Raw genomic sequence first — 114,182 nt, forward strand, 5'->3', positions numbered from 1 at the left:
TTCGTCGGCATGTTCATCGCGCGCATCTCGCGCGGTCGCACCATCCGCCAGTTCGTCTCGGGCGTCCTGCTCGTGCCGTCGGTCGTCTCGCTCATCTGGTTCGCGATCTTCGGTGGCGCCGGCATCGACCAGCAGCAGAACGGCCAGGACATCGCGAGCCAGGCCTCGCCCGAGGGCTCGCTCTTCGCGATGCTCGGCAACCTCCCGTGGTCGACGGTGACGGCCGTCGTCGTCATGCTGCTCGTCGCGATCTTCTTCGTGTCGGGTGCCGACGCGGCCTCGATCGTCATGGGCACGCTGTCGGAGAAGGGCACCCTCGAGCCGTCGCGCAAGACGGTCGTCTTCTGGGGCGCCGCGACCGGTGCGGTGGCCGCGGTCATGCTCCTCATCGGTGGTGAGGACGCCCTGGCGGGCCTGCAGAACGTCACCATCGTGGCGGCGCTGCCCTTCCTCGTCATCATGATCGGGTTGGCGGTCGCGCTCGTGAAGGACCTCTCGCGCGACCCGCAGGTCGTCCGTCGGCAGTACGCCGTCGCCGCCGTCGAGCACGCCGTCGTCGCGGGCGTCAGCGAGCACGGCGACGACTTCGCCCTGACCTTCGAGGAGACCGCGCCCGGTGAGGGCGTCGGCGAGATGGTCCAGACCGAGCCGGCCGTCGAGTCGCCGGAGGCCGTCGAGGTCCCCGAGGGCGTGGCCCGCACGGTCGACGACGAGAGCGCCCGGCTCGAGGACTCCGTGCGGCTCTGACGCCGCCCTCGGCCACCCGCCTCACCCCGGACGCCGCATCATCCGCCAGGTCGGATGATGCGGCGTTCGATCGCTGCGGCCACCGCGCCGGCCCGGGTGTCGACGCCGAGCTTGGTGTAGATGTGCGCGAGGTGCGACTTCACGGTCGCCTCCGACACGAGCAGCTCGCGGGCGAGCTCGCGGTTGCCCAGTCCCGTGGCGAGCAGCTCGAGCACCTCGACCTCGCGCTCGGTGACGACCGGGCCGGGGGAGGCCGCCCGCCGCACGAGCCGCGCGGCGACCGACGGGGCCAGCACGGTCTCGCCGCGGGCGGTGGCCCGGATGCCGGCGAAGAGCTGCTCGGCCGGAGCGTCCTTGAGCAGGTAGCCGACGGCTCCCGCGTCGAGCGCGCGCAGGACGTCGGCCTCGGTGTCGTACGTCGTGAGGACGAGGACGTTCGGGGCATCGGGCAGGGCGCGCAGCCGGGCCGTCACCTCGACGCCGCCCGGCCCCTCGCCGAGGTTGAGGTCCATCAGCACGACGTCCGGCCGCTCGGCCGTGACGACGCGTTGGGCCGAGGCGAGGTCGTGCGCCTCGCCGACGACCTCGATGCCGCCCTGCCCGTCGACGAGGGCGCGCAGCCCCGCGCGCACGACGGGGTGGTCGTCGACGAGGACGACGCGGACGCCGCCCGCCCCGCGGTCAGCCACGGCGCGCCCCGTCCGACCCGGCCCCGACGGGGAAGCGGACCGACACCGTCGTCCCCTCGCCGGGCGCGCTCTCGACGTCCGCGGAGCCGCCGAGGTCGGCCGCCCGACGCCGGATGCCGTCGAGCCCGTGCCCGCGGTCGCCGCGCCCGGCCGCCCGTGGTGCCTGCGCGGGGTCGAAGCCGCGCCCGTCGTCGCGGACGTCGAGGAGCACCTCGTCGGGCAGGTAGGTGAGGCTGACGACGGCGCGCGTCGCCGTCGAGTGCTCGACGACGTTGGCGATGGCTCCGCGCGTCGACCGCACCAGGGCCGCGGCGATGGCCGACGGGACGGGCTCGGGGTCGCCGTGCACGCGGACCTGCACGTCGAGGCCGTGCGCACCCGTCGCGGCGACGCGCCGCAGCGACGCCGGCAGCGCCTCGCCCGTCGCGTCGTCCTCGAGGTCGGCCGGGGCGAGGTCGCGCACGACCCGGCGCACCTCGTCGAGGCCCTCGCGGGCCGCGTCGCCCGCGGACGACACGTGCCGGCGGGCGGCGTCGGGCCTGCGGTCCCAGTCCTGCTCGGCCGCGCCGAGGAGCAGCGTGATGCTCGAGAGGCCCTGCCCGACGGAGTCGTGGATCTCGCGCGAGAGGCGGGTCCTCTCGGCCAGGGCGCCCGAACGGCGTTGTGCGACAGCAAGGTCCGCCTGGGCCTCGGTCAGCTCGTCGAGGAGGGCCTGGCGCGTGCGCGCCTCGCGCTCGAGCGCGCGGTACGACAGGACCGTGACGAGCGCGATCCCGACCGGCCCGACGAGCACCGTGGGGTCGAGGTCGTCGGTGATCCGGCTCCACGCCACGCTGACGACCGCGGTCATGACGACGACGACCGTGACGGCATACGCGAAGGGCAGCACCTGGAGCACGGCGAAGGCCACGGGCACGGCGGTCCAGGCGAAGGAGGGGGCGACGAGCGTCAGCGTCACCCAGAGCACGACGACGACGGCGATCCAGACGTACGGCCAGGCGGGACGGCCCGCCACGAGGCGACGGGTGAGGTGGGCCGCGCCGAGCACGGCGGCGCCGGCGAGCACGAGCGCCGCGGTCGCGTCGACGTCGTGGCGCAGCAGGTAGCGCACCGAGCACGTCACGAGGAGCACGACGATGACGGCGTCGAGCCACCGGTCGAGTCGCGCCACGGGCGCGAGGATGCCCTCCTCCATGGCGGCAGCCTAGGCAGGGCCGGGGCGTCGCGGCATCATCCGATCGGCTATCGAGGGGTGGCCGGTCGCCCGACGCGCGCGGTGGGGCCGCTCGGGGACCGTGGAGGGACTGCACCGACCACGTCCACGCACCCCCACACCGGAGACCACCATGAAGCGCACCCTCGCCACCCTCGCCGTCGCCGTCGCACCGCTCGTGCTGCTCGCCGCGCCGGCCGACGCGCACCGCCACGACCACGGGCGCCCCGCGACCTACCTGCTGACCGGCGACGACGGCGGCTCGAAGTTCGAGGGCATCGGGGCCGACGAGCGCCGCGGCGTCTTCTACGTCAGCGAGGTCACCGGCGGCGAGATCCACCGGGGTACGGCCGACCGGGCGCAGACCACCGAGTGGCTGCCCGGCGACGGCGCCGACGGCCGCTTCACCGCGCGGGGCATCACGACGGACGCCGCCGGCCGCGTCTACGTCGCGGGCGGGCCCAACGGCATCGGCACCGGCCGCCCGGACCTCTGGGTCTACTCGGCCCGCGGCGAGCTGCTCGCCGCGTTGCGCGCGCCGGGGGAGAACGTCTTCCTCAACGACGTCGCCATCGGCCCCGACGGCGCCGCCTACTTCACGAACTCGAACGCGCCGGAGGTCTACCGCGTCGCGCTGCGCCACGGCGACTGGGGCGTCACGCGGTGGGCCGACGCGACGGCCACCATCGAGCAGCGGCCCGGCTTCAACCTCGGCGGCATCGTCGTCACCGCCGACCGCTCGGCCCTCGTCGTCGCGCAGGGCAACGCCGGCCTGCTGTGGCGCTTCGACCTGCGCACGCGCGCCGTGACGCCGGTCGCCACGGGCGGGGCGGCCCTCACCGACGCCGACGGCCTCGTGCGGCAGGGCTCGCGCCTCACCGTCGTGCGCAACTTCGCCCGGATGCTCGCCACCCTGCGGCTCACCGCCGACGGCCGCAGCGCGCGCCTCGTGTCGCAGGTCGCCACCGACCCGGGCCGAGTGCTGACCACGGCGAAGGAGCTGCGGGGGCGGGTGCTCTTCGTCGACAGCAAGTTCGACGAGGCGGTCGCGTCCGGGCCCTACGAGGTCGTCACCGACCCGCTGGCACGATGAGGGGTGTGCGTCGCCGCAGCACGTCCCGGGTCGGGGCGCCGCTCGTGGTCGGGCTGGTGGCCGGACTCGCCCTGGCCGCCTGCACCTCCGGTGGCTCGCCGACGTCCCCCGTGACGCCGGCGGGGTCGGCGGCGTCAGCGGGGTCGGCCGGGTCCACGACCTCGCCTCCCGCGCCCACCACGACGGCGGCTCGAACCAGCCCGCCGGCCACGCGCCCGCCCGCCGCCCGCCCGTCCGCCGCGCGACCGTCCGCGGCCGAGCAGGCCCGTCTCGACGCGGCGCTGCGCGACGCGGCGTGGACGGACGACCTCGCGCGCGCGACGGCCCTCGTCTCCCGGGGCGCGGACGTCGACGCCAAGGACGACACCCGGCAGTCGGCATACCTCATCGCGGCGAGCGAGGGCCGGCTCGGGCTGCTCCGCCTCGCGCTCGCGCACGGCGCCCGCGTCGACGACAAGGACAGCTGGAACGGCACCGCCCTCATCCGGGCGGCCGAGCGCGGCCACGCGGCCGTCGTCGGCGAGCTGCTGCGGGCCGGCATCGACCGCGACCACGTCAACCGCATCGGCTACCAGGCCGTGCACGAGGCCGTGTGGCTGGGGCGCGGCACACAGCGCTACGTCGACACCGTGCGGGTGCTCGTCGCCGGCGGGGTCGAGCTCGTGAGACGCTCGCGCGACGAACAGCTGACCCCGCTCGAGATGGCCCGCGAGCGCGGGTTCGACCGACTGACAGGAGTTCTCGTGACCGCCACCTCTGCCGCTCCGGTGAAGGACCCCGACGCTGCGCTGCTCGCCGCGGCCGCCCGAGGCGACGCCGACGCCGTCGCGCTCGCGCTGCGCGCCGGCGCTGCCATCGAGGCCCGCGACGCGAAGGAGCGCACGCCGCTGCTCCTCGCCGCCACCGGCGACCACGTGGACGCGGCAAGGGTGCTCGTCGCGATGGGTGCCGACCCCGACGCGCTCGACGACCGGCACGACACGCCGTGGCTCGTCACCGGGGTCACGGGCAGCGTCGCGATGCTCGAGGCGCTGCTGCCCGCCGGGCCCGACCTGACGATCCGCAACCGCTACGGCGGGGTGTCGGTCATCCCGGCGAGCGAGCGCGGCCACGTCGACTACGTGCGCCGGGTCGTCACGACCGGGATCGACGTGAACCACGTCAACGACCTCGGCTGGACCGCGCTGCTCGAGGCCGTCATCCTGGGCGACGGCGGCGAGCGCCACCAGCAGATCGTGCGGATCCTGCTCGAGGCGGGCGCCGACCGCGCGATCGCCGACAAGGACGGGGTCACCGCGCTCGAGCACGCCCGGCAGAAGGGGTATGCCGCGATCGCCCGCATCCTCGAGGCGGGCTGAGCGGCGGGAGCCCGCCTCCGTCGCCGACCGACGACCGTTGCTGCGGTCCGACGGAGGGCTCGCCCCGCTGCAGGCGTGGGTCCGCGCGGCGCGCGCGAGCAACGGTCGTCGGTCGGCGCACGGCCCCGATCGACGGGCTCGCGCGTCAGGCGAACTCGGCGAGCAGGTCGGGGTCGACCCGGGCCAGCACGGCGTAGGCCGTGGCGACCGGCACGTCGACGAGGTCGTAGTGCTGCCGACCGGCCGCCGTCGTGGCGACGAGCGTCGCGAGGCCGGCCCGTCGCTGGAAGAAGGTCTGCTCGACCGTCCAGCCGATGATGCCGTGGCGGTCGAGCACCACCCGGCGGCGGTCGAGGGAGCCCTGTCGCGTCACGAGGTGGCGCTCGGTGACGGCGTGCCCGAGGGCGCGGTCCCGGTCGAGGCCGAGCGCGACGCCGCCGACGAGCAGCAGGGGCACGGCGACGAGCAGCGAGCCGTGCCAGTCCCAGGCGATCCGGGCGACGACAAGCACCGCCGCGACGACCGCGGCGGGCACGACGGCCCGGGTGAGGCGGCGCCGGCGGGCGGCCGGGCCGTGCGTCGTCAGCGGGCCGGTGACGGCGGCCACGTCGTCGCGGATGCGGAGGGCGAGCGGCGTCACGACCTCGTCGGGGGCGGGCGGGCACAGCCAGTCGGAGCCCCCGCGCTCGCGCAGCAGTCCGGAGGTGACGACGCGCAGCCGGGCGGCACCCGCGAGCCGCAGGCCCAGCGGCTCGTCGAGCTGCAGGCCGCGCACCCGGCCGACGTCGATGCTCGTCTCCCGGTTGGTGAGCAGGCCCCGGTGGGTGTGGAGCGAGCCCTGCTCGTTGCGGACGAGCCGGAAGCCCCAGAAGGTGAGGACGTAGGCGCCGACCGCGAGGAGCGAGACGACCCCGAGCAGGAGCACGACGTCGACCCACCAGGCGAGCGACGCGACCCACGTCGCCCCTTCGCGCACGACCGAGCGCTCCTGCACGAACCGCGAGAAGCCCTGCGACACGAAGCCGACGACGGCCGCGGCGCTCGCGATGCCGGTCACCGTGAGCGGCGCGTAGCGCACCCACCGCGGGTCGAGCCGGACGAGCAGCTCGTCGCCGGAGGGCCGCTCGGGCGGAAGGGCGGGGGTCGTGACCGGGTCGTCGGCCGTCGCGGCCCTCGCCCCCTCCTCGCCGCCCGCGCGGTGGAGCAGCTCGGCCCGCAGCCGGCGTCCCGCGCCGGTGCTGAGCGAGTCGAGCACGAGCGCGTCGGCCTTGCCGCCGGCCGTGGCGATCTCGACCTTGGCGAGGCCGAGCACCCGGTGGTGCAGCTGGGCGGTGAGGTCGACGGTGCGCACCCGGTCGAGTCGCGCTGTCGTCGTCTGCCGGGTGAAGAGACCACGCCGCAGCTCGATCTGCCCGTCGGCGACGCGGTAGCGGGTCGTCACCCATTGCAGCACCCCGTAGGCGACGAGCACCGGCACGGCGTAGAGCTCCCAGCGGTCGTTGTCGTCGCCGCCCGAGCGGAAGAAGACGACGGCGAGCAGGGCCGGCAGGAAGCGGACGAGGGTCTCGAGGGGGTGCACGAGCAGCATCCGGGCGTCGAGGCGCCGCCAGCCGTCGGTCACGTCGCGTCGTCCGTGCGCTCGAGGGCGGCGGCCGTCAGGGCGTCGACGAGCTCACGCGCCACCGGCAGGTCGAGGGCGTGGATCGAGACGGGCCCGGCCGCCGAGGCGGTCGTGATCGTCACGGCCGCGAGGCCGAGCAGCTGCGCCACGGGGCCGCGGTCGAGGTCGACGGTCTGCACCCGGCTGAGGGGCGCGATCCGGCGCTCCTGCCAGAGCCAGCCGCTCTGCGTGTAGACGGCCCGCGGCGTCGCCTCCCAGCGGTGCACCCGGTAGCGCCACCGCGGCATGACGGCGGTGTAGGTGCCGCCGACGACGAACCACACCGCGCCGACGACCCAGTGCGGGGTGCGGGACGGCGCGTCGTCGACGAACCACCAGACGACCTGCCCGGCGAGCAGCAGCACGAGCAGGGCGGCCGCGTTGACCGTCCACATGAGCACGGCCCGGTCGGACACGCGGTGCGCGGGCTCGCGCAGGACGGGTTCGGCCAGGGCGGGTCGGTCGGGCTGGGAGCGGTCGGGCTCGGGGCGGTCGGGCTCGGGGCGGTCGGGCTCGGGGACGGCGGGGTGCACCCGACCATCCTGCCGTCTTCAGGCGGCGAGCGTCCGGTCCGCCTCCGCGGGGGCGCGGTCGGCGACGAGTCGGGCGTAGCGGCCATCGCGGCGCACGAGGTCGTCGTGGCGGCCGATCTCGACGACGCGGCCGTGGTCGAGCACGGCGATCTGCTCCGCGTCACGGACCGTGGAGAGCCGGTGCGCGACGGTCAGCGTCGTGCGCCCGGCCATGAGCCGGTCGAGGGCCTGTTGCAGCTCGCGCTCGGTCTCGGTGTCGAGGGCGCTCGTGGCCTCGTCGAGCACGAGCACGCGCGGGTTGCGCAGCAGGGTCCGCGCGATGGCGAGCCGTTGCTTCTCGCCGCCGGAGAACCGGTGGCCGCGGGCGCCGACGACCGTGTCGAGCCCGTCGGGCAGGCCGTCGACGAGCGCCGCTACCTGGGCCGCCTCGAGGGCCTGCCACAGCTCGCGCTCGCTCGCCCCGGGTGCGGCGAGGAGCAGGTTGTCGCGGATCGAGGCGTGCACGAGGTAGGTGTCCTGCGAGACGACCCCGACGATGCGGGCGAGGTCGGTGGGGTCGAGGTCGCGCAGGTCGATGCCGTCGACCGTGACGCGCCCCGACTGCGGGTCGTGCAGCCGGGCGAGCAGGCCGGCGAGGGTCGACTTGCCCGAGCCGGTCTCGCCGACGAGGGCCAGCGTCGTGCCCGCGGGGACGTGGAGCGTCACGCCGTCGACGGCATACGTCGGCTTCTCGGCGTCGACGTCGTGGCTCATCCGCACGCCCTCGAAACGCACCTCGCCGCGGACGCGGTCGTGCTGCACGGCAACGGGGGCCGTCGGTGGCGCGACGTCGATGGGCAGGTCGAGGTAGCCGAAGATGCGGCTGAAGAGCGCCATCGAGGTGACCCACTGCGCGCCGACGTCGAGCAGCCCCATGAGCGGGCGGAAGATGCCGGCCTGCAGCGTGGTGAAGGCGATGAGCGTGCCGATCGTCATGCCGCCCGAGGTCGCCGGGAAGCCGGCGGCGAGGTAGACGAGCGCGGGGATCGCCGCGAAGACGATCTGCATCGTCGCCATGCGCCAGCGCCCGGCCAGCTGTGAGCGCAGCTCGAGGTCGATGAGGTCGGTCGAGGTGGCGGCGAAACGCTCGGCGGTCGCGTCGGCGGCCCCGATCGTCTTGACGAGGGTGGCGCCGCTCACGGTGAGCCCCTCCTCCACCTGGCTGTGCAGCTCGGCGAGCCGGCGCTGCCGCGTCGCCGTGATGTCGCGCCGCAGCAGGGCGACCCGGCGGGTCAGCAGCACGGCCGGCGGCACGACGAGCAGCGAGAGGAGCGACAGGCGGGGGCTCAGGGCGACCATGGCGAGGGCCGTGGCGGCCGCCGTCGTGACGTTGCTCGCGACGCCGGTGGCGGTCGAGGTGATGACCGACTGCATGCCGGTGATGTCGTGGGTGAGCCGGGACTGCACCTCGCCGCTGCGGGTGCGCGTGAAGAACGCGACCGACTGGCGCTGCAGGTGCCGGAAGACGTCGGTGCGCAGGCCGTGCATGACCTGCTGGCCGACGCTCGTCGTCAGCCACGTCTGCACGACGCCGAGCAGCTGGGTGACGACGGTGACGGCGAGCATGCCGCCGACGGCCCAGAGCAGCAGCCGCACGTCGCGGGCCGGGAGCGCGTCGTCGATGACGGTGCGCAGGAGGAAGGGCTGGGCCATCGAGATGACCGACACGGCCACGATGAGGACGGTGACGACGACGACGGTGCGAGCGTGGGGGCGGAAGAGGCAGGCCACGCGTCGCATCGACACGGGCGACTCGGCGAGCCGGCGGCGGTCCCGGGGGTCGATCGTCTCGGGCGGGCGGCCGCCGCGGCCGCCGCGAGGGGTGCTGGGGGGAACGGTCATGTGGTCACTCCATCTGTCGGTGTCTTCCCATAATGCAGAGGTTACCTCACTATGAGGCAGACTTGCAACGACGTCGTATGCTGCTGCCATGCGCCACGACGACGAGCCCCCGGGCGACGACCCCTCGCTCGACGAGCTGCTCATGGGGTCGGCGCGCGCCCTGCGCCGGCAGTGGGCGAGCGGGCTCGGCCCGGACCTGTCGCCGCACGACGCCCGCGCCCTGCGGGTCGTCGGCCGCCACGGGCCCACCCGGCTCGGGGTCGTCGCCGAGCACCTGCGCATCGCGCCGCGCTCGGCCACCGACGTCGTCGACCGCCTCGAGCTGCGTGGACTCGTCACGCGGGCGCCCGACCCCGACGACCGCCGCGCCATGACGGTCGTCCTGACCGACGAGGGGCGGGCGGTGCTCGCAGAGGTGGACGAGGCGCGTCGTCAGGCCGGCGCGGCCTTCTTCGGCGTGCTCGGCGAGCGTGACCGCGCCACCCTGGCGCGGCTGCTCGCCCGCCTCGACGCCGGGGGCCGGTGAGGTGCCGCTCCAGTCGGTCGAGGCCCTCGTCGACCCCGTCACCGACGCGGCCGTGCGCCGTGAGTGGCAGCTGCTCGCCGAGGCGGGACTGCCGAGCCAGGCCTCGCACCAGGGCGACACGAACGTCCCCCACGTCACCCTGTCGGCCGCCGTCGCGGTGCCGGCGCCGGTCGACGACGAGCTGGGACCGGCGCTCGCCCGGGCGCTCGGCGACAGTCCGGTGACCGCCCGCCTCGGCCCCCTCGTCGTGCTCGGGGGAGCGCGCCTCGTGCTGGCCCGCCTCCTCGTTCCGTCGGCCGGGCTGCTGCACCTGCACGCCGCGGTCGCCGATGCGATGGCGGGCGCGACCGAGGTGACGGCCCAGGTCGCGGTCGGGCGCTGGGTGCCCCACCTCACCCTCGCGCGCGGCCTCGGCGCGGGGCAGGTCGAGCGGGCGGTCGCCCTGCTGCGGGAGGCCGCACACGCCGACGGCGCACACGACGGGCGCGACGCCCGCGACGCCCGCGATGCCCGCGAGGGTGCCGTCGTCGAGGTGCGGCGGTGGGACCCGGGCGCTCGGCGGGTGTGGCCCGTCTGGGCCGCGGACGGCATACCTACGATGGGGTCATGAGCCTCGAACTCGGCCTCGACACCTTCGGCGACATCGCCGAGGGTCCCGACGGCGCCCCGCTCCACCCGGCCACGGTCGTGCGGGAGGTGCTCGCCGAGGGCGAGCTGGCCGACCGGCTCGGCCTCGACTTCTTCGGCGTGGGCGAGCACCACCGCGACGACTACGCGGTGAGCGCGCCCGACGTGGTGCTCGCGGCGCTCGCGAGCCGCACCGAGCGCATCCGGCTCGGCACGTCGGTGACGGTGCTCTCGAGCGACGACCCGGTCCGCGTCTTCGAGCGCTTCTCCACGGTCGACGCGGTGAGCAACGGTCGCGCCGAGATCACCGTCGGCAGAGGCTCGTTCATCGAGTCCTTCCCGCTCTTCGGCCTCGACCTCGCCGACTACGAGACGCTCTTCGAGGAGAAGCTCGACCTCCTCGCCGCGATCGTCTCCGAGCAGCCGGTGCAGTGGGAGGGCTCGATCCGGCCACCCCTCCGCGTCGACCGCATCATGCCCGCCACGGAGTCGGGCCGGCTGCCGGTGTGGGTCGGCGTCGGCGGCACGCCGCAGTCGGTGGTCCGCGCCGCGCACTACGGCTTCCCGGTGGTCATCGCGATCATCGGCGGGTCCGCGCGCCAGTTCGCGCCGCTCGCCGACCTCTACCGGCGCGCGCTGACCGAGATGGGCAAGGCCGAGCTGCCGGTCGGGGTGCACTCGCCGGGCTACGTGGCCGCCACCGACGAGCAGGCGCGCGACGACTTCATGCCGCACTTCCTGCCCTACATGAACAAGCTCGGCCGCGAGCGCCGCTGGGCGCCCATGGGCCAGGAGCAGGCGCTCGCGCAGCTCGGCCCCGGGGGCGCCGTCTACTGCGGCTCGCCCGACACGGTGGCCGCCAAGATCGTCGACACCGTCCAGGTGCTCGGCCTCTCGCGCTTCCAGCTGAAGTACTCCTTCGGCACCCTCCCGCACGACCAGCGCATGGAGTGCATCCGCCTCTACGCCGAGGAGGTCGTACCGCGCGTGCGCGCGCAGCTCGGCGAAGGCTGACGTGCGGATCCTGTTGCTGGGCATGGGTTCTCGCGGTGACGTGCAGCCGCTCGTGGCCCTCGGTCAGCGCCTCCGGCGAAGGGGGTATGCCGTGTCGCTCGCTGCCCCTGCCGACCTCGGTCACGTCGTCGTGGGCGGCGGCGTCGACTTCGAGCCGCTGTCGTTCGACCTCGAGAGGCCGCTGCGCGAGGGGCTCGGGCGCGAGTCGCTGCGCGGCTCGGCGAGGACGCAGGTGCGTGAGGCGCGGCTCATGCGCGAGGTCATGGCCGGCACGGCCGAGCAGCTCGCCGGCGACGTGACCCGCCTCGTCGACACGGCGGACGCCGTCGTGTCGGGCGCCCTGACCTTCGACCTCGTCGACGCCCTGCTCGACCCGGGTCGCCGCGGAGGGACGCCGACGAAGCCGCACCTCTACGCGGTCTTCGCGCCCGTGTGGCCGAGCGCCCACGGGCCATCGGTCGCCCTCGCCCTCCGTCCGCGCACCGACACGTGGGCGAACCGCGCGTGGAGCACCCTCGCGGGACGCGTCGCCCTCGACCTCTTCCGGCCTGCCGGCGACCTCGTGCGCACCCGACGGGGTCTGCCCCGACAGCGGTTCCGCCACTACACGTCGGCGGCCGAGCGGACGCCGACCCTGCTCGCGGCGAGCCCGCACGTCGTCCCGCCGGCGGACGACTGGCCCGCGGCCCTGCGCCAGACGGGCTACTGGGTGCGCGACGACGACACGGCAGGGACGGTGCCCCCCGACCTCGAGGCGTTCCTCGACCGCGGTGACCCACCCGTCTACGTCGGCTTCGGCTCCATGCCGACGCCCGACCCGGACGGGGTGTCGCGGATCGTCGCCGACGTGCTCGGACGCCGCGGCGCCCGCGGCGCCCGCGGCGTCGTGTCGGCGGGGCTCGCCGGCCTCACGGTCCCCGCCCGCGCGGACCTGCTGGCGGTGGGCCCGGTGCCGCACGGCGTCCTCTTCCCGCGGTGCTCCGTCGTCGTGCACCACGGGGGAGCGGGCACGACGGCCGCCGCCGTGCGCGCCGGGGTGCCGCAGGTCGTCGTGCCGCACGCCGCCGACCAGCCCTACTGGGGCCGGCGGATGGCCGACCTCGGGGTGGCGGCCGCGCCGATCGCCCGCAAGGACCTCACGGCGGCGCGACTCGAGCGCGCGCTCGAGGTGGCGTTGTCCCCGGGAGCCCGCGCGGCGGCATACGCCCTCGGTGAGCGCGTGCGCGCCGAGGACGGCGCCGGCGACGCCGCCCGTCTCGTCGACGAGTACCTGCGCGGGCCCTCAGGACACACCAGGTCGGGCTGACCCGGCCGGCCCAGCGGCGACCAGCCGGCCGGTCGGGACCTCGTGTGTCGCGCGGGACCACGCCTGCGTCAGATGGTGACCGCGAGCTCGGTGGCCTGGCGGATGGCGCGCTTGGCGTCGAGCTCGGCCGCGACGTCCGCGCCGCCGACGACGTGCACCTTCACGCCGGCCTCCGCGAGCGCGGGACCGAGCGTGTTGACCGACTCCTGCCCGGTGCAGACCACGATCGTGTCGACGGCCAGCACGCGGGGGTCGGTGCGGTCCTCGCCGTGCGTGATGTGGAGGCCCTCGTCGTCGATGCGCTCGTAGTTGACCCCGACGTGGTGGTGGACCCCCTTGGCCTTCAACGCTGCCCGGTGCACCCAACCGGTCGTCTTGCCGAGCCCGCGCCCGATCGGGGTCGCCTTGCGCTGGAGCAGGTGCACCTCGCGCGGTGACGGCTCGGGCGTCGCCTCGACGAGGCCGCCACGCGACGCGTCCGGCTCGCCGACGCCCCACTCGGCCATCCACTGCTCCACCGTCAGGGGCGACTCGACGTGGGTGAGGAACTCGCTGACGTCGACGCCGATGCCGCCGGCGCCCATGACGGCCACGCGCCGACCCAGCGGCACCTCGCCGCGGACGGCGGCGGCATACGTGACGACCGTCGGGTGGTCGATGCCGGGGACGTCGGGCACGCGCGGCTCGACGCCCGTCGCGACGACGACCTCGTCGAAGCCGGTGAGGTCGCCGACCTCCGCGCGGCGGCCGAGGTGCACCGTGACGCCCGCGAGCTCGAGCCGCCGGCGGTGGTAGCGGATCGTCTCGGCGAACTCCTCCTTGCCCGGGATCCGCAGGGCGATGGCGAACTGGCCGCCGAGCTCGCTGCGGGCTTCGAAGAGCTCGACCCGGTGCCCGCGCTCGCTGAGGGCGACGGCGGCGGCGAGCCCGGCGGGGCCGGCGCCGACGACGGCCACGTGCTTGGAACGGCGGCTGGGCGCCAGCACGAGGGTGGTCTCGCGGACGGCGCGTGGGTTGACGAGGCAGGTGGCCGTCTTCTTCGCGAAGGTGTGGTCGAGGCAGGCCTGGTTGCACGCGATGCACGTGTTGATCTCGTCGGCGCGGCCGCTCGCGGCCTTGGCCACCCACTCGGGGTCGGCGAGGAAGGGCCGCGCCATCGACACGAGGTCGGCGCTGCCGTCGGCGACGACCTGCTCGGCGAGGTCGGGCATGGAGATGCGGTTCGAGGTGACGACGGGGATGCTGACCTCGGGGCGCAGCCGCGCCGTGACGCGGGTGAAGGCGCCGCGCGGCACGGACGTGACGATCGTCGGGACCCGGGCCTCGTGCCAGCCGATGCCCGTGCTGAGGATCGTCGCGCCGGCGGCCTCGACCTCACGCGCCAGGGCGACGACCTCGTCCCAGCTCTGGCCGTCGGGCACGAGGTCGAGCACCGAGAGGCGGTAGACGACGACGAAGTCCGGCCCGGCCGCCTCGCGCACCGCGCGGACGACCTCGACGGGCAGGCGGCGCCGGTTCACCGGGGAGCCGCCCCAGGCATCCGTGCGGTGGTTGGTGCGCGGCGCGAGGAACTGGTTGAGCAGGTAGCCCTCCGAGCCCATGATCTCGACGCCGTCGTAGCCGGCCTCGCGCGCGAGGCGGGCGCAGCGGGCGTACGCCGCGATGGTGCTCTCGATGCCGCGCGCGGTCAGGGCCCGCGGGGTGAAGCGCGCGATCGGCGCCTTGAGCGCGGAGGCCGAGACGGCGAGCGGGTGGTAGGCGTAGCGACCCGCGTGCAGGATCTGGAGGGCGATCTTGCCGCCCTCGCGGTGCACGGCGTTCGTGACGACCCGGTGGCGGCGCGCCTGGCGCTCGGTGACGAGGACCGAGCCCCCGGGGTAGAGCGAGCCGGCCACGTTGGGCGCGAAGCCGCCCGTGACGATGAGGCCGACGCCACCGCGGGCACGCTCGGCGTAGTAGGTCGCGAGCCGGTCGAGGTCGCGGGCCCGGTCCTCGAGGCCGGTGTGCATCGAGCCCATGACGACGCGGTTGCGCAGCGTCGTGAAGCCGAGGTCGAGGGGATCGAGCAGGTGGGGGTATGCCGTCGTCACCCGCCGAGGGTAACCGCTGGTTACCGCCCGGTAGCCGTGCACGCGGCCTGCGTCACAGTGCCGGCCGGGGTGGGTGAGAATGGCGGGATGAGCGATCTCGAGCACCTGGACGTCCTCGTCGTCGGCGCCGGGATCTCGGGCGTCGGCGCGGCCTACCGGCTCGCGACGTCGTCCCCCGGGACCTCCCCGGCGCGCACCTGGGCGGTGCTCGAGGCGCGCGACTCGATCGGGGGCACGTGGGACCTCTTCCGCTACCCCGGGGTGCGCTCCGACTCGGACATGATGACGCTCGGCTTCCCCTTCGAGCCGTGGACCGACCCCGACGCCATCGCCGACGGCGACAAGATCCTCGACTACCTGCGGGCGACGGCCGACCGGCACGGCATCACCGAGCGGGTGCGCCTCGGCCACCGGGTCGTCGCCGCGGAGTGGTCGAGCGCCGACGCGCGCTGGCTCGTCACCGTCGAGCACGCGGGCGGGCGCGACCAGCTGACCTGCGGGTTCCTCTACCTCTGCAGCGGCTACTACGACTACGACCGGCCCCACGACCCCCGGCTGCCGGGCCTCGAGGACTTCGGGGGTCGCGTGGTGCACCCCCAGTTCTGGCCGGACGACCTCGACGTGGCCGGGCGCCGCGTCGTCGTCGTCGGGTCGGGCGCCACGGCCGTGACGCTCGTGCCGGCGCTCGCCGCGCGCGGGGCCGACGTCACGATGCTCCAGCGCACCCCGACGTGGATCGCCTCGCTGCCCCGCCGTGACCGCGTGCGGAACGCGCTGCAGCGGGTGCTCCCGCCGCGGGCGGCCGGCTCGGCGGCCCGCTGGAAGAACGTCCTCGGCACGCTCGGCGTCTACGAGCTGAGCCGCCGGCGGCCGGCCCTGCTCAGGTCGCTCCTCTCCCGCAGCGCCACGCGTGCGCTCGGGTCGAGCGAGCTCGTCGCCGACCACTTCACGCCGACCTACGACCCGTGGGACCAGCGCCTCTGCGTGGTCCCGGACGGCGACCTCTTCGAGGCCGTGCGGGACGGCCGGGCGCACGTCGTGACCGACACGATCGAGACCTTCACCGAGGGCGGCGTCCGGCTGGGGTCGGGGCGGGAGCTCGCCGTCGACGTCGTCGTGACGGCCACCGGCCTGCGCATCCGCATCGCGGGTGGCATCGCGATCACCGTCGACGGGGAGACCTGTCGCACCGGCGACCTCACGGTCTACCGCGGCACGATGTTCGCCGGGGTGCCCAACCTCGCCATGTGCATCGGCTACGTCAACGCGTCGTGGACCCTCCGGGCCGACCTCGCGAGCCGTTACCTGTGCCGGCTGCTCGACCACATGGACCGGCACGGGTGGCGGGTCGCCGTGCCCCGCGCGCCGGGCGGCATGGCGGGGCAGCCGCTGCTCCCGCTGCGCTCCGGCTACGTGCAGCGCGCGGCCGACGAGCTGCCGCGGCAGGGTGACGGCGCGCCCTGGCTGATGCGCCAGAACTACCTGCTCGACCGCCGCGACATGCTCCACGGCGACGTCACTGACGGGATGTCCTTCGCGCGCTGACCCTCCATCGACACGCGCGGGCGCCGGGGCGGTCTGATCGGGTATGACCCCATCCTGACGACGACGGGGGAACGATGGCACAGCAGGGATCGCTGGAGGCTGACGTGGCGCTGCTCGTCGCCCGGATCGCCCGGCACGAGCAGGCGGCCCTCGCCGAGCTCTACGACCTGCTCGCGGCCCGGGTGCTCGGGCTCGTCCGCCGCGTCGTGCGCGACCTCGACGAGGCCGAGCAGGTGTGCGGCGACGTCTTCGTCGAGGTGTGGCGCACGGCCGACCGCGTCTGCACGTCGCGCGGCGCGGTGGCCTGGGTGCTCGGCGTCGCGCACCGCCGCGCCGTGGCACACGTGCGACCCACCCTGCACCCCCTGACGTCGGGGCAGGCCCGCGACGAGCCGGCCGGCCACCCCGGCCACCCCGGCCAGCCCGGCCACGACCGCGTGCTCGAGCTCGCGTACTACGGCGGGCACCCCGTCCGCGACGTGGCCCGCGCCCTCGGCATCCCGGTCGCCGAGGCGTATGCCCGGCTGCGCACGGCACTCGCCGGCCTCGCAGGTCCCGCCGGGGCCGCGGCGAGCTGACCCGACACGCCCCTCGGCGCGCGCGGGGCACGAAGTGGGTATGGGCACCACATGAGCGAATCGAACACACCTTCGAACGACGACGTCATCGGCGCCACCGGCGCGGCCGCGGCCGGGGGGGGCGACTCCACCATCAAGGACCCGGAGGACTGGGTCACCGGCGACGAGGCCATGACGGGGGCGCAGCGCAGCTACCTCGAGACCCTGGCCCGCGAGGCCGGCGAGACCCTCCCCGCCGACCTCACCAAGGCCGAGGCCTCCGAGCACATCGACCGGCTGCAGTCGGCGACGGGCCGCGGGGTCACCGACGGGCGCACCGAGGGCACCGGCAGCGAGCTCTGACCGGCGTCGGCCATCTCGCCACGCGGGGTGGCCGGTCGGGCGGACACTGGGACGGTCGGGGGTGCGCCGCACGAGAGGAGCACGCCATGTCCCGGGTCCAGCAGGGGCGCTTCACGGCCGACGTCGCGAGCCTCGGGGACGAGATCGTCGTCTTCGTCATCGGGATGCGGATCAACCGGCCGCTCAAGGTCGCCGCGTGGTGGCCGGTCTTCACGGCGATGCCGCGGATGCTGCGCCACCTCAGCGACCACCCGGACAAGGGCCTGCTCGGTTACCAGCAGTCGCTCGCCCCGCTCTTCCTCGTGCAGTACTGGCGCTCCTTCGAGGACCTCGAGCGCTTCGCCCGCGACCGCGACGACCCGCACCTCGAGGCGTGGCGTCGCTTCAACGCCAGGGTGAACCGGTCGGGCGACGTCGGCATCTGGCACGAGACGTACCGGGTGCGCACGGACGCCGTCGAGACGATCTACGGCAACATGCCGGTCCACGGGCTGGCCGCGGCCGGCTCCGTGCCGGTGCGCCGCGGCGGTGACTCGGCCGCCGCCCGGATCGGCGCGGCGGCCACCGACGAGCCGGTGCTGCCGCCCTACTGACCGACCGTGACGCGCTCGGACAGGGCGCCCTCCCGGGCGAGCTCGCGCAGCCGGGCCACGGCGCGGTCGCGCACGTCCCACGGGCTGATCGTGTTGACGTAGATCTTCGTGCCGCCCTCGAAGCCGGCGAGGGTGGAGATGCGCCACTTGAGCACCGCGCGCAGGGGCATCGGCACGTCGACCCCCGGGGGGGCGGTGGTGCCACTCCTCGTTGGACGGCACGTGCACGCCGGTCGCGGCGTGGCAGGCGTGCACGAGGTCCGAGAAGTCGCGCCGCTGCTCGTCCGTCAGGTCCCACGGGCAGTCGCCGGGACCGGTCACGTGCACGACGAGGGCCGGGTAGCGGTGGCCGACCCCGGCGAACGCGACCGCGTGCTCGGTGCGGGCGACGACGAGCCCCTGCTCGGCGGCATACCGGGCGCCCCACCGCGCGAAGACGTCCGGCTCGTCGCGCACCAAGGCGATCTCGTCCTCCTTCTGGGTGCCCAGCTCGTCGATGGCGACGACCTGCTTGTGGAGGTGGTCGAACGACGCGCCGGCCGGTGCCAGCCAGTTCTGGAAGACCGACACGTAGCGCGCGCAGTCGTTGTCGCGGTAGAGGTCGCGCATCGCGCGGATCGTGAGGTCCGTGTACTTCCAGTGCTCCTCGGGGGTCAGCGTGCCCGAGCCGGCGAGCTGGCTGTCGTCGGTCGCGCCGTCGACGTGGTGGCGCCGGGCGACGACCACCTGGTGGTTGCCCGCGAAGAGGCCGACGGCCTCGCGCTCGAGGTCGTCCTGCGCGAGCGGCTCGGCGTCGGCCCCCTCGGCGCCCCTCGCGCGCATCCGGATGCGCGCGAGGGCCGTGACGTGCGCCCGCCCACCCGTGCTCGCGAGGTATGCCGTCCGGCGCGCGCGGGAGGCCGCGGTCGGCTCCCAGCCGTGGGCCAGGTGCCAGTAGTCGTAGCTGAGGATCTCGAAGAGGTTCGGGATGAGCCGGAACTCCGCCACGGTCTCGTCGAGGTCGTCGGCGAGCACACCGCGCACCTCGCGCCACCCCGCGTCGTCCCGCACGAGCCGGGCGATCTCGGGCGTCGTCTCGCGCTTGCGCGCCGCGCAGAACGCGCAGTACGAGTCGTGGTCGGCGGGGTCGATGGGCAGGGGGTGGTGGATCGGCTGGCCGAGCGGTCGCGCCGCCCGGCCCGGCAGCGTCCACACCTTCGTCCCGGTGATGGGGTTGACCTGCTTGACGGTGCCGTCCGGCAGGCGGGTCAGCGGCTCGATCACGGCTCGATCACCCGGCCAGCCTAGGGCGCCCGGACGCGCCACGCAGGGACGTGCGGTCCTGGGCTAGCGTCGTGCAGGTGGCCGACGACGACGCACGAGACCAGCGCACGACCTGGGCCTACCGGGACGCCTCCCTGCCGGTGGAGGACCGGCTCGACGACCTGATCGGCCGGATGACTCTGCCCGAGAAGGTCGGTCAGATGCTGCAGCTCGATGCTCGGGGTGACCTGGGCGACATCGTCAGCACGAAGCTGGCGGGGTCGATCCTGCACACGTCGCCGGAACGGATGGTGGAGGCGATCGCGCTCGCCGAGCGGACGCGGCTCGGCATCCCGCTCCTCACCGCCGACGACTGCATCCACGGCCACTCGTTCTGGCCCGGCGCCACGATCTTCCCGACGCAGCTCGCGATGGCGGCCACCTGGGACCCCGAGCTCGTCGAGCGCGCCGCCCGCGCGACCGCCGACGAGGTGTCGGCGACCGGCATCCACTGGACCTTCTCGCCCGTGCTCTGCATCACCCGCGACCTGCGCTGGGGCCGTGTCGGGGAGACGTTCGGCGAGGACCCGCACCTCATCGGCGAGCTCGGGGCGGCCATGGTGCGCGGCTACCAGGGCGACGGGCTCACCGACCCCACAGCGGTGCTCGCGTGCGCCAAGCACTTCGCCGGCTACTCCGAGACGCAGGGCGGCCGTGACGCGAGCGAGGCGGACCTCAGCCGCCGCAAGCTCACGTCGTGGTTCCTGCCGCCGTTCGAGCGCGCCGTCCAGGAGGGCTGCCGCACCTTCATGCTCGGCTACCAGGCCATCGACGGGGTGCCCGTCACGGCCAACGCCTGGCTCCTCGACGAGGTGCTCAAGGGCGAGTGGGGTTTCACCGGCACCCTCGTCACCGACTGGGACAACGTCGGCCGGATGGTCTGGGAGCAGAAGGTCTGCGCCGACGACGTCGAGGCGGCCACGGTCGCCGTGCGGGCCGGCAACGACCTCGTCATGACGACCCCCGCGTTCTTCCACGCTGCGCAGGAGGCCGTGGCGCGGGGCCTGCTCGACGAGGCACACGTCGACGCGGCCGTGCGGCGGGTGCTGCGCATCAAGCTAGAGCTGGGGCTCTTCGAGAACCCCCGCCCGCCGGACGCCGCGCGGCAGGGGCTCGTCATCGGCTCGGCGGATCATGCGGCGCTCAACCTCGACGTCGCCCGACGCTCGCTCGTGCTCCTGACGAACGACGGAACGCTGCCGTATGCCGCCGACGACGCGGGTGCGACGGCGCGCACGGTCGCCGTGCTCGGGCCGAACGCCGACGACCCGCAGGCCAACCTCGGCGACTGGGCCGGCGCGTCGGGCCAGGTGGACTGGATGCCGGACGGGCACCCCCGTGACACCGTCGAGACGGTGCTCGACGGCTTCCGGGCCGTCGTGCCGCCGGGGTGGACGGTGACGCACGCGCGGGGAGCCGAGATCGAGACGCTCGTGCCAGATCCCGACGGGCCCCTCTTCCCTGACGGCCAGCCGCGCCCTCCCGTCTCCGCCGCCGCGCCCGTCGACCCCGACCAGCTCGCCGAGGCCGTGGCCACCGCGCGCGACGCCGACCTCGCCGTCGTCGTGCTCGGCGACACGATGGCCCTGACGGGAGAAGGGTGCTCGACCGCCACGCTCGAGCTGCAGGGCGGGCAGGTCGCGCTCCTCGACGCGGTCGTCGCGACCGGAACCCCCGTCGTCGTGGTGCTCCTGCACGCCAAGCCGTGCGTCGTGCCGCCGAGCGCCCTGCGCGCGGCAGCCGTCATCGAGGCGGTGAGCCCGGGCATGCGGGGCGGCCGGGCGCTCGCCGAGCTGGTGCTCGGGCACGTCGAGCCCGCCGGCCGGCTGGCCGTCTCGATCCCGAGGCACGTCGGCCAGCAGCCGACCTACTACAACCAGGTCAGGGGCCAGCACGGGCACCGCTACGCCGACCTGACGCAGGAGCCGCAGTTCGTCTTCGGCGAGGGCCTGGGCTACACGACCGTCGAGTGGTCCGAGCCCGGGATCGAGCAGGACGAGCTCGCCCCGACCGACACGCTCGTGGCGGAGGTGACGCTGACGAACACGGGCAGCCGGCCGGCGCACGAGGTCGTGCAGGCCTACGTGACGGACGTCGTCACGAGCGTCACGTGGGCGGCCAAGGAGCTCAAGGCGTTCCGCCGCGTCACCGTGCCGGCCGGGGAGTCGGTACGCGTGCGGCTCGACGTGCCGGCGGCAGCGTGCTCGATCGTCGACGCCGCCGGACGGCGGGTCGTCGAGCCGGGGGAGTTCCGCCTGCTCGTCGGGCGCAGCTCACGCGACACCGACCTGCACGGTGTGACCTTCACCATCACGCCCGGTGGCGTTGTCTGACTAGGGTCGGAGCCATGAGAGCCGCACGCATCACGAGCCTCGACGGCCCGGCATCCGTCCGCGTCGAGGAGGTGCCCGAGCCGACCCTCGAGCCCGGCCACGTCCTGGTCGACGTGCACGAGGCCGGGGTCAGCTTCCCCGACGTCCTCATGAGCCGCGGGCTGTACCAGATGCGCCCCGAGCTGCCGTTCGTGCCGGGGGCCGAGTGCGCCGGCGTCGTGCGTGAGGCCGCGCCGGGCAGCGCCGTCCAGCCGGGTGACCGGGTCGCCGCCTTCCCCGTGCTCGGCGCCTTCGCCGAGACGGTGGTCGTGCCCGAGGCGATGGTCTTCCCGCTGCCCGACGGCATGTCGTTCGCCACGGGTGCGGCGCTGCCGATGAACTACCTCACCGTGCACTTCGCGCTGACCCGTCGCGGGCAGCTCGAGCGGGGTGAGGTCGTGCTCGTGCACGGCGCCGCCGGAGGCATCGGCACCGCCGCGATCCAGCTCGCCCGGGCCATGGACGCCCGCGTCATCGCCGTCGTGTCGTCCGAGGAGAAGGTCGGGACCGCGCGGGCGGCGGGCGCGCACCACGTCGTGCTCGCGGACGGGTTCCTCGCCGCTGCCAAGGAGCTGACGGACGGCCGCGGCGTCGACGTCGTCGTCGACCCCGTCGGCGGCGACCGCTTCACCGACAGCCTCCGTTGCCTCGCGCCCGAGGGCCGCCTGCTCGTCATCGGCTTCACCGCCGGGCAGATCCCCGAGGTCAAGGTCAACCGCCTGCTCCTGAACAACATCAGCGTCGTCGGTGTCGGGTGGGGCGCGTTCTGGATGCCCGACCCGGGCTCCCTGCGCACCCAGTGGCAGGCGCTGCTACCGCTCCTCGAGGCCGGCGTGCTCGACCCGCCCGTCGGCACGCGCCACCGACTCGACGACGTCGCCGCCGCGCTGGGCGAGATCGACGACCGGCGCGCGCAGGGCAAGGTCACCCTGACCGTCCGCGACTAGGTTGGGGCGTATGCCGTCCCGCCCGAACCGCGCCCCGTCCACCTCCCCCCGACGCGTCCTCGTCACCGGCGCCGCCTCCGGCCTCGGCCTGGCGCTCGTGCAGGCCTTCGACGCGCGCGGTGACGACGTGCTCGCGACCGACGTGTCACCCACGCGGCCCGACGTGCTGCCCGAACGGACGGCATACCTCCCCCTCGACGTGCGCAGCGACGAGGCGTGGGCGGCGGCGCTCGAGCACGTGCGCTCCACGTGGGGCGGGCTCGACCTGCTCGTCAACAACGCCGGCGTGGCGGCGGGCGGTCGCATCGACGTCGCGACGATGGACGAGTGGCACTGGATCGTCGACATCAACCTGCTCGGGGTCGTGCGCGGCTGCCGCACCTTCACGCCCCTGCTCAAGGGGCAGGGCCACGGCCACATCGTCAACACCGCCTCGCTCGCCGGTCTCGTCCACGCGCCGGGGATGGCGGCCTACAACACCGTCAAGGCGGGTGTCGTGGCCCTGAGCGAGACCCTGTCGCACGAGCTCGCCCCGCACGGGGTCGACGTGTCCGTGGTCTGCCCGTCGTTCTTCCGCACCAACCTCGGGAACTCGTTCCAGGGCGCCGACGCCGACATGGAGTCGGCGGGCAAGAAGATGGTCAGCGGCTCGAAGCGCTCCGCCGAGGAGGTCGCCGCCGTCGTCGTGCGCGGCATCGACGCGCGTCGCGACGTCGTCCTCACCGATCGCGACGGGCGGATCGCCTGGCGCGCCAAGCGGTTCGCGCGCCCGGTGTACACGGCCGTCATGAAGCGCGCGGCCCGGCGCATCGCTGCGAGTCGCTGACCCGCTCTCCTCGTAAGCGGTTCGTAAGGAGCGCGCCGTCCGCCCGCGTGCCGATCCTCGGGACGATGCGAGGGACGGATCCACCCGAGCCAGGAGCCCCGCATGCGACGCCACCACCACCCCCGCCTGACCTCCACGGTGCTCGTCGCCGCCTGCGTCGGCGCGGGCACCCTCGTCGCGAGCGGGCTGGTCCCTGCCCCCGAGGCCCGGGCCGCCACGACGGCCCAGTACCGCTACCGGGAGCTCCCGGCGCTCGGTGGCGGCGGCTGGAGCGAGCCGGGCGCGATCAACGGCGCCGGCACGGTCGTCGGCACCTCGAACGGGCACGCCTACCGGTGGAAGGGCGGCGTGCTGACCGACCTCGGCGACGGGCTGCCGGGCCCGGGCGGCGAGAGCTCGGCGCGGGCGGTCAACCTCGCGGGAGTGGTCGTCGGCCAGTCGAACGTCGACAACGAGAACCCGCCGCACGCGGTGCGCTGGGCCGGCGGGGTGCTGACCGACCTCGGAACCGGCTACGGGGTGGGCAGCGGCAGCTCGGCCCGCGGCATCAACGCCGACGGGGTGGTCGTCGGGATCCACTACGCGCGCCAGTCCTCGCCCGTGCGCGCAGCGATGTGGCGGGCCGGCAAGGTCATCGACCTCGGCAGCCTCGGCGGCACGACGACGGGCTCCTACGGCACGATCAGCGAGGCCAACGCCGTCAACGACGCGGGCCAGGTCGTCGGCACGGCGTTGCCCCGAAGCGGCTACCCCCTGCGGGGGTTCATCTGGCAGAACGGGGTGATGCGCGACCTCGGGACGCTCGGCGGGACGTCGGAGGCGACGGTCGCCGAGGCCGTCAACAGCACGGGCGTCGTGGCCGGCTTCTCGCAGACCGCGGGCGGTGAGACGCACGGCTTCACGTGGACGGCGGGCCGCCTGCGCGACCTCGGTGTCCTCGGGCCCGCCTTCTTCTACCGCTCCAGCTTCGCCCGCGGCATCAACGACGCCGGCGTCGTCGTCGGCGCCGCGCGGGTGGCCGGCGCCGGCGAGCCCTACGGACACGAGGTGGCGACGGTCTGGCGGGCGGGGGTGCTCACCGACCTCAACCGCATCGTGCCGGTGCCCACCGGGCGACGACTGCGCCTCGCCTTCGACGTCGACAACACGGGGACCATCGTCGCGGTCAGCTGCTCGATCGCCCTCTGCGAGAACGGCGGCGGCGATGACCGCACCGTCGTGCTGCGCCCGGTCGGCTAGGTCACCGTCCCGGCACCCGGCAAGCCCCGACCACCGCCGTCCATCGTCCGAGGACGGGAGCGAGCGACCGGTCAGGGACGAGGCGCGCGCCGCACGTCCACGTCGGCGGGCGCGGACGCCCCGAGGACCGTGCGCAGGCTCTCGGCCACGAGTGCCGCGGCGGCGTCCCCGTCGGTCAGGGCCACGTCGAACTCCGGGTCGTCACCCGCCCGCGCCCAGCCGAGGGCCTCGAGGGCGGACTGCTGGGTGGGTGTGAGGTCGGTGAGTCCCTCGAACTGCGTGTCGCCGATGCACTCGAGTGCGAGCACGCTCTCGAGCCGGCGCACCTGGACGAAGACGTCGGGCACGGGCGCCCCGGACGCCCGTGCGGCTCCGTCGTCCCGGCGCCCACCCCGGAACCGGCGCCGGGCGCGCGGAGCGGGCGACCCGGCATCCGGGCTCGGCGCGGGTGACGGGGCGCGCACGCTGAAGGTCACCCAGTCGTCGGCGGCCAGGTCGGCGAGGTCGGCCCCGAGGCGGGACGTCCACGCCTCCCACGTCTCCTCGAGCGGGTCGGTCACGCGCGTGCCCCCGCCACCGCCGTCTCCATGAGGGCGCGCAGGTGCTCGGGGATGGGGGTGGGCCGGCGCGTCACGGCGTCGATCTCGACGTGCACCCAGTGGCCGAGCGCCTTGATGCCCGGGTCGGGCACGGCGGCGCGCCACGGGTCGACGAAGAGGCCGAGCTCGTAGGTGACGCTGCTGCGCCCGAGCCGGCTCACCCGCACGCCGACGACGAGGGGCGCCGGGAAGGCGACCTCGGCGTAGAAGGCGCACCCGGACTCGGCGACGACACCCTGGGTCGGGTCTGCCGTCGGGTCGACGGTCGCGTGCTCGGCCTGCCAGCCGTTGATGGCGGAGTCGAAGAGCTCGTAGTAGACGGCGTTGTTGAGGTGGCCGTACATGTCGTTGTCGGACCACCGCGTCGTGACGGGACGGTGGACGGGGAAGTCCGCGAGCGTCAGGGTGCGGGGGTCGCGCTCGGGGGTGTCGGCCATGCGCCCATCCTGCCCGAGCGGCTGTGGATGGAGGGCCGCGGTGTCGGCATCCGAACGTAGAGTTCTGCACGTGGGATGGAGCGTGGGTCGGGCGACGTGGGTCGGTGACGTCACCGACCCCGACATCGCCCAGCAGGTCGGCTCGCGCACCTTCGACCGTGGGGAGGCGTATGCCGCCGAGCGCCGGGTGCGCTCGCTCGCCACGCGGCCCGACGGGATGATGGTGCTCGGCACCATCGAGGGCAGCCGCGCCGAGACTTACCAGACGATCATCGAGGCCCGGCCGCACCCGAAGGGTCGCTCGCACCTCTGGAGCGGCCGGTGCAGCTGCCCGGTGGGCCAGGACTGCAAGCACGTCGTCGCCCTCATGCTGACGGCCCGCGACGTCGCGCGCGGGCGCCTGCTCGGGCCCCCGGGCGACGACGCCGAGGGCGTCGACGTCCCGGTCGACGGCGCGGGTGACCCCGGCGGCCCCGGGGCCCTGCCGGGCTCCGCGCACTGGTCCGAGGTGTTCGGACGACTGCGCGAGCGGCCGACCGAGGCCGACCCGGCGGTGGAGCGTCCGCAGCCGCGCGGCGACCTCATGCCGGCGGGCCTCTTCGTCGACACCGTCTACCGAGACCAGCGGGGGCGGCGCGGCGTGCCCGAGCTCAGCTACGGCCTGCGCCCCACCCGGTGGACCCGGGCCGGCACGTGGCACCGCACCCTGTCGTGGCACGACGCCCTGCCGCAGTGGCGGCCGGGCATCCGGTTCCTGCCCGAGCACGAGCGGATCATGGGGCGGCTGCACGACGTCGCCCGCCGCGGGTCCGGCGGCACGACCTACTTCTCGGCCACCCCGCCGCTCTCGCTCGACTCGAGCGCGGAGGTGTGGCCGCTGCTGCGCGAGGCCGTCGAGGCCGGCATCGAGCTGCTGCCCGGCGAGGGGGTGACCGGCCCGGTCTCCGTCGCCGACGAGGCCGCCTCCCTCGTGCTGCACGTGCGGCGGGCGGCGGGCGGCAGCGGTGACCTCGACCTCGACGTCGAGCTCGACGGGCTGCCCGAGGACGCCACCGGCGAGCTGCTCCACCTCGGCGACCCCGTGCACGCCGTGGCGGTCGAGGGCGACGACGGGTCGCTGACCCTCGTGCCCCTCGAGCAGGAGCTCGACCTCGGGCCCGAGGGGCTCACGGCGGCGCTCGCCGGCCTGCGGGTGCCGGCCGACGAGCGCGGCACCTTCCTGCGCTCGGTCGTGCCCGGCCTGCGCCGGCGCATCCGGGTGCGCTCCGAGGTGCCGCTGCCGGCCCCCGAGCTCTCGGAGCAGTCGCGGCCCGAGGAGGTGACGGTCCACGTCCACGTCGTCAGCGACGTGCCGGGCGAGCTGCGCCTCGACCTCGGGCACGCCTACGACGGGCGGCCCCGCCCGTTCACCACGGCGCGCTTCGGCACGGTCGGCGGCCGCGACCGCGACGCCGAGGCGGCGGCCGTGCAGGCCGCCACGTCGCTGCGCGCCGTGCCCGGCGCCCTGCGCTCCGACGTCGCGGGCCACGCCTACCTCGTGCCCCGCGTCGTGCTGACGGGGCTCGAGGCGGCCCGGTTCGTGTCGGGCGCCCTGCCCCTCCTCGAGGCCGACGAGCACGTCACGGTCGAGCTCGACGGCGCGGTGCCGGCCTACGAGGAGGTCACGGCGGCGCCCGTCGTGCGGCTCGGCACCGGCGAGTCCGGCGTCGGTGCCGACGACGCCGACGACGCCGACGGCGCGGGTGGCGCGCGGGCGCGGTCCGGCGCGGACGACCCCGGCGACTGGTTCGACCTGCACGTCTCCGTCGAGGTGGACGGCGAGGAGGTGCCGTTCGAGCCGCTCTTCGGCGCACTCGCCCGCGGCGACGAGATCATGCTGCTCGACTCGGGCTCGTACTTCCGCCTCGACCGTCCCGAGCTGCACCGGCTCCGCGACCTCATCGAGGAGGCCCGCGAGATCGCCGACCCCGAGACCGGGGCCCTGCGCCTCAGCGCGCACCACACCGACCTCTGGGACGAGCTCGTCGCGCTCGGCGTCGTCGACGCGCAGAGCGCCCGGTGGGCCGCGAGCGTCGAGGCGCTCGGGTCGCTCGAGTCCGGTCCGCTGGCGCCGGTGCCGGAGGGACTGCGGGCGACCCTGCGGCCCTACCAGCTCGACGGCTACCACTGGCTCGCACGGCTCTGGGACGCCGGCCTCGGCGGCATCCTCGCCGACGACATGGGCCTCGGCAAGACGCTCCAGGTCATCGCCGCCCTCGTGCGCGCCCACGACCGCGGCGAGCTCGGCGCCGGGTCGCGGCAGGCGCGGGGTCCGGTGCTCGTCGTCGCCCCGACGAGCGTCGTCGGCACGTGGCTCGGCGAGCTCGAGACGTTCGCGCCGCAGCTGCGCGCCGTGGCGGTCACGGCCACCGAGCGCAAGCGCGGCCGCCCGCTCGCCGACGTCGTGGCCGACGCCGAGGTCGTCATCACCTCGTATGCCGTGCTCCGCCTCGACGACGCCGCCTTCCAGGCCGTCCGCTGGGCGGGGGTGGTGCTCGACGAGGCGCAGTTCGTCAAGAACCGCCAGGCCAAGACCCACATCGCCGTGCGCAGGCTCGCCGCGCCCTTCACCCTCGCGGTGACCGGCACGCCCCTCGAGAACTCGCTCATGGACCTCTGGTCGCTGCTCTCGCTGACGGCGCCCGGCCTCTACCCCCGGCTTGACGTCTTCACGAAGAGCTACCGCAAGCCCATCGAGTCGGGGGAGCGGCCCGAGCTGCTCGACCTGCTGCGCCGCCGCATCCGGCCGATCATGCTCCGGCGCACCAAGGAGCAGGTGGCGATCGACCTGCCGCCCAAGCAGATCCAGGTGCTGGGCCTCGACCCGCACCCGGTGCACCGGCACATCTACGACCAGCACCTGCAACGCGAGCGGCAGCGGGTGCTCGGCCTGCTCGACGACCCCGAGGCCAACCGCGTCGCCATCCTCGCGGCGCTGACCCGGCTGCGGCAGCTCGCACTCGACCCGGCGCTCGTCGACGACGCGCACGTCGGCAAGGCCACCTCGGCCAAGGTCGACTTCCTCGTCGAGCAGCTGCGCGAGCTCGCGGCCGAGGGCCACCGGGCGCTCGTCTTCAGCCAGTTCACCGGCTACCTGCGCATCGTCGACGCGGCGCTGCGCCGCGCGGGGCTCGAGACGGCGTACCTCGACGGCTCGACGACCGATCGGCAGTCGGTGGTGCGCGGCTTCCGCGAGGGCGAGGCGGTGGCGTTCCTCATCAGCCTCAAGGCGGGCGGCTTCGGGCTCACCCTCACCGAGGCCGACTACGTCTACGTCCTCGACCCCTGGTGGAACCCGGCCGCCGAGGCGCAGGCCATCGACCGCGCGCACCGCATCGGGCAGTCGCGCCCCGTCACCGTCTACCGCCTCGTCTCCGCCGGCACCATCGAGGAGAAGGTCGTCGCCCTGCAGGAGCGCAAGCGCGACCTCTTCCAGCGGGTCGTCGACGAGGGCGGTGCGCTCTCGGGCGCCATCAGCGCCGACGACGTGCGCGACCTGCTCGGCCTGGTGTGATCGGCCTGGCTGGGCTCTGCCCCGGGGGCGCGGTGGTGGGGTCGTCGGCTTAAGCGGTGCTTCAGCGCTCCCCGGCACGGTGGTCCTGTCCACCCCACCGGCGCCCGCCGCCAGAACCGCAGGAGCACGACATGACCACACCTCGTCGGCACCCCGTCCGCCAGCAGCTCGCCCGGCTCCTCGCCGCGGTGGCCCTCGTCGTCGCGGCCGTCCTGGCGACCGTCACCCCGGCCTCGGCGGCGATCTACGACGGCAGAGGCACCTTCGGGGCCTACGTCGCGCCGCAGATCGACTGTCGGCACAAGATCTGGGTCGCCACCGGCGTGCTCCAGATGACGATCCCGGCGCCGACGGTGTACGCCCACAACTACCGCGCCGGGGCCGGGAACGACGGTGCCTACATCCGCTATGCCGCCTACGTCGTCGACGCGTGGACGGGGGGCGTCCTCTACCGCACCGGCTGGAGCGGCTGGTCCTACGCCTACGACAACCGCGCGGCGGCGTTCTCCGGGGCAGCGACGTACAGCCCCGACTGGCGGGGCAACTACGTCGTCGACTACCGCATCGAGTGGTGGGCGCCGGGTGGCACCGCACCCCTCGGCTGGGTCGCGCACCGCGCCGACCGCTATCCCTACGCCGACGTCTACACCATCGCGCGGGGTGTGTTCTCCTCCTGCTACAAGGTCTACTGACAGATCGGCGAGGGGGCACCGGTCGGGCCGTCCGTCACGGGACGGCCCGACCGGTCGTTCGCGTCGGCGGGACCGCCACCCCGTCGACCCCGGCCTGGCCGAGCAGTCGTGCGACGACGTCGTCGGGGGCGCCGGCGCCGACGGCTTGCAGGGTGGTGAGCCGCTCCGCGCCGAGTCGCTGTGCGACGACCGCGAGCGAGGTGCGCAGGAACGCCCCGGCCGTGCTCGCCGGCACCGCTCCCTCGTCGGCGAAGACCGCGTCGGCGCTGCCCCAGAGCCGCGCGGCCTCGGCGTCGTCGCCCTCCTGCGCGGCGACGACGGCCAGCGCCGTGAGGATGGCCCCGACGATGAACCGGTCGGGGTAGCGGTCCTGCGCCATGCGCAGGGCCTCGAGGAGGCACCCGCGGGCCTCCCGCGCCCGCTCGACCCCCGCGAGGGCGAGGCCGCGCATCATCAGCACGTGCGCCACGACGGGTCCGACGTCGAGGTCGCGGGTCAGGGCGAACGCCTCGTCGGTCAGGCGCACGGCCTCGGCGCCGCGTCCGAGGTCGAGCAGGTTCTCGGCAGCGCTCGAGAGCAGGTTCACGAGGTCGAACCGGTCGCCGGCGCGCCGGGCGTCGGTGATGCCGGCGAGCGAGGCCTCGAGCGCGAACTCGGCGTTGCCGGTGTAGCTCGCCACGTGGGCCGCGAGGTCGCGCGCGAGGCTGACGAGTGCCGGCTCACCGCTGCGCCGAGCGAGCTCGGCGGCCTCGGACGCCCAGCGCTCGGCCGCCGTGAGGTCGCCGAGGTGGGCCGTCATGGCCGCCAGGCAGCAGGCCCCGTTGACGACGAGGCGGTCGACGGGCAGGTGCGCCGCGGCGGCGCGCGCCAGGGCGTCCTCGAGCAGGCCGACGGCGTCGGCGTCGTTGACGTAGCTGCCGTAGGTGCCGGCGAGCAGGTCGAGGCGGATGCGGTCGGCGACCTCGTGGTCGAGGCCGCGCACCGCGTCGAGCCAACGCCGACCCTCGACGAGCCGGCCGGTGAGCAGCCAGTAGCGGCCGAGGCCGAGCGTCATGGCGTGCGCGCGCCGGCGGTCGTCCGCGGCGATCGCGTGGCCGAGCGCCGCGAGCACCGCGTCGTGGTCGTGGGAGAGCCGACGGATGCCGTCCGGTGCCGTCGGGCCGTGCAGCAGCGGCGCGGTGGCGACGACGAGGGCCTCGACGTGGTCGCCGACGCTCGCCTCGACCGCGTCGTCGACGGCCGGGTCGCGCCGGGCCGACACGTGGTCGCGCACCGGCGTCCTCAGGCGGACGCGGCCGGCGCCGTCGACCTCGGCCAGCCCGACGTCGACGAGGTCCTCCAGGGCGTCGAGGAAGTCCGGGCCCCCGTTCGGAGGAGCGGCGACGGCGACGTGGACCTGCTCCACGAGCTCGGTGGACGCCCAGCCGCCGAGGCGGGCCAGGACGCGGAGCAGGAGCGTCGCCCCGACCGACAGCAGCTCGATCGAGGCGTCGAGCACGACGGCGAGCCCGGCCTGGCGTGCCGGCAGGTCGGCGCGTCGCGCGTCACCGAGGCCGCCGACAGGCGCTCGGCGGAGGCGTTCCCCCAACTGCTCGACCGTGAGGGCACGGGTGCGGCTCGCCGCGAGCTCGAGGGCGAGCGGGATGCCGTCGAGGAGCGTGCACAGCGCCTCGGTGCGCTCCAGCGGGGCGCGGCCCGCCCCCGCCCGCACGCGCTCGGCGTGCGCGAGGAAGAGTGTGGCGGCGGGCGACGGCCCGCCCTCGCCGTCGGTCGCCGTCGGCAGCGGCTCGAGCCGCACGACGTGCTCGCCTGCCACCCGCAACGGGCGGCGGCTCGTCACGAGCAGCGTGAGGCCGGTCCCGCGGAGCAGGTCGCTCACGCCACGCCCGACGTCGGCGACCTGCTCCGCGTTGTCGAGCACGACGAGCGTGCCGTCAGCCGCCCCCGACAGCGTCGCCACGGGGTCGTCGGTGGGCTCGAGGTCCAGCGCCCGGCAGACCCGGTCGACGGCGGTCGTCCAGGAGAGCTCGGCCGAGAGGTCGCAGAAGTGGACGGCAGGGCGCGACGACCCGAGCCGGCGCGCGACGGCCGTGGCGACCGTCGTCTTGCCGAGGCCACCGAACCCGGTCAGGGTGACGACCCGCGCGGCCGAGAGCAGGGCCGACACGTGCTCGACCTCACCGTCGCGCCCGACGAACGGATCCGGGAGCATCGGCAGCACTGCGCCACCCGGCAACCCGTCGGCGTCGTCGGCATCCACGTGATCGGCCGGGGTGACGACTCCCGACCCGTCTGCGCCGGTCGCCGCGGGCGGTCGGAGGGTCTGCGCGAGGATGGCCGCCTCGACGGCCAGCGCCGGGGGTGAGGGGTCGACACCGAGCTCCTCGGCCAGGACCCGCCGCAGCCGTCGGCACGTGGCGAGCGCGGCCGCCTGCCGGCCCGCGTGGTACTGCGCCGACGCGAGCAGCGTCCACGCGTGCTCGTCGAGCGGGCGCTCGCCGACGAGCGCCTCGGCCACGGCCGCCGCGTCGGCCGGCCGACGCAGCCGGAGCAGCGCGTCGACGAGCTCGACCTGCGCCGTCGCGCGGGCCTCCTCGACGAGGCGGCGCGACCGCTCACCGACGGGCAGGTCCTCCAGACCGCCGAACGGCGTGCCGTCCCACGATCGCAGGGCGTCGTCGAGCAGGGCAGCCGCGCGCTCGGCACTGCTCGACCGCAGGGCGGCCCGTCCCTCCGCGACCTGCTCCGTGAACCGCCCGACGTCGCTGCCGATCCCGGCGCCGACGAGGCGGTAGGTGTCGCCGATCCGCTCGATGCGCGCGTCGTCGGTGCCGAGGGCGGCGCGCAGACCGGAGACGTAGACCTGCACGGCGTTGCGGGCGCTCGCGGGCGGTGCGTCGCCCCAGACGGCGTCGACGAGGGTGGGCACGGCCACGGCGCGGGGCGACTCGAGTGCCAGCAGGGCCAGCACGGCACGCTGCTTCGCCCCGCCCAGGGCGACGGGCCGACCGTCGCGGAGCAGGCGCACGGGGCCGAGCAGCCGCACGTCCAGCACGAGCCGATCATGACGCAGGACGCCGCTGCCCGAGCCGGTTTCGCGGGACCCCGGCTTGACCTCGAGTGGGCTTGACGTCGCAGGATCCACCGAGTGGGTACGTCACCCACAGCCTGCTCCCGACACCCTGTCGACGCCGTCACGGCGCGGCATAGAGTGGTCGGAGCCGAATGGTCTCCAGAAAGGAACGACAAGTGGCTTACACGCTTCCCGAGCTCGACTACGACTACGCCGCCCTCGAGCCGCACATCAGCGCTCGCATCATGGAGCTGCACCACAGCAAGCACCACAAGGCCTACGTCGACGGCGCCAACGCGGCCGTCACGAAGCTCGAAGAGCTGCGCGAGTCCGGCGACTACGCCGCGCTCAACGGGGTGGAGAAGAACCTCGCCTTCCACCTCGGCGGCCACACGAACCACTCCGTCTTCTGGAAGAACATGAGCCCCGACGGCGGCGGCGAGCCCGAGGGCGAGGTCGCCGCGGCGATCACCGAGTACTTCGGCGGCTTCGAGAAGTTCAAGGCGCACTTCAACGCCAACGCCAACGCGATCCAGGGCTCCGGCTGGTCGATCCTCGCGTGGGACACCATCGCCGCGCGGCCGCACATCATGCAGCTGTTCGACCAGCAGGGCAACATCCCCGTCGGCCAGATCCCGCTGCTCCAGCTCGACATGTGGGAGCACGCGTTCTACCTGCAGTACGAGAACGTCAAGGCCGACTACGTCAACGCCTGGTGGAACGTCGTCAACTGGGAGGACGTCTCCGCCCGCCTCGAGCGCGCCAAGGCGACGTCGGGCCTCATCATCCCCGGCTGACCCACAGCGACACGACGCAGGGCGGGCACCGCACGGTGCCCGCCCTTCGCCGTACCCGGGCCCGTCAGGCCGGCGGGGTGGGGCGGGCGAGGCGGTCGACGACGCCGAGGAGCAGCGCCTCGCGCAGCTCCGGGGGGAGGGCGTCGAGCAGCGCGTTGACCGGCGCCATCCGGTCGGGCAGCACGAGGGCGCCGCCGTCGCCCGCGAGTCCTGCGGCGGCGAGCAGGCCGGCGAACGTCGCCTCGTCGAGGGTCGCCGGGTCGATCGAGGCGGCCATCGCGACGAGCTCGGCCGGTGGCGTGGCCGGCCCGACCGCGCGGGCCGCCGCCGTCGCGTCGGCCAGGTCGGTGGCGATGAGGTCGGACGACGCCGCCGTCGCTGCGCTGAAGGTCAGGTGGAGGGTGGCCGGCAGGTCGCGGAAGCGCATCTGCGGCTGGACGAACCACCCACGCCCGAGCATCTCGTCACTGATGGTGAAGACGTCGCACGTGTCGTCGGCGACGAGCGAGAGCAGCGTCGAGTCCGGGGGCGCGGCCACCGCCAGACCGGGTATGCCGTCCACCGCCGCCGCGAGGTCGAGCGTCGCCGTGCGCGCCCGGCGCGCGAGCGTCGCGTAGCCCTCGGCGCCGACGTGGTGGACGACGGCCCAGGCCGCGGCCAGTGGTCCGCCCGACTTCGTCGACTGCGCCGTCGTGTTGAGCATCGTGTAGCCGGGCCACTCCGCGGAGGCGAAGAGGTGGGCCCGACGGAGGTCGGCGGACGCGTGGAGCAGCACCGACACGCCCTTGGGGGTGTAGGCGTACTTGTGCAGGTCGAGCGACACGCTCGTCACACCGGGGACGGCGAAGGTCCACGGCGGCTGGTCGGGCTCGGAGCCCCGCAGGTGCGGCAGCACCCAGCCCCCGATGCACGCGTCGACGTGGCACCGGGCCCCGGCGGCAGCGGCCGCCGCGGCGATCGGCGCGACCGGGTCGATGACGCCGTGGGCGTAGGACGGCGCCGACGCGACGACGAGGACGGTGCGGTCGTCGACGGCGGCGGCCATCGCCTCGGCGTCGGCGCGCTTCGTCACCGGGTCGACGTCGACGAGGACGGGCTCGACGCGGAGCCAGTGCGCGGCCTTGTGGAAGGCGGCGTGGGCCGTCGTCGGCAGCACCATCCGGGGCGCGGCGACGTCGGGCCGCGCGTCACGGGCGGCGAGGACGGCGAGCAGGATCGACTCGGTGCCGCCCGACGTGACGACGCCCGTGAAGCCCGTCGGCGCGTCGACGAGCCGCCCGGCGAGGCCGACGACGTCGTTCTCCATCTGCAGCAGCGACGGGAACGCCGTCGGGTCGAGGCCGTTCGTCGACGCGAACGCCGCGAGGGCCTCGCGGCCGATCGCGTCCGCCGAGGCCAGGCCCGAGTCGTAGACGTAGGCGAGGGTGCGACCCCCGTGCGTCGGGAGGTCGCGGGCGCGCATCGCCGTCAGCGCTTCCCGGATCTCGTCGTGATCCATCGTCACAGGCGTCCCTCTCCGTCCGGTCGATGTATCTGGCGGTCACCCGTGCTCGTGGAATACATCGAACCGGGGGAGGGGAGGGAGGGGAGGGCGCGGAGGGCGAGGACGGAAAGGGCGACGAGCGTCGCCGGGACCAGCGAGAAGCCGAGCGCGATCGCGGTGAGGGCGGAGTCCGACTGCGGCACGGTCGATCCCGTCGAGGACACGTAGCCGCCGAGAGCCAGCACGACGGCATACGCAGCGGGTCCGAGGGCGAGGCCGAGCGTCTCACCCGCGGTCCACACGCCGGTGTAGAGCCCGACCCGCGTGCGCGCCTCGGTGGTGCGGCTCGTGACGTCGGCGAGCATCGCGAGCGGGAACATCTGCGCGCCCGCGTAGCCGATGCCGACGACCGCGACGACGGCGTAGACGACGCCTTCCGGCAGGGCGCGGAGCAGGACGAGGACGAGGGCGCCACCACCGAGCAGGACCGAGGCGAGCAGGTAGCCGGCGCGCTTGCCACGGGCGGTGCCGAACCGCTGCCAGAGCGGGGTCACGACGAGGGCCGGCGCGACGAAGCAGGCGAAGAGCAGGGTGGCCGACAGCGACGTGCCGATGACCCAGCGGGCCACGTAGTCGACCCCGGCGAGCATCGCCCCGGTCGCGAGGGCCTGGAGCACGAAGGTGGTCAGCAGGAGCCGGAACGGCCGGTCGGAGCGGATGACCCGCAGCTGGTCGCCGAACGTGGCGCTCGTCACGGCCCCCGTGCGCACCGGCGCCGAGGCCGTGGCGCGCCACGCACCCCACGCGCCGAGCGCGATGAGCGCCGCCACGAAGAGGCTGACGGCGCGGTAGCCCCAGTCGGGCCCCAGCGCGTCGCGGATCGCGGGCGAGGCACCGCCGCTGACGAGGATGGCGAGCGCGAGGACGGCGACCCGCCACGTCATGAGGCGGGTGCGCTCGTCGTAGTCGTCGGTGATCTCGGCCGGCATGGCGACGTAGGGCACCTGGAAGAAGCTGTAGGCCGTCGCGCAGGCGAGGTAGGCCACGGCCACCCAGCCGGCCGCGAGCCACTGCGGCGCCGTCGGCCCGAGGAAGAGCAGGGCGAAGGCCGCGGCGAGCAGCAGGCCGGCGCGGATCAGGAAGGGGCGGCGGCGTCCGTCCGGGTGGGTGGAGCGGTCGCTGATCCGGCCGGCGACCGGGTTGAGCACGACGTCCCACGCCTTGGGCGCGAAGACGATGACGCCGGCGGCCGCGGCCGGCACGCCGAGCCGGTCGGTGAGGTAGGGCAGCAGGAGCAGGCCCGGCACCGTGCCGAACGACCCGGTCGCGACCGACCCGAGGCCGTAGCCGCGGCGCACGACGGCGGGCAGGGCGGTGCTCGGTGCGGGCGGCGTCGCCGGGGTCATGGACGCACCCTAGTGAGCCCGTCGGCGCGAGGGAGGACTTGAGGAGGAGCCGGTCAGCGGTCGCGGGCAGCGGGCGCGGACGCGGTGACGGTGAACGACGCCGGGGCCGTGAACCCCTGCTCGGCGAACGCCTCGGCGATGGCGGCCGCCACGGCATCCGCGTCGTCGGCGCGGACGATGGCGATGCACGACCCGCCGAAACCGCCGCCCGTCATCCGCGCACCGAGCGCGCCGTGCCGGCGGGCCGTTCCGGTCGCGACGTCGAGCTCCTCGCAGGACACCTCGTAGTCGTCGCGCAGCGACGCGTGCGAGGCGTCGAACAGCCGGCCGACCTCGTCGAGGTCGCCCGAGCCCAGGGCCTCGACGGTCTGCGTCACCCGCTCGATCTCGGTCACGACGTGGCGCACCCTCCGGCGCACCTCGTCGTCGTCGAGGCGCGCGAGCGCGTCGTCGAGGCCGCTCGGGTCGATCTCGCGGAGGGTGTCGACGCCGAGCGCCCGGGCCGCCTGCTCGCAGGCGTCGCGCCGTGCGGCGTACTGCCCGTCGACGAGGGCGTGCTCGGCGCGGGTGTCGGTGACGAGCAGCACGCACCCGGCGCCGTCGAGGTCGAAGGGCACCTGGCGCGTGTCGCCGGAGCGGCAGTCGAGGAGCAGCGCCGCCGCCTCGCCGCAGAGCAGGGCGGCCGACTGGTCCATGCCGCCCGTCGGGGCGCCGGCGATGTCGTTCTCTGCCTCGACGCAGCGTGCGGCGAGCCGGGCGCGACCCTCGGTGCTCTCGAGCAGCCCGAGCCCGAAGAGGTCGCTCGCCGCCGCGGCCACCGAGCACTCGAGCGCCGCCGAGCTGGACAGGCCGGCACCGAGCGGCACGGTGGAGTCGACGAGCACGTCGAGCCCGCCGACGGCGAGGCCGTCCCGGCGCAGCGCCCAGAGGACGCCGGCGACGTAGGAGGCCCAGCCGCCCGGCGTGTCGGCGGAGATGTCGTCGAGCGCCACCTCCACGACGCCGTCCTGCTGCGCCGACGAGACGCGCAGGAGGTCGTCGTCGCGGCGCGACACCGCGGCGAACGTCCTGTGGGGCAGGGCGATCGGCAGGCACAGGCCGCCGTTGTAGTCGGTGTGCTCACCGATGAGGTTGACCCGGCCCGGCGCCGACCACACGCCCGTCGGGGCGGAGCCGTAGGCGCTCTCGAAGGCCGCGGTGACCGAGCGGACGACGTCGTCCGAGGAGCGCTCGCTCACGGTGCGACCTCCCGCAGGCGCGCCGCGGCCCGCTCCGGCGCGACGTCGTTGACCCAGCCACCGACGCCCGACTCCGACCCGGCGAGGAACTTGAGGCGTCCCGGGCCCCGCAGCACCGACATGAGCTGCAGGTGCAGGCGCGAGACGTCACGCCCCGTGCGCGCCGGGGCCTGCTGCCAGGCCGCGATGTAGGGCAGCGTGACGGGGGAGCCGTCGTCGGCCACGTAGTAGCGGTCGAGCCGGCCCAGCAGGTCGCGGTAGACGACGGCGAGCTCGTCGCGCTCGTCGTCGTCGAGCGCGACGAGGTCGGGCACGTCGCGGTGCGGCGAGAGGTGCACCTCGACGGGCCAGCGCGCCGCGAAGGGCACGTATGCCGTCCAGTGCGTCCCGGAGACCACGACCCTCGAGCCGTCGGCCTGCTCGGCGGCGAGGATGTCGGCGCCGAGCAGCCGGCCGGTGCGCGCGTGGTGCCGGCGCGCCGCCTCGAGCAGCGCCTTGGTGCGGTCGGGCAGGTAGGGGTAGGCGTAGATCTGGCCGTGCGGGTGCGGCAGCGTCACGCCGATCTCGCGCCCGCGGTTCTCGAAGCAGAAGACGTGCTCGACCTCGGGGAGCGCGCCGAGGGCCTCGGTGCGCTGGGCCCACGTGTCGACGACGGTGCGCACGCGGTCGACGGAGAGGTCCTTGAAGGAGGACTCGTGCTCGCTCGTGAAGCAGACGACCTCGCACCGCCCGACGGCCGGGCGGGTGCCGAAGATGCCGTCGGGGTCGGGCGCGTCGGCACCGACGGACGTGACGGCATACGACGGGAAGCGGTTCTCGAAGACGACGACCTGGTAGTCGCGCTCGGGGATCTCGGAGGGGACCGAGCCGTGGCCGGCCGGGCAGAGCGGGCACTCGTCCTTGGGGGGCATGAAGGTGCGGTGCTGGCGGTGCGCGGCCACGGCCACCCAGTCGTCGACGAGGGCGTCGTGGCGCAGCTCGCCCGACTCCACCCGCGGCTCGACGGGGCGGGGGTCCTCCGCGGTGCGCGGCGGCGTGCCCGGCTCGTCGACGTAGATGATCTCGCGGCCGTCGGCGAGCCGCCGCGAGGTGAACCGGGCGGCGGTGCGGCTGGTGGTGGACATCATGCCTCCACGATCTCGAGGGAGCCGACGCTCTCGCGGGCGGCCGCGCGGGCGCGCTCGGGGAGGGCGTCGTCGGTGACGAACAGGTCGACGTCGGCGAGGTCGGCGAAGGTGCTGAGGCCCACGGTGCCCCACTTCGAGGAGTCGGCGAGCAGGCACACGTGCCGGGCCGCCGACACGAGCGCGCGGTTGGTCTCGGCCTCGACGAGGTTGGGCGTCGTCAGGCCGGTGCGGCCGTCGACGCCGTGCGCGCCGAGGAAGAGGAGGTCGACGTGGAGGCTGCGCAGCGCCGACACCGCCACCGGGCCGACGAGGGCGTCGGACGGCGTGCGCACGCCGCCGGTCAGCACGACGGTCTGGCCGGGCGACCCGGACTCGTGGAGCAGCTGGGCGACCGGAACCGAGTTGGTGACGACCGTGAGCGAGGGCACGTCCTTGACGGCGCGGGCCAGCTCGTAGGTGGTCGTGCCGGCGGAGATGCCGATGGCGCTGCCGGCCTCGACCCGCGCGGCCGCGGCGCGGGCGATCGCCTGCTTCTGGGCGAGCTGGAGCAGCGACTTCGCCGAGAAGCCGGGCTCGTCGCTGCTGCGGGTGCCGCCGAGGGCGAGCGCGCCGCCGTGCACGCGCTCGACGAGGCCGTCGGTCGAGAGACGCTCGATGTCGCGGCGGATCGTCATGTCCGAGACGCCGAGTCGCTCCACGAGGTCGGACACCTTGACGGCGCCGGACTCCTCGACGAGGTCGAGGATCACCGAGCGCCTCTGGCTCGCCAGCACGGTCAGCCCTCCCTGAGCACGGCCACGCCGCCGGGAGCGAGACGGACGGTGCCGTCGACGGGGGCGTCCGCGACGAGGTCGTACCCACTCGCCGCCACGTCCTGTGCGACGTCGGTGTGGTTGAGCAGGAAGAGCCACGAGGACGTGCCGTCGCTGCGGCGGGTCGCCTCGACCCCGCGCGGGAGCCCGGCGACGGCCGGGTCGACGCCGGCTGCGGCGAGCACGTCGTCGAGAAGCGCGCTCAGGGTGGCGTCGTCGGGCAACGTGCTGAGGTACCAGGCGGACCCGGCGTCGCCGGTGCCCGCCCGACGCGTCACCGCGGGGCGGCCCGAGAGGGGGCCGGACGCATACGTGCTCAGCACCTCGGTGCCGGGCAGGGCGGTGACGTCCTCGCTCCACCACGTGCCGGTGCCCGCGTCGAGCGCGACGGTCTCGACCGGGCCGAGGGGGAAGAACTCCTCGACGCGGACGCCGAGCAGGTCGCGGAAGGCTCCGGGGTAGCCACCGAGCCGCACGTGGTCGTGCTCGTCGCTGATGCCGGAGAAGTAGGTGACGAGCACCTCCGCGCCGCTCGCTGCCGCGGCGGCGACGGCGGCCGCGTGCGCGTCGGTGACGAGGTAGAGCTGCGGCACGACGACGAGGTCGTAGGCCGTGAGGTCGGTCGACGGGTGCACGACGTCGGCCGTGACGCCGCGGTCGTGCAGCGCCCGGTGGATCGCCGAGGCCGCGGTGAGGGCGTCGAGCTCGGAGCTCGGCATGCACGGCCCCTCGGCCGCCCAGATCGCCTGGAAGTCGTGCAGGACCGCGACGCGCGACTCGACCCGGCTGCCGACGAGCTCGCCGAGCCGGCCCGCGATGCGGCCGAGCTCCTCGACCTCGCGGAAGCGCGCGCTGTCGGGGCCGGCGTGCGGCACGAGCGCGCTGTGGAACTTCTCGGACCCGGCACGGGACTGGCGCCACTGGAACCAGCCGATGGTGTCGGCGCCGCGGGCCACGTGGGCGAGCGCGTCGCGGATCGTCTGGCCGAAGTCCTTGGCGTGGTTGGTCGGCTGCCAGTTGACCGCGCTCGTCGAGTGCTCCATCAGCATCCACGGCGCGCCGCCGGCCAGGCCGCGCGTGAGGTCGCCGCTGTAGGCGAGCTCGGCCCGGGGGTGCTCGAGGGCGTCGACGATGTAGTGGTCGGTGCTGACGACGTCGACGTCGGGCGTCCACTGCGAGTAGTCGAGGTGGCGGAAGTGGTCGAGGGTCATGAAGTTCGTCGTGACGGGCACGCCGGGGGAGAGCTCGTCGAGCACCGCGCGCTCGCCCCGCAGGTGCTCGAGCAGCGCGTCGGAGCTGAAGCGCTTGTAGTCGAGCACGTGGGTCGGGTTGTTGAACGTCGTCGAGCGGCGCGGGGGCAGGATCTGCTCCCAGTCGGTGTAGCGCTGGCTCCAGAAGGCGGTGCCCCACGCGTCGTTGAGCGACTCGAGCGAGCCGTAGCGGCGCTGCAGCCAGGTGCGGAAGTGGCGCGCGCACTCGTCGCAGTAGCACGGCAGGTTGTGGCAGGCGTACTCGTTGGAGACGTGCCACATCGCGAGCGCGGGGTGCTCGTGGTAGCGCGTCGCGAGCTGGCGGGTCAGGGCGAGAGCGTAGTCACGGAAGACCGGTGAGGTGGGGCACCACGCCTGGCGGCTGCCCGGCCACAGGGTGTGGCCGTCGACGTCGACGGGCAGGATCTCGGGGTGGGCGTGCGAGAGCCACGGGGGCGGGGTGGCCGTGGCCGTCGCGAGGTCGACCGCGATGCCGCCGGCGTGCAGCTTGTCCATGATCGTGTCGAGCCACTCGAACTCGTACTCGCCCTTGGCCGGCTCGAGCCAGCTCCACGAGAAGATGCCGAGGCTGACGAACGAGACGTTCGCCCGCTGCATGAGCTCGATGTCCTCGTCCCACACGGGGCGGGGCCACTGCTCGGGGTTGTAGTCGCCACCGAGTGCGAGGGTCTTCGTCGGCCATGAGCGCATGCCACACAGGGTGTCGCCTCCATCGCGGCGATGTCAACAATTTCCAACACAATCCTGCGGCGTCGCGTGGACTCGGTGTTCGAGTGAGGTGCGGCCCGGGGTCCGTGGACGCGTCGGCGGCCCCCGTCGCCGGGGGTGACGGGTGTCCCGGTTGCGCATTTACAACGGTGTAAAAGCGCAGGTCAGGGCGGACATGGTCTCGGTTCGGTCGCGGAAGTCGGCCAGTCTCCGGGAATCCCTTGACAGCCTCGGCCGTCCCGGACATTCTCTGTTTGTTGTTGGAGGTTTCTGGTGGCAGATGTTCGACTTCATCGCCGCGCTCCGACAACGCACCCGGCACAGCGTCAAAGGAGACCGCAATGACCCGCCCCTCGAGCGAGGCCGAGTTCCTGGCCCGCATGGTTCCCCCCTCCGTCCGCGGCGTGGACCGTCGGACCGTCCTGCGCGGCGCCCTCGGCGTCGGCGCCCTGCTGGGAGCCGGCGGCCTCGCGGCCTGTGGCTCGAGCAGCAACACCGGCTCGGGCGTCCCGACCGGCGCCGTCTCCGGCACCGTGACGGTCGGCTCCAACCAGTCCGACGCCGTGCCGAAGGCAGCGGTGCAGGCCTACATGGACGCCTTCGCCAAGGCGAACTCGGGCACGACGGTCAAGATCAACACCGTCGACCACAACTCCTTCCAGGAGAACATCAACAACTACCTGCAGGGCTCGCCCGACGACGTCTTCACGTGGTTCGCCGGCTACCGCATGCAGTTCTTCGCCGAGAAGGGCCTCGCCGGCGACATCTCCGACGTGTGGTCGGGCATCACCGGCATGAGCGACGCCCTCAAGAAGGCGTCGACCGGCGCCGACGGCAAGCAGTACTTCGTGCCCATGACGAACTACCCGTGGGCGGTCTTCTACCGCAAGAGCGTCTTCCAGGAGAAGGGCTACGAGGTCCCCAAGACCCTCGACGACCTCAACGCCCTCGGCGCCCAGATGAAGAAGGACGGCCTCGACCCGATCGCCTTCGGCGACAAGGACGGCTGGCCCGCGATGGGCACCTTCGACCAGATCAACCTGCGCGTCAACGGCTACGACTTCCACGTCAGCCTGATGGCCGGCAAGGAGGACTGGACCAACCCCAAGGTCAAGAAGGTCTTCGACACCTGGGCCGGCATCCTCCCCCTCCACCAGGCCGACTCGCTCGGTCGCACGTGGCAGGAGGCGGCACAGTCGCTCCAGCAGAAGAAGTCCGGCATGTACGTCCTCGGCTCGTTCCTCGCCCAGCAGTTCACCAAGGGCGCCGAGCAGGACGACCTCGACTTCTTCGGGTTCCCCGAGATCGACTCGACCATCGGCACCGACGCGGTCGAGGCCCCGATCGACGGCTACATGATGAGCTCCCGGCCGAAGAACGAGGCGGCCGCCAAGAAGCTGCTCCAGTACATCTCGCAGCCCGAGGCGCAGCTGCTCGCCCTCAAGGCCGACCCGAGCGTCATCGCGACGAACGACAAGGCCGACACGAGCGGCTACACGGCCCTGCAGAAGAAGTCGGCCGAGTTCGTCAAGTCCGCGAAGTCGATCACGCAGTTCATGGACCGCGACACGCGCCCGGACTTCGCCTCGACGGTCATGATCCCGGCGATCCAGAGCTTCCTCAAGAACCCCAAGGACATCGACGGCCTCTGCACGAGCATCCAGGCCCAGAAGAAGAGCATCTTCGGCTCCTGACGGGGGCGATCACCATGGCGAGCACTCGTAGGTACAGAGGTATCGACCAGCTGTCGGCGCGCGACCGCATCGTCGTCGCGCTGATGGTGGTCGTGCCGACGCTCTTGGTCCTCTGGCTCGTCTGGATCCCGGCGCTCGGCTCGGTCCTGCTCTCGTTCACGAACTGGGACGGGATCGGGCCGCTCTCCGGCATCAAGCCGGTGGGGCTCCAGAACTATCGGGACATCACGACGATCTACCCACCGTTCTGGCCGGCGATCCAGCACAACCTCATCTGGCTGGCGGTGATGTTCCTCGTCGCGACGCCGCTCGGCATGCTCTTCGCGATCCTCGTCGACCGCGGCGTCGCTGGCACGCGGTTCTACCAGACGAGCATCTACCTCCCGGTCGTGCTGTCCCTGGCCCTCATCGGCTTCATCTGGCAGCTCATCTACTCGCGCGACCAGGGTCTGCTCAACGCCCTGACCGGCGGGAGCACCGACTGGTACGGCGACTCGAGCGTCAACCTCTGGGCGGCCCTCGTCGCCGCGACGTGGCGCCACTCCGGCTACATCATGCTGCTCTACCTGGCCGGCCTGAAGGGCGTCGACCCGTCGCTCCGCGAGGCGGCGAAGATCGACGGTGCGAGCGAGACGACGACGTTCTTCAAGGTCGTCTTCCCGGTGATGCGCCCGATCAACATCATCGTCCTCGTCGTCACCTTCATCGAGTCGCTCCGTGCGTTCGACCTCGTCTGGGTGATCAACAAGGGCCGCAACGGCCTCGAGCTCATCTCGACGCTCGTCACGCAGAACGTCGTCGGTGAGGCCAGCCGCATCGGCTTCGGCTCGGCGCTCGCGACGATCATGCTCGCCATCTCGAGCGTCCTCGTCTTCATCTACCTCCGCATCGCCATGAAGGAGGACTGACATGTCCGCCACCGCGAACCCCGTGACGGAGCGCTCCCAGGAGCTGCTCAAGCCGCGCGAGGGCGGGCCCCAGTCCGGGCGCCGCTGGTTCCTGCCGGTCGTGCTGACCGCCATCTCCCTGATCTGGCTGTTCCCCCTGCTGCTCGCGCTCGTCAACTCGTTCCGTGACTACGCGTTCACCGCCAAGAACGGCTACATCTCCTGGGGCGGCTTCACGCTCGACAACTACAAGAACGCCTGGGAGCAGGGCGACTTCGGCCTGCACTTCTGGAACTCGTTCATCATCACGGTGCCCGCCGTGCTGCTGACGCTCTTCCTCTCGGCGTGCGTGGCGTTCGTCGTCGCGCGCTTCTCGTGGAAGATCAACTTCGCGCTGCTCGGCTTCTTCATGGCCGCCAACCTGCTGCCCCCGCAGGCGCTGCTCATCCCGGTCTACCGGATGTTCCGGGCCATCGAGGTGCCGTTCTGGTTCAGCGAGTCGGGCACGCTGCTCAACAGCTTCCAGGGCCTCATCCTCGTCAACGTGGCGTTCCAGACGGGCTTCTGCGCCTTCGTGCTCAGCAACTACATGAAGGCGCTTCCCAAGGAGCTCTACGAGTCGGCCGTCATCGACGGCGCCAGCGTCACGCGGCAGTTCTTCCAGATCACGCTGCCGCTCTGCCGGCCGGCGCTCGCCGCGCTCGCGGTGCTGCAGACGACCTGGATCTACAACGAGTTCTTCTGGGCCACCGTGCTGCTCCAGCAGGGCGACAAGTACCCGGTGACGAGCTCGCTCAACAACCTCCGGGGTCAGTTCTTCACCGACAACAACCTCGTTGCGGCGGGATCGATGATCATCGCGATCCCGACCCTGGTGATCTTCTTCGTGCTCCAACGACACTTCGTGGCGGGCCTGACGCTCGGTGCGACCAAGGGATGACGTGACCGACCTGACCAGCTCGTCCATCGTCCACCTCGAGTCCGCCGGGACCGCGCTCGTGCTCGAGCCGCGCCCCGGCGGTTCGGGGTTGCCCGAGGTGATCCACTGGGGTCCCGCCCTCGAGGGTGGGGCGAGCACGTATGCCGCCCTCGCCGCCCTCACGACGGCACCTGCACCCCCGAGCGCGCTCGACGAGCCGTGGCCGCTCACCGTGCTTCCCGGCGCGGCGGACGGCTGGGCGGGCACGCCCGGCTGGGCCGGCCACCGGGCCGGCGGGGCCGGCGCCGTGCGCTGGCACGACGTGTCGTGCGCGGCGGAGGGCGGGGCGCTCGTGACGCGCGCGACGTCGGCGGACGGCATCCGGCTCGAGCTGCGGCACGTCCTCGACGAGCACGGCGTGCTCCGCGTCGACGCGTCGGTGACCAACACCGCCGACACCGAGGCCCCCCTCGACGTCGCGGCGCTGCGGGCGATCCTGCCCCTGCCGGTGCGGGCCGACGAGGTGCTCGACCTGACGGGCCGGTGGTGCCGCGAGCGCTCGCCGCAGCGCAGCCGGCTCGACCACGGCACCCACCTGCGGGCCAGCCGCCGCGGGCGCACCGGCCACGACGCGACGCTGCTGCTCATGGCCGGCACACGTGGGTTCGACTGGCGCACGGGGGAGGTCTGGGCCGTGCACACGGCCTGGAGCGGCAACCACGAGCACCTCGTCGAGGCGCTGCCCGAGGGCGCCGGCCGCCACCACGCCGTGATCGGCGGCGGGGAGCTGCTCGCGCCGGGCGAGGTGCGCCTCGGGCCGGGGGAGACGTATGCCGCGCCGACCGTCGTCTTCGTCCACTCGACCGACGGCCTCGACGGCCTCTCGCGCCGCCTCCACGGCAGCCTCCGGGCCCGTGCGGGCCACCCGTCGCGGCCGCGCCCGGTCGTGCTCAACACGTGGGAGGCCGTCTACTTCGACACCGACCTCGACCAGCTGAAGGCCCTGGCTGACCAGGGAGCCCGCATCGGCGTCGAGCGCTTCGTGCTCGACGACGGCTGGTTCGGCGGCCGGCGCCACGACCGGGCCGGGCTCGGTGACTGGGTCGTCTCCGCGGACGTCTGGCCCGAGGGCCTGCACCCCCTCGTCGACCACGTGAAGGGCCTCGGTCTCGAGTTCGGGCTGTGGTTCGAGCCCGAGATGGTCAACGAGGACAGCGACCTCGTGCGCGAGCACCCCGACTGGGTGCTCGGGCCCGCCGCGGGCGCGCCCCGTGAGTGGCGCTGGCAGCAGCTGCTCGACCTGACGAACCCGGCGGCCTACGACCAGCTGCTCGAGCGCATCAGCGCGCTCGTCGCCGACCTCGGCATCGACTACATCAAGTGGGACCACAACCGCGACCTGCTCGAGGCCGTGCACACGGTCGGTGACCCCCAGGGGCCGGGCGGCCGCCGCGTCGACGCTCCCGCGGTCCACGAGCACACGCTCGCCTACTACCGCCTCCTCGACGACCTGCGGGCCCGTCACCCGCGGCTCGAGATCGAGTCGTGCAGCAGCGGCGGTGCGCGCGTCGACCTCGAGGTCCTCGACCACACCGACCGCATCTGGACGAGCGACTGCAACGACGCGCTCGAGCGGGCCGCCATCCAGCGCTGGACGAGCCTGCTCGTGCCGGCCGAGCTGATGGGCACCCACATCGGGCCCGCCACGGCCCACACGACGCACCGCACGCTCGACCTCGGCTTCCGCATGCTGCTCGCGCTGCAGGGCCACCCCGGCCTCGAGTGGGACATCACGGGCTGCACGGACGGCGAGCTGACGGCGCTGACGGCCTGGACCGCCCTCGCGCGCGAGCTGCGGCCGCTGCTGCACTCGGGCGACCTCGTGCGCTCCGAGACGCCCGACGGCACGGTGCTCGTCACGGGCACCGTCGACGCCGACCGCACGCACGCGGCCTACACGATCGCCCGGCTCGCCACCGGTCGCGACGCCGTCACCGGCTGCGTGCCCCTGCCGGGACTCGACCCGACGAAGGCGTATGCCCTCCGCCTCCGCCCGGAGGCGGGCCTGCCCGCGGTCGTGCAGAACACCGGGCCGGGCTGGTGGGAGCAGGCGCTCGCCGCCGACGGCGTGCAGGTGCCGGGGTCGGTGCTCTCGGGCGTCGGCCTGCCCCTGCCCGTCCTGGCGCCCGCGCAGGGCTACCTCCTCGAAGCACGAGCTCTCTGACCCCCTCCGCCCCCCTCCCTCAACCGTCGAGAGGCCACGGTCTGCGGGTCCTGCACCGTCGAGAGGCCAGACATGGTGGGTGCCCGCGAGTCGAGAGGCCGACCTTCGCAGCGAACTTCGGCCTCTCGATTCGCCAGGACCCGCACCGAGTGGCCTCTCGACGGTTGAGGGGGAGGGGGCGGGGAGGGGAGGGGCGTCAGGGCGCCTCGGCGGCGGCGTCGGTCGTGCAGTCGGCGCACCGGCCGAGCAGCGCGGCATGGCCGGTGTCGAGCTCGAAGCCCAGCTCGGCGCGCAGCCGGGCCGCCACCTCGTCGAAGAGCTCCGGCGCCACGTCGAGCACCCGCCCGCACACGTGGCACTGGACGTGCGCGTGGTCGGGATCGTGGTGGTGCGGCGCCGCGTCGCCCGCCGGGGCGGCGTCCGTGAGGTGGTAGACCGTCGCCGACCCGCCGAGGTGGACGTGCGCGAGCACGCCGGCGTCGACGAGCGCGGCGAGCGTGCGGTAGACGGTGGCGCGGTGCACGCTCGGCTCGAGGAGCGCGACCCGGGCGCCGATCTGCTCGGCGTCGAGGTGCTCGTCGGCGACGTCGGCCGCGTCGACGACGCGCAGGACGGCATACCGGGCGGGCGTGACGCGCTCGCCGCCCGCGCGGAGCCGAGCGACGACGCCGGCCACCCGCACGCTGTCGTCGGGGGCGGTCGGGCCACCCGCTGCACGTGCGGCACGCGGGGTGTTCGAGGGGGTCACCTCCCCATTATCGGCAGTGGCAGACTCTCCCCGTGCGCGCACTCACCAAGCTGACCGCAGGCCCCGGCCTCTCCCTCGTCGACCGCCCCGAGCCCGAGTGCGGGCCGGCTGACGTCAAGATCCGGGTGCTCCGGGCCGGCCTCTGCGGCACGGACCTGCACCTCGCCGGCTGGGACGACTGGGCGGCCTCGACGGTCGCGCCGCCCCTCGTCATCGGGCACGAGTTCTACGGCGAGGTCGTCGAGATCGGCGAGGACGTGACCGGCGTCGCCGTCGGCGACCGCGCGTCGGGCGAGGGCCACATCGTCTGCGGTCGCTGCCGCAACTGTCGCGCCGGTCGCCGCCACCTCTGCATCCGCACCGAGGGCATCGGGGTCAACCGCGACGGCGCCTTCGCCGACTTCGTCGTCATCCCGGCGAGCAACGTCTGGGTCCAGCCCGCAGACCTCGACCCCGACCTCGGCGCCGTCTTCGACCCGCTCGGCAACGCGACGCACACCGCGCTCCAGTGGCCCATGATCGGCGAGGACGTCGTCATCACGGGCGCCGGGCCGATCGGCGTCATGGCGGCCGCGATCGCCCGGCACGCGGGAGCGCGCTACGTCGTCGTCACCGACGCCAGCGACTACCGGCTCTCGCTCGCCGAGCACGCCGGGGCCGACCTGACGATCAACGTCACCCGCGAGACCCTCGCCGACGCGCAGGCCCACCTCGGCATGAAGGAGGGCTTCGACATCGGTCTCGAGATGTCCGGCGCCGCGCCCGCCGTCAGCGACATGATCTCGAACATGAACCACGGCGGCCGCATCGCGCTGCTCGGCCTGCCGCACCAGGCCTACGACCTCGACTGGGGCAAGGTCATCACCCACATGATCACGCTCAAGGGCATCTACGGCCGCGAGATGTACGACACCTGGTACGCCATGTCGCAGATGATCGCGACGAGCGAGCGCTTCCGCTCCGCCGTCGCGCAGGTCATCACGCACCGCTTCCCGGCCGAGCAGTGGGAGGAGGCCTTCGAGACGGCGCGTTCCGGTCAGTGCGGCAAGGTCGTCCTCGACTGGAGCTGAAGGGTTTTCGTATGCCGACAGCACCCGACCAGCCGCACCGCCCCCGTCCGCTCGTCCTCCTCCACGGTCTCGGCCAGTCGCCGATCGCGTGGCAGGACTTCGTCTCGGCCTACGGGGCAGGTCGCCCGATGACAGCGCCGTGGATGAAGGGCCTGAAGCCCAAGGACCCCGTCGGCTTCGACCTCGCGGCGGCTGCCGACGGCGTCGCCGACGAGCTCGAGCTGCAGGGCGTGCGGCAGGCCGACTTCGTCGCGGTGTCGGTCGGGGCGAGCGTCGCCCTGCGCCTCGCCGTGCAGCGGCCCGAGCTCGTGGGGCGCCTCGTGCTGGCCGGCGCGCTCGTGCGGCCCGGACGGGGAGCGTTGCGCCTGCAGAAGATCGCGATGCGCCTCGTGCCCGAGGGGAAGCTCGTCGACGCGGGCGTCTCACGCCCCCGGATGCTCGCCGTGCTCGATGCACTCAAGGGTTTCGACGGCACGGAGTCGCTGCGCGAGGTGGCGGCGCCGGTGCTGCTCGTCGCGGGGTCCAAGGACAAGGCGGGAGTGACTGCGGCACAGGCGCTCTCGCAGCAGCTGCCGACCGCGCGGGTGCAGGTCGTCGACGGCGCCGGCGCGCTCGTCAACACGGAGTCGGCCCGCGAGCTCGCCGACCTCGCGCACGCGTTCCTCGACGACACCGACCCGGCCGCCTGACCACGGCCCCGGAACCGGGGTCGGGCCAGGCGGCCGGTGGCTGTCAGCTCAGCCGGTGGGCCACGTCGCGTGCGTCACCGCCCCGCCACGCACCTCGACCGTGAGCTCGACCACGCCGTCGGGCAGTGGCACGAGCTCGTGCGCGCCCTCCGGCACGGACGGGTAGACGAGCGTGTGCACCACCCCACCGGCGCTCGGCCGGCCCACCACCGCCACGTGCGGGTGCCGGTGGCCGTGCTGGTGGTCGTGTCCGTGGTCATGATCGTGGTCATGATCGTCGTCGTCGTGGTCGTCGTGGTGGTGACCGGAGGCGCGTGCCGTCGACCCGGCCGGGCGGATCTCGACCTCGAGACCGTCGGTCGACCCGGGCATCGTGACGACCAGGGCGCCCACGTCCCCACCGATGTCGAGCAGCACCGGCCCCTGGCCCGCGTCGGGGTTCTCAGCGGTGCCCACGGTCAGGCGGCCGGCACCCCGGGAGCGGTCTGGAAGCCGCCGGCGGGGTCGGGCATGTAGGGGAAGTGCGGCAGGACCGCGAGGTTGGTGTTCGACGTGCCGTCCGTCAGGGCGGCCGCCGCGGCATCCGGGGTGAACGAGGGGTCCACGAGGGGGATGGTGGCCCCGGCGACCGCTCGCAGCTCGATGGCGACGACGTCGTCGATCAGCCTCCGGCCGTTCGGGAAGCCGGCGGCGTCCCCGGCGATGAGACCGATCGGGTTGGGCGAGCTGCTCGGCGGCACCGCGAGGTTGAGCCGCAGGAGGTCGGCCTGCCGCGGTCCCGTGTAGTTCTGGAAGCCGGGCACGACCCCGGCGGGGATGCCGGTGAGCAGGATCGCGAGGAGGTCGGCGCGATCCTTCGTGTAGGCCGCGAGGTTCGGGAAGACCCCGGGGTAGAGGGCAGGCAGCAGCTTGGCCAGCTCGGGTCGGGCGACGTACTTGGCGAAGGCGCTGTCGTAGCGCGGCGCGACGGCGTTCCAGCGGTCCTTCTCGGCCATCGGCGTGATGACCTCGTTGAAGAGCGGGTTGCCGAGACGGGACACCTGGGCGTAGGGCCCGTGCCCGCGGTGCCGCCCGTGGGAGTCGTCCCAGATCCGGGCCTTCTGGCGGCTCGCCGTGGCCCACACGCCGATCACCGAGGAGCCCCGCATCGGGTCGGTGGGGACGCGGTGGTCGCGGCTCAGGTCGGAGATCGGCACCTGCAGCGCGATGGTGTGCACGTTGAGGCCCTGCAGGCCGTTGACGCCGGCCACGCTGGGCAGCGGGAGCAGGTGGAGGTTCTGGAACGGGCGCAGGGCGCCGAGGTCGAAGATGCTGCCGAGGTCGACGAAGAAGGCGTCGCCGCGCTGCCCGGCGAAGACGGTGCGGCCCCCGCGGATGGGGTGGACCCCGGCGGGGGTGAAGGTGGCGCCGTAGTTCGGCGTGCTGCGCGGCCCGATGTTGACGGGTGGGCACGCGAGGCGGGAGGCGAGCTGCCGGGGCTTCTCGCCACGCTCGATGCGCGTCACCGAGTAGAACTGCGGGCGGTTCCAGTTCGGGTCGTCGATGGAGGTGAGCGGCCCCGTGTTGTAGAGGAACGTCTTCTTGTCGAGGACCTTGGTGGTGAAACGGAACTCGTAGGTGACGTCGGCCTTGGCGTCGCCCCGGTTGCTGACGTGGATCGCGTAGACGACGTCGTCGCCGAACTCGTAGAAGTTGGGGCCGCCCTGCGGGTTCTGGAACGGGATGAAGTTGGCGATGAGGGTGACCGAGCCCGGCTTGTCGGGGCTGACGAAGGCGTAGACGTCGGTGTTGTCGGCGACGGGGTCCTTCGAGATCTCGGGTGCTTCGCGGTGCGAGGACATGTCAGCGCCTCGCAGCCCGGTTGAGGCGGCGCACGAGGTCGTGGTCGTGGACGACCACCTCGCGCGTGCCGACGTAGAGCACGATCGTGCCGTGCTCGGGGTCGCTGACGTGCGCGACCAGGGGTTCACCCCGACCGGTGCCCGCGGTGGCGGGAGTGGCGACCGCGGAGCCGGCGGCCGCGGTGGTGACGGCTCCGGCTCCTGCTACGGCCAGGAAGCTTCGGCGTGACGTGGACATGACATCTCCTTCGAACAGCGAAACCACGGATCGGTCAGGATGGCCGGTCGCGGTCGCAACACGGTCGAGGGGTCGTCAACCGGTCACGCTACGCCCACGGATCTCGAAAAGGACAGTCTCGCAACAGCTTTCATCGCGAACCTGTTTCACAAAGGGGTCGACCGGGGACGAACCATGACACCGCGCCCGCTGCTGGATCGTCGGCGCGGTCCGGTGTGGACGGTGTGCCGCCTGCCGGGCGCGCGTCGCGTGGTTCAGTGGCTCCATGACCGACCGCTCGGACCACCGCTCGAACGACCACTCGGACGACCACGAGACGCACCTCGTCGAGGCCCCGGACGGCCGCACCCTCGAGGTGCTGACCACCGGGCCGGCGGACGGGCTCCCGCTCGTCTTCCACCACGGCACGCCGCAGGCCGCCGTGCCCTTCGGCGTCCTCGAGCGGCCGGCCACCGAGCGGGGCCTGCGCACGGTCGCCGTCTCTCGGCCCGGCTACGGGCGGTCGACGCCGCGACCCGACGCCGCGACGACCGCCACCGTCGCCGACGACGCCCGCGACACCGCCGCGGTGCTCGACGCGCTCGGCCACGACACCTTCGTCACCCTGGGATGGTCGGGCGGTGGGCCGCGGGCGCTCGCCTGCGCGGCCGTGCTGCCCGGCCGCTGCCTCGCCGCGACCTCGGGGGTGGGCATCGCGCCGCCGGACGCCGAGGGGCTCGACCTCACGGCGGGCATGGGGCCCGAGAACGTCGCCGAGTACGCCGCCGTCGCGGCGGGGCCCGAGGCGCTGACGGCCTTCCTCACGGAGCACGGCACGCCGGTGCTCTCGGCGAGCGCCGACGACATCGCCCGCGAGCTCGGGGGCCTGCTGCCGCCGGTCGACGTGGCGGCGATGACGGGTGAGCTCGCGGCCTACCTGGCGGCCGCCTCACGCCATGCCGGCGCCCAGGGCATCGTCGGCTGGCGCGACGACGACCTGACCCACTCCCGCCCGTGGGGCTTCGACCTCGGCGCGATCGAGGTGCCGACGGCGGTGTGGCAGGGCACCGAGGACCTGATGGTGCCGATCGCCCACGCCCGCTGGCTCGCGGCGCACGTGGCGGGCACCCGGGCCCACCTCGTCGAGGGGGAGGGGCACGTGTCGCTGCTCATGCGGATGGGCGACGTGCTCGACGACCTGCTCGCGCTGGCGGGCCGCTGAGGGCCGCACCGGACGGCATACGCTGGGTGGCGCCATCCGCTCCGCGCCACCCACGCGCCACCCACGCGCCCACCGGCCACGACCCGCGAAGGACACCGATGTACGGCTCAGTCAAGGACGAGATCGCCGCGACCCTGCGAGAGATCCAGGATGCCGGCCTCTACAAGAACGAGCGCGAGCTGACGTCGCCGCAGTCGGCGCACATCACCACCGTCAAGGCCGACGCGCTCAACTTCTGCGCCAACAACTACCTCGGCCTGGCCGACGACCCCGCCGTCGTCGAGGCCTCGAAGAAGGCGCTCGACGAGTGGGGCTTCGGCATGGCGTCGGTGCGCTTCATCTGTGGCACCCAGACGCTGCACACCTCGCTCGAGCACGCCATCAGCGAGTTCCTCGGCACCGAGGCGACGATCCTCTACTCCTCGTGCTTCGACGCGAACGGCGGCGTCTTCGAGGTGCTCTTCGGCGCCGAGGACGCGATCATCAGCGACGAGCTCAACCACGCCTCGATCATCGACGGCGTGCGCCTCTCGAAGGCGATGCGCTACCGCTACAAGAACGCCGACATGGCCGACCTGCGGGCGCAGCTCGAGGCCGCTCGTGACGCCGGGGCCAAGCGCACGGTCGTCGTGACCGACGGCGTCTTCTCGATGGACGGCTCCTACGCGCCGCTCGACGAGATCTGCGACCTGGCCGACGAGTTCGGCGCCCTCGTCTTCGTCGACGACTCGCACGCGGTCGGCTTCGTCGGCGACGGCGGCCGCGGCACGCCCGAGCTCTTCGGCGTCATGGACCGCGTCGACATCCTCACCGGCACCCTCGGCAAGGCGCTCGGTGGGGCCTCCGGCGGCTACGTCAGCTCGCACCGCGAGATCGTCGACCTGCTGCGCCAGCGGTCGCGCCCCTACCTCTTCAGCAACTCGGTCGCCCCGTCGGTCGTCGCCGGGTCGATGGCCGCGCTCGAGCTCGTCGAGGGCTCGGCCGAGAAGCGCGAGACGCTCAAGGCCAACACAGCCCTGTTCCACTCGCTCATGACCGAGGCCGGGTTCGAGCTGCTGCCCGGCACGCACCCCATCCGGCCGGTCATGTTCCCGGGTGAGGACGGTGCCCGCCGCGCCGCGCAGATCGCCGACCACATGCTCGGCAACGGCGTCTACGTCATCGCCTTCAGCTTCCCGGTCGTGCCGCGCGGCAAGGCCCGGATCCGGGTGCAGCTCTCGGCCGCGCACTCCGAGGCCGACGTCCGCGCCTGCGTCGACGCCTTCGTCGCCGCCCGGGACGCCGTCGCCTGACCAACGTGGCTGCAAGCGCGCCGTGGCGCAGTTGCAGCCGCGTGCGGGGCGGAAACCCGGCTGCAAGCGCGCCGTGGCGCAGTTGCAGCCGCGTGCGGGGCCGAAACCCGGCTGGAAGCGCGCCGTGGCGCAGTTGGGCGGGCCTCCCCGCACCCTGCGAGGAGGCCCGCTCGCCGGCTAGCGGTCGGCGGTGTTGAAGGCCTGGCGCAGCCTCGGCACCCGGCGGATGACGAACCGGTCGAGCAGGAGCACGAGCACGAGCGACGCGCCGAACACCGGCAGGACGATCGCCAGCGCCACGACGACGACGGCGAGCAGCGGCGACGACACCAGCGGCATACGGCCTCGGGGTGCGCCGACCGCGCCGGCCCCGCGGGGGCGGCGCCGCCACCACATGAGCGGCCCGGTCACGCACGAGACGACGACGGCCGCGCAGAAGAGCGCCGTCAGCCAGAAGTTGACCGTGCCGAAGCGACGGCCCTCGTGCAGGGCGATGCCCTGGCTGACCACCTGGGCGAGCGCCGGGTAGTCGTCGTAGCCGTAGGTGCTGACGACCTGGCCGCCGAAGCGGTCGACGTGGACGGTGCGCTCGGCGCCCGGGTCGTTGAACGCGTAGCCGATGACCGAGTAGACGCCGTGCTCGTCGGAGGGCAGCGCCACGGTCATCGGGTGCGTGAGCCCTGAACGGGAGCCCACCTCCACCGCGGTGTCGAGGTTCGCCACGCTCGTCTCGTCACCGTCGGCGCGCGGGTTCGACTGCGGCACCGGGCTCTTGCCCTGCGCCCACGGCACGGCGTGGTGGCTGTGCGGCAGCGACTCGTCGAGCGTCGAGGTCGGGTTCGACAGGGCGCCGGGATCCGCGCTCCACAGCGAGGTGCCCCGGTCGGTCGCGAGCTTCTGCACCTGCTCGCCCCAGATGCCCGTCCAGGGCAGCCCGGAGACCACGAGGAGCAGCAGTCCCGCCCCGACGACGAGGCCGGTGCGGGCGTGCATCGTCCGCAGCCGGGCGTTCGGCGCCCCGGCGAGCCGCTGGCGCCGACGCGCCCGGCGACCCTTGAAGAAGAGGACATAGCCGGTGACCGCCATGACGATCGCCCAGCACGCGCCGAGCTCCATGACGGTGTCACCGACCCGCCCGGCCATGAGGTCGGCGTGGAGCCGCACGGCCGTGCCGCTGATCGTCGAGTCGGGGTCGAGCGAGCCGAGCACGCGCACCGTGTAGGGGTCGACGAAGACGTCGCGCGTCAGCCCCTCCGCGGTCTCGACGGTGAAGCGGGCGCTGTCGTCGGCGCTGGTGGGCTCGGTGAAGGAGACGACGGTGGCCCCGGGGTCGGCTGCCTGCACCGCCTCGAGCTGGGTCTGCCACGGCTGCGTGAGCTGGCCCTGCGCGTGGTCGACACGCATGAGGTCGGCGTGCAGCAGCGGTTCGATCTGGAAGCGGAAGAGGTAGACGAGGCCGGTGAGGGAGAGGACGAGCAGGACGGGGACGACGACGACGGAGGCGTAGAAGTGCCAGCGCCAGAAGGCGCGGAAGAGGCCGGTGCGTGGTCGGGCGGCCTTCTGGGAGTCGGGTTTCGGACGTGCGGGATCGAGAACGGACATGGTGCTCCTCGAGCATGACGGAAGGGGGCGGCGGCCGGTCGGTACCGGCGCCGCAGGGGTGTCAGTGCAGGAGGAAGGCGGGTGGGCCGCGTCGCACCGGGGTGCGCGCGCTCCAGACGTCGTGCCGGACGAGCCGTGCGAGCCGGGCGAGCCGGCGGGCGGTGCGGTCGCGCTCGGCGTCGACCGTGGACGCGAGCAGGAGCTCGAGCGCGTTCACGAGCGAGCCACCCGTGAGCGCGGCCACGAGGCGCGAGACCGCTGCGCCCAGCCCTGCCGCCAGCGCGGCCACGAGGGTGCACGCCACGGCCCACGACTGCTCGCCGCGGGTCAGCAGCACGCCGACCGCGATGGCCGCCAGCACGTGCGCGACCAGCATGCCGGGTCCCGGCAGCAGGTCGGCGAGCCCGGCCGCCGACGCGGTCGAGGCGGAGGCCGCCGTCGAGCCCGCCGACGAACCCGCGGGCGACGCCGCGGCCCCGAGGTCACCCACCTCGATGCGCCCCAGCGGCCGTATGCCGTGGGCCGTGTGGGTGGCGACGTGGCCGCCCGCCGCGGACCCGTGCGCGTGCCCGCCGGGACCCGCCGCGAGCGCGGTGATCCCGTGGGCGACGTGGGCCGCGACCTGGAGGACGACGAGCAGCACGCCGGCGCGGGCGACCGTCATCTCCCGGCGGACGAGGGGCAGGCAGGCTCCGGTGAGCAGCAGGGTCGTGACGACGACCGCCGTGCCGGAGACGAGGTGGCCGCCGCCCGCGGCGTGCGCGAGCGTGGCCGTGCCCGAGGCCACGGCGGCGAGCACGACGGCGCGCAGGGTCTGCGCGTGCGGGCTCGTGGCGGTGGAGGGCACGCGACAAGGGTAGGCCAGGTCGCGTCAGCCGGTGGGCGGGTCGCGTCAACCGGTGGGCAGGTCGCGCATCCACGGGCGGGTGAGGTCGAAGCGGCGCCCCGAGATCTCGTCGACCTCGATGGCGACGACGATGGACTTCGGGGTGTCGACCCAGGGCCGCACGGGCAGCCGCTCCACGACGTAGGCCGCCTGACCCTCGAGGGTGCGGGTGCGACCGCGGCAGATGACGCTCGTCGCGCGCTCCTCGGCCACCTCGTCGACCTCGAAGGCGACGTCGGGGTTGGCCGTCACCCCGAAGAGCTTGCTGCCCTCCGCCGTCATGAAGACGAGACGCTCGCCGTCGACGGCGTAGTTGATCGGCACGATGTGCACCTCCCCGACGAGGTGGAAGGCCAGGCGGCCGAACTCGTGGGACCGCAGGAAGCCCCAGGCCTCCTCCGGGTGAAGGACGTGGACGGGGTCTCGGTCGGACATGGTGACCTCCTCGGAGGTACGGGCTGGTCGGCGTCTGGTCGACGGGGGGACCGGGCGGCTGCTGTCGCCTACTACTCATCGTAGGAGTCGCGGGCCCCGCCGTGACCCGTCTCGTGGCGAGTCCCGCGTCACACCACGCGTGCGATTGACTGGCCCCATGGACTTCTACAGCTCCTACGCCCAGGGCTTCGCACGGGTGGCGGCCTGCACGGTGCCGATCGCGGCGGCCGACCCCGAGCGCAACGCCGACGCCGTCATCGCCCGGGTGCGCGAGCTCGACGACGACGGGGTGGCGCTCGCGATCTTCCCGGAGCTGTGCCTCTCCGGCTACGCCATCGACGACCTCCTCCTGCAGGACCCCCTCCTCGACGCCGTCGACGACGCCCTGGCGCGCATCGCCGAGGCGACGGCCGACCTGCGGCCCGTCGTCGTCGTCGGCGCGCCCCTCGGGAAGGGCTCGCGGGTCTACAACTGCGGCGTCGTGATCCACCGTGGCCGCATCATCGGCGTCGCGCCGAAGTCGTACCTGCCGACCTACCGGGAGTTCTACGAGCGGCGGCACTTCGCGCCGGGCGACGACCAGCGGGGGCAGACGGTCGACGTGGCGGGGGACCGGGTGCCCTTCGGCCCCGACCTGCTCTTCCGCGCCACCGACGTGCCCGGCCTCGTGGTGCACGTCGAGGTGTGCGAGGACGTCTGGGTGCCGGTGCCGCCGAGTCACGAGGCCGCCCTCGCCGGCGCGACGGTGCTGACGAACCTCTCGGGCTCGCCCATCACCGTCGCGCGCGCCGAGGACCGCCACCTGCTCGCCCGGAGCGCCTCCGCGCGGTGCATCGCGGCCTACCTCTACGCGGCCGCCGGGGAGGGCGAGAGCTCGACCGACCTGTCGTGGGACGGCATGACGATGGTCTACGAGAACGGCGCCCTCCTCGCCGAGAGCGAGCGCTTCCCCGAGGGGCCGCGCGCCTCCGTCGTCGACGTCGACCTCGACCTGCTCCGCCAGGAGCGCCAGCGGCAGGGCACCTTCGACGACAACCGTCGCTCGCTCGCGGCGCGCACCGACGGCTTCCGCACCGTCGAGCTCGAGCTCGACCCGCCCACGGGCGACATCGGGCTGCTGCGCAAGGTCGACCGCTTCCCGTTCGTGCCCGACGACGAGGACCGCCTCGCGCTCGACTGCTACGAGGCGTACAACATCCAGGTCTCCGGCCTCGAGCAGCGGCTGCGCGCCATCGGCCAGCCCAAGATCGTCATCGGTGTCAGCGGCGGGCTCGACAGCACGCACGCGCTCATCGTGGCGGCCAAGGCGATGGACCGGCTCGGCCGGCCGCGCAGCGACATCCTCGCCTTCACGATGCCGGGCTTCGCGACGAGCGACCACACGAAGCGCAACGCCATCGCCCTGATGGAGTCGCTCGACGTCACGTGGGAGGAGCTCGACATCCGCCCGGCGGCCACGCAGATGCTCGAGGCCATGGGCCACCCGTTCGGGCGGGGCGAGGAGGTCTACGACGTCACGTTCGAGAACGTCCAGGCCGGCCTGCGCTACGACTACCTCTTCCGCATCGCGAACCAGCGGGGCGGCATCGTGCTCGGCACGGGTGACCTCTCCGAGCTCGCGCTGGGCTGGTGCACCTACGGCGTCGGCGACCAGATGAGCCACTACGGCATCAACAGCGGGGTGCCGAAGACCCTGATGCAGCACCTGATCCGCTGGGTCGTCTCCTCGGCGCAGTTCGAGGAGCACGTGGGTGAGCTGCTGACCTCCATCCTCGACACCGAGATCAGCCCCGAGCTCGTGCCGGCCAAGGAGGGCGACAAGCCGCAGAGCACGCAGGCCGTCATCGGGCCCTACCCGCTGCAGGACTTCACCCTCTTCCACGTGCTGCGCCGCGGCTACCGGCCCTCGAAGATCGCCTACCTCGCGTGGAACGCCTGGCGCGACAGCGCTGCCGGGGACTGGCCGGCCGGCTACCCCGAGGTCGACCGCGCGGCCTACGACCTCGAGACGATCCGCCACTGGCTCGAGGTCTTCCTCCGGCGCTACTTCGCCAACCAGTTCAAGCGTTCGGCGCTGCCGAACGGCCCGAAGGTCGTGGCGGGTGGCTCGTTGTCGCCGCGCGGCGACTGGCGTATGCCGTCCGACGCGTCCGCCGTGACGTGGCTCAGCGAGCTCGACGCGAACGTCCCCGAGAAGTAAGGCGATCCGAGTGGCATCGAAGATCATCGTCCGCGACCACCTCGACGACGACTGGCCCGCGGTGTGGTCGGTCATCGAGCAGGTGGTGCGCGCCGGCGACACGTTCCCGTTCCCCGTCGACCTCACCGAGTCGGAGGCGCGCGGGATCTGGCTCGAGAACGGCCCGGGCGGCCGGGTGACCGTGGCGACGGAGGGCGACGCCGTCCTCGGCACCGCGAAGATGGGCCGCAACCGGCCGGGCCCCGGGGCGCACGTCGCGACGGCCAGCTACATGGTCGCGGCCGACGCGCGCGGTCGTGGCGTCGGGCGCGCGCTCGTCGTCGACTCGCTCGAGTGGGCGCGCGCGTCCGGGTTCGCCGCCATGCAGTTCAACGCCGTCGTCGCGACGAACACCAGCGCGGTCCGGCTCTACGAGAGCCTCGGCTTCACCGTGGTCGGCACCGTGCCGCGGGCCCACGAGCTGCCGTCGGGCGAGCGCGTGGGCCTCAGCATCATGCACGTCGACCTGTAGGCGGCCCGGGCCGCGCCACCACGGTCAGGCGGTCACCACCACCTTGAGGGCCCGGGTGTCGGCGGCCCGCGCGAACGTGTCATAGGCCTCGATGAACTCGCCCATCGCGAACCGGTGCGTGACGAACCGCGCGAGGTCGACCTGGTGGGTCGCCAGGAGCCGCAGCAGCGTCGGCGTCGAGTACGTGTCGACGAGACCCGTCGTGATGGTGACGTTGCGGATCCACAGGTCCTCGAGGTGCAGCGTGGCCGGGCCGCCGTGCACGCCGACGTTCGCGACGCGGCCGCCGGGGCGGACGAGCTGGGCGCACTGCTCGAAGGTCGCGGCCACGCCCACCGCCTCGATCGCCACGTCGGCGCCGAGCCCCTGGGTCAGGTCCCTGACGACGGCGACGACGTCCTCGCGCGCCGGGTTGAGCGTGATGTCCGCCCCGAACTGCTTGGCCGCCTCGAGCCGGGCGTCGGCCAGGTCGATCGCCACGACGTGGGCCGGACTGAAGAGCTTGGCGCCCATGATGGCGGAGAGGCCGACCGGGCCGGCACCCACCACCGCTACAACGTCACCGGGTGAGACCCGGCCGTTCAGCACACCGACCTCGAAGCCCGTGGGCCCGATGTCGGCGAGCATGAGCACCTCCTCGTCGGTCACGCCGTCCGGGACGGCATACGTCGACGTGTCCGCGAACGGCACGCGCACGAACCCCGCCTGCGTGCCGTCGATGCGGTGGCCGAGGATCCAGCCGCCGCCCCCGATGCACTGGCCGTAGCTGCCGGCGCGGCAGTAGCGGCAGGCGCCGCAGGCCGTGATGCACGAGACGAGCACGCGGTCGCCCACGCGCACGTTCTTGACGCCGGGCCCCACCTCGGTGACGGTGCCCACGGCCTCGTGGCCGAGCACGCGCCCGTCGGTGACGGCGGCGACGTCGCCCCCCAGGATGTGCAGGTCGGTGCCGCAGATGGTGACGGTGTCGACCTTGACGACGGCGTCGGTGTCGGCCTGCACGGTCGGCAGCGGCACCTCCTCCCACGCCTTGCGGCCGGGGCCGTGGTAGACGATCGCGCGCATGGTGCTCATCGCTGCTCCTCCTGGGTGGTGGACGCCACGCCCGCGCGGCATCCCCACCAGTGCACGCCGTGGGCACGGTGGGGCAACAGGGCCGTTCGTCCCGACCGGTGGCGACCGGTTCGGGACGGTGGTCCCTCAGGCTGAGGTCCCCCGGGAGGGGATCCCCTCAGAGACCGCCGATCTGGGTCAGCTCCGCACGCAGCAGCGCGACGAGCGCGTCGAGCTGGAGCGTGTCGCCCGAGGTGATGGCCTCGTCGCTGCCGTCGAGCGCCCGGGCCGCGAGGCCCTGCTTGGCGTCGATGAGCTCGGCGATCTTCGTGTCGATGGTGCCCGAGGCGAGGATGCGCCACGCGGTGACCGGCTCGTCCTGGCCGATGCGGTGCACGCGGTCGATGGCCTGCTGCTGCTCCGCGGCCGTCCACGACAGCTCGGCGAGCACGACGTTCGAGGCGGCGTGCAGGTTGAGCCCGACGCCGGCGGCCGTCAGCGAGCAGACGGCCACGGCGACGTCGGGGTCCTTCTGGAACGCGTCGATGGCCTCCTGGCGCTGCTTCGAGGTCTGTTCGCCGCGGACCGAGACGGTGCGCAGCCCGGCCGAGGCGAGCACGCTCTCGGCGGCGTCCATGACGTCGATGTGCTTGGCGAAGAAGACGACCTTGCCGACCGAGTGCGAGAGCTGCACGGCGTAGTCGGCCGCGAGGGTCGACTTCGCCTGGCCGATGCGGCGCACGAGCGAGAAGACGTTGTCGGTGCCCTTCTCCGACGAGGCCGACCGCAGCTCCGCGGCCGCCACGCGGCGCATCAGCGCGGTGTCGGGCTCGTCGTCCTCCTCCAGGCCCTCGCCCTGGGCGAGCAGCGCCCGGTAGCGCGACGCGAGGCGGCGGCCGAGCGCCCGCTCGGCCTCGCGGATCGAGCGGCCGAGCTCGTCGTCGAGCTCCACCGTGATGTCGGCGATGCGCTTGTCGGGCAGGTCCTTGGCGACGTCGATCTTGCGACGGCGCACGATGCCCATGTCGATGACGGTGCGTCGGGCCTCGGGGTAGAAGGCGCGGTCGGCCGGCGTGTAGCCGGTCTCGTCGAGCCGGCGCACGATGTCGGCGGTGGGCTTGCCGTCCCTGATCCAGCCGAGGAAGCGCCAGATCGCGTCGAAGTCCTTGACGTCGTTGATGAGCGGCGTTCCGGTGAGGGCGATGAGGAGCGGGTCGCCGCCCGGCGTCGTCTCGCGGAGGCGGTCGCCGAGGGCGAGCACCTGCTGCGAGCGCTGCGAGCCGAGGTTCTTGATGAAGTGGGCCTCGTCGACGACCATCGAGCGGAACCCGAAGCTCGAGAGCCAGGCGAAGTGCCGGTCGAGGATCTCGTAGTTGACGACGAAGACGTCGGCGAAGGCGTCGACGTCGTTGCCGTCGCCGTGGATGACGGTGACCCGCCGCTGCGGCGTCCACCGCTCCACCTCACGGGCCCAGTTGATCTTCACGACGTTGGGCACGACGGCGAGCATCGGGTAGGCGTTCGCGACCGAGGCGGCCAGCACCGACTGGGCGGTCTTGCCGAGGCCGGGCTCGTCGGCCAGCAGGAAGGTGCGGTGGCCGGCCTGCACGCTCTGCAGGAACCGCGACTGGTGCACCATGAGCTGCGACCCGGGCGGCGAGAACCGGTCGATGGGCGGCTTCGGCGGGAGGTCCATCGAGGCGGCCTCACCGCCGGCGCCCTGCTCGAAGGCGCGGTAGAGCGGGCTGAGCAGGTCCCAGCCGGCCAGCCGGCCGGGCAGGTAGTCGTGGTGCGTGGCCCGGTCGAGGTCGGGCGTGAGGAACGGGTTGGCCATCGCGCGGGCCGGCACCGACTGCGGCGTCACCTGGCGGGCCGCGATCTGCGGCGGCACGACCGGGCGCGGCGGCTCGGGGGCCGTGATGACGAGGTCCTCCTCGGCGAGCTCGGCCCCGGACTCGAGCAGCCAGTCGCGGCGCATCTGCTGCGCGGCGGGGCCCGGCTTGGCGTTCGCGTCGAGCAGCGTCAGCAGGCTCGTGTCGCGGGCCGTGATCTGGGCGAGGATCGTCGCGATGCCGTCGAGCCGCTTGAGCAGGTCGGCGCGGGTGGCGGAGGGGATCGAGGCGTCGTCGCGCACGCGGGAGCGCTCGGAGCGCATGAGCAGGGCCACGACGAGGAACTTCGTGCGGTTGGTCGGGCTCGCCTTGCCCTTGCTCGAGACCCGGGCCTCCACCTCGCGCACGCGGCGGGCCAGCACCGGGATGAGCGGTGCGGGGTCGTCGCGGCGCGGGGTGCCGTGGCGCTGGTCGGCGCCCTTGCGCTGGGTGGAGCCCTTGCCCTGGCCGTCGCTGGGGCGGCGGCGAACGCGCGTTGCCATGTTCCTCCTGATGACGCGGCGGACGCGGGGCCGGCCTCCCGGCGGCACCCTGCGCTCGACGCGACGTCGAACCCTGTCTGTGCCGGCGGCGGACTCGACCCGAGTCCCGGCGGACGCGCAGTGGCGCGCCACGATGTCCCGGACCCGGGGCGACGTCTCACGCAGGACGTGGACCGTCGGCCGCCGTTCGTGCGCCACGTGGGCGCGGGGACAGCTCGACTCTACAGGGCGTCGCGGGCCGTCGGTGGCGTATGCCGTCGCGCTCGCCGAGCAGGTGTGCCGTCCTCCCGTCGTCAGGCCCGTCCCCAGCGTCCGCGTCAGCCGAGCCCGACGCCCACGAGGGCGCCGATGGCATACGTGATGCCCATGGCCAGCAGGCCGCCCGCGACGTTGCGGGCGACGGCCCGCGCGACCGGGCTGCGGCCGAGGCGCGCGCTCACCCAGCCGGTCAGGGCGAGGGCCGCGGCGACGCTGACGACGGTGACGTGGATGCGCACGCGCTCGGGGCTGTAGGTGATCGTCAGCATGGGCAGCACCGCGCCGACGACGAAGGCGACCATCGAGGCGGCCGCCGCGTGCCACGGGTTGGTGAGGTCGTCGGGGTCGATGCCGAGCTCGGCCTCGGCGTGCGCGCCGAGGGCGTCGTGCGCGGTCAGCTCGCGCGCGACCTGCTCGGCCAGCGGGCGGCGCAGCCCCTTGGCCTCGTAGAGCTGGGTCAGCTCCTCGAGCTCGCCCGTGGGGTCCTCGCGCAGCTCCTGCTTCTCGAGGCGCAGGAGCGCGCGCTCGGAGTCGCGCTGCGTGCTCACCGAGACGTACTCGCCGGCCGCCATCGACATCGCGCCCGCCGCGAGCGCGGCGATCCCGGCCAGCACGATGGAGCCCTTGTCGCTCGTCGCGCCCGCCACGCCGACGACGACTCCCGCCGTCGAGACGATGCCGTCGTTCGCGCCGAGCACCCCGGCGCGCAGCCAGTTGAGGCGGCTGCCCACGGCCGCGTCGTGCGGCTCCTCGCGGTCGTGCGCGTCGAGCGGTGTCGCGTCGTCGGACGCGCGGGTGTCAGGCATGGAAGGCTCCGGGGGCCGTCGAACGGAAAGGGTGGCCGGACGATCGTGGCACCTGTCGGCGGCCCCGTCACGGCAGGTTGCCCTTACCCCCTCCGCCCCGGCGGGCAGCGCTCCGGGGCGTTGCGTCGCGTTGCCGCCCGAGATGGGCGAAGATTTGCTTCATGTCGGACATTCCGGATCTCAGCGCGGCGGACGAGGGCGACCTCTGCCGCTGGATGGTGGCGGCGTCGCCCGATGGCCTCTGGGTCATCGACGGCGACGGGCGCACCGTCTTCGCCAACGACCGGATGGCCCGGATGCTCGGCCTGACGCCCGCCGAGGCCATCGGCTTCTCCGTCTTCGACGCGGTCGACGAGCAGGGCAAGGCGGACTTCGCGGCGCACCTCGCGGAGCGGGCGCGCACCGGTCTGCCCGGTGACAACCTCGAGTGCGCCCTGATCGACCGCCAGGGCAACCGCTTCTGGGCCCTCGTCTCGCACTCGCCGATGGTCGACGAGCACGGCCGGCGCCGCGGCTGGATGTACCGGGTCAGCGAGTACAGCGCCCAGCGACGCCTCCTCGACCAGCTGGCCGAGGCCCAGTCGATGGCGAAGATCGGCAGCTGGGAGTGGGACGTCGGCGAGGACCGCGTCTGGTGGTCCGACGAGCTCTACCGGATCTACGGGCTCGAGCCCGGCTGGCTCACCCCGACCTACGACGGGTTCCTGGCGCACATCCACCCCGACGACCGGGCCCTCGTCAGCGAGGCCGTCGGTGCCGCGGTGGCGGGCAAGGACTCGTTCGAGTTCGATGCGCGCATCGTGCGCGGGTCGGGCGAGATCGTCTGGATCCGGGGCAGGGGCCGCGTGACGCACGACGCCGACGGTCAGGCCGTGCGGATGGGCGGCACCACCCAGGACATCACCGCGGTCAAGGACGCCGAGCAGGCCCTCGGGCTGCTCTCGGCCATGGCGACCGCCGCCAACGAGTCGGCCACGCTCGCCGAGCTGCTGCCGGCCGTGCTCGCCGAGGTCGCCCGCCACACGACGTGGCGCCCGGTGCTCGCCACCATCGTCGACAAGGACGGCGTGATGGGGGATCCGGTCCCCGTGCCGGACGGCACCGAGACGAGCCCGGTGCCCGCGGAGGTGGGCTTCGAGATCGCCGCACGGGCCGCCGCGAGCCGCGTCGTCGAGACGGGGACGTCGGAGCAGGGCTCGACGATCGTGGCGGTGCCCGTCGTCAACGACGGGCGGCTGGCCTGCGTCGTCGTCCTCGACATGCGGGGCGCCACCCAGCCCGTCGAGAGCGACGACCGCACGATCCGGCAGACGGTCGCGCTCGTCGCGCGCGTGGCCGACCGCGAGTGGACGGCCGAGCACCTGGCTCGCGCGCGTGACGCCGCGATGGAGGCCTCCCGGGCCAAGTCGGCCTTCCTCGCGACGATGAGCCACGAGATCCGCACGCCGCTGAACGGCGTCATCGGCCTGTCGGAGCTGCTCGGCCGCACCGAGCTGAGCCCGCACCAGCGGCGCCTCTCCGACGGCATCGACCAGGCCGGGCGGGTGCTGCTCGGTCTCGTCAACGACATCCTCGACCTGTCCAAGATCGAGGCGGGCCGGCTCGACCTCGAGTCGGTCGACTTCGACCCCGCTGCCGTGCTCGAGCGTGGCGTGGCGCTGCTCGCCGAGCGGGCCCGGGCCAAGTCGGTCGACCTGTCGGTGACGCACGGCCCCGACCTGCCGTTCCTCGTCTCGGGCGACCCGGTGCGTTTCGGTCAGGTCGTCGCCAACCTCACGACGAACGCGGTCAAGTTCACCGACTGCGGCAGCGTGTCGGTGCACCTCTCCCTCGAGCACGGCGACGGCACCGGCCCGGTGCTCCGCGTCGAGGTGACCGACACCGGAGCCGGGATCACGCCGGAGGTGCGCTCCCGCCTCTTCGAGTCGTTCTCGCAGGGCGACTCGTCGACGACGAGGCAGTACGGCGGAACCGGTCTCGGCCTCGCCATCAGCAAGCAGATCGTCGCCGCGCTCGGCGGCGAGATCGGTGTCGACAGCGAGCCCGGGCAGGGCAGCACGTTCTGGTTCACGGCCGCCTTCGCTCCCGCCTCGGGCCGCACCGTCGGGCGCTCCGCGGGCCGCGTCGCCGCCGTGACGGGACTGCGCGCCCTCGTCGTCGGCCCGAACGAGCCGCACCGCACGCGCATCGCGGAGCAGCTGACCGCCTGGGCCATGACCGTGGCGTCCGCCTCGTCGGGGCTCGAGGGCCTCGTGCAGCTCGACCGGGCCCACCGCGGCGACACCCCGATCGACGTCATCGTGCTCGACGACCCCGGCTCGGGGTTCGCGTGCCTCGAGGTGGTGCGGATGATCCGCACCGACCCGCGCTTCGAGCGGCTGCGCGTCGTGCTCGTCTGCGCCCAGGTGCCCCCGCCCGACCCGGAGAGCCTCGCCGAGGCCGGTGTCGACGCGACCCTCACGGCCCCCGTCATGCCGTCGGCCCTCTTCGACGCCATGGTCGACGTCGCCGGCAGCCAGCTCGTGCCCACCGACGCCGCCGGGGTCGCCGGCGACCGCACCGACGGTGGCGCGGGGCGCGACGGGGAGGGCGCCGGGGAGGGCGGCCCGGAGAGGGGCCGCCACGGCCTCGTCCTCGTCGTCGAGGACAACGAGGTGAACCAGCTCGTCGCTCAGGGGGTGCTCGAGAGCCTCGGCTACGCCGTCGTGCTCGCGTCCAACGGCGTCGAGGGGGTGGCGGCGCACCGCGAGCGCGCCGACGACCTCGTCGCCGTGCTCATGGACTGCCAGATGCCGCAGATGGACGGCTACGAGGCCACTCGGCTCATCCGGGCGCACGAGCGTCCCGGGCGCCGCCTGCCGGTCGTCGCCATGACGGCGTCGGCCATCGCGGGCGAGCGCGAGCGGTGCCTGCAGGCAGGGATGGACGACTTCCTCACCAAGCCGGTCGACGTGACGCTCCTCGCCGCGACCCTGCAGCGCTGGACCGGGTCGGGCCCCACGTCGTCGCGGCGGGCGGACCCGTCGCCGGCTGCCGGTGACGACGGGCTCGACCGCGCGCGCCTCGAGGAGCTGCGTGACCTCGAGCCCGGCGACCCGTCGCTGCTGCTGCGCTTCCTCGACCGCTTCTCCGACAGCGCCCGGCAGCGGCTGGCCGAGCTGGTGGCGGCGCACGCCGCGGGCGACGCCGAGGCCGCGGGCCGGATCGCCCACGGGCTCAAGGGGAGCGCCTCGAACCTCGGGGCCTCGGCGCTCGCCGAGGTGTGCCGCGAGGTCGAGGAGCAGGGCGCCGACGGCCGGCTCGCCGACGAGGCGCTCGTCGCGCGCGTCGAGCGCGAGCTGGCCCGCGCGACCGAGGCCCTCGACGCGTATGCCGTCGGGCTGCGTCAGGTGGTCTTCGTGCCGCCCGAGGGCTGACCGGAGCCCGAGCCGCTCGACGAGCCGTCGTCGTCGTGGTCGGGCCGGGCGCCACCGAACGGGTCGACGCCCTGCTGGAGCTGCTGGAGCAGCTGCTGCGGGTCGAGCTGGCCCAGCTGGCTCGGGTCCAGGGCGCCGAGGCCGCCGGTCCCGCTGCCGTTGCCGTTCAGCTGGGGCAGCTGCTGGGGGCTCGTGCCCTGCTGCGACCCCGGGCCCTGCAGTCCCTGGCCCTGCTGCCCGCGCTGGCCGAGCTGCTGGCCGCCCGGGAAGGAGAACGAGCGCCCGACGCCCGGTCCGCGGAAGCCGCCGTCGTCACCCGCGGAGCCGGCCGGCAGGGCGGCCGCGGCACCGATGGCGCCGGCGGAGGTCAGCACGAGCGCGAGTCCCGCGGTCACCGCGGTCTTCTTCGCGGTCCAGCGCGACCCGGCGGCGGGTGCCCCGGTGGTGGACCGCGCGGTGGTGGACGGCGCGGTGGTGGACGACGCGGTGGTGGACGACGCGGCGGGGGAGGCCGGCGCGGCCCCCGCGAGGGCGGCATAGGCATACGGCGTGGTGGGCGGCGCGATGGGTGGGGCGGCGGCGCCCGCGTGCGGGTCGAACTGCGGCAGGGGCGCGGTCGGCTCCGGTGCCGGGCCCCCGGTGGTGGAGTCGTTGCTCATGCGCCCACGCTCGGACCCGCGGCTGTGCGCACCCTGTGGTGGAGCCGTCGGCGTGCTGGGACTCGTGCGGACAGGGTGTCCACAGGGATCGCACAGGGAAAGGCTGGCGCCGGCACAGCCCCCCGGGTTTCACTGGGTGTCATGAGCGAGAAGACCAAGGCCGCGGCTGCCCGCCTCCAGCGACTCGACGGCTCCCCGGTGCGGGTGCTCGTCGTCGACGACGAGGCGAACCTCACCGAGCTGCTCGGCATGGCTCTGCGCTACGAGGGCTGGGAGGTGCGCACGGCCGGCACGGGCATGGAGGCGGTGCGCGCGGCCCGCGAGTTCGACCCCGACGCCGTCGTGCTCGACATGATGCTCCCCGACTTCGACGGCCTCGAGGTGCTGCGCCGCATGCGCGCCGACAACGCGAACGTGCCCGTGCTCTTCCTCACCGCCAAGGACGCCGTCGAGGACCGCGTCTCCGGGCTCACCGCCGGCGGCGACGACTACGTGACGAAGCCCTTCTCGCTCGAGGAGGTCGTCGCCCGGGTGCGAGCCCTCATGCGCCGCACGACGATCGCCGTGTCGTCGTCCGACTCGATGCTCGTCGTCGGCGACCTCACCCTCGACGAGGACAGCCACGAGGTGATGCGTGGCGGTGACGAGATCCACCTGACCGCGACGGAGTTCGAGCTGCTGCGCTACCTCATGCGCAACCCGAAGCGCGTGCTGTCCAAGGCACAGATCCTCGACCGCGTCTGGAACTACGACTTCGGCGGCCAGGCCAACGTCGTCGAGCTCTACATCTCCTACCTGCGCAAGAAGATCGACGCGGGTCGCGAGCCGATGATCCACACCATGCGAGGGGCTGGCTATGTCCTCAAGCCGGCTGTCTGAGGACGCCGGGCTGCCCGACCCCGCCGACCTCCCCGACGACGCCGGCGACACCGCGCCCGACCTCTTCCCGGTGCCGTATGCCGGGTCGTCCGGCCCCGTGCCCGCCGCACCTCACGCGTCGACGGGGTCGGCCGGGTCGGCCGGGTCGGCCGACCCGGCCGGGTCCGGGGGGTCCGGGGGGTCCGGGAGCCGCTCGGTGCGCGGGCGCCTCGCGGCCGCGCAGGACCGCGTCCGACCGTGGTCGGCGTGGACGCTGCGGGCCAAGCTCGTCGCCTCGATGCTCGCCCTCTTCACCGTCATCAGCCTCTGCACCGGCGCGTTCACCGTCGTGGCGCTCGGGCGCCAGCTGACCGGGCAGGTCGACGACCAGCTCAAGTCCTCGATGGTGCGGCTGCTGTCCGACCGCCGGGGCATCGACTTCGGCCTCGACGACGGCGACGGACCGCCGCGCGGACCGGGCGACGAGGGTCTCGTCGCCTACCTGCCGACGACCCCGACGACGGCCTTCCCCGACCCCGTCGGCAAGGTCAGCGCGGGCGGGCGCGGGCCCGTCCTGCTGACGACCGAGCAGCTGACCGAGCTGCAGGGCGCCGGGCTGCGTGGCGACCCCAAGAACATCGAGCTGACCGGCATGGGCACCTACCGCGTGCAGGCCACGCCGGTGCTCACGAACGGCACGACCGTCGGGGCGCTCGTCATCGGGCTGCCGATGGACCCCACCGAGCGGACCATCAAGCAGATGGTGCTCGTCGCCACGATGACCGTCGGCGCGGGCATCGTCCTCGTCGCGCTCGTCGGCACGTGGCTCGTGCGGCGCAACCTCGAGCCGCTGCGCCGGGTGGCGGCCACGGCCACGAAGGTGAGCCAGACGCCGCTCGACTCCGGCCAGGTGGCGCTCGCCGAGCGCGTCGACGCGAGCGACACCGACACCCGCACCGAGGTCGGGCAGGTCGGTGCCGCCTTCAACGAGATGCTCGACCACGTCGACGAGGCCCTCAACGCGCGGCACCAGAGCGAGCAGCGCGTGCGCCAGTTCGTCGCCGACGCCTCGCACGAGCTGCGGACGCCGCTCGCCTCGATCAAGGGCTACGCGGAGCTCACGCGCCGTGAGCCCGACGTCGTGCCGCCCACGGTCACCCATGCCATGGGCCGCATCGAGTCGGAGGCCGACCGCATGAGCTCGCTCGTCGAGGACCTCCTGCTGCTCGCGCGTCTCGACGCCGGCCGGCCGCTCGAGCAGGCGCCGGTCGACGTGTCGATGATCGTCATCAACGCCGTGAGCGACGCCCACGCGGCGTCACCCGGGCACCGGTGGGACCTCGACCTCCCGCCCGAGCCGGTCGAGGTCACGGGCGACAGTGCCCGGCTCCACCAGGTCGTGGCCAACCTCCTCGCCAACGCGCGCACCCACACCCCCGACGGCACCCACGTCACGACGTCGGTGCGGCCCGAGGGTGACTGGGTGCGGGTCGCCGTGCACGACGACGGGCCCGGGGTGCCGGCGTCGTTGCAGCCCAACGTGTTCGAGCGGTTCGCCCGTGGCGACGACGCCCGCGTGCGCGCCGGCGGCAGCACCGGCCTCGGGCTCTCGATCGTCGCCGCCGTCAGCAGGGCGCACGGCGGTCGCGTCGAGCTCGAGAGCCGCCCGGGCGACACGACCTTCTCGCTCCTGCTGCCCGCCTGAGCACGCGGACCCGGCGTCCCGTCACCGGGGGTCCGGGGTTCATCAGGGTGGCTCAGTCGGGTCACAGGACGGGCACAGTGCGGGGCCCGAGCGTAGGGGCATGGACACGATGACCCTCACCTCTCCGGGCGCGCCGGGCAGCACGGCGGCGCCCGCCGGGCCGGCCGACCTGCGACCCCGCACCACCTCCCCGTCGGCCGCCCGCGGGGGCCGTCCCGCTCGGCTGCAGCGCCTGTGGCGCGGCCCGACCGCCGACCCGTCGTGGGCCCGGCCCGCGCTCCTCGCCCTGCTCCTGCTCACGCTGGTCCTCTACACGTGGAACCTCACCGCGAGCGGCTACGCCAACTCCTTCTACTCCGCGGCGGTCCAGGCCGGCAGCGACAGCTGGAAGGCCTTCTTCTACGGCAGCTCCGACGCCGCGAGCTCCATCACCGTCGACAAGCCGCCGGCCTCGTTGTGGGTCATGGCGCTCTCGGTGCGCCTCCTCGGCCTCAGCTCGTTCGCGATCCTCCTGCCGCAGGCGCTCATGGGCGTCGCGACGGTCGGCGTCGTCTATGCCACGGTCCGCCGCCAGTTCGGGGCCGCAGCCGGCCTCATCGCGGGCGTCGTGCTCGCCCTGACGCCGGTCGCCGCGCTGATGTTCACCTTCAACAACCCCGACGCGCTCCTGACGCTCCTCATGGCGCTCGGCGCCTGGGCCACGGTCACGGCGATCGAGCAGGCCTCGCCGAAGTGGATGATGGTCGTCGGCGTCTTCATCGGCCTCGGCTTCCTCACCAAGACCCTCCAGGTCCTGCTCGTCGTCCCCTTCTTCGGCCTCGCCTACCTCGTCGCGGCGCCGACCACCCTGCGCACGCGCATCGTCCACTCGCTCCTCGCCGTCGGCACCATGGTGCTCTCGGCCGGCTGGTGGGTCGCGATCGTCGAGCTCGTGCCCGCCTCCGCCCGCCCCTACATCGGTGGCAGCCAGACGAACTCCTTCCTCGAGCTGACCTTCGGCTACAACGGGCTCGGCCGCCTGAGCGGTGACGAGACCGGCTCCGTCGGTGGCGGTGGCGGTGGCGCGGGCGGCCAGTGGGGCGAGACCGGGCTCTTCCGGATGTTCTCCTCGAGCGTCGGTGACCAGATCTCGTGGCTCATCCCGAGCGCGCTCGTCCTGCTCGCGGCCGGCCTGTGGCTGCGCGGCCGTCGCCCACGCACCGACCTGCGCCGCGCGGCCTACCTCGTCTGGGGCGGCTGGCTCGTCGTGACGATGCTCGTCTTCTCGTTCATGGCCGGCATCTTCCACGAGTACTACACCGTGGCCCTCGCCCCGGCCATCGGCGCACTCGTCGGCATGGGCGCCGTCGAGGCGTGGGAGCGCCGCTCGAGCGCGGTCGCCACCATCGCCCTCGCCGCGGCCACGGCAGCCGCCGCGACGTGGAGCTTCATCCTGCTCTCGCGCACGACCGCCTACGGCGACTGGCTGCGCGTCTCGGTGCTCGCCGTCGGCATGGCGGCAGCCCTGCTCATCCTCGCCACCCGGTGGCTGCACGCGCGGGCCGTGCCCGCCGTGATCGCGGCCGCCCTGCTCGTCGGCGTCGCGGGCCCGGGGGCGTATGCCGTGTCGACCACCGCGCAGGGCCACAGCGGGTCGATCGTGACCGCCGGCCCGGCCGGCTCGAGCCGTGGCCCCGGTGGGGCCGGTGGCCCCGGTGGAGCGGGCGGCTTCGGTGGCTTCCCCGGTGGCCAGCAGGGCACCGCGCCGCAGCAGGGCCAGACCGGCACGCCGGGCCAGACCGGCACGCCGGGCCGGACCGGCGCGGGCGGCGGCATGGGCGGCCTGCTCGACGCCTCGACGCCGAGCACCGCGGTCGTCGCGGCCCTGTCGGCCGACGCCGACCAGTTCACCTGGGTGGCCGCCGCCGTCGGGTCGCAGACCGCCGCAGGGCTCCAGCTCGGCACGCAGCTGCCGGTGATGGCCGTCGGCGGCTTCAACGGCTCCGACCCGAGCCCGACGCTCGCGCAGTTCCAGCAGTACGTCGCGAACGGCCAGATCCACTACTTCGCCGGTGGCGGAAGGGGATTCGGCAACCAGAACGGCGGCAGCAGCGCCTCGTCGCAGATCAGCTCGTGGGTGCAGGAGAACTTCACCGCCGTCACCATCGACGGGTCGACGTTCTACGACCTGACGCAGCCGGTCCGGTGACGACGAGCTCGCCCGCCGCGGCCGGGTCGCGGACCGGGCTCTCGCGCCAGGTGATCCGGTTCGCCGGCGTCGGGGTCCTCTCCACCGCCCTGCACCTGGGCCTCTTCGCGGCCCTCGTGCGGGGCGGTGCCCCGGCCCAGGTGGCCAACGGGGTGGCACTCGTGCTGGCCACGATCGTCAACACCGCGCTCAACCGGGCCTGGACGTTCGGCGTCCGGGGCCGGGGCGGCCTCGTGGCGCACCACGGCCAGGCGCTCGTCATCTTCGGCATCACGTATGCCGCGACGACCGTGGCGCTCGCCGTGCTCGGCGCGCTCGTGCCGAGCGCCGGGACGCTCCTGCAGACCACCGTCGTCGCGGTGGCCAACGTGCTCTCCACCGCGGTGCGCTTCGTGGCGATGCGACGGTGGATCTTCCGGGCTCCCGCGCAGCCGGCCCCGGGCGCACCGGGCGCACCGACGGACCGCCACGAACCGGCATACGTGGTCGACGGCGTGCGGGGGAGCGGGCCGGACCGCGGCTGATGGCGGTCCGTCGGGTCAGTCGCGGTCGTCGGGCGCGGCGCAGGCCTCCCACCACGGGTCCTGGTGCGCCGCGACCACGGCGTCGACGTCCCCGTCGCTGAGGTCGATGCGGGCCCCGACCCGGGGCGCCACGAGCCGCACGCCCCGATCGGCGGCCGCGCGGCGGGCCCAGCGGATCGGCTCGCTCCACCAGTGGGTCGCGAGGTTGAAGGTCGCCCAGTGGATGGGGAGCATGACCGCGTCGGGCGCGCCGCGGGTGACCTCGACGTGCGCGTCGATCGCCTCGTCGGGGTTGACGTGGATGTCGGGCCAGTGGGCGCTGTAGGCGCCGACCGGGATGATCGTGAGGTCGAAGGGGCCGAGGTCGGCCCCGATGTCGGCATAGCGGTGCGTCGGGCCGGAGTCGCCGCCGAAGAAGACGCCGTGCGCCGGGCCGTGCAGCGACCAGGCGGCCCACAGCGTCTGGTTGCGCACGAAGCCGCGACCGGAGAAGTGCCGGGCCTCGGTGCAGGTGATGCGGACCCCCGCCACCTCCGTCTCCTCGCGCCAGTCGAGGCTCGTGATGCGGCCGGCCGGCACACCCCACGACCTCAGGTGCTCGTCGACCCCGATGGGCACGACGTAGTGGGGGCGGTGGCTGCGCTCGAGCTGCCGGATCGACGGCTCGTCGAGGTGGTCGTAGTGGTCGTGGCTGATGACGACGGCGTCGAGCCGGGGGAGCTCGGCGATCCCGCCCGGCACCGGGTGCAGGCGCCGCGGGCCCAGGAAGGCGGACGGCGAGACGCGGTCACCGAACACGGGGTCGAGCAGGAAGCGGCGCCCGTCGAGCTCGACGACGCTCGTCGCGTGGCCGTACCACGTGACGGCGAGGTCGGCGGGCTCGTGGGGGTGGCGCGGGCGCACGAGCGGCACGGTGCCGCGCGGACGGCCACGGCCGAACTCGCGCACCATCGTGGAGAGCATGCTGCCCGGGGCCTCGGCCTCGGGCGCCGCGACGACGTGCGTCGGCTCGTGCGAACGGAACTCGCCGTCGCGGTAGTTCGGCGACGCCGTGACCCGGCTGCGCTGGGCTGCGGTCGACGCGCCCATCTTCCGGAGGATCGGTAGCTGCACGGGCTTCTCCTGCCACTCGTGGTCCTGACGTTCCAGCGTCGGGGGAGCCCGCCGAGTTCCCCCTGGGTGCCGCGAGGCTCAGTCGCGGTCCTCCGGGTCGGCGCACCGCTCCCACCAGGGCTCGGCGAACCGGGCCGCCACCGCGTGCGCGTCGCCGCCCGTCGCGTCGAGGCGCTCCCCGACGCGCGGGAAGGCGACGGGCACCCGGGCCTCGCGGGCGCCGCGACGCAGGCGGCGCACCGGCTCGGCCCACCAGTGGGTGGAGAGGTTGAAGGTGGCCCAGTGGACCGGAACGAGGAGCGACTCGTGGGCAGCCGTCGCGACGGTGCGCGTCGTCTCGGTCTGCTCACCCTCCTCGTGCTCGCCGCCGGGGGTGTCGATGCGGTGGTCGCCGGCGATGAAGCCGTCGGCCACGCCGGCCGCGTCGGCGGTCAGGGCGTGCACCTCGTCGCCGATGCGGTTGACGTCGCGGTGGGCGGCGAGCGCCTGCTCGGGATCCATGTGGATGTCGGGCCAGAAGGAGTCGTAGGCGCCGATCGGCATGAGTGTCAGGTCGAACGGGCCGAGGTCGGCCCCGATGGCCGCGAACCGCTTCGAGGTGCCCGAGTCACCGGCGAAGTAGGCGTTGTGCCGCGGCCCGTGCAGGGCCCAGCCGGCCCACAGGGTCTGGCTGTCGACGAGACCGCGCCCGGAGTTGTGCCGGGCCTCGGTGCAGGTGAGCCGGATGCCGGCGACGACGGTCTCCTCGCGCCAGTCGAGCGCGGTGATCCGCTCCTCCGGCACGCCCCAGGCGAGCAGGTGGGCGTTGACGCCGAGCGGCACGACGTAGTGCGGGCGGTGGGTCTGCTCGAGTCGCACGATCGAGGGCTGGTCGAGGTGGTCGTAGTGGTCGTGGCTCAGCAGCACCGCGTCGATGGTGGGGAGGTCGGCGATGGTGCCGGGCACGGGGTGCAGTCGCTTCGGCCCGACGTGCCGGATCGGCGAGACGCGCTCGCTGAAGACGGGGTCGATGAGGAAGCGGGCGCCGTCGACCTCGAGCACCGTCGTCGCGTGGCCGTACCACGTGACGGCGAGCTCGCCCGGGTGCGCCGGGTGCGCGGCAGGCACGAGCGGCACGTCGGAGACGGGCTCGCCCCGACCGCTCACCCGGATCGCCGCGAGCAGGGCGCTCGTCTGGGCCTTGACCCGCGGGCGCAGCGACGGCTCCTCGCCCTCGAAGCGGCGGCCCGTGAAGTTCGGCGAGCCCTCGACGAGGGGCAGGATCGCCGCGGGGGAGGCGCCCATGCGGTTCATGACGCGGACGAACTGGCGTGCGCGGGTGCGGGAGGAGACCGTCTCGATGGCGGACGACAGGGCCCGCACGGCCGGGCGGTCCGAGGTTCCGAGGCTGCGCATCGGTGACCTTTCAACAGGGTGAGGGGTGCGTCGACCGTACCCCGCGACGGTACGGCGTCATCACGGTGTTGACGTGACACCATGGTGGTGTCATAGTGATGCGCATGGACATCACGGAGTACGTCGACGCACTGCGTCGAGACCTCGCCCAGGCGGCCAGGGCGATGGGACCGGAGACCGAGCAGGCCGCGGAACGCATCGGCTTCGCCCTCGACTCCTCCGCCCGGCTCGCGCTGATGGATGCGCTCTCGCACGCTGCGGCCGAGATCACCAACGAGCTCGACGGCACGTCGGTCGAGGTGCGCCTGCAGGGCCGCGAGCCCGTCTTCGTCGTCGTCGGGGCCGGGCCGGCCGCCGTCCTCGACGACGACACCCGGCCCGTCGCGGTCGATGACACCACGGTGATGTCACCGGAGGACGAGGGGGCCGAGACGGCGCGCATCACGCTGCGTCTCCCCGAGGCGCTCAAGGTGCGGGCCGAGGAGCTCGCGACCGGCCGGGGCCAGTCGCTCAACACGTGGATCGTCAACGCGGTCCGCGCCGCCACCGGTGGCGGCCTGCCGCCGGCGCCCGGCTTCCCCCCGATGCCGCCCGGACCGCAGTTCGGCCCCGGCGCCCCGGGGCGCAACCGCTCCTCCAACAAGCGCGTGCAGGGCTGGGTGCGCTGACGCACCGACCGACGGCCGGCACCACCTGGCCCACCCGAACCACCTGAAGCATCCGATCCGCACGACCACGACACAAAGGGGACATCCCATGGGCACCACCCTCGAGACCCGCTTCGACACGACGGGTCCGATCACGCTCAAGGCCGAGCTGCTCGTCGGCGACCTCACGCTGACGGTCGGCGACGGCCCCACGACGACCGTGCGCCTGCACCCGCACGGCAAGCACGGCGCCGACATCGCCGAGAAGTTCACCGTCGAGGCGCACGGGAACGACGTCTCGGTGCTCGCCCCGAAGCTGCGCGACAGCTTCTTCTCGCTCGGGACGAAGGGCTCGGTCGACGTCGAGATCGAGCTTCCGGGCGCCAGCGCGGTCGAGGCCAAGACCGGCGCGGGCGACGTCACCGCGGTCGGCTTGCTCGGCGACGTGCGTGCCTCGACCGGCGCCGGCGACGTCACCTTCCACGAGGTGGGCAGCGGCGCGTTCAAGTCGGGCTCGGGCGACATCACGGTCCAGGCCGCCCGCGGCGACCTCGACGCGAAGACGGGCAGCGGCGACATCACGATCGGCTCCGGGGGCGGGCGCCTCGACCTCGTCTCCGGCAGCGGTGACATCGACCTGCGCCGCTCCGACGCGGCCGTCAAGGCCCGGACGGGCTCCGGCGACCTCACCGTCGGCGCCTCGACGGGCGACCTCGAGCTGACGACCGGCACCGGCGACATCCGCCTCGGCGGCGTGCACGGCGGTGAGGTGCGCGGCCGCACCGGCACCGGTGACGTGACCATCGCTGTCGCGAGCGGCGTCGCGGCCTACCTCGACCTCAACACCGTGACCGGCGACGTCACGATCGACCTCGACGAGACGTCGGGCCCCGGCGACGCCGAGGCGCAGACCCGTCTCGTCGTCCACTCCGGCAGCGGCGACATCCGCGTCAAGCGGGCACAGGTGAGCCTCGCATGAGCACCGGAACGGTCAGCCTGACGCCCCAGGAGGCGCTGGCCCGCGACCTCATCGTCGAGCGCTCCGCCGCGCGCCACCACGCCCCGAAGCAGGGGCGCACGCGCCGCCACGCGCGGGCCGCGCTGCTCCTGCGCAGCCTCGCCGAGCGGCTGGACCCCGCGGCCGAGCGGCCGCGCCACGCCGACCGGCACGCCGACCGCCACGCCGACCTCCACGCCGACCGGCACGCCGCCCGCCGGGCCGACCGCCAACCGGACCTCCACGTCGTGACGGCGGTGCACGCCGGCAACCCGCGGCCGTGGACGGCCGCGCCGCGCCGGTCCCCGCACCGGCACACCTGAGGCCCGCCCCTCACCGGAGCCCGTCGAGCACCGTCGGCGGGCTCCGTGGGCCGGTCGGGACCGATGACGCACCGTCGTGGCCGGGCCGCGATCGGAGGGCCGCCGGACGGGCACGACGATGCGTCATCCGTCCCCGCCGGAGCCCGGATGCCGGGTGGGGCACCCGGGCGCGGGGGCCGTGGCACCATCGGGGCATGTACGTGCCGAAGGCGAACGCCATGACCGCCGGGGAGGTGTCGGCGTTCCTCGACGCCCACCCCGCGGCGCACCTCGTCACCGTCGGGCCCGACGGTGCGCCGGACGTGACGCTGCTGCCCGTGCTCCACGACGGCGACCGCGTGATCGGCCACCTCGCGCGGGCCAACGAGCACTGGCGCCGCATCGCCCCCGGCTCGCCGGGGCTCGTCGTCGTGGGCGGCGCGGACGCCTACGTCTCGCCCGGCTGGTACGCGTCCAAGGCCGAGCACGGCCGGGTCGTGCCGACGTGGAACTACTCCGAGGTGCAGCTGCGCGGCGCCGTCACGGTGCACGACGACCCGGACTGGGTGCTCGACGTCGTCACCCGCCTCACGCAGCGGCACGAGGCCGGTCGCGAGCACCCGTGGTCGGTCTCGGACGCGCCGGAGAAGTACGTCGCGGGCCGGCTGCGCGCGATCGTCGGCGTCGAGCTCGTGGTGGAGGCCGTCGAGGGCAAGGCGAAGCTCAGCCAGAACCGGTCCGACGCCGACCGCCGCGGGGCGCTCGCCGGGCTGCGTGCCGAGGGCGACGCGGCGGCGACGGCGGTCGCGGACGCCATGGACGCAACGCTGTCCTGACGCACGAGCAGGGCACAGTCGGGCCACAGCCGCCGGGCCGACGCTCGGGCCATGGACACGACACCAGCCCCCGACCGCGCCCCCGCCCCGGCCCCGGCCACCTTCCGCACCACCCTCCGTCGCGGTCTCGGCGCCGCCGGCGCGGCCGTGGCCGTCGCCTTCGTCGGGACCACCGCCCTCGGCGCCGGGCAGGCCCACGCGGCGGGCGTCGCCGAGGGCATCAAGCCGCTCCGGGCGGCCGTGCCGGCCCCGCACCCGCACCGCCACCCGGCGGCCCACCCCGCCAACCTGCCGGCCGCGACGACGAGCGCCTACCGGTACTCGTTCCGCGACGGCCAACTCATCCGCCTGTGACCGCCCGCCCCGGCATACGGCAACACACCGAGAAGGTCGCAACTCACCGGGACCGGATCCCGGTGAGTTGCGGATTCCTCGGTGTGTTGCGGGGTCAGTGGGTGGGGTCGAGCCAGGCGTGAACGAGGGGCACGACCGACGCGCCCTCCCCGCTCGCGGCGGCCACCCGCTTCATCGACCCCGCCCGGATGTCGCCCGCAGCGAAGATGCCGGGCACCGTCGTCTCGAGGCTCTCCGGTGGCCGGCCGCCCCGCCAGTGCTCCGTCGGCACGTCGCGACCGGTGAGCACGAAGCCCCGCGCGTCGCGCGCCACCTCGTCGGGCAGCCAGTCGCACCGGGGGGAGGCGCCGATGAGCAGGAAGAGGCCGCGTGCGTCGCGGCGCTGCTCGGTGCCGTCGTCGGTGCGGCGCACGGTGACCCACCCGAGCCGTCCGTCGTCGCCGGGGCCGCCCTCGACCACCTCGGAGCATCCCTCGACGCGGATCCGCGGGTTGTAGTCGATCTCGCCGACGAGGTAGCTCGACATCGTCTCGGCGAGGGTGGGCCGGCGCACGAGGATCGTCACGGAGCGCGCGAAGCGCGCGAGGTGGATCGCGGCCTGGCCCGCGGAGTTGCCACCGCCCACGACGACGACGTCGGCGCCCTCCATCTCCCGCGCCGCGGTCATGGCGCTCCCGTAGTTGACGCCGAGCCCCACGAGCCGCTCGATGCCGGGCGCGTCGAGCCGGCGGTAGGTGACGCCGGCCGACACGACGACGGCCCGGGCGTGCACGTCGCCGCCCTCGGTGTGCAGCACGTGGGGGCGTATGCCGTCGGCACCGGCCGCGCCCGGCGTGAGCGACGTGACCGGCCAGCCCGTGAAGAACTCCGTGCCGAAGCGCACCGCCTGGTTGCGCGCCCGCTGCGCGAGCCGCATGCCGGAGATGCCCCGCGGGAAGCCGAGGTAGTTGCGGATCATCGACGACGTGCCGGCCTGACCACCGATGGCCTCCGCCTCGAGGACGACCGTCGACAGGCCCTCCGACGAGGCGTAGACGGCGGCCGCGAGACCGGCCGGTCCCGCCCCGACGACGGCGACGTCGACGACGCGGTCGACGTCGACGTCGGCGGGGCGCCCGTAGATGCGGGCGGCGACGTCGCTGACGCTGCGCGCGGTGGCGACCCGCTCGCCGAGGTCCATGACGAGGGGGAACTGCGGGTCGGGCCCGGCGAGCTCGAGCACGTGCCGGCCCTCGTCGGTGTCGGGGGCGTAGACCCGGTTCGGCATGCCCATCCGGTCGAGGTAGTCGCGGATCGAGAGGGTGAGGGCGTCCTCGACCGGCGAGACGATGGCCACGGCGACGACCTCCGGCTCGGCCACGGTCGAGCCCCAGTCGGAGAGCAGCTCGCAGATGGCGGTGTGGAACTCCTCGTCGCGGGCGCCGCGCGGGGCGAGGAGGTAGGCGTCGTACTTGCCCTTGGCCATGCCCCCGCGCAGGGCGGCGGCGTCCTCGCGGAAGGCGGAGACGTGCGCGGCGATGACGCGCCGGGCCGTCGGCACCGTGGCCCGCCACCAGTGGAACGCCTCGAGCACCTCGGCGTCGGGCAGGCGCGACTCGGTGACGAACATCGCGACCTGCCCGCCCTCGGCCACGACGCGGCGGGCCTGCTGCTTCGCCTCGTGCGCCGAGGTGGCGGTCGGCAGGTCGTAGTCCCTCGCGTAGCGCCCGAACTCGTCGCGCAGCTCCTCGCAGCGGGACTCGGACACCAGGATGATGGCGGGCTTCACCCCTCCGATCCTAGGAGGCCGGGTCAGCGCTCGGCAGGGATCTCGGCCGGGTCGGCGGGCGCCGGTCGTTCCCGCAGGGTGAGCCAGAGCCGGTGCGCCGTGAGGACGGCGACGGCCCAGCCCAGGCCGATCAGCCAGCCCGCCAGCACGTCGGTGAGCCAGTGGTGCCCGAGGAAGACGCGGGAGAGGCCCATCGACAGGACGAAGAGGGCGCCGAGCGTGATGGTCAGGGTGCGCTGCCACGCCGCCGTCGTCTCGATGAGGACGAGGTAGACCACGACGGTCGTCAGCACCGTCGCGTTGAGGGTGTGGCCGCTCGGGAACGACGGCGACACCTCGAGCGGGGGCACGGCGAGCGCTGCGGGCGGCCGCGCCCGGTCGACGAAGTCCTTGCCGACGACCGTCATCGCGAGCGAGCCGGCGGCCGCGATGAGCATGAGCACGGCCGGCGTCCAGCGACGGCGCCGCCACGTGAGGACGGCGACGGCCACGGCGGCGAGGACCGGCATGCCGACCGGGCCGCCGATGTCGGTGAACGTCGTCACCGCGGAGTCGAGCCCGGGCGAGCGCCACGACACGGCCGCGTCGAGCACCGGCTGGTCGACGGCCGTGACCCCGTCACGCCCCACGACGCCCTCGTAGACCGTCTCGGTCCCTTCGACGAGCAGCACGAGGACGACGAGCGCGACGGCCGCGAAGACGACGAAGGCGAGGTGGGCGTTCGACCACGACACGACGCTGCGGGCCGCGGGTCGGCTCCGCCGGGCGAGACCGGCGGCGACGGCGACGAGCCGGCGGCCGGAGCGCGTCGGCCAGGCCGTGAGGTCGCGCGCGCCGATCCGGTCGTCGGGGGTCTGCGATCGCATCGGGTCGGGCATGCCCTCATCCTTACCCGTCCGGACACCCCCGCCGCCCCGGCGGTGCGCCCGAGCGGGCTCAGCCGCCGAAGTCCTGCGTCCAGTAGGAGCGGTAGGGGCCGCCCACGGCCGCACCGACACCGATGGCGCGGTAGCGGCAGTTGAGGATGTTGGCCTTGTGCCCCGGGCTCTTCATCCAGGCGTCCATGACGGCCTTGGGGGTCGGCTGGCCGGCAGCGATGTTCTCGCCGATCATCGAGCCGGTGTAGCCCTGCGCGCGGATCCGCTGCGCGAAGGTGCGCCCGTCGGGCGTCGTGTGCGAGAAGTAGCGGCGCTTCGCCATGTCGATCGAGTGGGCCTGGGCCGCGCGTGCCAGGCGCGCGTCGAGCACGAGCGCGCGGCACCCCGCCTTGGCGCGCTGGGCGTTGACGAGGGAGATGACCTGGTTCTGCACGCTGACGGTCGCCGCGTCGGCGGAGGGGGTGGCGGCGACCGTGGGCACGGCGCCGAGCGCGGCGGCCGCGGTGAGCACGAGGGTCGCGCGGGTGCGGGCGGTGGTCGTCGTCATGGGTTCCTCCGGAGGGTGGGGGCGGGTGCCGTGCGGCCACGGTACGGATCGTGACCGGCCGTGTCGACAAAACGGACAAATTGTCGAAGCTTCGCCCGTCACCCGTGCGTGGCGCGGTGCTCCGTGCGCCACTGCGTGTAGGTGGTGACCTGCTCGACGTCGTCCCACGCCTGCTTGAAGATCGCGGCGGCCTCGGCCTTCTCCTCGTCCTGCGCGCCCCGCGGCAGCTCGCGCCGCCCGTGCGCCCCGCTCCGGCCCCGCTGCCCCGCCGGCACCGGGCCGTCGTACTTGCGTCCTCCGGGATGGTTCGCGTAGCGGCGCGCCCGGGTGAAGCCCATCTGGAGGAACTTGCGCGCCATGTCGGCGCCGACGAGGTCGTCGGCGGCGAGGTAGTCGTCGAACTTCTGGCGGATCGCGGCCGCGCTCTCGCGGGCGACGTCGGGCGTCCGGAAGCGCCAGAGCGGCAGCAGCTCGTCCTTGTAGGGCTGCACGCGCAGCACCCCCTGCTCACCGCGCCCGACCCGGTAGAGCTCGGGGTGGACGCGCAGGTCGAGGGTCTCGAGGTCGAGACCGGCGTAGGGGTCGGGGGCCGTCACCCCAGGCACATGCCCGTTCCGTGGCGCCGACGCGCGGCGGGCGGCGACCACCTCCGGTGGCTAGCCTCGGACCATGACCATCGAGGTGCGTCCCGCCACGCACGCCCGGTTCGACGACGTCGCGACGATGCTCGGCCCGAAGAACCCGACGTCGAGCGTCTGCTGGTGCCTCAGCCACCGCGTCGACGCCGCGACCAACCGGGGCCTCGTCGGCCCGGAGCGCGGCGAGCACGTCCGTGAGCTGACGCGCCGTCCCGTCGCCCCCGGCGTGCTCGCCTACGACGGCGACGAGGTCGTCGGCTGGGCCGCGCTCGCGCCGCGGTCCGAGCTGCCCTTCGCCCGCTCGAGAAAGATCCCGCACGTCGACGACGTGGCCGTGTGGTCGATCTGGTGCATCCGGGTCCGCCCCGGCCACCGCCGCCGCGGCATCTCCCTGCCCCTCCTCGAGGGTGCGGTCGACTACGCCCGCGCCCAGGGCGCCCCGGCGGTCGAGGGCTACCCCGTCGACAACCGCGGCGAGCAGGTCGACCTCACGATGGCCTATGTCGGCACCCGGGTCCTCTTCGAGCGGGCGGGCTTCGTCAAGGCGGCCGACACGACCTCCGTCTCCGGTGGCTTCCCCCGTGTCGTCATGCGCCGTGGCCTGGCCTAGGGTCGCGCCATGACTGTCGTCGGAGCCGACGGGCTCGCCCGTCCCGCGTGGGCCTCGGTCGACCCGCTCCTCATGCACTACTACGACACCGAGTGGGGCATGCCGGTGCGCGACGAGCGCGGGCTCTACGAGCGGATCTGCCTCGAGGGCTTCCAGGCAGGGCTGTCGTGGGCGACGATCCTGCGCAAGCGCCCCCGCTTCCGCGAGGTCTTCGCCGGCTTCGACCCGGACGTCGTGGCGACCTTCTCCGACGACGACGTCGAGCGGCTGCTCGGCGACGCGGGCATCATCCGCCACCGCGGGAAGATCCGGGCCACGATCACGAACGCGAGGGCCACGATCGCCCTCCGCGAGGAGGGCGGGCTCGTCGACCTCGTCTGGGGCTTCGCGCCGGCGGACACGCCGCGACCCCACGACCACTCCGAGGTGCCCACCGTGTCGCCGGAGAGCAAGGCGCTGTCGAAGGCGTTGCGCAGCAAGGGTTTCGCGTTCGTCGGGCCGACGACCATGTATGCGTTGATGGAGGCCGTCGGCATCGTCGACACGCACCTGCTGACGAGTCACCGCCGGGGCAGCTCGGGCGTCTGGCCCGACTGACCCGACTCGCCCCGGGTCAGCCGAGGATCGCGCGCGCGGCGTTGTGGCCGGGGATGCCGCTGACGCCGCCGCCCCGCCGCGCACCCGCGCCCGCGAGGAGCAGGCGGCCGTGCACCGTCTCGACGCCCCAGGTGCCCACCTCGTCGTCGCGCTCGGCCCAGGGCCACTGCAGCGATCGGTGGAAGATGTTGCCGCCGGGCAGGCCGACGGCCTCCTCGAGGTCGACCGGGCTCTTGACCTCGATGCACGGGTTGCCGGCGGCGTCGCGGGCGAGCACCGACGCGACGGGCTCACCGAGCACCGAGTCGAGCGAGCGCAGGGTGGCGGCGAGCGCCTCCTCGCGGGCGCGCTCGTTGTCGGCCCGGAAGAGCCGCGCCGGCAGGTGCAGGCCGAAGAGCGTCAGCGTCTGCGCGTCGCTCGCGGCGAGGTCGGCACCGAGGATCGATCGGTCCGAGAGGGTGTGGCAGTAGATCTCGCACGGCGGCAGGTCGGGGATGCGCCCGTCGCGTGCGGCGGCATACGTCTGCTCGAGCTGGCCGTAGCCCTCGTTGATGTGGAACGTGCCGGCGAAGGCGGCGGCGGGGTCGACGCTCTCGTCGCGCAGGCGCGGCAGGCGGGTCAGCAGCATGTTGACCTTGAGCTGGGCACCCTCGACGTCGTGCTCGGTGCCGATCGGGTCGGCCCCGGCGGCCGCGAGCAGGCCGTCGAGCACCGCGGGCGCGCACCCGGCCACGAGGGAGGCTCCCGTCGCCGTGCCGCTGCCGGCGCTGCCGCCGGCCCAGGCGACCTGGCCCGTCGAGGGGTCCACCGACGTCACGCGCGCGCCGGTGAGCACCGTCGCACCGGCCGAGACCGCTGCTGCCGCAAGGGAGTCGGTGAGCGCGCCCATGCCGCCGACGGGCACGTCCCAGTCGCCGGTGCCGCCGCCGACGAGGTGGTAGAGGAAGCAGACGTTCTGGCGCAGGTCGGCCTCGCCGAGGGAGGCGAAGGTGCCGATGAGGGCGTCGGTCGCGATGATGCCGCGGAGCGTGTCGTCGGCCGTGACCGACTCGATGAGCTCGCCGATCGGTCGCTTCGTCAGCGCGTCGAAGAGCTCGGGGTCACCCGAGAGCGTGCGCACGTCGTCGCGCGAGCGCAGCGGCTCGAGGACCGTCGGGAAGACCCGGCCGGCGACCTCGGTCATGCGGCCGTAGAAGTCGCTCCACCCGGCATACGCGTCGTCGCCGCCCGTGAGCGCACGGAACGCCGCCCGCGTGGCGGCCTCGTCGGCGTTGTCGACGAGCAGGCCCCGGGCCGGGTCGCCGGGCACCGGCGTGTAGCTCGAGTAGCGCCGGCGGATGAGGCGCAGGTCGAGGTCGAGGTCGGTCAGCACCTGCCGGGGCAGGAGCGAGACGAGGTAGGAGTAGCGCGAGAGCCGCGCGTCGACGCCCTCGAAGGCCCGGGCCGACACGGCCGCGCCGCCCACGTGGTCGGCTGCCTCGAGCACGAGCACCGAGCGCCCGGCGCGGGCGAGGTAGGCGGCGGCGGTCAGCCCGTTGTGGCCGGCCCCGATGATGATGTCGTCGTAGCGCACGAGGCCACCCTAGGGCGACGCGCCCCGGTCGCCACCCGGGCGCGTCCGCCCCCGCTCGTCAGCGGCGCGCGGCGGCGTCCTGTCGGGCCGACCACGCGCGGTCGGCGGCGTCGATGCTCGCCCGGCTGCCCAGGTCGACCCCGGCGCGCTTCGCGGCCGCCCTCGCCGCGGGGGTCGTGAGGTCGGGCGCCACGAACCGTTCCGGCGTGATCGTGCGGTCGACGGCGGCATACCGCCTCGCGTCGCGGGCGAGGGCGTCGGCCGACGCGACGGCGCGCGCCTCCGCCCGGGCCGCGGAGAGCCGGACCGGCAGGCCGAAGGCGGGCTTGGTGACGACCGCGTAGCCGTCGCGGTGGCCGGCGACGTTGGGGTGGTAGCTGTCGCTGATCGGGCTGGACAGCCCGTTCAGCCACTCGGGGCTGTCGCAGACGGCGTGGCCGAGGAAGCGCGAGGTCGGGTTGACGAAGGTGAAGCCGGCGGTCGAGGCCGCCGCCGACGTGCGCGAGTTGAGCAGGTCGGCCATCGCGTTGAGGCGTGTCTCCTCGGCGGGGGAGAACCACGTGAGGGCGTTGCAGTCCTCGCCGTTGAAGATGCGGGGGTAGCCGACGACGACCACCCGGGCGTTGGGCGCCTTCGCGCGGATCGAGGAGTAGAGCGTTGCGAGCCGCCCGGGGATCGTGCTGTTGACCGTCGTCTGGGCCTTGTCGATGGCGCCGTTGCAGTTGCTGAGCCACCCCGGCTGGGCGCACTCGGTCAGCACGCTCGCGAAGCCGGCGTCGTTGCCGCCCACCGAGATCGTCACGTATGCCGTCGAGGTCGTGAGCGCCGACAGCTGGCTGTTCGTCACGTCGGCGACGGTCGCGCCGGAGCAGGCGCGGAAGGTGAGCGACAGCCCGAGGGCGGCGGCGTCGAGGGAGGGGTAGGCGTAGACCGAGCGCTGGCACGACGTGCCGTCGGAGATGTAGCTGCGCGTGCCCGTGCCGGAGGAGTAGGAGTCGCCGAGGGCGACGTAGCCGGTGCCGGCGGCCGTGGCAGCGGGAGCGCCCAGGGCGAGGGCCGCGCCGAGGCCCGACAGGGCGGCGATGCCGGCGCCGAGCACGCGGCGGCGGACGGGGGACGAAACCAACCTGCTCTTCACGACACGCTCCTCGGGTGGGTGGAGGGCTGCCGCGCCGGGCGCCGCAGCCGCCGGGGACGTCGCCCGGCGCCCACGATGTGCCCCGCGTCACGCGTCCCGACTCGGACAGTAGGGCCGGCCGCCACGCCCCGCGAGTCGAAACGGGCTCAGGGGGTGACGACGGCGAAGTCGGGGTCCGGCGCGTCGAGGGCGCCGAGCAGCGCCTGGAGCACGCCCGGGTCGCCCGAGACGTCCACCCCGTCGACGGTGCCCGGGTCGGCGCCGGACATCAGGGCCCCGAGGGCCGCGCGCGGCATCCGGAGCGTCAGGTCCGGCTCGTCGTGCCGCAACGCCGAGGAGTAGGTCAGCACGCCGTTGCGCAGGGTGAGGCGGAAGCGGTCGCCGTCCGTCAGCGCGACGTCGAGGCGCAGGTGCAGGTGCCACGACCGCGGCCCGTGCACGCGGATGGCGAGGGCGTCGAAGAGCTGCTCCGGCGTCAGCTGGGCGAGCAGGTCCGGAGCGGCCGCCGACGTCGGCGTGCCGAAGCTGCCGTGGCGCAGCTCGTGCGCCCCCGAGAGGTAGAAGTTGCGCCACGTCCCGTTCTCGGAGCCGTAGGCGAGCTGCTCGAACGTCGCGGCGAGCAGCTCGCGCGCACCGGCATGGTGCTCGTCGGAGAAGACGACGTGGCTGAGCACCTCTGCGGCCCAACGGAAGTCGCCCGCGTCGTAGGAGCCTTGCGCCTTGCGCACGACCTCGTCGGCCCCGCCCATGAACTCGACGTAGCGGCGACCCGCCTCGACCGGTGGGTGCTGCCAGAGGTGGGCCGGATTGCCGTCGAACCACCCCATGTAGCGCTGGTAGACGGCCTTGACGTTGTGGCTGACCGACCCGTAGTAGCCGCGGGTGTGCCAAGCCGCCTCGAGGGCGGGCGGCAGCTCGATGGCCTCGGCGATCTCGGGGCCGGTCATGCCCTGGTTGAGCATCCGGACCGTCTGGTCGTGCAGGTAGGCGTAGAGGTCGCGCTGGAGGGAGAGGTACTCGACGCACTCCTGCCGGCCCCACGTCGGCCAGTGGTGGGAGGCGAAGACGACGTCGGTCTGCTCGCCGAACAGGTCGATCGCCTCGGTGAGGTAGCCCGACCAGGCGTGCGGGTCGCGCACGAGGGCGCCCCGCAGCGTCAGCACGTTGTGGAGGGTGTGCGTCGAGTTCTCGGCCATGCAAAGGGCGCGCAGGTCGGGGAAGTGGAAGTGCATCTCGGCCGGCGCCTCGGTGCCGGGAGCCATCTGAAAGACCATCCGCACGCCGTCGACGACGAGCTCCTCGCCGGTCGACGTGACGTCCACGGTCGGCACGATCAGCGTCACCGAGCCCGACGAGGTGGTCTGGCCCAGCCCGGCGCCGACCTGTCCCCGCTCGCCGCGGGGGAGCGAGGCGCCGTACATGTAGCCCGCGCGGCGGCTCATCGCCGTGCCCGCGTAGACGTTCTCGGACACCGCCTCCGCGACGAGCCCGGCCGGTGCGATGACCTGGCAGCGGCTTGCGTCGACGTCCTCCTGGGTCGTCACGCCCTTGACGCCGCCGAAGTGGTCGATGTGGGAGTGGGTGTAGACGACCGCGACGACGGGCCGCTGCCCGCGGTGGGCGCGGTAGAGGCCGAGCGCCGCCGCGGCGGGCTCCGCGCTGATGAGGGGGTCGATGACGATGACGCCGCTCTCACCCTCGACGAACGAGATGTTCGACAGGTCGAGCCCGCGCACCTGGTAGAGGCCGGGCACGACCTCGAAGAGGCCCTGCCGGGCGACGAGTCCGGACTGTCGCCAGAGGCTCGGGTTGACGGTGTCGGGAGCCTCTCCGCGCAGGAAGGCGTAGCTGTCGCCGTCCCACGCGGTGCGCCCGTCGGCACCCGTGACGACGCCGGGCTCGAGCGCGGCGACGAAGCCACGGTCGACGGCCTCGAGGTCGTGCTCGTCGGCGAAGGGCAGCCGCTCGTGCAGGCTGCGCTGCTGGGCCGTGATGGTCGGGGTGGCGTCTGCTGCGCTCATGCGCCCATGGCACCACCGGGCCGGCTCCCGCCACGTCACCCCGCCGGGGTGATGACCCCCGTCGGCACCCGCCCGAGCATGAGGTGAGCGACGAACGCCACGACGCCGCGGGTCGTGGGCTCGCGGGCTCGCCGGCTCGCATCGAACGAGGAGGGGACATGAGAGGACGTAGGGGACGGCCCGGTCTGCTGGGCCTGGCCGCCCGCACGGCCGTCGTCGCCGGGACGGCCAACGCCGTGAGCGGCTCGATGCAGCAGGGTCAGCGAGCCAAGGCACAGCAGGCGGCTGACGCCGAGGCCTACCGTCAGCAGCAGGAGGCCGCGGCCCAGGCCGCCGCCACGCAGGCCGCCGTCGCCCAGGCGCTGGCTGCGCAGGCGCCGCCACCTGCGCCTCCCGCCCCGGCGGCTCCGGCCCCTCCGGCGGCTCCGGCGGCCACGGGCGCCGACGCCATGATCGCGGCGCTCGAGCGGCTGGCCGCCCTGCACGCGCAGGGCATCCTCACCGACGAGGAGCTCGCGCAGCAGAAGGCCCGCATCCTCGCCGCCGGCTGACTCCCACGTCCGGTGCGACGAGGTCGTCGCCGCGGCCCGTCGCGACGCCACGGAGCACGCGCGAACGCCTAGGCTGGGCGGGTGCCCGTGGTCCACCCGGACCGTGCCGACAGGAGGATGACCGTGGGGTTCCCCGAGAACGTGCTGGCCAAGGACGAGCGGGTCGAGCGCGGGCTCCACCCGCACTGGCTCACCGTCGTCGTGCCGACGATCCTCGGCCTGCTGCTCGCGGGGGCCTGCATCGCCGTCGCGGTCGTCACGCCCGACGACGAGACGGGCAACCGCATCCAGTGGATCGCCGTCGCCGTGCTCGTCGTCATCGCGATCCCGGCCGTCGTCGTGCCCTATCTGCGGTGGCGCACGACGCACTACGTCATCACCACGCACCGGGTCATGGTGCGACGCGGCATCCTCACCAAGAACGGCAAGGACATCACCCTCTCGAAGATCACCGACGTGAGCTTCCAGCAGACGGTGCTCGACCGGCTCATCCGCTCCGGCTCGCTCCACATCGAGTCGGCCGGCGACAGCCCCGACGAGAACCTCGCGAACATCCCGCGCAGCAACGAGGTGCAGCAGCTCATCAACCGCCTCATCGACGAGGACGACCTGCGCCGGCGCAGCCAGGGTCGGTTCGTCCCCGACGCCGAGGCGGGCGGCGCGGCGGGTGCCGCGACGAGCGCGGACGACGAGACGACGGCCGTCCCGCGGCAGCGCCCCGAGCTGGCCGAGGAGCGGCGACGCCCGCGTGACCTCGGTGACGGGAACGACCAGCGGCTCTGATCCTGTGGCATCGTCTGGGCCCATGAGCTCACCTGCCACCGCTGCCAGCGCGACCTCGGCGTACCGGGACGCCCGTGACCAGCTGCTCTCGCTCCGCGGCGACCACGCCCGCGCCACCCGCGAGTTCACCTTCCCCGACGTCGGCGACCGGTGGAACTGGGGCGTCGACTGGTTCGACGCGATCGCCCGGGGCAACGACCGCGCCTGCCTGACGATCGTCGAGCAGGACGAGTCGGTCGCGTCGTACTCCTACGACGAGATGGCCCGCCGCTCCGACCAGGTCGCCGCGCACCTCTCGGCGCTGGGCATCGGTCGCGGCGACTCCGTCGTGCTCATGCTCGGCAACCAGGTCGAGCTGTGGGAGTCGATGCTCGCCGTCATCAAGCTCGGCGCCGTCGTCATGCCGACGACGACGGCCGTCGGACCCGGCGACCTCCTCGACCGGATGGAGCGCGGCCGCGCCCGCGCCGTCATCACCAACGCCTCGGAGGCGCACAAGCTCGCCGACGTGCCCGGCGACTACGTGCGCGTGGCCGTCGGCGGCACCGACCCCGCCGACCCGACCGGCGCGGCCACGTCCGGCTGGGTGGACCACGCGGCGGCATACGCCCTCGACGCGGCCCCGACGGAGCACCCGGGCACCGGTCCCGACGACCGGATGCTGCTCTACTTCACCTCGGGCACGACGAGCCGGCCCAAGCTCGTCGAGCACACGCAGCGCTCCTACCCCGTCGGTCACCTGACGACGATGTTCTGGATCGGCCTGCAGCCCGGCGACATCCACCTCAACATCAGCAGCCCCGGCTGGGCCAAGCACGCGTGGTCCTCGTTCTTCGCGCCGTGGGCGGCGGAGGCCACCGCGTTCGTCTACAACTACACGCGGTTCGACCCGGCCGCGCTGCTCCGGGTCCTGCACACCCACGAGGTCACCTCGATCTGCGCGCCGCCCACCGTGTGGCGCATGCTCATCACGAGCGACCTCGGGGCCCGACCGGGCGCGCTGCGCGAGGTCATCGGGGCCGGCGAGCCCCTCAACCCCGAGGTCATCGCGCAGGTCGAGAAGGCCTGGGGCCTGACGATCCGTGACGGCTACGGCCAGACCGAGATGACGGCGGCCGTGGGCAACACGCCCGGCTCGGTGGTCAAACCCGGCTCGATGGGCCGGCCCCTGCCCGGCTGCCCCGTCGTCGTCGTCGACCCGCTGACGAACGAGCTCGTCACCGAGGCCGACGCGCAGGGCAACCGCGAGGGCGAGATCTGCCTCGACCTCTCGCAGCGCCCGGTGCCGCTCATGACCGGCTACCAGGGCGACGAGCAGCGCAACGCCGACGCCATGGCCGCCGGTTTCTACCACACCGGCGACGTCGCCTCCGTCGACGCCGACGGCTACATCTCCTTCGTCGGCCGCACCGACGACGTCTTCAAGGCGAGCGACTACAAGATCAGCCCGTTCGAGGTCGAGTCGGTGCTCATCGAGCACCCCGCCGTGGCGGAGGCGGCCGTCGTGCCCGCGCCCGACCCGGTGCGGCTCGCCGTGCCCAAGGCGTACGTCGCGCTCGCGCCCGGGCACGAGCCGGGCGAGGACGTGGCGCGCTCGATCCTCGCGCACGCGCGAGCGCGGCTCGCCCCGTGGCAGCGGGTGCGGCGCCTCGAGTTCTTCGAGCTGCCCAAGACGATCTCGGGCAAGATCCGCCGGGTCGAGCTGCGCGGCCGCGAGACCGAGCTCGACGCCACCGGGGCCGACCGGCCCGCGGGCGAGTGGCGCGACGACCAGTTCCCCGAGCTCAGGGGCTGACGGTCGCACCGCCCGCCGGGGCACCGGTGGGCGTCCCCGCGGGGCCGACCGTCGAGCCGTCCGTCGAGCCGTCGGTCGAGCCGTCGGGCGCCGGCAGGGTGCGCACCGACGTCTCGTCGATGCGGCTGCAGATGCGCTTGGCCGGGTCGGGCTGGTCCTGGCCCGGCCGGCTCACCGTGCCCGACACGGGCCGGTAGGGGTCGATGCGCGCACCGCTGATGACCTGCACGCTGTCGTAGGCGGGCCGGCCCTCGAGGAGGTTGCGGAACGAGTAGCGGGTCAGCGACGTGAGCTCGCACGACGTGCCGAACTGCGCGATGTCGAAGGCGTACGGCTGGCCGTCGAGCTCCTGGCCGGAGCCCTCGGCGTAGTGCGACACGACCCCGCCGCCGGTGAAGGTGCCGACCTGGATCCGGTTGCCCTCGATCGCCGGCGTGTGCATGTGCCCGTTGACGAGGATCCTCCCGCGCTCGACCTGCTCGGCGGCATACGGCTCGTGGGTGACGACGACGTCGGGCTCGGGCTGGTCGGCGAGCGTCGCGTTGTAGCGCTCGGCGGCGGGCCTCGCCTTGGCCGTCGGGTCGGCGTTGTCGTCGCCGAAGTAGCGCGGGTCGTTGAAGCCGGTGATCCGCAGCCCGTGGAAGCTCAGTTCGCGCAGCGCGCCCGCGGCGTCCTCGAGGAGCACGACGTTGGGGATGCGCCCGAGGCGCGCGACGACGGCACGGTCGGTCGCCGACGACTGGTCGTGGTTGCCGCTCGTGAAGACGTAGGGCACGCCCAACGACGCGATGGAGCGGTAGATGTCCGCGGCGTCGCCCTCCTGCACGCGGCCGAAGTTGACGAGGTCACCGCTGTCGATGACGGCGTCGATGTCCTCCTCCTCGATGATGGTGCGCATCAGGGCGTACTGGTTGGCGCCGTGGATGTCGGAGACGAGCAGGATGCGCGCAGCCACGGGCTCGTCGACGTTGCCGGCGACGTACTTCTGCTGCAGCGCCTGGGTGACGGCGAGCAGGTTGCGGAAGTAGGGGGTCACCTGGCTCGCGCGGGCCTCGACGTCGGCGAGCAGGCCGGCGTTGCGCTGGACGACGCCGAGCACACCGCTCGTGCGGTACTCGGCGAAGCGGTCCGGCTGGTAGGTCAGGGCGATGCCACCGAAGGTCACGGCGGTCGCGACGGCGGTCGCCGACGCCACGAAGACGACGTGGTGGCGGTGCGTCGTGCGCTGGCGGATGTAGTGCGACGCGAGCGCGAGCAGGACGGCGATGGCGACGGCCCCGAGCAGGAAGCGGACGCCGACGCCGACGGCGGCCTGCCGGATCGCGTCGGAGATCTCGTCGCCCGACGGCTGCAGGGCCCGGATGTCGACGTTGGGCCGCGTGAAGAGGTTGGTGATCTCCTCGCGCACCGACACCTGCACGTCGAGGCCGGGCGCGACCAGCGGAGAGGCGAACTGGACGTCCACGTCGCCGACGATGGTCGGCGCGTGCAGCACGGGGGAGTGGCGCGGCACCGGGTCGAGGCGCAGCACCGCGCGGTACTGCGACGTCTCGGCCACGGTGGGCGCGAGGTTCGTCGCGGCGACACCACCGAGGTAGCAGGCCGCGAGGACGGCGATCCACGAGAGCACCGCGGAGGCGCGGCGCACCCACGGGTTCTCGCCTCCCGTCAGGGCGCCCACCAGTCGCATTGCCTCACCCTAACCGGCCCGGTACGCGTCACCCCGCGAGCACCGGGCGTTCACCTCGGCATGCTCGGATGGCTGCATCGGCATCGAGGAGGAGTCATGGGTCCGCGCCGCAGGGCAGTCGTCGTCGCGTCGTCGGTCGGGTATGCCGTCCTGCTCCTGCTCGGGCCGCGCGTGCTCGGCGCGTGGGCGGGTGCGGTCGTGCTCGTCGCGAGCCTCGGCCTCGGGTTCGCCTGGCTGCTCCTCGTCGTCGCGCCGTGGGCGGCGCAGGGTCGCGGCCGTACCCTGAGGCGGTGAGCCTCGAGCACCGACCCGACCGGATCATCCTCGTGCGCCACGGCGAGTCGGAGGCCAACGCCGACGACACGATCTACGAGCGGGTGCCCGACCACCGGATCGGCCTGACGCCCAAGGGTTTCGAGCAGGCGCGGGCCGCCGGCGCACGGATCCGCGAGGTGCTGGACGGCGCGTCGGTGGAGGTCTACGTCTCGCCCTACCTGCGCACGCGGCAGACGCTCGCGGCGCTGGAGCTGCCGGTGGCCGACCGCGACGTGCGGGTGGAGCCGCGCCTGCGCGAGCAGGACTGGGCCAACTTCCAGGACCCCACCGTCATCGCCGAGGAGAAGGCGCTGCGCGACCGCTACGGCCACTTCTTCTACCGCTTCAGCGACGGTGAGTCCGGCTCGGACGTCTACGACCGCGTCTCGACGTTCCTCGAGTCGATGCACCGCAACTTCGAGACGCCCGCCGCCCCACGGAACGTCGTCGTGGTGACGCACGGGCTGACGATGCGGCTGTTCTGCATGCGCTGGTTCCACTGGAGCGTCGAGTACTTCGAGTCCCTCGACAACCCGGGCAACGCGGCCAGCGTCGTGCTGCGCAAGCAGGCCGACCACCACTACCGGCTCGAGCAGCCCTTCACGCAGTGGGACCCGGGCGTCGTGCCGACCGAGCGCGAGCGGTCGAGCTGGCTCTGAGGGCGATCACAGGTACTGGCCGGTGGGGCCGGCGTCGCCGGGGTGCGGCTCGCCCGGTTGCAGGCCGTGCGGGGTGCCGTACGACGCGCCGGGGCCGGGCGGCAGGGCCCGCATCTGCTGGAGCTGCTGCTGCGCGGCCATCTGCTGCGCGACGAGCGCGGTCTGGATGCCGTGGAAGAGGCCCTCGAGCCAGCCGACGAGCTGGGCCTGGGCGATGCGCAGCTCGGCGTCGCTCGGGGACTCGTCGCGGAACGGCAGGGCGATCCGGTCGAGCTCGGCCACGAGCTCGGGCGCGAGGCCGTCCTTGAGCTCGTCGAGGGAGCGGTGGTGCACCTCGGCGAGGCGCCGGCGACCCGCCTCGTCGAGCGGGGCGCCCCGCACCTCCTCGAGCAGCTGCTTGATCATCGAGCCGATGCGCATCACCTTGGCCGGCTCCTCGACGAGGTCGGCCGGGTTGGTGCGCTCGCGGGAGCGCTCGTGCTCCTCGTGCGACTCGCCCGACCCGTCCCGCTGCTGCGCCTCGGGGTTGCCGCCCCGCTCGCCGTCACCGGGGCCGGCGACCCCCATGCCGTTGGGGGTCACCACGACGATGCGCGGGTCGTCGCCCATGGCGGTGTCGCTGCCCGGTCCCTGTCGGCTCACGTCGTCGCTCATGCGCCCCATCCTGCCCCACGGGGACGGGGCCCGTGCGTCCCCGGTCAGGTCGCACGGGCCTGTCCCGAGGGGTGTGCCGGCCGGCGGGCTCAGGTGGCCCGCCGCACCACCACGGGGGCCCGCCGGATCGAGACCCAGGCGAGCGCCCCGGCCACGAGGGGCACGAGGACCACCGGGGCCAGGATCTGCAGCCACGGGATGCTGATGATGACGGTGCTGAAGTCCATGCCTCCCTCGGTGTAGGTCGCGGTGATGATGCGGGAGATCGCGATTCCCGGTGCCAGCCCGACGAGGACCCCGAGAACGGCCCCGACGAGCGCGAGGTAGACCGCCTGCGACGCGGCGAGCGCCCGGCGGGTGCGCCGGGTCGCGCCGACGGCCGCGAGGGTGCCGAGCAGCGGAGCGGCCTCGGCCTGCCCGAGCGCCGTCGCGATGAGCGTGGCCACGAGGATGATGAGCGCGATCATGCCGATGGCGATGGCCAGGATGAAGCCGTCCTGCCGCCGGTAGCCGCGCTCGACCGTGAAGCCGCCGTCGGGCACGCGCGCCTGGAGCGCGTCGCGGAGAGCGCCTTCCTGTGCCTGGCTGATCGCGGACCTCCCCCGAACCAACGTGGCGCTGTCCGCCGTCGTCACGTCGAGACGGTCGACGGCCGCCGTCGTGAGGAACGCCCCGACCCCGCCGTAGCCGCCACCGAGCACGCGCATCCACTGCTCGTGGTCGAGCTTCACCACGGGGACGGTGATGCGGCTCTGCCGGACGCTTGAGCCGACGGCCCTGCCGGTGTCGTCGGTCTTGAAGGAGTAGAGGTACCAGCTGGAGGTGTCGCCGTCGAGCGGGATGTCCACGGGCCTCAGCTGCGCGATGGGTGTGCTCTGCTGCCACTGGGTCGTGACGGCAGGCAGTGCCCGGGCGACGGCGGGGTCGAGCACCGCGAGGCCGCCACCGACGAGGATGCGCCGCTGCGCGTCGTCCAGCCCGGCGAAGTCGCTGAGCTCGTCGGCGTCGGCAACGACGAGGCCGGACCCCGGGAAGTAGGCCTCGCTGGCTATCGTGGCGCACCGGGGGAGCGCATCCCCGGGTGACGTGGAGCTGTTGGGGTCGTAGGCGATCTGGGGCGCCGTCTGGGCGAAGGAGCAGCCGGGCTGCGCCGCGGCCAGGGCGACCGTCGTGCCGTCCGCACGGGGCATGAGGGTCCGGGGGGTCAGGGAGACCAGGTCGGGATCGGCGGCCCGGACGATCTCCCGCGCCTCCTCCCGCGACAGAGCCTGGGGAGTGTCGATGATGCCCTGGCCCTCGACCAGCTGCGGGGTGTAGGTGCGGGCCCCACGCTCGGTGTCGGCCTGGAGACCGATGCACATGGTCGCGAGCACGGCCGCGCCACCCATGATCGCGGCGACCGTCGGCGTGGCGCGGCCGCGGTGTCGCCCTGCCTCCCGTGCGGCCATCCGGGCCGGCAGTGGCATGGCGTGGGCGGTCCGGGCCACGAGCGAGAGCACGAGCGGCACGATGAGCAGCGACCCCAGGACCGTGAGTGCAGCGCCGCCGAGGTAGACGTAGATGTAGGCGTCGGCAGTTCGATAGGAGGCGAAGAGGACGGCGCCGATGCCCACCGCGGTGAGCGCAGCGCCGAGGACCGGCACACGCCGACGCAGCGGCGCCGACACGTTCTGCCCCTTGAGCACCGACACGATGTCGAGGCGACCCAGGCCGCGGCTCGGCACGAGAGCCGCCACCACGGAGCTGGTGATGCCGGCGGCCGTGACGATGAGGACGGAGGACCACGAGACCTGCAGGGGCCCGAAGAAGTGGTCGGGACGGGCCCCGTGGGTCAGTGAGGCGGCCACCAGGCCGAGGACGAGTCCGGACGCTGCGCCGACGACTGCGGAAAGGGCGCCCAGCACGAGGGCCTGGCCCAGGACGGTCCGGCGCAGCTGTGATCGGGTCGCGCCGTTCGAGGCGGCCAGTGCCAGCGAGTGCCGCTGCCGGGCGGCGCTCACGGCGAACGCAGGTCCCGCGAGCATCGTCGTGAGCAGCAGCAGCCCGAACGAGGCCGCGACGACGACGAAGAGCGCGCTGGAGTCGGAGGGGAGGGTGACGTCGGGGGGCAGCACCATGGTGTCGGGGTTCAGGGCGACGTGCCGACTGTAGACGCCGACACCGTACGTGTTGAGACGCTCGACCTCGGGCCAGGTCAGCGAGGTGGCCCGTTCGACGAGCCACTGCCGCTCGATCGCGCCGGTCTGGGGCAGCCCGACGAGTTCTACGGGGTGGACGTCTTGCGCCCCCCAGGACGCGTAGCCCGTGCCGACACCGACGACGGTCACCGAGTGCGGCTCCGAGCGGCCTTCGGGCGTCGGCATGCGCAGCTCGACGCTCCCGCTGCGGGGAAGGCCGGCCGCGAGGCCGAGGTCCGTGACGACGACCTCGTCCGCTGCGCGGGCCCAGCGCCCGGACTCCAGTGACAGCTTGGGGGAGAGCGCGGCAGCCGCGGACGAGGCATCGACGCCCATGACCTCCACCCGGAGCGAGCGGTCGTCGACGCGCGCCGTCCCGCTCGACAGCGTGACCGGGTGGACGGCGCCTCCGACCAGACGGCCCAGCGCCCCGGCCTCCTGGCCGGACGCGTAACCCGGGATGACCTTCGCCCGCGGCTCGGTGGCGTCGGGGCCGGTCCCGTACGACGTCCGTGGGTCGACGAGCTGGTGGATCGCGGAGTCCAGGGGGTCGACGAGGTAGCCCTGCGTCTGCCCGAGCTGCAGCGGCAGGCGCTCGGCGGCGTCGAGGTCCTCGCTGAACCACAGGGTGCTGCCGGCGGTCAGGAGCAGGACGGGCAGGCCCACCATGACGACGATGAGCAGGCTGCGGCCGCGGTGGCGGCGCACGTCGCGCCGCGCCATCCGGAGCGACACCCTCCAGCCGGCGCGCCAGCGGTCGAGCCGTGACCCGTGGGAGGCGGGCGAGGCGGGCGAGGTCGCAGGGGTGTCGGTGCTGTGCCGGCCCACGTCAGTGCGTCCGGGTCAGGAGCGAGTCGGCCGAGTCGGGGGCGCCCGTCTCGTCGACGACGACGCCGTCGCGCAGGAAGACGACCCGGTCGGCCCAGGCCGCGTGCCGCGCCTCGTGCGTGACGAGCAGGCCGGCCGCGCCGGCGTCGCAGCGCTGGCGCAGGATCTTCAGCACGCCCTCGCCCGTGTGCGAGTCGAGGGCGCCGGTCGGCTCGTCGGCCAGCACGAGCGAGCGCTCGCCCACGAGGGCGCGGGCGATGGCGACGCGCTGCTGCTGGCCACCCGACATCTGGTCGGGGTAGCGGTCGGCGAGCTCGCGCAGGCGCAGCCGGTCGAGCGCGTCGAGGGCCTGGCCCCGCGCGCGGCGCACCGACCAGCCGTCGAGCTCGAGCGGCAGGCCGATGTTCTCGGCTGCGGTCAGGCTGGGGATGAGGTTGAGGTCCTGGAAGACGAAGCCGATGGAGCGGCGGCGCAGCGCGGCGAGACCCGTGGCGTCGAGCGCGGAGACGTCGACGCCCTCGACGACGACGCGGCCGCTCGTCGCGCGGTCGAGGCCGCCGGCGAGGTTGAGCAGGCTCGACTTGCCCGAGCCCGACGGGCCCATGACGGCGACGAGCTCGCCGCGCTCGACGGTGAGGGAGGCGTGGCTCAGGGCGACGACCTCGGTCTCGCCCTCGCCGTGCACGCGCGACACGTCGTCGAGCACGAGCACGGGGGTGGAGGCGGCTGCGGTGGTCACGAGCGGCCTCCCGTCGTGGGAGCGGTCGCCCGCGGCGCGGGCTCGTCGGCGGGGAGCGCGGACCGCGCGTCCGCGCGGAGGGGGACTGCCGGCATACGGCGGAGCGTGGCCTCGACGTGGTCGAGCCAGCGCACCTCGGCCTCGGCGGCGAAGAGGAGGTTCTCGAGCACGAGCAGCCAGGCGAGGTCGTGCGCGTCGGGCTCGTCGGACGTGCGGCTCTTGAGCCGGGTCAGGTCGCGCAGGTGGCGCAGCGTCGCGGTGCGCTGGGTCTGCACGACGCCCTGGACGTCGACGCCCGGTGAGGTGACGGCGAGGGCCAGCTTGATGACGAGCTCGTCACGCGGCGTGCTGTCGCGGTCGACGGGGGTCGACCACCACGACGCGATCTCGGCGCGCCCCGTCTCGGTGAGGCGGTAGGCGATGCGGCCCTCCTCGTCGCTGCCGCCGACGGGCTCGACGAGGCCGTCGCGCTCGAGCCGCGCGAGGGTCGTGTAGACCTGCCCGACGTTGAGCGGCCACGTGCCGCCGGTGCGTGCCTCGAACTCGCTGCGCAGCCGGGCGCCGTACATCGGCTCCTCGGCGAGCAGTGCGAGCAGTCCTTGCTTGACCGACATCGGCCGACCCCCTGCATACTCGGTATTCCCTGTGGTGAGAGCATGTATACCGAGTATTCCGAAAGGGGGCAAGCGGTGGCGCCGACCCGGCGCGTCCCGGCCTCAGGTGGTGAGCAGGATCTTGCCGATGTGGCCCGAGGCCTCCATCTCGCGGTGCGCCTCGGCGGCGTCCTCGAGGGGGTGGCGCGAGTGGATGATCGGGCGCACGTCGCCGGACTCGACGAGCGGCCACACGTGCTCGCGCACGGCGGCCACGATGGCGGCCTTCTCGGTGGCCGGGCGGGCACGCAGCGACGTCGCGATGACGGCGCCGCGCTTGGCGAGCAGCATGCCCATGTCGAGCTCACCCGTGCGGCCACCCATGAGGCCGATCGTCACGAGCCGACCGTTGACGGCGAGCGCCTCGACGTTGCGGGCGAGGTACTTCGCGCCCATGTTGTCGAGGATGACGTCGGCGCCGTGTCCCTTCGTCAGCTCACGCACCCGCTCGACGAAGTCCTCCTCGCGGTAGTTGACGAGGAACTCCGCGCCGAGCTCGCGGCACACGTCGAGCTTGGCCTGGCTGCCCGCGGTGACGGCGACGTGCGCACCGACCGCCTTGCCGAGCTGGATGGCCATCGTGCCGATGCCCGAGCTGCCGCCGTGGACGAGCAGCACCTGCCCCGGCTGGATGTTCGCGACGAGGAAGACGTTCGACCACACGGTGCAGGCGACCTCGGGCAGGCCGGCCGCGTCGACGAGGGAGACGCCCTTCGGCACGGGCAGCAGCTGCTCGGCCGGCACGACGACGTGCTCCGCGTAGCCGCCGCCGTCGACGAGGGCGCACACCTCGTCACCGACGGCCCAGCCCTGCACGCCCTCGCCGAGCGCGGCCACGCGGCCGCTGACCTCGAGGCCGGGGTACTCCGAGGCGCCGGCCGGCGGCGGGTAGTGGCCGAGGCGCTGCATGACGTCGGCCCGGTTGACGCCGGCCGCGACGACGTCGACGAGCACCTGGCCGGGGCCGGCCTCGGGGTCGGGCACCTCGGCGAGGACGAGGCTGTCGGCGTCTCCGGGCTGCGGGATGGTGATGGCGCGCATGGGACCGACTCTATTGACCGGCGGCCACCGTGTGCACCGAGACCCCGGTGGTGCGGGCCGGGGGCGTGCGTCCGGAACCCTGGGCCTGCCGCGCGGCGCCGGTGGGGCTCAGCCGACGCGCGATGTCGTCGGCGGCGGTCCGGGCCCGCGCCACGAGGTCGGCGACGTGCTCGCCCGTGGCGTCGGTCGTGCGCAGGGTCAGGGCGATCGCCGCGAGCGGGCGGCCGGCGCGGTCGAGCACCGGCACCGCCACCGACGAGAGGTCCGGGGTGACCGTGCCCTCCTCGCGGGCGTGGCCGTCGGCGCGGGTGCGCGCGAGCACGGCGCGCAGCTCGACGAGCGAACCCGGGCCGCCGCCGCTGCGCTGCACGAAGGAGGCCCGGTCGGGGTAGAGGGCGCGCACCTGCGTGGCCGGCAGGGCCGAGAGCATCGCGAGCCCGCTCGCGGTCAGGTGCGCGGGCAGGCGGACGCCGACGTCGGTGACGAGCATCGGCTGCCCCGGCGCGCGCTCCTCGAGCAGGTAGATGACGTCGCGGCCGTCGAGGGTGGCGAAGTGGGCGTTGCGGCCGCACTGGTCGACGAGGCGGCGCATCACGGCCCGCGCCACCCGGGCCAGGGGCGCCTGTCGCTGGTAGGCCGAGCCGAGCTCGTAGGCCGCGGGGCCCAGGCCGAAGCGCCGCTCCTCGACGTAGTGGGTGACGTAGCCGCGGCCGTGGAGCACCTTGAGCAGGTGGTAGACCGAGCTGCGGGGCAGGCCGAGGTCACGGGCGATGGACGCGGCCGGCACGGGTTCCGCATGGCGCGAGAGGTGCTCGAGGACGTCGAGGGCGTTCGCGGCGGCCGGTGCGTTGGACATCGGGGCGGTCACCTCCGGTGCGGTCGTCGTCGTCTCACATCCGAGACAATTGTCCACCTCGGCGGGCCGTTGCGCCACCCGGGGACCGCTTCCATGGAGTCATGCACCTCGTCACCATCGGCACCGGCCCCCTCGAGATCGACGACGTCGTCGCCGTCGCCCGTCACGGCGCGGCCGTCACGCTGTCCGCCGAGGCCGAGGCGGAGATCGCCCGCAGCCGCGCGGTCATCGAGGCGCTCGCGCACGACACCGTGCCGCACTACGGCGTCTCGACCGGCTTCGGCGCGCTCGCCACGCGCCACATCCCCACCGACCTGCGCGCCCAGCTGCAGCGCTCGCTCGTGCGCTCGCACGCCGCCGGCAGCGGCCCCGAGGTGGAGCGCGAGGTCGTGCGCGCCCTCATGCTGCTCCGCCTCTCGACCCTCGCGACCGGCCGCACGGGCGTGCGCCTCGAGACCGCGAGGGCGTATGCCGCCCTGCTGAGCGCCGGGATCACCCCCGTCGTGCACGAGTACGGGTCGCTCGGCTGCTCGGGCGACCTCGCGCCCCTCTCGCACTGCGCGCTCGCCGTCATGGGCGAGGGGCCGGTGCGGCTCGCCGACGGCACCCTCACCGACGCGGGCACGGCCCTGCGCGATCACGGGATCGAGCCGGTCGTGCTCGCCGAGAAGGAGGGCCTCGCCCTCATCAACGGCACCGACGGCATGCTCGGCATGCTCGCGCTCGCCGTCGACGACCTGCGCCACCTGCTGCGCGTCGCCGACGTGTGCGCCGCCATGAGCGTCGAGGGTCTGCTCGGCTCCGACGACGTCTTCGCCGCCGACCTGCACGCCCTGCGGCCCCAGCCGGGGCAGGCCTCGTCGGCCGCGAACATCCGGGCGGTCATGCAGGGCAGTGCGATCCGCGAGTCGCACCGCACCGAGGAGTGCACCCGCGTGCAGGACGCCTACTCGCTGCGCTGCGCGCCCCAGGTGGCGGGCGCGGCCCGCGACACCGTGGACCACGCCGCTCGCGTGGCCGGCTGGGAGCTCGCCTCGGCGGTCGACAACCCCGTCGTGACGCCCGACGGCCGCGTCGAGTCCAACGGCAACTTCCACGGGGCGCCGGTCGCCTACGTGCTCGACTTCCTCGCCATCGTCGCGGCCGACGTCGCCTCGATGTCCGAGCGCCGCACCGACCGCTTCCTCGACCCGGCCCGCAGCCACGGGCTGCCGGCCTTCCTCGCCGACGACCCGGGCGTCGACTCGGGCCACATGATCGCCCAGTACACCCAGGCCGCCATCGTCTCCGAGATGAAGCGCCTCGCGGTGCCGGCCAGCGTCGACTCGATCCCCAGCTCGGCGATGCAGGAGGACCACGTCTCGATGGGCTGGTCGGGGGCGCGCAAGCTGCGCCGGTCCGTCGACGGCCTGACCCGGGTGCTCGCCGTCGAGCTGCTCACCGCGGCGCGCGGCATCGAGCTGCGCGCCCCGCTCGCGCCGTCGCCGGCCACGGCCGCCGTCGTCGCGGTGCTGCGCGAGAGCGTGCCCGGCGTCGGCACCGACCGCTTCCTCGCCCCGGAGATCGAGTCCGCGGTCGAGCTCGTCCGGTCGGGCCGGGCCCTCGCGGCCGTCGAGGCCGTCACCGGCCCCCTCCACTGACCACCCTGCTCCCACCCCCCACTCAACCGTCGAAAGGCCGACATCTGCGGGTCCTGACCAGTCGAATGGCCGAAGTCTGCGACGCGGACTGGCCTCTCGAAGGGCGGAGACCCGCGACGTGTGGCCTCTCGACGGTGGATCACACGGCATACCAAGGTTTCTCGCACTCGAAGGAGAGTGACATGGAAGGTGCACGACCCGTCCGCGCAGCGCGTGGGACGACCCTGACCGCGCAGTCGTGGGCCACCGAGGCCCCGCTGCGGATGCTCATGAACAACCTCGACCCCGAGAACGCCGAGCGGCCCGACGACCTCGTCGTCTACGGCGGCACCGGCCGGGCGGCCCGCGACTGGAAGTCGTTCGACGCCATGGTCCGCACGCTCACGACGCTCAAGCAGGACGAGACGATGCTCGTCCAGAGCGGTCGCCCCGTCGGCGTCATGCAGACGCACGAGTGGGCGCCGCGCGTGCTCATCGCCAACTCCAACCTCGTCGGCGACTGGGCGACGTGGCCGGAGTTCCGTCGCCTCGAGCACCTCGGCCTGACGATGTACGGCCAGATGACGGCCGGGTCGTGGATCTACATCGGCACGCAGGGCATCGTCCAGGGCACGTACGAGACGTTCGCCGCCATCGCCGAGAAGAAGTTCAACGGCACGCTCGCCGGCACCCTGACCCTCACCGGCGGGTGCGGCGGCATGGGCGGCGCCCAGCCGCTCGCCGTCACGATGAACGAGGGCGCCTGCCTCATCGTCGACGTCGACCCGGCGCGCCTGCACCGCCGCGTCGAGCACCGCTACCTCGACGAGGTGGCGACCGACCTCGACGACGCGATCGGCAAGGCCCTCGCCGCCAAGCGCGAGCGGCGTGGCTGGTCCGTCGGCGTCGTCGGCAACGCGGCCGAGGTCTTCCCCGAGCTGCTCCGCCGTGGCGTCGAGATCGACATCGTCACCGACCAGACGTCGGCGCACGACCCGCTCAGCTACCTCCCCGAGGGCGTCGACGTCGCCGACTGGGCCGAGTACGCCGAGAAGAAGCCCGAGGACTTCACCGACCGGGCGCGGGCCTCGATGGCCAAGCACGTCAGGGCGATGGTCGAGTTCCAGGACGCCGGCGCCGAGGTCTTCGACTACGGCAACTCGATCCGCGACGAGGCCCGCCTCGGCGGCTACGACCGCGCCTTCGAGTTCCCCGGGTTCGTGCCGGCCTACATCCGCCCGCTCTTCTGCGAGGGCAAGGGCCCGTTCCGCTGGGCGGCGCTCTCGGGCGACCCCCGCGACATCGCCGCGACCGACAAGGCCGTGCTCGAGCTCTTCCCCGACAACGACCGCCTGCACAAGTGGATCCGCGGTGCTCAGGACCGGATCGCCTTCCAGGGCCTGCCTGCCCGCATCTGCTGGCTCGGCTACGGCGAGCGCGACAAGGCCGGCCTGAAGTTCAACGAGATGGTGCGCACGGGGGAGATCTCCGCGCCCGTCGTCATCGGCCGCGACCACCTCGACTCGGGCTCGGTGGCCTCCCCGTACCGCGAGACCGAGTCCATGGCCGACGGCTCCGACGCCATCGCCGACTGGCCGCTGCTCAACGCGCTCGTCAACACGAGCTCGGGCGCGAGCTGGGTCTCGATCCACCACGGCGGCGGCGTCGGCATCGGCCGGAGCCTGCACGCCGGCCAGGTCTCCCTCGCCGACGGCACCGACCTCGCCGCGCAGAAGCTGGCCCGCGTGCTGACGAACGACCCCGGCATGGGCGTCATCCGCCACGTCGACGCCGGCTACGACATCGCCGACCGGGTCGCGCACGAGCGCGGCGTCCGCATCCCCATGCAGGAGGGCTGAGGCCGTATGCCGTCCGCCCCCGGTCCGCTCGTCGGGTCGAGGTGTTGCGCGGTCACCCGTGACCGCAGGACACCTCGACCGATGGGAGCTCAGCGGGGGCGGCGCACCCGGATCGGGCCCTTGGCGTGGTCGGGGTCGATGACCTGCCCGCCCTGGGTGATCTCGGCGCGCCCGTCGGCCACGAGTCGCCGGGCCGCCATGCGGGCGGGCTCCATCAGCTCGCGCCAGTCGTCGTCGCCGACGGCCCGCGCGGCCTCGCTCGGGCACACCGAGGCGTCCCGCGCCCGCTCGGCGAGCAGGGCCTCGAGCGCGTCCTGCAGGTCGAGGTCGACCTGGCGCAGGCCGTGCTTGCGGCAGCTGTCGGAGCACCAGCGCACGGAGTCCCAGTCGCGGGCCCACGCCTTGCGCCACGTGATGGTGCGGCCGCAGCGGGCGCAGGGCTTGGTGGGCAGCGGGGTGCGGGACATGCTGACCAGTCTCCGGCATCCTGACCTCTCGACGTGCCACCACCCGCGAACGGTGGCCTCTCGTCGGGCGCTGACCCGCGAGGAGTGGCCTCTCGACGGTCGGGCACCCACGAACTCTGGCCTCTCGACGGTTGAGGGGTCAGGGGGTCTGGCGGACCTCCTCGTCGGAGATGTCGGCGACGGTCGCCTCGAAGAGGCGGATGACGTCGTCGCCCCGGACCGTCAGCCCGACCCCGTGGGCGCCGCCGCCGAGCGAGACGCGGCGGCCGACGAGGTGGCTGTCGGCGATGACGGGCAACCGGGTGGCCGACCCGAACGGCGTGATGGTGCCGCGCTCGTAGCCGGTGACGGCGCGCGCGGCGTCGGCGTCCGGCATCGAGATGCGGTTCGTGCCGAGCAGGGCGCGCACCTTGGCCCACGAGAAGGTGCGGTCGCCGGGCACGAGGACGAAGACGTGGTCGTCCTCCGACCGGCGCACGACGAGGGTCTTGATGAGGTCGCGCGGCTCGATGCCCCGGGCGGCCGCCGCCTCGGCGAGGCTGGAGACGCGCCCGTGGCGGGTCACCTCGTGCTCGATGCCGGCCGCGCGCACGGCGTCGACCGCCGGGGTGCGGATCTCGTCCGGATCACTACGCTCGGCCTCATCGCGGTCGGGAACCATGGCACCCAACCTAAGGGGGAGGAGGCGGCGTGACGACGAGCTTCGACCGGATGTGGGCCGACCTCGAGCCCGTGGGGCGTGACGCGTCCACCGGCGGCTACCGCCGCCACGCGTGGACCCGCACCGACCACGACCTGCGCGAGTGGTTCGCCGGCGAGTGCGCGGCGCGCGGGCTCGAGCTCGTCGAGGACCGCGCGGGCAACCAGTGGGCGTGGTGGGGGGACCCCGACCGGACCCCCGGCGTCGTCATCGGCTCGCACCTCGACAGCGTGCCGGACGGCGGTGCCTTCGACGGCCCGCTCGGCGTCGTCAGCGCCCTCGCCACGGTCGACGCGCTCCGCGCGGCCGGCGCCCGGCCCGCCGTGCCGCTCGGCGTCGTCAACTTCGTCGACGAGGAGGGCGCCCGGTTCGGGGTCGCCTGCGCCGGCTCCCGCATCATCACCGGCGCCCTCGACGCCGACCGTGCGCGCTCGCTCACCGACGCCGACGGCGTGTCGATGGCGCAGGCCTGGCGAGAGGCCGGGCGCGACCCCGCAGGCCTCGGCCCCGACCCCGAGGCCGTGCGCCGCGTCGGCCGGTTCGTCGAGCTGCACGTCGAGCAGGGCAAGGCGCTCGCCGTCGCGCCCGACGGCGGCGACGACCTCGCCGACCCGGCTCGTGCCGTCGCGATCGGCACCGACATCTGGCCCCACGGGCGCTGGCGGGTGGACGTGCCCGGCGAGGCGAACCATGCCGGTACGACCCGCCTCGAGGACCGCGCCGACGCGATGCTCGGTCTCGCGGCCGTGGTGCAGGCGGCGCGCGCCGCAGCGCTCGCGCAGGGCTGCGTGGCGACGGTCGGCAAGGTCGCGGTCGTGCCGGGTGGGGTCAACGCCATCGCGAGCCGGGCGACCGCCTGGCTCGACGCGCGGGGGAGCTCGGAGGACGCCGTGCGGGCGGCCGTCGCCGCCGTCGCGGAGGAGGCCGCCACGTTCGGCGCCACGACGGCGCTCGAGTCGTGGACGCCGACGACGACCTTCGACGCGGGCCTGCTCGACCGGCTCCGGGGCATCCTGCCCGGGGCGCCCCTGCTCGGCACCGGCGCGGGGCACGACGCCGGCATCCTCGCCACGCACGGGGTGCCGAGCGCCATGCTCTTCGTGCGCAACCCCACGGGCGTGTCGCACTCACCCGCCGAGTGGGCCGGCCGCGAGGACTGCCACCATGGGGTGGCGGCCCTCACCGCCGTCGTCACCGAGCTCTGCTCGGAGGCGGGTCCTGAACCGACGGGGGACGTTCGATGACCAGCTACTGGTGCGAGAGCGCTTGGCTCACAGGTGGATTCGCCCGTCGAGTGCGTCTCGTGACGCAGGACGGCCTCCTCAAGGAGGTTCTCGTCGACGCCGAGCCGGAGCCCGGCGACGTGCGCCTCGAGGGCGTGACGCTGCCCGGCATGGCCAACGCGCACAGCCACGCCTTCCACCGGGCGCTCCGCGGACGCGTCAACGGCGGCGGCGGCAACTTCTGGAGCTGGCGCGAGCAGATGTACGCCGCGGCCGAGCAGCTCAACCCCGACACCTACTTCGCGCTCGCGAGGGCCGTCTTCGCCGAGATGGTGCAGGCCGGCATCACCGTGGTCGGCGAGTTCCACTACGTGCACCACCGACCGGGCGGCCACCCCTACGGCGACCCGAACGCCATGGGGCTCGCGGTGCGCCAGGCGGCCGACGAGGCCGGCATCCGGCTCACCCTGCTCGACACGTGCTACCTCGAGGGCGGGCTCAACGGGAGCGGCCACGTCGAGCTGCACCCCGGTCAGCGGCGCTTCAGCGACGGCACCGTCGAGGCGTGGGCCGAGCGCATGTCCGCGCGGCGCCCCGCGACCGACCGCGTGCGCCTCGGCGCCGCCATCCACTCGGTGCGTGCCGTGCGGCGCGAGGACCTCCCCCGGGTGGTCGAGGCGGCCGGCGACCTCCCGCTCCACGTGCACCTCTCGGAGCAGCACGGCGAGAACCTCGCCTGCCAGATGTTCTACGGCCGCACCCCGACCGAGCTGCTCGAGGAGGCCGGAGCCCTGGGCAACCAGGTGACCGCCGTGCACGCGACGCACCTCGAGGACCGCGACATCGCCGCCCTCGGCTCCACCGGCACCGGGGCGTGCTTCTGCCCGACGACCGAGCGCGACCTGGCCGACGGCATCGGCCCGGCGCGCGCCCTGCACGACGCCGGCAGCCCGCTCTCGCTCGGCTCGGACCAGCACGTCGTCATCGACCCCTTCGAGGAGCTGCGCGGCCTCGAGATGCACGAGCGGCTCGTGACGAACGAACGCGACCGCTTCTCGGCGAACGACCTGCTCCTCGCCGCGTCGTTCAACGGCTACCGCTCGCTCGGCTGGTCGGACGGTGGGCACCTCAGCAAGGGGGCGCTCGCCGACTTCGTCACGGTGCGCACCGACACCGTCAACACGGCCGGGGCGGCCGCCGACCAGATCATCTACGCCTGCGTGGCCTCCGACGTCTCGACCGTCGTCGTGGGCGGCGACGTCGTCGTCAGCGAGGGCCGGCACCGGCTCGGCGACGTGGGCCGCCTGCTCGGCGGCGCCATCGCCCGCGTCACCGGGGGAGCGCCCGCGTGAGCCTGCTCCTCACCGGCATCGCCGAGCTGACGACGAACGACCCGGCCCGGGCGGAGAGGCACACCGACCCCGGCGACGCCCTGCTCGGGATCGTCCGCGACGCCGCCGTCGTCGTGTCGGCCGGGGGCGTCGTCGAGTGGGTCGGTCCCGCGGCCGACGCGCCCGACGCCGACGAGCGGCGCGACCTCGGCGGGCGCGCCGTCGTGCCCGGCTTCGTCGACTCGCACACCCACCTCGTCTTCGCCGGCGACCGGTCGGCCGAGTTCGCCGCCCGGATGACCGGCACGCCCTACGACGGCGGCGGCATCGCGGTGTCCGTCGCGGCCACCCGTGGGGCCACCGACGACGAGCTGCGCCGGCTCGTCGGGCACCGCGTCGCGGAGATGCGTGCCCAGGGCACGACGACCGTGGAGATCAAGAGCGGCTACGGCCTGACGCTGGACGACGAGCTGCGCTCGCTGCGCGTCGCCCGCGAGGTGACGCCCCACACCACCTTCCTCGGCGCGCACGTCGTGCCGCCGGAGTTCGCGTCGCGCCGGAGCGACTACGTCGACCTCGTCACGGGGCCGATGCTCGCGGCCGTCACGACCGCCGGCCTCGCCGAGAGCATCGACGTCTTCTGCGAGCCGCGCTCGAGCCACGCCTTCGACGGCGAGGAGTCCCGCGCCGTGCTCGAGGCGGGCCGGGCGGCGGGCCTTGCGCTGCGCGTGCACGGCAACCAGCTCGGCCACGGGCCGGGCGTGCAGCTCGCCTGCGAGCTCGGTGCCCGCAGCGTCGACCACTGCACGTACCTCGAGCCCACCGACGTCGAGGCCCTCGTGGCGGCGCGCGGCACGACGGTCGCGACCCTGCTGCCCGGCGTCGAGTTCTCGACCCGCTCGCCCTACCCCGACGCGCGGGCCCTGCTCGACGCCGGCGTCGACGTCGCGCTCGCGAGCGACTGCAACCCCGGCACGTGCTACTCCTCGTCGATCCCCTTCGCCATCGCGCTCGCGGTGCGCGAGATGGGGATGACGCCCGCCGAGGCGCTGCACGCCGCGACGGCGGCCTCGGCGCGGTCGCTGGGGCTCGAGCGCCGGGTCGCGCCCGGCCTCCCGGCCGAGCTGGCCGTGCTCGAGGCCCCGAGCCACCTGCACCTGGCCTACCGCGCCGGCGTGCCCATCGCCCGGGCGCTCGAGCTGCGGGCGCCCGTCGGCGGCTAGGAGCCCGTCGGCGCGTCGTCGGGGTGCTCGCAGCGCAGCACCGAGCCGGGGCCGGGGTGGATGATCCCCGTGTGGCCGTCCGACCACTCGACGACGTAGGGCGGGCCGCCGCCCTCGCCCTTGACCTCGCGGACCGTGCCCTCCCGGGTGCCCTGCCCGACGTGCTCCGCGGCCATCGTGATGCGGTCACCGACGCGTGCCTGCATGGCACACCTCCTCGATCTCGTCGTCCTCCCAGCACACCACCTCGAGGGCCGCGCGGGAAGGGCCCTGCGACCCTGTCCGAACGCGTGCGACCGTGGTCGGACGACGACGTCGCGCCTCCCTCGTAGGCTCGCCCCGTGAACGAGGGACGGGTCTACGAGTGGCTGCAGCGGCGGCCGCTCCTCTTCGACGTGCCCCTGGCCGTGGCCCTCGCCCTCCTCGGCCTCGTGCTGCTGGGTGAGGCGCACAGCTGGGGGTGGGCGATCGTCGGGGCGTCGTCGCTCGCGCTGATCTGGCGCCGGTCGCACCCCGCCGCCGCGTTCGCCGTCGTGAGCCTCGCGCTCGCCCTGCGGGTCGTGCCGACGAGCAACCTGCTGCCCGGCGACATGGCCTTCCTCGTGGCCCTCTACTCGCTCGCCGCCTACGACCGGCGCCGCGGCGTGCGCCTCGCCGGCCTCGGCGTGGCCGCCCTCGGCTCCGCCATCGCCGGGGTGCGCTTCACGGCCACCGCCGGACGGATGCCGGGAGCTGCGGAGTTCGTCTTCACCTTCCTCGCGTGCGCGGCCGCGTCGGTCGCGGCCTGGGCGCTCGGTGACCTCAAGCGGGCGCGCCTGCAGCGCCTCGCCGACCTGCAGGACCGCGCCGAGCGCATGGAGCGCGAGCGGGAGCAGGCCCTGCTCCTCGCCGCCCAGCAGGAGCGCGCCGCGATCGCGCGCGAGATGCACGACGTCGTCGCGCACGCGCTGTCGGTCATCGTCGTGCAGGCCGACGGCGCCGCGTATGCCGCCACCCGCCGTCCCGAGGGGGCGCTCGCCCGGTCGGTCGGTGCCCTCGAGACGATCGGCGCGACGGCGCGCGACGCGCTGGGCGAGACCCGCCGGCTCGTCGGGGTGCTGCGTGACCCCGACTCGGGCCTCGAGCTCGCCCCGACCGGTGGCGTCACCCAGCTCGACGACCTCGTGGCCGGCGTGCGGGCGGCGGGCGTGCCGGTGACGCTCACGGTGCGCGGTGCGGAACGGGCCCGGCCCGTGGGGCTCGACCTGGCGGCATACCGCGTCGTGCAGGAGTCGCTCACCAACGTCATCAAGCACGCGGGCGCCGGCGCGAGCGCGCGCGTGGACGTCGAGCAGGACGAGCGGCGGCTGCGGATCCTCGTGCGCGACGACGGCATCGGGGTGCGCAGCGTGGACGACGGGCGCGGCCACGGGCTGGCGGGCATGCGCGAACGCGTCGCGGTGCACGGTGGCACACTGACGGCCGGGCCGGGCGCGGGCGGCGGCTACGAGGTGCTCGCGACGATGCCCGCCCCGTTCACAGCAGAACGCGCACCGACCGCACCGACTGCACCGACCCAGGGAGAGCCGTGAACGACGCCGGCACCGACGCCGCGACGCGCGTCATGATCGTCGACGACCAGGCGCTCGTGCGCGCCGGTTTCCGCATGGTGCTCGACGCCGAGCCCGACATCGAGGTCGTCGCCGAGTGCGCCGACGGCCAGGCCGCGCTCGACGCGCTGCCCGGGCGCGCTGTCGACGTCGTGCTCATGGACATCCGGATGCCCCGCCTCGACGGCATCGAGGCCACCCGGCGCATCGTCGAGCGGGGCGAGACGCCGAAGGTGCTCGTCCTGACGACCTTCGACCTCGACGAGTACGTCTACGCGGCCCTGCGCGCCGGCGCGGCGGGCTTCCTGCTCAAGGACGCCGGGCCGTCCGAGCTGCTCGCGGCGATCCGGGCCGTGCACACGGGTGACGCCGTCGTGGCACCCGGGCCGACGCGCCGCCTGCTCGACCGCTTCCTGCCGGTGCTCGACACCCCCGCCGCCCCGAGCGGGCTCGAGCGCCTCGACGTGCTCACCGAGCGCGAGCGCGAGGTGCTCGAGGCCGTCGGCCGCGGCCTCAACAACGCCGAGATCGCGGCGTCGTTCTTCGTCGCCGAGGCCACCGTGAAGACGCACATCGGGCGGGTGCTCGCCAAGCTCGGGCTGCGCGACCGCGTGCAGATGGTCGTGCTGGCCTACGAGACCGGGCTCGTGCGCGTCGGCGACGCCTGACCCGCTCCCGCCCCACCCGCCGGAGGGTGGGACCTTGGCCCCTTGCCCGGCCGGGCCGGTCGCGGTGGGATCGGGAGCATGGAGGCATGGGTCGTCGACGAGCCCGGACCGCTGCGCGGGAGGCCGTTGGTGCGGGCGGAGCTGCCCGTGCCGGAGCCCGGGCCGGGGGAGGTGCTCGTGCGTGTGCGGGCCTGCGGGGTCTGCCGCACCGACCTGCACGTCGTGACGGGCGACCTGCCACGGCACCGGCACCGGCTCGTGCCCGGCCACGAGGTCGTCGGCGAGGTCGCGGTGCTCGGCGAGGGCGCCCGCCGGTTCGTGCCGGGCGACCGGGTCGGCGTCGCGTGGCTCCGGTCGACGTGCGGGTCCTGCCGGTGGTGCCGGTCGGGTCGGGAGAATCTCTGCCCGGCCTCGCGCTACACCGGCTGGGACGCCGACGGGGGCTACGCGCCGTGGACCGTCGTGCCCGAGGCGTACGCCTACCGGCTGCCGACCTCGTTCTCCGACGTCGAGGCCGCGCCGCTGCTCTGCGCCGGCATCATCGGCTACCGGGCGCTGCGGCGTGCCGAGCTGCCGCCGGGCGGCCGTCTCGGCATCTACGGCTACGGCGCGAGCGCGCACCTCACCGCGCAGGTCGCGGTCGCGCAGGGCGCCGAGGTGCACGTGCTGACGCGAGGGGCGGGCGCGCGGGCGCTCGCGACCGAGCTGGGCGCGGCATCCGTCGGCGGCCCCACCGCGGCGCCGCCCGTGCCGCTCGACGCCGCGATCCTCTTCGCCCCGGCGGGCGACCTCGTGCCGGTGGCGCTCGAGGCGCTCGGGCCGGGCGGCACCCTCGCGGTGGCCGGCATCCACCTCTCGGACGTGCCGGTGCTCGACTACCAGCGCCACCTCTTCCGGGAGCGGAGCCTGCGCAGCGTCACGAGCAACACCCGCCAGGACGGCGAGGAGCTGCTGGCCCTCGCGGACCGGCTGGGGCTGCGCGTCGCGACGACACCGGTCCCGATGGACGAGGCCGACCGCGCGCTCGCCGACCTCGAGGCCGGGCGCGTGCACGGCGCCGCCGTGCTCGTCGTCTGACGCCGCTGCTCAGTCGAGCAGCACCCGCTCGCCGAGCCGCGGTACGGCGACCGCGCAGTCGTGCTCGGCCCGGATGCGCGCGGCGAGCGCCTCGGCGGCCGCGGGTTCGCCGTGCACGACGTAGACCGACTCCGGGGGCCGGGGGAGCTCGCCCAGCCAGGCGACGAGCTCGCCGGCGTCGGCGTGCACCGAGAACGTCGGGTCGCTGACGACCTCGGCCCGCACCCGCACGTAGCGCCCGGCGATCTTGACCTCGCGCGCGCCGTCGAGCAGGGCGCGACCCCGGGTGCCGACCGCCTGGTAGCCCGTGAGCACG

Annotated in this window: 100 protein-coding genes and 1 pseudogene (2 of these 101 running past the window's edge); 53 read left to right on the forward strand and 48 right to left on the reverse strand. The window is 74.1% G+C overall.

Annotated elements, in window-relative coordinates:
- Positions 1–747: the end of a BCCT family transporter gene (locus tag ABD979_RS03285; protein WP_345506010.1), read on the forward strand. It extends 1,068 nt beyond the left edge of the window; 747 of the gene's 1,815 nt are visible here — the last part of the coding sequence; the start codon falls outside the window, past its left edge; its stop codon occupies positions 745–747.
- A gap of 38 nt (positions 748–785) precedes the next feature.
- Here the strand turns inward: ABD979_RS03285 and ABD979_RS03290 are convergent, their stop codons facing one another.
- Together ABD979_RS03290 and ABD979_RS03295 are read right to left on the reverse strand one after the other, a co-directional pair.
- Positions 786–1,436: a response regulator gene (locus tag ABD979_RS03290; RefSeq protein ID WP_345506011.1), complete on the reverse strand. Its 651-nt coding sequence runs from the start codon at positions 1,434–1,436 to the stop codon at positions 786–788.
- Positions 1,429–2,631: a sensor histidine kinase gene (locus ABD979_RS03295; protein WP_345506012.1), complete on the reverse strand. Its 1,203-nt coding sequence runs from the start codon at positions 2,629–2,631 to the stop codon at positions 1,429–1,431. Before ABD979_RS03295 ends, ABD979_RS03290 begins: the two co-directional genes overlap by 8 nt.
- A gap of 151 nt (positions 2,632–2,782) precedes the next feature.
- On the opposite strand from ABD979_RS03295, the gene ABD979_RS03300 reads away from it, so the two are divergent.
- Together ABD979_RS03300 and ABD979_RS03305 are read left to right on the forward strand one after the other, a co-directional pair.
- Entirely contained in the window at positions 2,783–3,742 is a 960-nt protein-coding gene (locus ABD979_RS03300; protein ID WP_345506013.1) for an SMP-30/gluconolactonase/LRE family protein, read from the forward strand.
- 5 nt (positions 3,743–3,747) lie between these two features.
- Positions 3,748–5,100 carry an ankyrin repeat domain-containing protein gene (locus ABD979_RS03305; protein ID WP_345506014.1) on the forward strand — a complete coding sequence of 451 codons (1,353 nt, stop codon included), beginning with the start codon at positions 3,748–3,750 and terminating at the stop codon, positions 5,098–5,100.
- A gap of 145 nt (positions 5,101–5,245) precedes the next feature.
- On the opposite strand, the gene ABD979_RS03310 is transcribed toward ABD979_RS03305, so the two are convergent.
- The 3 genes from ABD979_RS03310 to ABD979_RS03320 are packed head-to-tail and all read right to left on the reverse strand — an operon-like array spanning position 5,246 to position 9,174.
- Entirely contained in the window at positions 5,246–6,721 is a 1,476-nt protein-coding gene (locus tag ABD979_RS03310) for a PH domain-containing protein (RefSeq protein ID WP_345506015.1), read from the reverse strand.
- Entirely contained in the window at positions 6,718–7,293 is a 576-nt protein-coding gene (locus tag ABD979_RS03315; RefSeq protein WP_345506016.1) for a PH domain-containing protein, read from the reverse strand. The genes ABD979_RS03310 and ABD979_RS03315 overlap by 4 nt, the downstream gene beginning before the upstream one ends.
- Before the next feature lie 18 nt (positions 7,294–7,311).
- Positions 7,312–9,174, reverse strand: a complete 1,863-nt coding sequence (locus tag ABD979_RS03320; protein WP_345506017.1) for an ABC transporter ATP-binding protein — start codon at positions 9,172–9,174, stop codon at positions 7,312–7,314.
- A gap of 88 nt (positions 9,175–9,262) precedes the next feature.
- Here ABD979_RS03320 and ABD979_RS03325 point away from each other — a divergent pair, with 88 nt between their 5' ends.
- From ABD979_RS03325 to ABD979_RS03340, 4 genes are read left to right on the forward strand one after another with little or no spacing between them, the layout of a single operon-like run.
- The gene (locus ABD979_RS03325; protein WP_345506018.1) at positions 9,263–9,700 is read left to right on the forward strand and encodes a MarR family winged helix-turn-helix transcriptional regulator; all 438 of its coding nucleotides are present in this window, start codon (positions 9,263–9,265) and stop codon (positions 9,698–9,700) included.
- Complete coding sequence (locus ABD979_RS03330; protein WP_345506019.1) at positions 9,645–10,310, forward strand: 2'-5' RNA ligase family protein; 666 nt, start codon at positions 9,645–9,647, stop codon at positions 10,308–10,310. The genes ABD979_RS03325 and ABD979_RS03330 overlap by 56 nt, the downstream gene beginning before the upstream one ends.
- Positions 10,307–11,341, forward strand: coding sequence for an LLM class flavin-dependent oxidoreductase (locus ABD979_RS03335; RefSeq protein WP_345506020.1), 1,035 nt, complete (start codon positions 10,307–10,309; stop codon positions 11,339–11,341). Before ABD979_RS03330 ends, ABD979_RS03335 begins: the two co-directional genes overlap by 4 nt.
- Before the next feature lies 1 nt (position 11,342).
- Positions 11,343–12,647, forward strand: coding sequence for a glycosyltransferase (locus tag ABD979_RS03340; protein WP_345506021.1), 1,305 nt, complete (start codon positions 11,343–11,345; stop codon positions 12,645–12,647).
- 68 nt (positions 12,648–12,715) lie between these two features.
- Here ABD979_RS03340 and ABD979_RS03345 read toward each other — a convergent pair whose 3' ends face one another.
- Positions 12,716–14,737, reverse strand: coding sequence for an oxidoreductase (locus tag ABD979_RS03345; RefSeq protein ID WP_345506022.1), 2,022 nt, complete (start codon positions 14,735–14,737; stop codon positions 12,716–12,718).
- 87 nt (positions 14,738–14,824) lie between these two features.
- On the opposite strand from ABD979_RS03345, the gene ABD979_RS03350 reads away from it, so the two are divergent.
- The 4 genes from ABD979_RS03350 to ABD979_RS03365 all read left to right on the forward strand — a co-directional run bounded on the left by ABD979_RS03350 (position 14,825) and on the right by ABD979_RS03365 (position 17,795).
- Positions 14,825–16,282, forward strand: a complete 1,458-nt coding sequence (locus tag ABD979_RS03350; protein WP_345506023.1) for a flavin-containing monooxygenase — start codon at positions 14,825–14,827, stop codon at positions 16,280–16,282.
- A gap of 74 nt (positions 16,283–16,356) precedes the next feature.
- Entirely contained in the window at positions 16,357–16,860 is a 504-nt protein-coding gene (locus tag ABD979_RS03355) for a sigma factor (RefSeq protein WP_345506024.1), read from the forward strand.
- A 51-nt stretch (positions 16,861–16,911) separates the two neighbouring features.
- Positions 16,912–17,202 carry a DUF3072 domain-containing protein gene (locus ABD979_RS03360; RefSeq protein WP_345506025.1) on the forward strand — a complete coding sequence of 97 codons (291 nt, stop codon included), beginning with the start codon at positions 16,912–16,914 and terminating at the stop codon, positions 17,200–17,202.
- 86 nt (positions 17,203–17,288) lie between these two features.
- Entirely contained in the window at positions 17,289–17,795 is a 507-nt protein-coding gene (locus ABD979_RS03365) for a DUF4188 domain-containing protein (protein ID WP_345506026.1), read from the forward strand.
- Here ABD979_RS03365 and ABD979_RS03370 read toward each other — a convergent pair.
- Positions 17,789–17,965 (reverse strand): DUF4921 family protein, encoded by a 177-nt coding sequence (locus ABD979_RS03370; protein ID WP_345506337.1) that lies wholly within the window; start codon positions 17,963–17,965, stop codon positions 17,789–17,791. The two genes, ABD979_RS03365 and ABD979_RS03370, sit on opposite strands and share 7 nt — an antisense overlap.
- A 73-nt stretch (positions 17,966–18,038) precedes the next feature.
- Positions 18,039–19,100, reverse strand: a pseudogene (locus tag ABD979_RS03375) (DUF4921 family protein); the annotation flags it as partial.
- A 35-nt stretch (positions 19,101–19,135) separates the two neighbouring features.
- Here ABD979_RS03375 and ABD979_RS03380 point away from each other — a divergent pair.
- The 4 genes from ABD979_RS03380 to ABD979_RS03395 all read left to right on the forward strand — a co-directional run bounded on the left by ABD979_RS03380 (position 19,136) and on the right by ABD979_RS03395 (position 24,481).
- The gene (locus tag ABD979_RS03380) at positions 19,136–21,430 is read left to right on the forward strand and encodes an exo-beta-d-1,3/1,6-glucosidase (RefSeq protein WP_345506027.1); all 2,295 of its coding nucleotides are present in this window, start codon (positions 19,136–19,138) and stop codon (positions 21,428–21,430) included.
- Between the two features lie 14 nt (positions 21,431–21,444).
- Positions 21,445–22,416, forward strand: a complete 972-nt coding sequence (locus ABD979_RS03385; protein ID WP_345506028.1) for an NADPH:quinone oxidoreductase family protein — start codon at positions 21,445–21,447, stop codon at positions 22,414–22,416.
- Between the two features lie 10 nt (positions 22,417–22,426).
- Positions 22,427–23,242: an SDR family NAD(P)-dependent oxidoreductase gene (locus ABD979_RS03390; RefSeq protein ID WP_345506029.1), complete on the forward strand. Its 816-nt coding sequence runs from the start codon at positions 22,427–22,429 to the stop codon at positions 23,240–23,242.
- A 102-nt stretch (positions 23,243–23,344) separates the two neighbouring features.
- Entirely contained in the window at positions 23,345–24,481 is a 1,137-nt protein-coding gene (locus ABD979_RS03395) for a hypothetical protein (RefSeq protein ID WP_345506030.1), read from the forward strand.
- 71 nt (positions 24,482–24,552) lie between these two features.
- On the opposite strand, the gene ABD979_RS03400 is transcribed toward ABD979_RS03395, so the two are convergent.
- Positions 24,553–25,041 carry a TY-Chap domain-containing protein gene (locus ABD979_RS03400; protein WP_345506031.1) on the reverse strand — a complete coding sequence of 163 codons (489 nt, stop codon included), beginning with the start codon at positions 25,039–25,041 and terminating at the stop codon, positions 24,553–24,555.
- Positions 25,038–25,517: an acyl-CoA thioesterase gene (locus ABD979_RS03405; RefSeq protein ID WP_345506032.1), complete on the reverse strand. Its 480-nt coding sequence runs from the start codon at positions 25,515–25,517 to the stop codon at positions 25,038–25,040. Before ABD979_RS03405 ends, ABD979_RS03400 begins: the two co-directional genes overlap by 4 nt.
- Before the next feature lie 70 nt (positions 25,518–25,587).
- Between ABD979_RS03405 and ABD979_RS03410 the strand changes: the two genes are divergently transcribed.
- Together ABD979_RS03410 and ABD979_RS03415 are read left to right on the forward strand one after the other, a co-directional pair.
- Positions 25,588–29,070, forward strand: coding sequence for a DEAD/DEAH box helicase (locus tag ABD979_RS03410; RefSeq protein ID WP_345506033.1), 3,483 nt, complete (start codon positions 25,588–25,590; stop codon positions 29,068–29,070).
- Positions 29,071–29,201: 131 nt separating this feature from the next.
- Entirely contained in the window at positions 29,202–29,762 is a 561-nt protein-coding gene (locus ABD979_RS03415; RefSeq protein ID WP_345506034.1) for a hypothetical protein, read from the forward strand.
- A 34-nt stretch (positions 29,763–29,796) separates the two neighbouring features.
- On the opposite strand, the gene ABD979_RS03420 is transcribed toward ABD979_RS03415, so the two are convergent.
- Positions 29,797–32,817 carry an AfsR/SARP family transcriptional regulator gene (locus ABD979_RS03420; protein ID WP_345506035.1) on the reverse strand — a complete coding sequence of 1,007 codons (3,021 nt, stop codon included), beginning with the start codon at positions 32,815–32,817 and terminating at the stop codon, positions 29,797–29,799.
- A 170-nt stretch (positions 32,818–32,987) separates the two neighbouring features.
- Between ABD979_RS03420 and ABD979_RS03425 the strand changes: the two genes are divergently transcribed.
- Entirely contained in the window at positions 32,988–33,632 is a 645-nt protein-coding gene (locus ABD979_RS03425) for a superoxide dismutase (RefSeq protein WP_345506036.1), read from the forward strand.
- A 64-nt stretch (positions 33,633–33,696) separates the two neighbouring features.
- Here ABD979_RS03425 and ABD979_RS03430 read toward each other — a convergent pair whose 3' ends face one another.
- The 6 genes from ABD979_RS03430 to ABD979_RS03455 are packed head-to-tail and all read right to left on the reverse strand — an operon-like array spanning position 33,697 to position 41,659.
- On the reverse strand, positions 33,697–35,130 hold the full coding sequence (locus ABD979_RS03430) for a pyridoxal phosphate-dependent decarboxylase family protein (RefSeq protein WP_345506037.1): 1,434 nt from the start codon (positions 35,128–35,130) through the stop codon (positions 33,697–33,699).
- 2 nt (positions 35,131–35,132) lie between these two features.
- Positions 35,133–36,521 carry an MFS transporter gene (locus ABD979_RS03435; RefSeq protein WP_345506038.1) on the reverse strand — a complete coding sequence of 463 codons (1,389 nt, stop codon included), beginning with the start codon at positions 36,519–36,521 and terminating at the stop codon, positions 35,133–35,135.
- A 53-nt stretch (positions 36,522–36,574) separates the two neighbouring features.
- Positions 36,575–37,759, reverse strand: a complete 1,185-nt coding sequence (gene galK, locus ABD979_RS03440; protein WP_345506039.1) for a galactokinase — start codon at positions 37,757–37,759, stop codon at positions 36,575–36,577.
- Positions 37,756–38,883 (reverse strand): galactose-1-phosphate uridylyltransferase, encoded by a 1,128-nt coding sequence (galT, locus tag ABD979_RS03445; RefSeq protein ID WP_345506338.1) that lies wholly within the window; start codon positions 38,881–38,883, stop codon positions 37,756–37,758. The genes galK and galT overlap by 4 nt, the downstream gene beginning before the upstream one ends.
- Entirely contained in the window at positions 38,883–39,659 is a 777-nt protein-coding gene (locus ABD979_RS03450) for a DeoR/GlpR family DNA-binding transcription regulator (RefSeq protein ID WP_345506040.1), read from the reverse strand. The genes galT and ABD979_RS03450 overlap by 1 nt, the downstream gene beginning before the upstream one ends.
- A 2-nt stretch (positions 39,660–39,661) precedes the next feature.
- Entirely contained in the window at positions 39,662–41,659 is a 1,998-nt protein-coding gene (locus tag ABD979_RS03455) for a beta-galactosidase (protein ID WP_345506041.1), read from the reverse strand.
- 359 nt (positions 41,660–42,018) lie between these two features.
- On the opposite strand from ABD979_RS03455, the gene ABD979_RS03460 reads away from it, so the two are divergent.
- From ABD979_RS03460 to ABD979_RS03475, 4 genes are read left to right on the forward strand one after another with little or no spacing between them, the layout of a single operon-like run.
- On the forward strand, positions 42,019–43,371 hold the full coding sequence (locus ABD979_RS03460; RefSeq protein ID WP_345506043.1) for an ABC transporter substrate-binding protein: 1,353 nt from the start codon (positions 42,019–42,021) through the stop codon (positions 43,369–43,371).
- A gap of 14 nt (positions 43,372–43,385) precedes the next feature.
- Positions 43,386–44,279, forward strand: coding sequence for a carbohydrate ABC transporter permease (locus ABD979_RS03465; protein ID WP_345506044.1), 894 nt, complete (start codon positions 43,386–43,388; stop codon positions 44,277–44,279).
- Between the two features lies 1 nt (position 44,280).
- On the forward strand, positions 44,281–45,198 hold the full coding sequence (locus ABD979_RS03470; protein WP_345506045.1) for a carbohydrate ABC transporter permease: 918 nt from the start codon (positions 44,281–44,283) through the stop codon (positions 45,196–45,198).
- 1 nt (position 45,199) lies between these two features.
- Entirely contained in the window at positions 45,200–47,401 is a 2,202-nt protein-coding gene (locus ABD979_RS03475; protein WP_345506046.1) for an alpha-galactosidase, read from the forward strand.
- A 196-nt stretch (positions 47,402–47,597) separates the two neighbouring features.
- On the opposite strand, the gene ABD979_RS03480 is transcribed toward ABD979_RS03475, so the two are convergent.
- Positions 47,598–48,149, reverse strand: coding sequence for a Fur family transcriptional regulator (locus ABD979_RS03480; RefSeq protein ID WP_345506047.1), 552 nt, complete (start codon positions 48,147–48,149; stop codon positions 47,598–47,600).
- A gap of 32 nt (positions 48,150–48,181) precedes the next feature.
- Here ABD979_RS03480 and tdh point away from each other — a divergent pair, with 32 nt between their 5' ends.
- Together tdh and ABD979_RS03490 are read left to right on the forward strand one after the other, a co-directional pair.
- On the forward strand, positions 48,182–49,219 hold the full coding sequence (tdh, locus tag ABD979_RS03485) for an L-threonine 3-dehydrogenase (RefSeq protein WP_345506048.1): 1,038 nt from the start codon (positions 48,182–48,184) through the stop codon (positions 49,217–49,219).
- A gap of 11 nt (positions 49,220–49,230) precedes the next feature.
- Positions 49,231–49,908, forward strand: a complete 678-nt coding sequence (locus tag ABD979_RS03490; RefSeq protein WP_345506049.1) for an alpha/beta fold hydrolase — start codon at positions 49,231–49,233, stop codon at positions 49,906–49,908.
- Between the two features lie 48 nt (positions 49,909–49,956).
- Here ABD979_RS03490 and ABD979_RS03495 read toward each other — a convergent pair whose 3' ends face one another.
- From ABD979_RS03495 to ABD979_RS03505, 3 genes are read right to left on the reverse strand one after another with little or no spacing between them, the layout of a single operon-like run.
- Positions 49,957–50,364: a hypothetical protein gene (locus ABD979_RS03495; protein ID WP_345506050.1), complete on the reverse strand. Its 408-nt coding sequence runs from the start codon at positions 50,362–50,364 to the stop codon at positions 49,957–49,959.
- Positions 50,365–50,366: 2 nt separating this feature from the next.
- A complete protein-coding gene (locus ABD979_RS03500; protein WP_345506051.1) occupies positions 50,367–51,749 on the reverse strand; it encodes a DUF4331 domain-containing protein in 1,383 nt (460 codons plus the stop codon).
- A gap of 1 nt (position 51,750) precedes the next feature.
- Positions 51,751–51,987 carry a hypothetical protein gene (locus tag ABD979_RS03505; protein ID WP_345506052.1) on the reverse strand — a complete coding sequence of 79 codons (237 nt, stop codon included), beginning with the start codon at positions 51,985–51,987 and terminating at the stop codon, positions 51,751–51,753.
- Positions 51,988–52,252: 265 nt separating this feature from the next.
- Here ABD979_RS03505 and ABD979_RS03510 point away from each other — a divergent pair, with 265 nt between their 5' ends.
- A complete protein-coding gene (locus ABD979_RS03510) occupies positions 52,253–53,188 on the forward strand; it encodes an alpha/beta fold hydrolase (protein ID WP_345506053.1) in 936 nt (311 codons plus the stop codon).
- 98 nt (positions 53,189–53,286) lie between these two features.
- The gene (locus tag ABD979_RS03515; protein WP_345506054.1) at positions 53,287–54,480 is read left to right on the forward strand and encodes a glycine C-acetyltransferase; all 1,194 of its coding nucleotides are present in this window, start codon (positions 53,287–53,289) and stop codon (positions 54,478–54,480) included.
- Positions 54,481–54,657: 177 nt separating this feature from the next.
- Here ABD979_RS03515 and ABD979_RS03520 read toward each other — a convergent pair whose 3' ends face one another.
- From ABD979_RS03520 to ABD979_RS03530, 3 genes are all read right to left on the reverse strand, one after another.
- Positions 54,658–56,082, reverse strand: a complete 1,425-nt coding sequence (locus ABD979_RS03520) for a PepSY-associated TM helix domain-containing protein (RefSeq protein WP_345506055.1) — start codon at positions 56,080–56,082, stop codon at positions 54,658–54,660.
- Positions 56,083–56,143: 61 nt separating this feature from the next.
- Positions 56,144–56,929 (reverse strand): hypothetical protein, encoded by a 786-nt coding sequence (locus ABD979_RS03525; RefSeq protein ID WP_345506056.1) that lies wholly within the window; start codon positions 56,927–56,929, stop codon positions 56,144–56,146.
- Positions 56,930–56,974: 45 nt separating this feature from the next.
- Positions 56,975–57,403, reverse strand: a complete 429-nt coding sequence (locus ABD979_RS03530) for a pyridoxamine 5'-phosphate oxidase family protein (RefSeq protein ID WP_345506057.1) — start codon at positions 57,401–57,403, stop codon at positions 56,975–56,977.
- A gap of 157 nt (positions 57,404–57,560) precedes the next feature.
- Here ABD979_RS03530 and ABD979_RS03535 point away from each other — a divergent pair, with 157 nt between their 5' ends.
- A complete protein-coding gene (locus ABD979_RS03535; protein WP_345506058.1) occupies positions 57,561–59,603 on the forward strand; it encodes an NAD(+) synthase in 2,043 nt (680 codons plus the stop codon).
- Between the two features lie 10 nt (positions 59,604–59,613).
- Positions 59,614–60,114: a GNAT family N-acetyltransferase gene (locus ABD979_RS03540; protein WP_345506059.1), complete on the forward strand. Its 501-nt coding sequence runs from the start codon at positions 59,614–59,616 to the stop codon at positions 60,112–60,114.
- Positions 60,115–60,138: 24 nt separating this feature from the next.
- Here the strand turns inward: ABD979_RS03540 and ABD979_RS03545 are convergent, their stop codons facing one another.
- From ABD979_RS03545 to ABD979_RS03555, 3 genes are all read right to left on the reverse strand, one after another.
- The gene (locus tag ABD979_RS03545) at positions 60,139–61,188 is read right to left on the reverse strand and encodes a zinc-binding dehydrogenase (protein ID WP_425583901.1); all 1,050 of its coding nucleotides are present in this window, start codon (positions 61,186–61,188) and stop codon (positions 60,139–60,141) included.
- Positions 61,189–61,345: 157 nt separating this feature from the next.
- Positions 61,346–63,541 (reverse strand): DEAD/DEAH box helicase, encoded by a 2,196-nt coding sequence (locus ABD979_RS03550; protein ID WP_345506060.1) that lies wholly within the window; start codon positions 63,539–63,541, stop codon positions 61,346–61,348.
- 317 nt (positions 63,542–63,858) lie between these two features.
- Complete coding sequence (locus tag ABD979_RS03555; protein WP_345506061.1) at positions 63,859–64,605, reverse strand: VIT1/CCC1 transporter family protein; 747 nt, start codon at positions 64,603–64,605, stop codon at positions 63,859–63,861.
- A gap of 161 nt (positions 64,606–64,766) precedes the next feature.
- On the opposite strand from ABD979_RS03555, the gene ABD979_RS03560 reads away from it, so the two are divergent.
- A complete protein-coding gene (locus ABD979_RS03560) occupies positions 64,767–68,021 on the forward strand; it encodes an ATP-binding protein (RefSeq protein ID WP_345506062.1) in 3,255 nt (1,084 codons plus the stop codon).
- Here the strand turns inward: ABD979_RS03560 and ABD979_RS03565 are convergent.
- Positions 67,991–68,680 (reverse strand): hypothetical protein, encoded by a 690-nt coding sequence (locus ABD979_RS03565; protein WP_345506063.1) that lies wholly within the window; start codon positions 68,678–68,680, stop codon positions 67,991–67,993. The genes ABD979_RS03560 and ABD979_RS03565 overlap by 31 nt on opposite strands.
- A gap of 141 nt (positions 68,681–68,821) precedes the next feature.
- Between ABD979_RS03565 and ABD979_RS03570 the strand changes: the two genes are divergently transcribed.
- The 4 genes from ABD979_RS03570 (at position 68,822) to ABD979_RS03585 (ending at position 73,955) form a co-directional block, all read left to right on the forward strand.
- Positions 68,822–69,559, forward strand: coding sequence for a response regulator transcription factor (locus ABD979_RS03570; RefSeq protein WP_345506064.1), 738 nt, complete (start codon positions 68,822–68,824; stop codon positions 69,557–69,559).
- A complete protein-coding gene (locus tag ABD979_RS03575; RefSeq protein WP_345506065.1) occupies positions 69,537–71,243 on the forward strand; it encodes a sensor histidine kinase in 1,707 nt (568 codons plus the stop codon). The genes ABD979_RS03570 and ABD979_RS03575 overlap by 23 nt, the downstream gene beginning before the upstream one ends.
- Before the next feature lie 100 nt (positions 71,244–71,343).
- Positions 71,344–73,431, forward strand: a complete 2,088-nt coding sequence (locus ABD979_RS03580) for a glycosyltransferase family 39 protein (protein ID WP_345506066.1) — start codon at positions 71,344–71,346, stop codon at positions 73,429–73,431.
- The gene (locus ABD979_RS03585) at positions 73,428–73,955 is read left to right on the forward strand and encodes a GtrA family protein (RefSeq protein ID WP_345506067.1); all 528 of its coding nucleotides are present in this window, start codon (positions 73,428–73,430) and stop codon (positions 73,953–73,955) included. The genes ABD979_RS03580 and ABD979_RS03585 overlap by 4 nt, the downstream gene beginning before the upstream one ends.
- Positions 73,956–73,970: 15 nt before the next feature.
- Here ABD979_RS03585 and ABD979_RS03590 read toward each other — a convergent pair whose 3' ends face one another.
- Positions 73,971–75,068 carry an MBL fold metallo-hydrolase gene (locus ABD979_RS03590; protein ID WP_345506068.1) on the reverse strand — a complete coding sequence of 366 codons (1,098 nt, stop codon included), beginning with the start codon at positions 75,066–75,068 and terminating at the stop codon, positions 73,971–73,973.
- A gap of 78 nt (positions 75,069–75,146) precedes the next feature.
- Positions 75,147–76,463, reverse strand: coding sequence for an MBL fold metallo-hydrolase (locus ABD979_RS03595; protein WP_345506069.1), 1,317 nt, complete (start codon positions 76,461–76,463; stop codon positions 75,147–75,149).
- A 104-nt stretch (positions 76,464–76,567) separates the two neighbouring features.
- Here ABD979_RS03595 and ABD979_RS03600 point away from each other — a divergent pair, with 104 nt between their 5' ends.
- From ABD979_RS03600 to ABD979_RS03620, 5 genes are all read left to right on the forward strand, one after another.
- Entirely contained in the window at positions 76,568–77,131 is a 564-nt protein-coding gene (locus tag ABD979_RS03600) for a toxin-antitoxin system HicB family antitoxin (protein ID WP_345506070.1), read from the forward strand.
- Between the two features lie 88 nt (positions 77,132–77,219).
- On the forward strand, positions 77,220–78,089 hold the full coding sequence (locus ABD979_RS03605) for a DUF4097 family beta strand repeat-containing protein (protein WP_345506071.1): 870 nt from the start codon (positions 77,220–77,222) through the stop codon (positions 78,087–78,089).
- The gene (locus tag ABD979_RS03610; protein WP_345506072.1) at positions 78,086–78,430 is read left to right on the forward strand and encodes a hypothetical protein; all 345 of its coding nucleotides are present in this window, start codon (positions 78,086–78,088) and stop codon (positions 78,428–78,430) included. Before ABD979_RS03605 ends, ABD979_RS03610 begins: the two co-directional genes overlap by 4 nt.
- Before the next feature lie 194 nt (positions 78,431–78,624).
- Entirely contained in the window at positions 78,625–79,245 is a 621-nt protein-coding gene (locus ABD979_RS03615; RefSeq protein ID WP_345506073.1) for an FMN-binding negative transcriptional regulator, read from the forward strand.
- Between the two features lie 51 nt (positions 79,246–79,296).
- Entirely contained in the window at positions 79,297–79,599 is a 303-nt protein-coding gene (locus tag ABD979_RS03620; RefSeq protein WP_345506074.1) for a hypothetical protein, read from the forward strand.
- Between the two features lie 94 nt (positions 79,600–79,693).
- On the opposite strand, the gene ABD979_RS03625 is transcribed toward ABD979_RS03620, so the two are convergent.
- From ABD979_RS03625 to ABD979_RS03640, 4 genes are all read right to left on the reverse strand, one after another.
- Positions 79,694–81,367, reverse strand: coding sequence for an NAD(P)/FAD-dependent oxidoreductase (locus ABD979_RS03625; RefSeq protein ID WP_345506075.1), 1,674 nt, complete (start codon positions 81,365–81,367; stop codon positions 79,694–79,696).
- A 23-nt stretch (positions 81,368–81,390) separates the two neighbouring features.
- Positions 81,391–82,245, reverse strand: coding sequence for a phosphatase PAP2 family protein (locus ABD979_RS03630; protein WP_345506076.1), 855 nt, complete (start codon positions 82,243–82,245; stop codon positions 81,391–81,393).
- Between the two features lie 58 nt (positions 82,246–82,303).
- On the reverse strand, positions 82,304–82,792 hold the full coding sequence (locus ABD979_RS03635; protein ID WP_345506077.1) for a CAP domain-containing protein: 489 nt from the start codon (positions 82,790–82,792) through the stop codon (positions 82,304–82,306).
- A gap of 98 nt (positions 82,793–82,890) precedes the next feature.
- Positions 82,891–83,388 (reverse strand): DUF4385 domain-containing protein, encoded by a 498-nt coding sequence (locus tag ABD979_RS03640; protein ID WP_345506078.1) that lies wholly within the window; start codon positions 83,386–83,388, stop codon positions 82,891–82,893.
- Positions 83,389–83,461: 73 nt separating this feature from the next.
- Between ABD979_RS03640 and ABD979_RS03645 the strand changes: the two genes are divergently transcribed.
- Positions 83,462–84,040 (forward strand): GNAT family N-acetyltransferase, encoded by a 579-nt coding sequence (locus ABD979_RS03645; RefSeq protein ID WP_345506079.1) that lies wholly within the window; start codon positions 83,462–83,464, stop codon positions 84,038–84,040.
- Positions 84,041–84,049: 9 nt separating this feature from the next.
- Positions 84,050–84,637 (forward strand): DNA-3-methyladenine glycosylase I, encoded by a 588-nt coding sequence (locus ABD979_RS03650; RefSeq protein WP_345506080.1) that lies wholly within the window; start codon positions 84,050–84,052, stop codon positions 84,635–84,637.
- A gap of 16 nt (positions 84,638–84,653) precedes the next feature.
- Here ABD979_RS03650 and ABD979_RS03655 read toward each other — a convergent pair whose 3' ends face one another.
- From ABD979_RS03655 to ABD979_RS03665, 3 genes are all read right to left on the reverse strand, one after another.
- Entirely contained in the window at positions 84,654–86,210 is a 1,557-nt protein-coding gene (locus ABD979_RS03655; protein ID WP_345506081.1) for a phytoene desaturase family protein, read from the reverse strand.
- A gap of 58 nt (positions 86,211–86,268) precedes the next feature.
- Positions 86,269–87,348, reverse strand: a complete 1,080-nt coding sequence (locus ABD979_RS03660; RefSeq protein WP_345506082.1) for an SGNH/GDSL hydrolase family protein — start codon at positions 87,346–87,348, stop codon at positions 86,269–86,271.
- Positions 87,349–87,494: 146 nt separating this feature from the next.
- Positions 87,495–89,369 (reverse strand): alkyl/aryl-sulfatase, encoded by a 1,875-nt coding sequence (locus ABD979_RS03665; RefSeq protein ID WP_345506083.1) that lies wholly within the window; start codon positions 89,367–89,369, stop codon positions 87,495–87,497.
- Between the two features lie 158 nt (positions 89,370–89,527).
- Between ABD979_RS03665 and ABD979_RS03670 the strand changes: the two genes are divergently transcribed.
- The 3 genes from ABD979_RS03670 (at position 89,528) to ABD979_RS03680 (ending at position 92,498) form a co-directional block, all read left to right on the forward strand.
- Complete coding sequence (locus ABD979_RS03670; RefSeq protein ID WP_345506084.1) at positions 89,528–89,920, forward strand: SHOCT domain-containing protein; 393 nt, start codon at positions 89,528–89,530, stop codon at positions 89,918–89,920.
- A 117-nt stretch (positions 89,921–90,037) separates the two neighbouring features.
- Complete coding sequence (locus ABD979_RS03675) at positions 90,038–90,703, forward strand: PH domain-containing protein (RefSeq protein WP_345506085.1); 666 nt, start codon at positions 90,038–90,040, stop codon at positions 90,701–90,703.
- A 22-nt stretch (positions 90,704–90,725) separates the two neighbouring features.
- Positions 90,726–92,498, forward strand: a complete 1,773-nt coding sequence (locus ABD979_RS03680) for an AMP-binding protein (protein WP_345506086.1) — start codon at positions 90,726–90,728, stop codon at positions 92,496–92,498.
- Here the strand turns inward: ABD979_RS03680 and ABD979_RS03685 are convergent.
- Complete coding sequence (locus ABD979_RS03685; protein ID WP_345506087.1) at positions 92,488–94,188, reverse strand: metallophosphoesterase family protein; 1,701 nt, start codon at positions 94,186–94,188, stop codon at positions 92,488–92,490. The genes ABD979_RS03680 and ABD979_RS03685 overlap by 11 nt on opposite strands.
- 96 nt (positions 94,189–94,284) lie before the next feature.
- Here ABD979_RS03685 and ABD979_RS03690 point away from each other — a divergent pair, with 96 nt between their 5' ends.
- A complete protein-coding gene (locus ABD979_RS03690; RefSeq protein WP_345506088.1) occupies positions 94,285–94,482 on the forward strand; it encodes a hypothetical protein in 198 nt (65 codons plus the stop codon).
- A complete protein-coding gene (locus ABD979_RS03695; RefSeq protein ID WP_345506089.1) occupies positions 94,479–95,162 on the forward strand; it encodes a histidine phosphatase family protein in 684 nt (227 codons plus the stop codon). Before ABD979_RS03690 ends, ABD979_RS03695 begins: the two co-directional genes overlap by 4 nt.
- 6 nt (positions 95,163–95,168) lie before the next feature.
- Here the strand turns inward: ABD979_RS03695 and ABD979_RS03700 are convergent, their stop codons facing one another.
- The 6 genes from ABD979_RS03700 to ABD979_RS03725 form a co-directional block, all read right to left on the reverse strand.
- Positions 95,169–95,816, reverse strand: a complete 648-nt coding sequence (locus tag ABD979_RS03700) for a bacterial proteasome activator family protein (RefSeq protein ID WP_345506090.1) — start codon at positions 95,814–95,816, stop codon at positions 95,169–95,171.
- An 89-nt stretch (positions 95,817–95,905) separates the two neighbouring features.
- The gene (locus tag ABD979_RS03705) at positions 95,906–98,821 is read right to left on the reverse strand and encodes an FtsX-like permease family protein (RefSeq protein ID WP_345506091.1); all 2,916 of its coding nucleotides are present in this window, start codon (positions 98,819–98,821) and stop codon (positions 95,906–95,908) included.
- A 1-nt stretch (position 98,822) separates the two neighbouring features.
- Positions 98,823–99,560, reverse strand: a complete 738-nt coding sequence (locus tag ABD979_RS03710; protein ID WP_425583903.1) for an ABC transporter ATP-binding protein — start codon at positions 99,558–99,560, stop codon at positions 98,823–98,825.
- The gene (locus tag ABD979_RS03715; protein WP_345506092.1) at positions 99,557–100,174 is read right to left on the reverse strand and encodes a PadR family transcriptional regulator; all 618 of its coding nucleotides are present in this window, start codon (positions 100,172–100,174) and stop codon (positions 99,557–99,559) included. The genes ABD979_RS03710 and ABD979_RS03715 overlap by 4 nt, the downstream gene beginning before the upstream one ends.
- A 102-nt stretch (positions 100,175–100,276) precedes the next feature.
- Positions 100,277–101,254 carry an NAD(P)H-quinone oxidoreductase gene (locus ABD979_RS03720; RefSeq protein WP_345506093.1) on the reverse strand — a complete coding sequence of 326 codons (978 nt, stop codon included), beginning with the start codon at positions 101,252–101,254 and terminating at the stop codon, positions 100,277–100,279.
- Between the two features lie 10 nt (positions 101,255–101,264).
- Positions 101,265–102,110 carry an IclR family transcriptional regulator gene (locus ABD979_RS03725; protein ID WP_345506094.1) on the reverse strand — a complete coding sequence of 282 codons (846 nt, stop codon included), beginning with the start codon at positions 102,108–102,110 and terminating at the stop codon, positions 101,265–101,267.
- A 101-nt stretch (positions 102,111–102,211) separates the two neighbouring features.
- Here ABD979_RS03725 and hutH point away from each other — a divergent pair, with 101 nt between their 5' ends.
- Positions 102,212–103,750: a histidine ammonia-lyase gene (gene hutH / locus ABD979_RS03730; RefSeq protein ID WP_345506095.1), complete on the forward strand. Its 1,539-nt coding sequence runs from the start codon at positions 102,212–102,214 to the stop codon at positions 103,748–103,750.
- A gap of 182 nt (positions 103,751–103,932) precedes the next feature.
- Entirely contained in the window at positions 103,933–105,588 is a 1,656-nt protein-coding gene (gene hutU, locus ABD979_RS03735) for a urocanate hydratase (RefSeq protein WP_345506096.1), read from the forward strand.
- Between the two features lie 89 nt (positions 105,589–105,677).
- Here the strand turns inward: hutU and ABD979_RS03740 are convergent, their stop codons facing one another.
- Together ABD979_RS03740 and ABD979_RS03745 are read right to left on the reverse strand one after the other, a co-directional pair.
- Positions 105,678–106,055, reverse strand: coding sequence for a DUF3253 domain-containing protein (locus tag ABD979_RS03740; RefSeq protein ID WP_345506097.1), 378 nt, complete (start codon positions 106,053–106,055; stop codon positions 105,678–105,680).
- Positions 106,056–106,194: 139 nt separating this feature from the next.
- A complete protein-coding gene (locus tag ABD979_RS03745) occupies positions 106,195–106,716 on the reverse strand; it encodes an aminoacyl-tRNA deacylase (RefSeq protein ID WP_345506098.1) in 522 nt (173 codons plus the stop codon).
- A 29-nt stretch (positions 106,717–106,745) separates the two neighbouring features.
- Between ABD979_RS03745 and ABD979_RS03750 the strand changes: the two genes are divergently transcribed.
- The 3 genes from ABD979_RS03750 to hutI are packed head-to-tail and all read left to right on the forward strand — an operon-like array spanning position 106,746 to position 110,532.
- Complete coding sequence (locus tag ABD979_RS03750) at positions 106,746–107,999, forward strand: allantoate amidohydrolase (RefSeq protein WP_345506099.1); 1,254 nt, start codon at positions 106,746–106,748, stop codon at positions 107,997–107,999.
- Positions 107,996–109,330, forward strand: coding sequence for a formimidoylglutamate deiminase (locus ABD979_RS03755; RefSeq protein ID WP_345506100.1), 1,335 nt, complete (start codon positions 107,996–107,998; stop codon positions 109,328–109,330). The genes ABD979_RS03750 and ABD979_RS03755 overlap by 4 nt, the downstream gene beginning before the upstream one ends.
- Positions 109,327–110,532, forward strand: a complete 1,206-nt coding sequence (gene hutI, locus ABD979_RS03760) for an imidazolonepropionase (RefSeq protein WP_345506101.1) — start codon at positions 109,327–109,329, stop codon at positions 110,530–110,532. Before ABD979_RS03755 ends, hutI begins: the two co-directional genes overlap by 4 nt.
- Here hutI and ABD979_RS03765 read toward each other — a convergent pair.
- On the reverse strand, positions 110,529–110,738 hold the full coding sequence (locus tag ABD979_RS03765; protein ID WP_345506102.1) for a DUF1918 domain-containing protein: 210 nt from the start codon (positions 110,736–110,738) through the stop codon (positions 110,529–110,531). The two genes, hutI and ABD979_RS03765, sit on opposite strands and share 4 nt — an antisense overlap.
- A 135-nt stretch (positions 110,739–110,873) precedes the next feature.
- Here ABD979_RS03765 and ABD979_RS03770 point away from each other — a divergent pair, with 135 nt between their 5' ends.
- The 3 genes from ABD979_RS03770 (at position 110,874) to ABD979_RS03780 (ending at position 113,866) form a co-directional block, all read left to right on the forward strand.
- Positions 110,874–112,103, forward strand: a complete 1,230-nt coding sequence (locus tag ABD979_RS03770) for a sensor histidine kinase (protein ID WP_345506103.1) — start codon at positions 110,874–110,876, stop codon at positions 112,101–112,103.
- Between the two features lie 32 nt (positions 112,104–112,135).
- Positions 112,136–112,789, forward strand: a complete 654-nt coding sequence (locus ABD979_RS03775; RefSeq protein WP_345506341.1) for a response regulator transcription factor — start codon at positions 112,136–112,138, stop codon at positions 112,787–112,789.
- 78 nt (positions 112,790–112,867) lie between these two features.
- Positions 112,868–113,866 (forward strand): zinc-dependent alcohol dehydrogenase family protein, encoded by a 999-nt coding sequence (locus ABD979_RS03780; RefSeq protein WP_345506104.1) that lies wholly within the window; start codon positions 112,868–112,870, stop codon positions 113,864–113,866.
- Between the two features lie 9 nt (positions 113,867–113,875).
- Here ABD979_RS03780 and ABD979_RS03785 read toward each other — a convergent pair whose 3' ends face one another.
- A protein-coding gene (locus tag ABD979_RS03785; protein WP_345506105.1) for an MBL fold metallo-hydrolase RNA specificity domain-containing protein crosses the window boundary here: on the reverse strand, positions 113,876–114,182 show its final stretch. 1,112 nt of this gene lie beyond the right edge of the window; 307 of the gene's 1,419 nt are visible here — the last part of the coding sequence; the start codon falls outside the window, past its right edge; the stop codon is at positions 113,876–113,878.

Origin of the sequence: Terrabacter aeriphilus, from assembly GCF_039542985.1 — a bacterium.
GTDB lineage: Bacteria > Actinomycetota > Actinomycetes > Actinomycetales > Dermatophilaceae > Terrabacter > Terrabacter aeriphilus.

Excerpts from the sequence above, each read along its gene's own strand:
- ABD979_RS03720 (WP_345506093.1), bottom strand. The coding sequence starts at position 101,254 with ATGCGCGCCATCACCATCCCGCAGCCCGGAGACGCCGACAGCCTCGTC.
- ABD979_RS03470 (WP_345506045.1), top strand. The coding sequence starts at position 44,281 with ATGTCCGCCACCGCGAACCCCGTGACGGAGCGCTCCCAGGAGCTGCTC.
- ABD979_RS03690 (WP_345506088.1), top strand. The coding sequence starts at position 94,285 with ATGGGTCCGCGCCGCAGGGCAGTCGTCGTCGCGTCGTCGGTCGGGTAT.
- ABD979_RS03350 (WP_345506023.1), top strand. The coding sequence starts at position 14,825 with ATGAGCGATCTCGAGCACCTGGACGTCCTCGTCGTCGGCGCCGGGATC.
- ABD979_RS03405 (WP_345506032.1), bottom strand. The coding sequence starts at position 25,517 with ATGGCCGACACCCCCGAGCGCGACCCCCGCACCCTGACGCTCGCGGAC.
- ABD979_RS03295 (WP_345506012.1), bottom strand. The coding sequence starts at position 2,631 with ATGGAGGAGGGCATCCTCGCGCCCGTGGCGCGACTCGACCGGTGGCTC.
- ABD979_RS03565 (WP_345506063.1), bottom strand. The coding sequence starts at position 68,680 with ATGAGCAACGACTCCACCACCGGGGGCCCGGCACCGGAGCCGACCGCG.
- ABD979_RS03425 (WP_345506036.1), top strand. The coding sequence starts at position 32,988 with ATGGTCTCCAGAAAGGAACGACAAGTGGCTTACACGCTTCCCGAGCTC.
- ABD979_RS03365 (WP_345506026.1), top strand. The coding sequence starts at position 17,289 with ATGTCCCGGGTCCAGCAGGGGCGCTTCACGGCCGACGTCGCGAGCCTC.
- ABD979_RS03460 (WP_345506043.1), top strand. The coding sequence starts at position 42,019 with ATGACCCGCCCCTCGAGCGAGGCCGAGTTCCTGGCCCGCATGGTTCCC.
- ABD979_RS03755 (WP_345506100.1), top strand. The coding sequence starts at position 107,996 with ATGACCAGCTACTGGTGCGAGAGCGCTTGGCTCACAGGTGGATTCGCC.
- ABD979_RS03620 (WP_345506074.1), top strand. The coding sequence starts at position 79,297 with ATGGACACGACACCAGCCCCCGACCGCGCCCCCGCCCCGGCCCCGGCC.
- ABD979_RS03615 (WP_345506073.1), top strand. The coding sequence starts at position 78,625 with ATGTACGTGCCGAAGGCGAACGCCATGACCGCCGGGGAGGTGTCGGCG.
- ABD979_RS03455 (WP_345506041.1), bottom strand. The coding sequence starts at position 41,659 with ATGCGCTCATGGCCGACGAAGACCCTCGCACTCGGTGGCGACTACAAC.
- ABD979_RS03600 (WP_345506070.1), top strand. The coding sequence starts at position 76,568 with ATGGACATCACGGAGTACGTCGACGCACTGCGTCGAGACCTCGCCCAG.
- ABD979_RS03645 (WP_345506079.1), top strand. The coding sequence starts at position 83,462 with ATGACCATCGAGGTGCGTCCCGCCACGCACGCCCGGTTCGACGACGTC.
- ABD979_RS03780 (WP_345506104.1), top strand. The coding sequence starts at position 112,868 with ATGGAGGCATGGGTCGTCGACGAGCCCGGACCGCTGCGCGGGAGGCCG.
- galT (WP_345506338.1), bottom strand. The coding sequence starts at position 38,883 with ATGTCCACCACCAGCCGCACCGCCGCCCGGTTCACCTCGCGGCGGCTC.
- ABD979_RS03605 (WP_345506071.1), top strand. The coding sequence starts at position 77,220 with ATGGGCACCACCCTCGAGACCCGCTTCGACACGACGGGTCCGATCACG.
- ABD979_RS03515 (WP_345506054.1), top strand. The coding sequence starts at position 53,287 with ATGTACGGCTCAGTCAAGGACGAGATCGCCGCGACCCTGCGAGAGATC.
- ABD979_RS03505 (WP_345506052.1), bottom strand. The coding sequence starts at position 51,987 with ATGTCCACGTCACGCCGAAGCTTCCTGGCCGTAGCAGGAGCCGGAGCC.
- ABD979_RS03335 (WP_345506020.1), top strand. The coding sequence starts at position 10,307 with ATGAGCCTCGAACTCGGCCTCGACACCTTCGGCGACATCGCCGAGGGT.
- ABD979_RS03765 (WP_345506102.1), bottom strand. The coding sequence starts at position 110,738 with ATGCAGGCACGCGTCGGTGACCGCATCACGATGGCCGCGGAGCACGTC.
- ABD979_RS03665 (WP_345506083.1), bottom strand. The coding sequence starts at position 89,369 with ATGAGCGCAGCAGACGCCACCCCGACCATCACGGCCCAGCAGCGCAGC.
- ABD979_RS03745 (WP_345506098.1), bottom strand. The coding sequence starts at position 106,716 with ATGGTTCCCGACCGCGATGAGGCCGAGCGTAGTGATCCGGACGAGATC.
- ABD979_RS03385 (WP_345506028.1), top strand. The coding sequence starts at position 21,445 with ATGAGAGCCGCACGCATCACGAGCCTCGACGGCCCGGCATCCGTCCGC.
- ABD979_RS03490 (WP_345506049.1), top strand. The coding sequence starts at position 49,231 with ATGCCGACAGCACCCGACCAGCCGCACCGCCCCCGTCCGCTCGTCCTC.
- ABD979_RS03535 (WP_345506058.1), top strand. The coding sequence starts at position 57,561 with ATGGACTTCTACAGCTCCTACGCCCAGGGCTTCGCACGGGTGGCGGCC.
- ABD979_RS03555 (WP_345506061.1), bottom strand. The coding sequence starts at position 64,605 with ATGCCTGACACCCGCGCGTCCGACGACGCGACACCGCTCGACGCGCAC.
- ABD979_RS03325 (WP_345506018.1), top strand. The coding sequence starts at position 9,263 with ATGCGCCACGACGACGAGCCCCCGGGCGACGACCCCTCGCTCGACGAG.
- ABD979_RS03435 (WP_345506038.1), bottom strand. The coding sequence starts at position 36,521 with ATGACCCCGGCGACGCCGCCCGCACCGAGCACCGCCCTGCCCGCCGTC.
- hutU (WP_345506096.1), top strand. The coding sequence starts at position 103,933 with ATGGAAGGTGCACGACCCGTCCGCGCAGCGCGTGGGACGACCCTGACC.
- ABD979_RS03500 (WP_345506051.1), bottom strand. The coding sequence starts at position 51,749 with ATGTCCTCGCACCGCGAAGCACCCGAGATCTCGAAGGACCCCGTCGCC.
- ABD979_RS03430 (WP_345506037.1), bottom strand. The coding sequence starts at position 35,130 with ATGGATCACGACGAGATCCGGGAAGCGCTGACGGCGATGCGCGCCCGC.
- ABD979_RS03580 (WP_345506066.1), top strand. The coding sequence starts at position 71,344 with ATGGACACGATGACCCTCACCTCTCCGGGCGCGCCGGGCAGCACGGCG.
- ABD979_RS03725 (WP_345506094.1), bottom strand. The coding sequence starts at position 102,110 with ATGTCCAACGCACCGGCCGCCGCGAACGCCCTCGACGTCCTCGAGCAC.
- ABD979_RS03355 (WP_345506024.1), top strand. The coding sequence starts at position 16,357 with ATGGCACAGCAGGGATCGCTGGAGGCTGACGTGGCGCTGCTCGTCGCC.
- ABD979_RS03610 (WP_345506072.1), top strand. The coding sequence starts at position 78,086 with ATGAGCACCGGAACGGTCAGCCTGACGCCCCAGGAGGCGCTGGCCCGC.
- ABD979_RS03370 (WP_345506337.1), bottom strand. The coding sequence starts at position 17,965 with ATGCCCCTGCGCGCGGTGCTCAAGTGGCGCATCTCCACCCTCGCCGGC.
- ABD979_RS03635 (WP_345506077.1), bottom strand. The coding sequence starts at position 82,792 with ATGACGACGACCACCGCCCGCACCCGCGCGACCCTCGTGCTCACCGCG.
- ABD979_RS03595 (WP_345506069.1), bottom strand. The coding sequence starts at position 76,463 with ATGCGCAGCCTCGGAACCTCGGACCGCCCGGCCGTGCGGGCCCTGTCG.
- ABD979_RS03545 (WP_425583901.1), bottom strand. The coding sequence starts at position 61,188 with ATGAGCACCATGCGCGCGATCGTCTACCACGGCCCCGGCCGCAAGGCG.
- ABD979_RS03300 (WP_345506013.1), top strand. The coding sequence starts at position 2,783 with ATGAAGCGCACCCTCGCCACCCTCGCCGTCGCCGTCGCACCGCTCGTG.
- ABD979_RS03680 (WP_345506086.1), top strand. The coding sequence starts at position 90,726 with ATGAGCTCACCTGCCACCGCTGCCAGCGCGACCTCGGCGTACCGGGAC.
- ABD979_RS03570 (WP_345506064.1), top strand. The coding sequence starts at position 68,822 with ATGAGCGAGAAGACCAAGGCCGCGGCTGCCCGCCTCCAGCGACTCGAC.
- ABD979_RS03550 (WP_345506060.1), bottom strand. The coding sequence starts at position 63,541 with ATGGCAACGCGCGTTCGCCGCCGCCCCAGCGACGGCCAGGGCAAGGGC.
- ABD979_RS03510 (WP_345506053.1), top strand. The coding sequence starts at position 52,253 with ATGACCGACCGCTCGGACCACCGCTCGAACGACCACTCGGACGACCAC.
- ABD979_RS03360 (WP_345506025.1), top strand. The coding sequence starts at position 16,912 with ATGAGCGAATCGAACACACCTTCGAACGACGACGTCATCGGCGCCACC.
- ABD979_RS03465 (WP_345506044.1), top strand. The coding sequence starts at position 43,386 with ATGGCGAGCACTCGTAGGTACAGAGGTATCGACCAGCTGTCGGCGCGC.
- ABD979_RS03650 (WP_345506080.1), top strand. The coding sequence starts at position 84,050 with ATGACTGTCGTCGGAGCCGACGGGCTCGCCCGTCCCGCGTGGGCCTCG.
- ABD979_RS03390 (WP_345506029.1), top strand. The coding sequence starts at position 22,427 with ATGCCGTCCCGCCCGAACCGCGCCCCGTCCACCTCCCCCCGACGCGTC.
- ABD979_RS03630 (WP_345506076.1), bottom strand. The coding sequence starts at position 82,245 with ATGCCCGACCCGATGCGATCGCAGACCCCCGACGACCGGATCGGCGCG.
- ABD979_RS03670 (WP_345506084.1), top strand. The coding sequence starts at position 89,528 with ATGAGAGGACGTAGGGGACGGCCCGGTCTGCTGGGCCTGGCCGCCCGC.
- ABD979_RS03675 (WP_345506085.1), top strand. The coding sequence starts at position 90,038 with ATGACCGTGGGGTTCCCCGAGAACGTGCTGGCCAAGGACGAGCGGGTC.
- ABD979_RS03685 (WP_345506087.1), bottom strand. The coding sequence starts at position 94,188 with ATGCGACTGGTGGGCGCCCTGACGGGAGGCGAGAACCCGTGGGTGCGC.
- ABD979_RS03530 (WP_345506057.1), bottom strand. The coding sequence starts at position 57,403 with ATGTCCGACCGAGACCCCGTCCACGTCCTTCACCCGGAGGAGGCCTGG.
- ABD979_RS03320 (WP_345506017.1), bottom strand. The coding sequence starts at position 9,174 with ATGACCGTTCCCCCCAGCACCCCTCGCGGCGGCCGCGGCGGCCGCCCG.
- ABD979_RS03520 (WP_345506055.1), bottom strand. The coding sequence starts at position 56,082 with ATGTCCGTTCTCGATCCCGCACGTCCGAAACCCGACTCCCAGAAGGCC.
- ABD979_RS03575 (WP_345506065.1), top strand. The coding sequence starts at position 69,537 with ATGTCCTCAAGCCGGCTGTCTGAGGACGCCGGGCTGCCCGACCCCGCC.
- ABD979_RS03560 (WP_345506062.1), top strand. The coding sequence starts at position 64,767 with ATGTCGGACATTCCGGATCTCAGCGCGGCGGACGAGGGCGACCTCTGC.
- ABD979_RS03740 (WP_345506097.1), bottom strand. The coding sequence starts at position 106,055 with ATGTCCCGCACCCCGCTGCCCACCAAGCCCTGCGCCCGCTGCGGCCGC.
- hutH (WP_345506095.1), top strand. The coding sequence starts at position 102,212 with ATGCACCTCGTCACCATCGGCACCGGCCCCCTCGAGATCGACGACGTC.
- ABD979_RS03700 (WP_345506090.1), bottom strand. The coding sequence starts at position 95,816 with ATGAGCGACGACGTGAGCCGACAGGGACCGGGCAGCGACACCGCCATG.
- ABD979_RS03775 (WP_345506341.1), top strand. The coding sequence starts at position 112,136 with ATGATCGTCGACGACCAGGCGCTCGTGCGCGCCGGTTTCCGCATGGTG.
- ABD979_RS03415 (WP_345506034.1), top strand. The coding sequence starts at position 29,202 with ATGACCACACCTCGTCGGCACCCCGTCCGCCAGCAGCTCGCCCGGCTC.
- ABD979_RS03715 (WP_345506092.1), bottom strand. The coding sequence starts at position 100,174 with ATGTCGGTCAAGCAAGGACTGCTCGCACTGCTCGCCGAGGAGCCGATG.
- ABD979_RS03395 (WP_345506030.1), top strand. The coding sequence starts at position 23,345 with ATGCGACGCCACCACCACCCCCGCCTGACCTCCACGGTGCTCGTCGCC.